This is a genomic window from Aureimonas ureilytica DSM 18598 = NBRC 106430 (assembly GCF_000382705.1).
Lineage (GTDB): Bacteria > Pseudomonadota > Alphaproteobacteria > Rhizobiales > Rhizobiaceae > Aureimonas > Aureimonas ureilytica.
In genome coordinates this window covers 1-113,100 of sequence record NZ_ARQE01000010.1, presented here as the reverse complement: position 1 = coordinate 113,100, position 113,100 = coordinate 1, and the positions used below count along the sequence as shown (strand labels likewise).

The following is a 113,100-nucleotide window of genomic DNA, read 5'->3' as shown; positions in this document are numbered from 1 at the left end:
CCGGGGTCTTGCGCATTACCGCGACCGAAGCTGGTTTCCCGCCAAGGGCGCGCAGCTCGCCCGCGCCGAGCGCTGGTTCAAGCGCTTCGGACTGCCCTCGCTTCTGTTTGCCTGGCTTCCCGTCGTCGGCGACGCGCTCACCGTGATCGCGGGCCTTCTCCATGTCCGGCTCGTCTGGTTCGTGCCGCTCGTCGGCCTCGGCAAGGGCGCGCGCTACGTGGCCGTGGCCGCCGCGACGCTGGGCCTGTGGGGCGCGAGCTAAGGGGCCCGACGGGACCTTGCCGGATCGCCCGGCCGGATCCGTTCGTCGCTCGGCTCGAGGCCTGCCCGGCAGCTCACCCATTTGCCGGGACGGCCCGAAGGTTTTGGGGCTTGCCGACCTCGCATCCGCTGCGCTTGGGTCGCTGCGAGCGAAGGAGCCTCGCACGGCCAACCTCAGACCGGCGGATTCGTCCCGGCAGCGAGCTTGCCGTCTGATCCCAAGGAGACGAGATGGACTGGACCACCCCGATCGACGCCTATTGCGAGCGGCTGGACGCCGGTTTCTGGGCCGAGCCTGTCAATGCGCTGAGCAACGCCGCTTTCCTTCTCGCCGCCGTCTGGGCCTTCGGACGCTGGCGGCGGACGGAGCGGCGCGACCCGTTTCTTCTCGCCCTGATCGCGCTCGTCGCCGTGATCGGGATCGGCTCGTTCCTGTTCCACACCCTCGCCAACCGCTGGTCGGCGCTGGCGGACGTCCTGCCGATCGCGCTCTTCATCTTCGGCTTCCTAGCGCTGGTGCTCCGGCGCCTCGTCGGCCTGTCCTGGCTCCTGACGCTTCTCGGCCTTGTCGCCTTCGTGCTTTTCGGCCAGTTCGTCTCGCCCCTCACCACGCCTCTCCTCGGCTCCTCGGAAGCCTATCTGCCGGCGCTTCTGGCGCTCTACGTCACCGGGCTCTGGCTCGCGGGTAGCGGCAAGCGCGCGGCAGGGCGGGGGCTCTGGGGCGCGGGCACGGTGTTCACGCTCTCGCTCGCCTTGCGCATGGCGGACGATCCGCTCTGCCCCTCCTGGCCGCTCGGAACGCATTTCCTCTGGCATGGGCTGAACGCCGTGACCCTCGCGCTCTGCCTGCGCGTCGCGCTGATCGAAGGCGAGACGAAAGGCGCGCGCGCGTCGGCCTGATCGGGCCCGAGAGCCTTTCCGGCGAAAGCCAGATCGGCTTTCGCGCCCGGACAAGGCGAGATGGAAAGGCCGGAACCTTTCCAGCGGACGCGAGGCCGATTCTCGCCTCCGGACCTGGGTTCGACGCCCCGACGCCCGTGCCACCCCGATCGACACTGCTCGCGCACAAACAAAAAAGGCCGGGCGCCTCCCCCGAAGCGCCCGGCCGGAGCGGTCCCCCGCTCTGAAAAGGTTGGTTAGCTCTGCGGCGCGCTGCGGCGATGATCCTGCAGCGTTTCCTTGCCCTGGAGCACGATCACGCGAGCGTTCATCGGAACGCGGTCATAGAGATCGACGACGTCCTGGTTCATCAGGCGGATGCAGCCCGAGGACACGGACTTGCCGATCGACCACCATTCCGGCGTGCCATGGAGGCGGAACAGCGTGTCCTTCTTGCCCTGGTAGAGGTAGAGGGCGCGGGCGCCGAGCGGGTTCTGCAGGCCCGGGTTCATGCCGACCTCGTTGCCATAGGGCTTGAGCTCGGGGCGACGGGCGATCATCTCGACCGGCGGAAACCACTTCGGCCAGTGCTGCTTGTCCTTGATCTGCGCTTCGCCCGACCAGGCGAAACCCGCCTTGCCGACGCCGATGCCATAGCGCATCGCCGTGCCGCGCGGCTCGATCACGTAGAGGAAGTGGTTGTTCGTGTCGACCACGACCGTGCCCGGCTCGAAGCCTTCGCCATTGTAGACGACGCGCTGGCGCAGGAACTGGGGGTCGATCTTGTTGACGGGGATCTTGGGCAGCTTGAAGCCGCCATCCTCGAACGCTTCATAGGCGGTGAGTTCAACCGGACCGAGCGGGCCGCCCGACTTGATCTCCTCGGCGGGCGCGACATAGGCCTGCGCCATCGGCGCGGTCTGCACGATCGAGGCCTGCTTCTGCGTGGTGGTGCACGCGCTGAGAGCAGCCATGGCGGCGAGGCAAACGCCGAAGAGAAGCGGATTCGAGCGGGTCTTCATGAAACGTCCGGTGCAGGCTGCGGGGTCGGTCGGCCAGGCAATCGGCCCAAGTCCGCGGACAAGCGATCCCGTTGGGGTTGCTTTTCCGTACCGCTCCGACCCATCCCTGGCAATGTGAAGATTAGACCCCTGTGTGGTTAAGATTGTATTGTTGCGGTGCGAGCACAGTTGACGATCCACAAGGCCGCGACATTTCCGTCCCTGTCCTGTGGAGACAGGGTGACACTCCGGGGGTTGCGATGAATATCGGGGAGGCCTCGCGACGGTCCGGCCTGCCGGCGAAGACCATTCGCTACTACGAGGATGTGGGTCTCGTCCGACCCGCGCGGGCGGCCAACGGCTATCGCGATTATGCCGAGCGTGACGTGCATGTCCTGCGCTTTCTCCAGCGCTCGCGCTCGCTCGGCTTCTCGATCGACGAGGCGCGCAAGCTCCTCTCCCTCTATGCGGGCGAGGGGAGCCAGCGCGACGAAGTGCGCCGCCTTGCCAGCCGGCGCCTTCTGGAGATCGACCGCAAGATCGAGGAACTCCAGACGCTCAAGCGTTCGCTCGCCTCGCTGACGCAGGACTGCGAAAAGGGGCGCGGCCCCGACTGCCCGATTCTCGACGAGATCAGCGGCGAGCGCGCCCGCGTGGCGCAACGCATCGCCGGCGCCTGAACGGCGCTCCGTCCCTCGACCGTCGATCGCCCGACTTTTTTCAACCTCCCCGCGTGTCGCGCGGCGGGTGCTGCGCACGACCTTCTCGACGCGGATTGAATCGCTTCAGAGTTGATCGCCACGCAACGGGAAGTTCCCTCCCCAACTGGGTGAGATTTTTTTTGATCAGCGGGTGAATAGGCGTTGACGCGCGCTGAAAGACCGGGAAGCTTCGTTAAAAATTTACACGTCCAAGGCGCAGCCCTCATGCCATTTTCCGTGATTCGGGTATCCCTGGGTTGGGTTCCCACGGTTGCGTTGTCCTGGCTCTGGGGTCTCGGCTTCTTTTATTCGCTCCATGTGGCGCGCGCCTATGGATGGAGCGGGCTTCTGGCGTTCGCGCTGCCCAACATGCTCGGCCTCTTCCTGTTCGGCTGGGTGCTCGGGCGGCCGGGGCGCGACCCCGCGCAGCTCTTCGCGCGGCTTCAAGGGCCGTTCACCGGCTTGTTCCTTCTGGCGCAGATCGCGGCCGTCGGGATCAGCCTTCATGCCTTCGTCGCCTATCTCGCGCCGGTCGGCGGTCTGGCGGGCATGGCGCTTCTGGCGGCACTGACACTCTTCGTCGCCTGCGCGACCGGACAGGCCTTCTCGCTGCGCGCCCTGCGTCTTCTTCATATGGCCTACCTGCCGATCGGCCTCGGCGCCGCCGTCTATGCACTGGTCACGCTGGGCGCGGCGGTGGCCCCGTTGCCGGCGCCGACGGAGGGTCTCAGCCCCCGCTTCCTCGGCCTCGTCCTGCCCTCGCTCGTCGGGTTCCTGCTCGGCCCCTGGACCGATCTCCAGCAATGGCAGCGCGTCGTGGAAATCCGCCGGGCCGGGGGCTCCGCGCGGCTGAGCTACGCGCTCGGCTCGGCGCTGTTCCTCGGGCTTCTCCTTCTCAACGGCTGGCTCGCCATCTCCGCCGGCGCCGCGCCCGCGCTTTTCTTTGCCGATGGCTCGTTGGGCGAGCAGGGCGCGGTGGCACAGGTTCTGGGGACAGGCGGCGCGCAGGCGGCGTCCGCGGCCTTCGTGGTCTGGGCGACGATCGCGCTTCTTTCCACGGCCGACGGCAGCTACAGCGCGCTGCGCTGGCTGCTGACGACGGTGACGGCGAACAGCAAGAGCGCGCTTCTCGCCATCGTTCCGGCCGCTTTGGTCGCCTCGCCGCTCTGGGTGTTGGCGCTCGCCGCCGGGCTCGCCGCGCTGGCGGTTCAGGCCGGACTGCCGATGATCTATCTGATGGCGCCCTTCGCGACCCTGTTCACAGGGCCGGCCGCCTGCCTCGTGGCGCGGGTTCTCGGGCGCAAGGGCCGCTACGATCCGGTCCTGTGCTATCTCATCGGGCTTGCCGCGCTGCTTCTCTTCGTGCTCGGCTATGCCGGCCCGGCGCCGAGCCTTCTGGCCCTGTCGGCGCTCGTCGGTCTCGTCGGCGCGCTGCCGATGGTGGTCCGCGACCCCGGCGAGCCGACCAAGGCGCCGGCCAGGACGCCGGACCTCGGCGACGGCGCGGCGCCGGCCTCCGCGCCGGTGGCCCTTTCTCCAGCCCAGCCCGTGACGCGCGTCGCCGAACTCTCCGCCGCCCACGGGTTCGATGGCGACTGGTTCGCCATGCGCATGGTGCCGACCTATGACGACACGAACTCGGTCGGAAACGTGTATTTCGCCAATTACATGCGATGGGTCGGCAAGGCGCGCGAGCTGTTCTTCAATCTCTGCATGCCCGACTTCGATCTCGCCAACACGTCCTTCTACGTCCTGACGCGCTCCTTCCAGCACGATTTCCGGCGCGAGGCGCAGGAGTTCGAGCCGATCGTGGTGCGCATCCGCATCGCCTCGCACAACCGAAAGTTCGTGACGCTGGAGCACGAGATCCACAGCGAGAACCATGGCCTGCTCGGGCGGGGCTCGCAGTCGCTGATGTTCGTGGACACCAAGACCTATCAGCCGCTCGATATTCCCGGCAGCATCATCCGGGGCTTCCTGCCCTATTGGCCGAAGGGCTCCTCGATCGGCAAGCGGATCGAGGAGACGAAGCCGAGCCTGTCGGACGCGATCGCCTGACGGGTCAGGACGCCTGCATGAGCGAGGCCGCGCGCTCGCTTTCGGGAACGACGAGGGCGGTCGCGGCTTCGGCCGACATGGCGCGGCCGAACAGGAAGCCCTGGCACTCGTCGCAGCCGAGTTCCACGAGGCAGGCGCGCTGGTCCTCGCGCTCCACGCCCTCGGCGATCACGGTCATGCCGAGCGCCTTGGCGAGCGAGACGATGGAGCGCACGATGGGCAGGCTCGCGTCCTCGCCCGGCAGATCGGTGATGAAGCCGCGATCGATCTTGAGCTTGTCGAAGGCGATCCGGCGCAGATAGGCCAGGCTCGAATAGCCCGTGCCGAAATCGTCCAGCGCCAGTCGCACATGCAGCTCGCGCAGCTTGGCGATCGACGAATTGACGTTGGCGCTGGCGTCGAGAAGCACGGACTCGGTGATCTCCAGCTCCAGCCGCTCCGGGCGCAGGCCCGAGGAAAGGAGCGCGTCTTCCACGAGGCTCGCGACGTCCGAATGGCGCAGCTGGATGGGCGAGAGATTGACGGCGATGCCGATCGCGTCCGGCCAGGCATGGGCGGCGCGGCAGGCTTCGCGCAGCGCCCAGCGCCCAAGCGGCAGGATGACGCCGGTTTCCTCGGCGATCGGAATGAAGTCGGACGGGGCGACGCTGCCGCGCTGCGGGTGGTTCCAGCGCAAAAGCGCCTCGAAGCCGCAGATCGCGCCGGTGCAGGCGTCCACCTGGGGCTGGTAGGCGAGATGGAACTCGCCGCGATCCAGCGCGCCGCGCAGGTCCGAGGCGAGCGCGCGCTGCTTCTCGAGCTGGGCGTCCATCTCCGCCTCGTAGAAGCGAAAGCCGTTCCGGCCCTCGTTCTTGGTGCGGTAGAGCGCCAGATCCGCCCGGCGCACGAGATCGCTTTCGCCGTCTCCGCTGGCGACCGCGATGCCGATGCTGACGCCGACGCCGAGCTGGATGTCGCCGATGCGGCAGGGCCGGCCCACCGCCGCCACCAGCCGCTCCGCCAGCCGGGCGAGCGCCGCCCGGTCGTCGCTCTCATGGAGCACCATGAACTCGTCGCCGGCCAGCCGGGCGACGAAGGTGATCGGGCTCTGGAAGCCCCTGAGACGCCGCGCCACTTCTTTAAGGAGCGCGTCGCCCACCGCATGGCCGAAGGCGTCGTTGGCGCTCTTGAACTCGTCGAGATCGAGGCACATGACCGCGAAGCGCGTCGCCTCGCCGCGCGCCACGAGATCGTCGAGCCGGGTCTGGAACAGCATCCGGTTGGGCAGATCGGTCAGCGGATCGTGGGTGGCGAGATGCGACAGGCGTTCCTGCGACTGTTTCTGCACGGTGATGTCGGAGCCGACGCCGCGATAGCCGGTGAAGATGCCCTCGCAATCGCGGATCGGCTTGCCGCTGAGGCTCCACCAGCGATGCTCGCCCGAGATCGACAGGCGGATCTGAAGCCCGTGGAATTCGCGCCGCGCGTCCATGGCCGAGAGGAGAAGGCGCAGGCCCTCGTCCTGCGCATTGGCGCGGGCGAGCGCGTCGGCCGTGCCGACGAGCCGGTCGAAGCGCAGGCCGTGGAGGACGCTTTCGGGCAGTTCCACGACCTCCGCCAGCCGCGGCGAGACATGCTGGAGGCGCAGCTCGGCGTCGGTTTCCCAGAGCCAGTCGCTGGCATGGGCCTCGAAATCGTTGAGGAGGAGGTTGGTCAGCTCCTGCTGGCGGGCAAGCTCGATCTGCGTGAGGACGCGCCGCGTCACGAGGCGGCGCAGGTGGAACATCGCGGTGAAGATGAACAGGGCGTAGAAGGCCAGAAGCAGCGCCACGTAGATGTTGAGGAGCTCGCCCGTCATGGCGAGCGCCACGAAGGAGCCGAGCGTGATCGGGCCGACATAGGCGAGCGAAGCCGTCGGCATGGTGGCGAGGCACATGCCCGTCGCGATCAGGCCGGCGCAGGTCGAGGCGATCACCAGACGCCCCTGCATGTCGCTGTCGACGAAGAGCATGAGCGGGATCGAGCCGAGAAGCAGGCCGGCCAGCAGCGGCAGCCCGGTCATCATCGCCCGGAAGCGCGGGCCGATCTGCTGCGGCATGGGGCGCGAGCGCCAGCGCCAGCAGCCCTCCAGCGTGCAGACCGTCAGGGTCACGCTGCCGATCTGGAGCGCCACGAGATAGGGAATGTAGGGGCCGTCCCAGAACAGGGCGATGATGACCTGGACGACGAGAAAGGCGGTGATCGCGGTGAGGGGGGTGAGGCGCAGCGCGACATCGACGCGCTCGGTCAGGACCCGGTCGGGCAGCGGGCCTTCGAGGCGCGGCTCATGCGGATCGTAGTCGATCAGGAACGCCGTGAGCCGTCGAAAGGCCCCCATCAAACCGGCCCGTGTCATCGCCGCCCGCTCCGCACCCTGGGCAAAGGCGCGGTTCGAGACGCCGGCCCGGGACGTTCCGGGGGCGGTGGGATCGATCCGTCTGAACCGCGTTTGTATCGCACTGTAAGGCCTGTCATTCACTGCCTGAATGCCTAACGCGCCGTTCACCGTTTAGGCCAGATGATCTCCCATTCACGTCCATTTTTGCTGAAGAGGACGTTAAGGCCTTCGCGGAAACGTTGGACAAGGGATAATCAGCGAGGCGATGTGACGCAGGCCGCGCGACGCGCGCTGCGGGCTGTCCCTGAAGTCCGGGCGTCGGGCGAGGCGCGTCAGTGCAGGCGGGCGGGGCGCGAGCCGATAATGTCGAGCGCCACCATGCAGGCGTCGAGAAACGCCTGATGCGGCAGGTCGGGATGGGTTTCCCGGAACCGCTGCGTCAGTTCGGTCGGATCGTCGGTTTCTTCCGAAAGCCGCAACACCGTGATGATCGGATCTTCGTCCGACGCCATGAACCCCTCCGGCTAAGATCGGCCATGACCTATGGTTCGCCGGCCATCCGGAAAGATGCAAGCCAGCCGCGCCGGTGCCAAGCTCGCGCTTTGCGACGGGTGCGTGACAAAAAAGGCCCGCCCGGCGTGATGCCGGACGGGCCTTTCAGAAGGATCGCGAAGGGAAGACGCGATCCGAAACGGATCAGTTGAAGCGGTAGGACAGCTTCGCCGTGACGGTGTGGAAGTCGAAATCGCCCTGCGAGCGGAAGTCGGTGTACTGGCCGGGGATGACCGCAGCGCCCGAACCGTCGAACGGGCCGCCGTTCAGGCGGGTGAAGGAGTTGCCCTCGCCGAGATTGGTGTAGAGGTATTCGGCGCCGAACGAGATGTTCTGCGTGACCTTCACTTCCATGCCGCCGCCGACCGAGTAGCCCCACTCGTCTTCGTCCGAACGGGCGATCGCCGGGAAGGCGGCGGTGACGGCCGGGCTGTTGGTGCTGAAGCCGTAGTCGACCTCGCCATAGGCGAAGCCGCCCGTGGCGTAGAGGAGGGCGCTCTCGGTCACGAGATAACCGGCGCGCAGGCGGCCGGTCACGAGATAGTCGAGGCTGCGCTCGGCCGTGTAGAAGGCCGGGGTGTTGGAGAAGCCGCTGGCGCGCTGGGCGATGTCGAGCGCGTTGATGTCGGCGAGGGCGCCGATCACGAAGTTGCCGGCCTGATAGTCGTAGCCGATATGCGCGCCGCCGATGAAGCTCGACTCGAACTCGGAGTTGAAGTTCGAACCGAAGGCGTTGGTCAGGAAGGTCGCGCCGGCGCCGGCGAAGTTCGGCACCACGGCGAGATTGTCGCCATTGTCGGGGTTGAACGCGCCGCCGGCCTGAACGCCGAGGTAAAGGCCGGTCCAGGTCATGACCGGGGCCATGGCGACGGGCGCGGCCGGCTCGGCATAGACGACGTCGGCGGCGAGCGCCTGCGAGGCGAGGCCGAGCGAGGCGGCGGAGGCGAGGAGAAGGGCGAGGGTCTTCATGGCAAACTCCAGTTGCGAGAAGGCTCTGACGGCCCTCGACTTGTTTCGGTGATCGGTTGCACGCCCGGACTGTTCGATTCGCCCGGTCGGCACCGCCGTTGATTGCAAAGATGCCCGATTTATTTTTCCGCTCAAGCGGCCCTTCGCGGGTTCTTCCGGCCTGTTGCAGAATAGCGACGCGGCCGCCCTGCGACATTCTGTCAAATCGGCAGGCGAGGGACGGGGTTTGGGCGGATAGACCAGTAGAGATGGTCCATTGTGACGGGATTTTCCTCGCAAGAAGACGTAAATCCAGCCTCGTTACACGGTCCTGTCACGCTCGCGTGATCGCGTGACTTGACGAAATTCGCTCGAAAGCGACGCGGCGGCCCGCTCCGATGCGGAAAGGGCGGCAACGGCGAAAGGCCCGGCCCTTGTGGGGAGCCGGGCCTTTCGGACAGGAATCGAGACGGAAGGAGCGTGGCGCGGCGCTCAGCGCGCGTTGCGGGCTTTCGGGCGGTGGTCGCCGGAGAGCTGGAGCGCGACCGACACGAGGACGGCGAAACCGCCCATCGTGAGAATGAAGGAAAACAAGGTCGTGACGAGGTCCATGGCTCGAACTTTCAACCGATCGGGAAGAGTTCAGAAACCATGACCGAGGTTAACGAAGTCTTGCGGCGCGCCCGCCTCGCGAATCGAGCCGCCCTTACCAGAGGACGTGGTTAACCGGGCGGACGGGGGCGGGCGTGTCCACCTTGCCGCGCAGCTGCTCCAGATCGATCTGGATCGTGCGGCAGATCGAGGTGAGCGGCACGTCGTGAGCCCGGTTCTCGAACGGGTCCTGCAGGTCGCTGCCGATCCGGTCCATGGCCAGCATCATGAAACCGACGATGGTGGAGGCGAGCGGTGTGTAGAGGCCGAGACTGTCCACCATGCCGATCGGCAGGAGCAGGCAGAAGACATGCACGAAAAGAGTGGGGAAATAAGCGTATTCGCGCGGCAGCGGCGTGTTCTTGATGCGCTCCATGCCGCCCTGCGCGTTGCTCATGTCCACCAGGAGCTGCTCGATCTGCGTGCGGCGGATGGAGTCCGTCCAGCCCTGGCGCAGCGCGTCCGACAGGAGCGCGCCGGTCTCGTTCAGAATGGCGTTCGGCACGTTGGCGACGCCCTTCAGCCCGTCGGCCTCGCCTTCGCCGAGGAACGGGGCGATCTCGTCCAGGCAGGACTGGCGTCGCAGATGGCAACGCAAAGCGTTCACATAGGCGATCTGGCGCGTCACCAGCGCATGGCGGAGATCCTGGCTGTCCGGCCTCTTGTCGATGAGATGGAGCACCGCCCGCCCGTAGGAGCGCGAGGCGTTCACCATGGCGCCCCAGAGCGTGCGCGCTTCCCACCAGCGCTGATAGGCGTTGTTGTTGCGAAAGCCGAGAAACAGCGCCAGCGCCGAGCCGAGCAGCGTCATCGGCAGGACCGGCAGCTCGAAGCCGGGATGCGGCAGATAGACATAGGCCAGCGTGACGATCACGTCCCAGACGAACAGCAGGGCGAGCGGCCAGCCGATATAGCGGATCATCCGGGGCAGGCTTGCGGATTCCGGAAGAACCATGAGCATCTCCTTCGTCGGGCCGCGGAAACGGAGCGTCCGGGCTTTCGGTTGCAGTGCAACATGGGAAGAGGGCCGGGGTTCGGCCCTGCGACGGCGAAAGAAGGGCGTCTCCCGCGCTCCGTCCGGTGGGCCTCTCCAGGCCCTATCCGATTGAACGAACTCCACAATCGGTCTCGTTTCCGGGCGATTGTTCGAGGCTTTGAGGGAACTTTGGGGTCCCGTCGCGACTTCCTGATCCGAATCGACACAACGGACCCTGTTCCATGCGCAGCCGCAGCCCCTTCCATGTTCGCGCCGTTCGCTACGGCCTTCTCGCCCTCAGCCTCCTGTTCGCGGGCGGCGTCGTGTTTCTGGGCGTCACCAACATGACCAAGGTCGAAGCCGACCCGCTGATCGACTACCGCGCGACGCAGAACTGACGGCCACCCCCGGAACGACGAAGCCCTCCCGGCCGGCTTGGCGGGGAGGGCTTTTTTAAAGCGTTCGGGCTGGCGAAAGCCGATCAGGCCGCCTTTGCGGTCTCCCCCGGGACGGCCTCGTCCATGGCGCGCAGATAGAGGTCGAGCAGCGTCTCGTGCTCGTCGCGCTCGTCCTTGTCCTGCTTGCGCAGCTTGATGATCTCTTTCAGGATCTTCACGTCGAAGCCTTCGCCCTTGGCCTCGGCGAAGACCTCCTTCTTGCCTTCCATCAGATCCTGGATCTCCTGATCCAACTGCTCCACACGCTCGATGAACGAGCGGATGCGATTGCCGCCGATGCCAACCGTGTCCGACATGGTGACTCCTTCCTGAACCAACGCGGGCACTATCACCGGCAGCGGTAAGCGCTTTGTTAATCGAAACGGGTGGCTTCGCGGTTGCGAAAGGCGCAGTTGCCGAGCCCCGTGCCGATCGTCACCGCCGCCCAGCGCGTCACGTCCCGCATGAAGGGCCATTCGCTGAGGCCCTGGATCACGGCGTCGTTGTGCAGCCGGATCACGGTCGGCCGCCCGCCGATCTCGTGCAGCGACAGGCGCACGCGCTCGGGCAGGCAGAAGCCGTCCTCGGTCCAGTCGCCGGGCAGGTTCTGCACGCCGCCCGCCAGCGTGCCGTCGGCGCGAACGAGGCCGGGGCAACCGAGGCCGACGAAGGGCGCGAGGCGCAGACCCCGCCGTTCGGCCTCGCCGACGGCATCGAGCAGCAGCGTCGCCAGACGGTCCACCACTTCCTCGCGGCTCGGCTCGTCGTCCGCGTGGCACCATTTCTCGCGGTGGACGACTTGCGGCCCCGCAGCACCTGCCCCGAGCGCGACGATGCCGCAGCGCAGGTTCGTGCCGCCGATATCCACCGCGAGGAAGGCCTCGCCCCCTTCCAGTGCCGAGCGGGGCGCGGCATGAGCCCAGCCGATCATCCCGCCATCGTCGGGCTCGTGGTGAAGCGAGCGGAGCGCGACGCAATGGCCTTTCGCCCGCAGGCGACGCTCAGCCCGGCGCACGGCCTCGACGCCGACGCGGCTCGACTGCAGCCCGCCGCCGCAGACGATGCGCTCGACGCCCGCCCAGGAGGGCACGTGCAGGAAACGGTCGAGAACACCCGCGAGATCATCGGCAAAGGCGTCGAGCGTGCGCTCCAGCGCCTCGGCCTCGTCGGGGTCGCTCGGGCGCGTCAGCGCTTCGTCGAGATCGTCGCGTTCGATCTCTTCGGTCGGGCCCTCGCCGAAGGGCGTGGAGCCGGCATCGGCGAGCCGGTCGCGCCACAGGTCCAGAAGCTCGCGAAAGGCCGTCTCGCTCGCCTTGTCGCCGAGGAACCCGCCGTCCTCGCGAATTTCCAGACTGTGGCTCTCGACCCGCGCCACCGGCAGATCCGCGGCGCCGTGCGGCATGGCGAGGTCGGGGGCGTCCGGCATGATATGAGGGGTCCTTCGTTGGTCGAGGCTCGAAACCTCAATGCTTGGGCGTCCGGCGGGTTCGGCGCCCGGCCTTGGAGTGACGGCGAAGTGAAGCGCGGGTGAGGGTTTCCGCGTCAGGCGGGCGGGCTGCTGCCGAGCCGCGACAGTGTCGCCTCGTCCGCCCGGCCCGCGTAGAAAAGCGTTAGCGCCTCGTCGAACAAGGGCCTCTGCGCAGCATTGGCGGCCTCGCGAAACAGGGTGAGGGAGGAGCGGAACTTCTGGTCGTCGGGCGAGCCGAACAGGCGGTGGGGTGAGGCCTCGCCGCTCTCGAGCGCGGCTCGCACGGCCTTCTCCAACCGAGCCCCGAGCAAAGGATGGGTGAGATAGGCGCGCGCCTCGTCCAGCGAGCGGATGGCGAAGCGCCGCGCCGTTTCGCTATGCCCCAGCCCTTCGATCTGCGGAAACACGAACCACATCCAATGGCTGGCCTTGCGCCCGCGCCGGATCTCCTCCAGCGCATCGGCATAGACGCCCTCCTGCGCGACGACGAAGCGCCTGAGATCGAACGGGTCGGCGGTCATGGTCCGTGTTTCCTTGGGGTTCGGGTTTCGGGTTTTTGGGTCTCCCGGCTCGCCCTAGCCGTGGCCGGGCTCGGCGAGCTTGCGGTTCTGCTCGGCCAGAACGGCGGCCGGCGTGACGTTGGCGAGCGCCGAGGCGACCTTGTTCTTCCAGCCGCTCACCGCGTCGCCCTTGCCCTGCATCAGCGCCTCGAAGCCGACGCGGGCGACATCGGCCGGGTCGTCCTTGGGCGCCTGGCCCATGGGCGTGTCCAGCATGTCGCCGCGCGCGAAGACCTCCGTGTCCGTCGCGCCCGGCATGAGGCAGGACACGGTGACGCCCGTGTCCTTCAGCTCGTTGCGCAGCGCGAAGGCGAAGCTGTTCAGGAAGGCCTTGGTGCCGTTGTAGACGGCCATGAAGGCGCCCGGCACGAAGCCGGCGATCGAGCCGGTGATGAGGATGCGCCCTTCGCCGCGCCGGCGCATGTCCCCGCCGACGCGGTGGATGAGGTAGAGCGTGCCCGTCAGGTTCGTGTCCAGCACATGACGCGCGGCGTCGAACTCCTGGTCGAGAAAGCCCTTGCCGAGTGCCCGCCCGGCATTGGCGAAGAGGCAGTCGACGGGGCGTCCGTCCAGACGGGCGAGAAGCGCATCGACCCCTTCCGTCGTCGAGAGGTCGGTTTCCACCGCGTCCACCCGCACGCCGGAGCGGCGAAGCTCGGTTGCGGCCTCCTCAACCGCCGGCTCGTCGGCGGCGATCAGGAGGTCCATTCCCTCGGCCGCGCAGAGCCGGGCGAGTTCCCGGCCGATGCCGGTGGAGGCGCCGGTGACGAGCGCGAGCGGGCGGGAAATCTCTGCCGCGCTCATGGCTTCAGCACCACCTTGATGCAGGAATCCTGCTTGTCGCGGAAGGTCTTGTAGAGGTCCGGCCCGTCCTCCAACGTGCCCGTGTGGGTGATCACGAAGGACGGGTCGATCTCGCCCTTCACGATGCGGTCCATCAGGAGCGGCAGGTAGCGCTGCACCGGCGTCTGCGCCATGCGGAAGGTGAGGCCGCGATTGATCGCCGAGCCCATCGGGATCTTGTCGAGGAAACCGCCATACACGCCGACGATCGAGACCGTGCCGAAATTGCGGGTGCAGTGGATCGCCTGACGCAGGACATGCGGGCGGTCCGTGCCCATGAAGGTCGCGACCTTCACCCGGTCGATGAGGGAGTCGAACGAGCCGGTGCCGTGCGCTTCCGAGCCGACCGCGTCGATCGAGGCGTCGACGCCGCGCCCGTTGGTCAGGTCCTGGATGCGGTCGTAGATGTCCTCGTCCATGAAATCGAGCGTGATCGCGCCGCTCTTCTGCGCCAGGGCCAGGCGCTCGGGCACGGTGTCGACGGCGATGACGCGCTCGGCGCCGAGGAGGAAGGCGCTCTTGATCGCCATCTGGCCGACCGGACCGCAGCCCCAGACCGCGATCGTGTCGCCGGGCTTGATGTCGCAGAAATCGGCGGCCATGTAGCCGGTCGGGAAAATGTCCGACAGGAACAGGACCTGCTCGTCCGACAGGCCGTCCGGCACCTTGATCGGCCCGACATCGGCATAGGGAACGCGCAAGTACTCGGCCTGCCCGCCGCTATAGCCGCCCAGAAGATGCGAATAGCCGAACAGGCCGGCGGGCGAGTGGCCCCAGAGCTTTTCGGCGCGCGCCTTGTTGGGGTTGGAGCGCTCGCAGCCCGAGAAGAAGCCGCGCTTGCAGAAGAAGCATTCGCCGCAGGAGATCGTGAAGGGCACAACGACCCGGTCGCCGATCTTGAGGTTCGTCGCGCCCGAGCCGACCTCGACCACCTCGCCCATGGTCTCGTGGCCGACGATGTCGCCGGAATGCATGTCGGGGATCACGCCGTCGTAGATGTGCAGGTCGGAGCCGCAGATGGCGCAGGACGTCACCTTGATGATGACGTCCCTCGTATCCTCGATCTTGGGGTCGGGCACGCTTTCGCAGCGAATGTCGCTCTTGCCGTGCCAGGTCAGCGCTTTCATGGACAAACTCCCTCGTCGCTCGGTCAGGGTCTCCCGTGGTTAACCGAGGCTCGGAAAGGGCGGTTCCTCCTTGTTCCGTTGGGTAGCGAACGATGTCAGCCCTTCGGCTCGCCCAGCGTATCTGCCATGGACGCGCCGCGCTGGCCCATCGGACGGGCGGGGCTGGTGGTGGAATCGATCGCGGTCTGGTGTTCGAGCTCGGCGTTCAGCTCGGCGCCGAGGAGCACCACGATCGTGGAAATCCAGATCCAGGTCATGAAGCCGATCGCCGCGCCGAGCGAGCCGTAGGTCTCGTCGTAGGCCCCGAAATTCTGCGCGTACCAGGAGAAGAGCAGCGAGAAGATCACCCAGAGCGTGGCGGAGAACAGGCTGCCCGGCGCGATCCAGCGCCATTTGGCGGCCGAGCGGCTGGGGCCGACGCGGTAGACCATGGACAGGCCGAGCGCGACGAGAACGAGAAGGATTGGCCAGCGCAGGACGAGGAGCCAGGTCTCCAATCCGCCAAGATGCAGGAATTCCAGAACGATCGGCAGAACCACGACGCCGGTCAGCGCCACGATCAAGGCGACGATCGTGCCGAGCGTGAAGCCCAGCGTGACGAGCGTCAGCTTGATGAAGCCGCGCTTTTCCTCTTCCTCGTAGACGATGTTCATGGCGTCGAAGAGCGTCTTCATGCCGGCATTGGCGCTCCACAGGGCGACGCCCAGGCCGAACACCATGCCGAAGCCGAGCTTGGCGCTTTCCTGCGAGGACAGGCGCTGCATCTGCTCGCCGATGATCTGCAGCGCGCCGCCGGGCAGGACGCCGGCCAGACCCTGCAACTGGTCGTTGACGCTCGCCGGGTCGTTGAACAGGCCGTAGATGGAGATGAAGGCCGTAATCGCGGGAAACAGCGCCAGGAGGACGTAGAAGGTGACGCCGGCGGCCACCAGCATCAGCCGGTCGCTGGAGAATTCCTCATAGGTGCGCCAGAGCACGTCCTTCCAGCCCTTGGCCGGAATGCTGGTCGGCTTGCCGGCCGCGCGCCCGCGCGCCCGCTCGACGCCCGAGGCCGCGCCGGGCGCGGTCTTGCCCGCCTGCGCGTCGGACCAGCTGGCCGAGCCGTCGCCGTTCTTCGCGTCGCCCTCCGCCTCGCCCGGCCAGCGACCGTCGCGGCGCAACGTACCGCTCTTGCCGGCGACGAAGCCGACCACGGTCAGCGCGCCGGCCGACACGAGGCCGAGCAGGATGTCTCCCGTCGCCGATCCCCTGGATTGCGTTCGCTCGCCCATCGTCTCTGCCCCTCGCTCGCGGTCTTAAGCGGGCCGGATGGCCCGAGGAGCAAACGCCGCAACGCCGCAACACGATCCGTTCGCGGCGAAGTCGTGGCAAAAGGAAGGCGTCAGTAGCCGATCGCGGCGCCCGATCCGGCCCGCGCGTCGATCGCGCCGAAGAAGCGCTCGGGGCGGGCGGGGTCGCGGTCGGCCAAGCTCGGGCCGCCGACGAGAATGCCGGCCGCCTGGCCCCAGACCGGCCAGTTCGGGTCCTCGGCGACCCTGTGGCCCTTCTCGGCCAGAAGCCGGATCGTGTCGGGCGACAGGGCGCGCGGCTCGATCGTGATGCGGTCGGGCTGCCATTGGTGGTGGATGCGCGGCGCGTCCACGGCTTCCTGAATGGTCATGCCGTGATCCACGACGTTCAGGATGGCTTCCGCCACGATCGTGATGATGCGCGAGCCGCCGGGCGAGCCGATCACGAGGACGGGCTCGCCGCCTTGCGTGACGATGGTCGGGCTCATGGAGGAGAGCGGCGTCTTGCCGGGCGCGATGGCGTTGGCCTCGCCCTGCACGAGGCCGTAGAGATTGGGCACGCCCGGCTTCTGGGTGAAGTCGTCCATCTCGTTGTTGAGGAGAACGCCCGTGCCCGGCGCCACGACGCGCGCCCCGAACGAGCCGTTCAGCGTGTAGGTCACGGCGACGGCGTTGCCGTCCTTGTCGATGATCGAATAATGCGTCGTCTCGTGGCTTTCCGCGCCGACCGGCTTCATGGCGGCCGAGACGCCGGCGCGGTTCGGATCGATGCGCGCGCGCACCTTGTCGGCATAGGCTTGCGAGAGCAGCGTCTCGACCGGGTTCTTGACGAAGTCCGGGTCGCCCAGCGCCGAGTTGCGGTCCACGAAGCCCTGCCGCATGGCCTCGGCCATGAGATGCACCGTCTCGGCCGAACCGAAGCCCGTGTAGCCGAGCGGATAGGCTTCGAGAATGTTGAGGATCTCGCAGATCACGACGCCGCCCGAACTCGGCGGGGGCGAGGAGATGATCTCGTAGCCGCGATAGTCGCAGCGCACGGGCTCCAGCTCGCGCACCTTGTAGGCCTCGAAATCCGCCCGTTCGAGAATGCCGCCATGGGCGGCGCTGGCCTTGGCGATGCCTTCCGCCGCCGCGCCCCGGTAGAACCCGTCCGGCCCGCGCTCGGAGATCGCTTCGAGAACGCCGGCCAGATCGCTCTGCACCAGCCGCTCGCCCGCCGCATAGGGCTCGGTGCCGTTCTTGAGGAAGATCGCGCTGGCGCCCGCGTCCTTGGCGAGATCGGCATTGGCGTCCGTAAAGCTCGCGACGTCGCCGGGCGAGAGTTCGAACCCCTCGCGGGCAAGGCGGATCGCGGGGGCGATCAGCGCGGCGCGGTCCTTGGTGCCGTAGCGCTCGCGCGCCAGCTCGAAGCCGGCGACCGAGCCGGGCACGCCGACCGCCAGATACCCGTCGGTGGAAAGGCCCGGCACCGGCTCGCCCTTGGCGTCCAGATACATGTCCTTGGTGGCGCGGCCGGGCGCGCGCTCGCGAAAGTCGAGAAAGCGCGTCGTGCCGTCCTTGAGGCGCAGCGTCATGAAGCCGCCGCCGCCGAGGTTTCCGGCGGTCGGATAGGTGACGGCGAGCGCGTAACCGACCGCGACCGCCGCATCCACCGCGTTGCCGCCCGAGCGCAGGACGTCCACGCCGACCTCGGAGGCGAGGCGCTGGGCGGTGACGACCATGCCGTTCTTCCCGGCGACCGGAGCGGGCGAGGCGGCCTCGGCGCCGCTCGCGACGCTCCAGACGAGGCAGGTTGCCAGAACCAGGCGGAACCCCGGAACCCGTCGGACCTGTTGCCTCATGCGCGTGTCCTCCCTCGGCTGGCCGCCGGCGCGGGGCGGCGACAAGGAGACTGCGCTCTCCCCGCCGGCTTGTCACCCCTGATCGGACGCGCTTCCCCGTTCGGAAGGGTTCTTCCCGTCAGACATGCTCGGCCGCGCCCGCCGCGCCGGCCGAGCCCTGGCGCGCCGCTTCGCCCGTCTCGAGGCGGTTGAAGAAGACGTTGAGCACGACCGAAGCGATGGCGGCCAGGAGGATGCCCGATTCCAGAAGCGGCTGAAGCGCGCGCGGCAGGTGGTGGAAGAAGCCGGGCGCGACCAGCGGGATCATGCCGAAGCCGATCGAGATGGCGACCACGAAGAGATTGCCGCGCGTCGTCTTGAAATCCACCGCCGAGAGGATGCGGATGCCCGTCGCCGCCACCATGCCGAACATGACGAGGCCGGCCCCGCCGAGCACGGTGACGGGCACGGCCTCCACCAGCGCCGCCATCTTGGGGCTGAGGCCGAGGAGGAGCAGGATCGCGCCGCCCGTCGCGGTCACGTAGCGCGACTTGACGCCGGTGACGCCGACGAGCCCGACATTCTGCGAGAAGGACGTGTAGGGGAAGGTGTTGAAGATGCCGCCGATCAGCGTGCCGACGCCGTCGGCCCGGAGCCCGCGCGTGATCGCCTTGCGGTCGAGCCGGCGGTCCGTCATCTCGCCGAGCGCCAGGAACATGCCGAGCGACTCGATCATCACCACGATCATGACGAGGCACATGGTGAGGATCGGCACGAGATGGAATTGCGGCCAGCCGAAATGGAAGGGCAGGACGAGGCCGAACCAGGGCGCGGCCGCGACCTTGTCGAAGCTCATGAGGCCGAAGGCGGTCGCCACCGCCGCGCCCGCCACGATGCCGGCGAGAACCGCGACATTGCCGAGAAATCCGCGCCCCCAGCGCAGGATGGCGAGGATCACGAGAAGCACGAAACTCGCCATGAGAAGGCCGGCCGGCGCGCCATAGGCGGCGTTCGCCACCTGCACCCGCTCGCCGGTTTCCAGAAGCTTCGGCAGGGTCGGCAGCCCTCCGCCGGCCCAGTTGATGCCGACGCGCATGAGCGAGATGCCGATCACGAGGATGATCGTGCCGGTGACGACGGGCGGAAACAGCGGCAGGACCCGCCCGACCAGGGGCGCGACGAGAATGCCGAAGATCCCCGCCGCGATCACCGAGCCGTAGATGCCGAGCAACCCGACCTCGGGCAGGGCGCCCATGGCGAGCATCGGCCCGACCGAGGCGAAGGTGACGCCCATCATGACCGGCAGGCGGATGCCGCTGCCGAAGAGTCCAAGGCTCTGGATCAGGGTGGCGATGCCGCAGGCGAAGAGATCGGCCGAGATCAGGAAGGCGACGTCCTCGGGCGGCAGTTGCAGGGCGCGGCCGACGATGAGCGGCACGGCCACGGCGCCCGCATACATGACGAGAACATGCTGCACCGCCAGGGGCACGAGCCGCCCGGCGGGAAGGCGCTGGTCCACCGGATGGGGCGAGGCGGCAAGAGGCGTGCGGGACATGGGGCAGGGCTCCGAGCGATTCACGGCTCTGCTACAAGACGAAACAAGCCCTGGCCGTGCAAGCAATTTCATCATGGGTGAAAATTGGGCATTGCAGCATGAGCCAGCTTGCCGCAGGGTCGGGCTGTCATCCCCGTGACCGATCGGTTAAGCATCAAGGCCGAATCGAGGCACATCGGAAAGGGCGGTCATGGTCGCCACGGATATCGCGACACGGGTCTGGAACCACACGTTCAAGCTCGACCCGATCGTGCGCTCGCTCCTGGACACGGACTTCTACAAGCTCCTGATGCTCCAGATGGTCTGGGGGCTCCACCCCTCGACGCAGGTGACCTTCCGCCTCATCAACCGCACGCGCACCGTGCGCGTCGCCGACGAGATCGACGAGGCGGAGCTGCGCGCCCAGCTCGACCACGCCCGCTCCGTGCGCTTTTCCAAGCGCGAGATGATCTGGCTGGCGGGCAACACGTTCTATGGCGAGCGGCAGATCTTTCTGCCGGCCTTCCTCGACTGGCTGCGCGACTTCCAGCTTCCGCCCTACGAGCTCGCCAAGCGCGACGGGCAATACGAGCTGATGTTCCACGGGCCGTGGACCCACACGATGATGTGGGAAATCCCGGCGCTCGCCATCATCAACGAGCTGCGCTCGCGCGCCGCGATGAAGGATTACGGCCGCTTCGAGCTCGACGTTCTCTATGCCCGCGCCAAGGCCAAGATGTGGGAGAAGGTCGAGCGGCTGGACAAGCTGCCGGCGCTGCGCATGTCGGATTTCGGCACGCGGCGGCGCCATTCCTTCCTCTGGCAGCGCTGGTGCGTGGAAGCCCTGAAGGAAAAGCTCGGCGAGCGCTTCATCGGCTCCTCCAACGTGCTCCTCGCCATGGAGACCGATCTGGAGGCCATCGGCACCAACGCCCACGAACTGCCCATGGTCTATGCCGCGCTGGCGCGCTCCGACGCCGAGCTGCGCGACGCGCCCTACGAGGTCCTGAAGGCCTGGCAGAGCTGGTATGGCGGCAATCTTCTGGTGGTCCTGCCCGATGCCTTCGGCACGGCGTCGTTTCTGGAGCGCGCGCCCGGATGGGTGGCGAACTGGACGGGCTTCCGGCCCGATTCTGCGCCGCCGATCGAGGGGGGCGAGGCGATCATGGCCTGGTGGCGCTCCAAGGGCGTCGATCCGCGCGACAAGCTTCTGGTCTTCTCCGACGGCATGGACGTCGATTCCATCGAGGAGACCTATCGCCATTTCGACGGGCGGGTGCGCATGAGCTTCGGCTGGGGCACCAATCTCACCAACGACTTCCGGGGCGTCGCGCCCGAGGACACGCCGGGCCTTCACCCGATCTCGCTGGTCTGCAAGGTCATGGACGCGGACGGGCGCCCGGCGGTGAAGCTGTCGGACAATCCGGCCAAGGCCACGGGCACGCCGGCGGACATCGAGCGTTATCGCCGGATCTTCGGCACGAAGGCGGAAATTTCGCGCGCCGTCCTGGTTTGAGAATAATCTCCCTTTTTTTCGGCAGGTTTATCGGTCAGGAGAGGGAGATTTCGTTCGCGGCGCCTGCTCGCGCCGCTTTGCCGGCTCGCGAGCGCGGGCCGCGTCCTGTTCCGCTTGCCGCCGAAGGGCCCCCATGAACGCCCCCGTCCAGACCTCCCTCGCGTCCGAAGCCGGTTTCCCGATCCCGGCCAATGTCTTCGCCGAGACCGTGACCGAGGTGAAGCACTACACCGACCGCCTGTTCAAGTTCCGCATGACCCGGCCGGCGAGCTTCCGCTTCCGCACCGGCGAATTCGCCATGATCGGCCTGCCCAACGCCGAGAAGCCGGTGTTCCGCGCCTATTCGATCGCCAGCCCGTCCTGGGACGAGGAGCTGGAGTTCTTCTCCATCAAGGTGCCGGGCGGCCCGCTGACCGAGCATCTCCAGCGCATCCAGCCGGGCGACACCGTGCTGATGCGCAAGAAGCCGACCGGCACGCTCGTGCTCGACGCGCTTCTGCCGGGCAAGCGTCTGTATCTCTTCTCGACCGGTACGGGCATCGCGCCCTTTGCCGGCGTGATCCGCGATCCCGAGACCTTCGAGAAGTTCGATCAGGTGATCCTGACGCACACGACGCGCGAACTCGCCGAGCTGCGCTACGGGCAGGAACTGGTGGAGGCGATCAAGACCGACGAGATCCTGTCGGAAATCGTCGGCGACAAGCTGCTTTACCATGGCTCGGCGACCCGCGAGGGCGAGCACAAGGGCGAGCGCGTCACGACGCTGCTCGAGACCGGCAAGCTCTTCACCGATCTCGGCCTCCCGCCGATCGACCCGGCGGTGGACCGCGCCATGATCTGCGGCTCCATGGAGATGCTGAAGGAAACGGCGGCGCTCTGCGAGCGCTTCGGCCTCGAGGAAGGCGCCAATTCCAAGCCCGGCACCTTCGTCGTGGAGCGCGCCTTCGTCGACTGACGGTTAATGCGGTGTGACGGCGGGGCGTGACAGCATGGCTGGCGCGCCCTATTCCTTCCTCGCCAAGGGAAGGAACGCCAGATGACGCATTGGAATCCGGTCGCCGATTTCGACGCCGCCTATGACAATTCGGGCGCCGTCACCGGCGCGGCCGAGTTCGCGCCCCGCTGGGAGCGCGAGGCCGCGTCCTTTCGCGCGGCGCTGGCCGCACGCGGGCGAAGCGAGATCGACCTCGCCTATGGCGAAAACCCGCGCCAGAAGCTCGATCTCTTCCGTCCCGAAGGCGAGCCGCGCGGCCTCGTCGTCTTCATTCATGGGGGCTACTGGAAGGCGCTCGACAAGTCCTTCTGGTCGCATCTGGCGCGCGGAGCCGTGGAATCGGGGTTTGCCGTCGCGATCCCGAGCTACCGACTGGCGCCGGAGGCGCGGCTCACCGGGATCGCTGGGGATGTCGCCGCCGCGATCGCGCTGGCCGCCGAGCGCGTCGCCGGCCCGGTGCGCCTCGTCGGCCATTCCGCCGGCGGCCATCTCGTCGCGCGCATGGTCTCCTCGGGCACGCCGCTCGCCGCATCGGTTCTGGCGCGCGTCGATCGCGTCGTGCCGATCAGCGGCCTGCACGACCTTCGCCCGATCCGCCGCACCCGCATGAACGACACGCTGCGCATCGACGCGGCCGAAGCGCTCGCCGAAAGTCCGGCGCTTCTGGAGCCCGCCCATGCCTGCCCGGTTCATGCGCTGGTCGGCGCGGCGGAACTGCCCGAGCTTCGCCGCCAGAGCTGGCTGCTCGCCTCGTCATGGGCCGGGCTCGGCGCGCCGGTGGAAGCGGCCGAACTGCCCGGCCGGCACCATTTCGACGTGATCGAGGAACTGGGCCTTGCGGGGTCGCAGATGACAAGGATTTTGACGGCGGGCGCTTCGCTCTGATAGCTCTCCGGCGTTAGAGGGGCATTCTCAGATGCAAGCGATCTTCGTTCAGTTCAAATGTCGCCCCGGGGCGGCCTATGGCGTGGCCGACGCCCTGGTGGAGCGTGTGGAGGAGATTTCCGAAATCTATTCCACCTCGGGCCAATACGATCTTCTCGCCAAGTTCTATCTGGAAGCGGGGCGCGACATCGGCCATTTCGTGACCGAACGCCTCCAGACGGTGGACGGCGTCATGGACACGTTCACCACCGTCGCGTTCAAGGCGTTCGGACGTGGCTGACATGGAAAACGCCCGCCTTCCCGACCTGCGCGCCCGCGCCGCCGAAGCCGACCGCGCTGATCCGCTGCGCACCGCGCGGCCCCTGTTCCACCTGCCGGACAGCCTCATCTATCTCGACGGCAATTCGCTCGGCTGCCTGACCTATGCGACACGCGAGCGCCTGCGCGCCGTGATCGACGAGGAATGGGGCGAGGGGCTGATCTCCTCCTGGAACGAAGCCGGCTGGGTCGATCTGCCGGCGCGCGTCGGCGCCCGCATCGCCAAGCTCGTCGGCGCCGAAGAGGGCGCGCTCGTCGCCTGCGATTCGACCTCGGTCAATCTGTTCAAGGTTCTCGCCGCCGCACTGGCGCTGCGCCCCGGCCGGCGCGTCATCGTGTCGGAGCGCTCGAACTTCCCGACCGATCTCTACATGGCCGAAGGACTGGCCGCGCTTCTGGGGCAGGGGCACGAGCTGCGTCTGGCCGACAGCGCGGAGGAGATTCCGGCGCTGGTGGACGGCGACACGGCCGTCCTCATGCTGACGCAGGTGAACTACCGCACCGGCGCGCTGCACGACATGGCCGCCCTGTCGAAGCTGGCTGAGGATCGCGGCGCTCTCGCGCTCTGGGATCTTGCCCATTCGGCGGGCGCCCTGCCGGTCGATCTCGCCGGGGACGGCGCGGATTTCGCGATCGGCTGTGGCTACAAATATCTGAACGGCGGCCCTGGCGCGCCGGCCTTCCTGTATGTCGCGCCGCGCCATCAGGACGCGGCGCGCCAGCCCTTGTCGGGCTGGTTCGGCCATGCGGCGCCCTTCGCCTTCGAGACCGGCTACACGCCGGCCCGAGGCGTCTCGCGCTTCCTGACCGGCACGCCCGCGATCCTCGGCCTGTCCTCGCTCGACGCCGCGCTCGGCGCTTTCGAGGGCATCGAGATGGCGGCGCTGCGGGCCAAATCCATGGCGCTGACCGATTTCTTCGTGGAAGCCGTGGAGACGCTCTGCGAGGGCCATGGGCTCACGCTCGCAAGCCCGCGCGAGGCGAGCCGGCGGGGCAGCCAGATTTCCTTCTACCATGCCAAGGCCTATGGGCTGTGCCAGGCGTTGATCGCGGCGGGCGTGGTGGGGGATTTCCGCGCGCCCGACATCCTGCGCTTCGGCTTCGCGCCGCTGTATAACAGCTTTGCCGACGCCATCGGTGCGGCGGAGATCATGGCGGCTCTCCTGGCCTCGGGGCGCCACGAGGACGAAGCCTTCCAGCGCCGGAACACCGTGACATGACGCTTTCCAAGCCCTGCCGCCTCGCCATCGCCGTCCGCTCGCCGGAAGAAGCGCGCCGCGCGCTGGAAGCGGGGGCGGACTATGTCCTCGCCCCGGCGCGGCGGGACAGGCCGGGGGCGGGGCCGGCGGAGCGCGCGGGCGACGGGCAGCCCGAGCTTTACTTCGCCATGGCCGGCGACGTGACGCTGCCGGCCGATCCGCTGCGGGTCGCCCGGCTGGAAGCGCCGGACGAGTTCGTCGGCGTGTTGCGCGGCGGCTATTCCGTGGTGCTGCTCGATCCCGAGCGGGCGCTGCTACGCGCCTTCCCCTTGGAAACGCTCGCCGAGTTCCAGCGCGCCTGCCGCGAGGCGCGGCTCGAATGCTGGTTCGGCGGGCGGCTCGAACTGCCGGACATTCCGCGCCTTCTGGTTCTGTCGCCCGATGCGCTCGTGTTCGAGGACATGGAGGCCGAAACGCTTGCCGCCGGCCGGCGGATGCTGGAAGCGCCGGTGCCCCCCTTTGCGCCCGAGCGCGCCGTTGCGGCCACCGACCGCATCTTCGTGCGCGGCTTCACGCTGCCCTTCCGGGTCGGCGCCTATCGTTTCGAGCGCGACCGCACGCAGCGCCTGCGCTTCACGGTGGAAGCCGAGGTGCGCCGCCCGAGCCGGGTGCCGCGCGAGGTCAGCGAGGTCTATTCCTACGATATCGTGACGGACGCCATCCGGCGGCTGGCCGACCAGGGGCACACCGATCTCGTGGAAGCGCTGGCCGAGGATCTGGCCGCCGATCTCCTGCGCGACGGGCGTCTTCTCAGCGTCGAGGTGCAGGTGGAAAAGCTCGATCTCGGCCCCGAGGCCGTGGGCGTTTCGATCCGCCGCACGCGCGAGGACGGCCAGACCTGATCACAAGTTCGCCCGCGCGCTTCACAATCCAGGCGTGATGAGGCATGTCCGGATTCACCCGGTCACGAAACTTTGCAATCCGGAACGAACGTGTTCAGACTGCCTTCACAAAAGGCAGTTCTTCACGGCCCGAATCGGAAGGAGACGATGCGATGACGAAGCCCATGCTGATCGTGAAGTTCGGCGGAAGTTCGATCGCCTCGCCCGATCTGCGCAAATGGGTTCAGGCCATCGAGAAGACGACGCGCCCCCTCGTGATCGTGCCGGGCGGCGGCCCCTTCGCCAACACGGTGCGCCAGTTCCAGACCCGCATCGGCTACAATGGCGAGGCGGCCTATCGCATGGCGCTTCTGGCGATGGAGCAGTTCGGCCACGCGCTCGTCGCGCTCGGCCAGAAGCTCGTTCCCGCCAGCACGCTGGAGGCGATCGAATCGGCGCAGGCGCGCGGCTTCGTTCCGGTCTGGATGCCGTCCGACCTCCTGATGGCCGACGAGGGCATGGAGCGCGATCGGTCCGTGACCTCGGATGCCGTCGCCGCCTGGCTCGCCGCCCGTCTGCCGGGCTCGCCCCTTTGCCTCATCAAGCAGATCGACGTGCCGCCCGGCTCCAGCCTTCAGGCGATCTCGGCCGCCGGCGTGGTGGATGCCTCCTTCATCAGCCTTCTCGATCCCTCGACCCGCGTCTATGTCGCCGGCCCGTCCGACCTCGCCGTGTCCGGCCGCCGTCTCGCCGAGGGTGTCTTGCCCGGCCGCGAAGTCTCCTCCGAACAGCCGCTCGCCGCCTTTGCCGAGGCCGCGCAATAGCCTGATCCTCCCCTTCCGCTCGCCTCGATGCCGACCCTGGAGGCTCCGCGCCTCGACAGTCCCGCTGACGGGCCGCGCGCCCAGCGCGCGCGGGGCGAAGCGCGCGCCGTGTTCGGGCCGGTGGGCCTTGATGGGCCGACACGCCTTCGGCGGCTGCATCAGGCCGGCGCGCTGAAGCTGCGTTTTCCGCGCCAGAAAGAAGCCGAGGCGGTTCTGATCAACACGGCCGGCGGCCTTGCGGGCGGCGACGAACTGGCCCAGGGCTTCACGCTGGAGCCGGGCGGCGCGCTGTCCGTCACGACGCAGGCCTGCGAGCGCGTTTATCGTTCCACGGGGGCGGACGCGCGGGTTTCCACCCGGCTCGATGTCGGCGCCAACGCCACGCTCCGCTTCCTGCCGCAGGAAACGATCCTCTTCGACGGCGGGCGGCTGTCTCGCGCGCTGGAGGCCGACCTCCATGCGACGAGCCGGTTTCTCCTGTGCGAAAGTCTCGTCCTCGGCCGCGCCGCCATGGGCGAAACGGTGCGAAGCGGACGCTTTCGCGACCGCTGGCGCCTTCGCCGCGAGGGCGAGCTGATCTTCGCCGACGATCTCAAGCTGGAGGGGGCGATCGACGCGCTTGGCGCGGCGCCGGCTGTGCTCGGTGGCGCGCGCGCCTTCGCCACCTTGTTCTGGCAGGACGAGCGCGCCGATGCGCGTCTGCCCGAGCTGCGCGCGCTTCTGGGCGAGGAGGGCGGCGCCAGCCTTCAGGACGGATTCGGCCTCGCCCGCGTCGTGGCGCCGAGCTATCATGCGCTGCGAAAGCGCCTCGTTCCCGCGCTGGCTCTTCTGTCGGGCGCGAGCCTTCCACGCGTCTGGTCGTTCTAGAGGCTGTTATGAACCATAGACAAGACTTGTGTCGGGTCAGCGAAGAACAGGCCGCGAGGAGGGAAGATCGGTCAAGACTGGCGGTCTTGGCCGATCTTGCCGACGGTCCGCAGGACGGGCGAGACACGTGGCTCGCCCAGGGATGGCTTCGCTCACCCGACCCTTCGGGCTGCCCGATCCGAACCGCCGGAGGGCGTCGCCGGCTTTGGCCATAGCCCCGCTATGGCCTGCACCCGGCTCCTGCCCGGCGGTTCGGATCGGTCAGCACAAGTCTCGCCTATGGTCCATAACAGCCTCTAGCCGCTTCGGCGGCCCCACGTCCTGCCTTCGCTTCTGTTGCAACGGAGTTCGCCTCGATGAACCTCACCCCCCGCGAGAAGGACAAGCTTCTGATCGCCATGGCCGCCATCGTGGCCCGCAAGCGGCTGGAGCGGGGCGTCAAGCTGAACCATCCCGAGGCGATCGCGCTGATCACCGATTTCGTGGTGGAAGGCGCGCGCGACGGGCGCTCCGTGGCCGATCTGATGGAAGCCGGGGCGCATGTGATCACCCGCGATCAGGTCATGGAAGGCATCGCCGAGATGATCCATGACGTGCAGGTGGAGGCGACCTTTCCCGATGGCACCAAGCTCGTGACGGTTCACGAGCCGATCCGCTGACGCCTCGTCAGCGCTGACGCCTCGTCAAGGCTGGCGCGTCGCGAGCGAGGCCATCTGGCCGGGATGCGCGTCGGGCGTGAGAAACCGGAAGGCCCCGGCCGCCCGCGAATAATAGGCCGGCCCGCTCATCCCGTTCATGGTGACGGTACGCACTTCGAAGGGCTCGGCCCGTCCGGCGGGCGCGGCAAGGCCGAGGCCGGCCGCGACGGCGGCAAGGGCAACGAACGATGTCGCGCGGATCGGTTTCATCGACATGGGGGCGGGCCTCGAAGCCGGGAGCGGGCGACCCGTCCGGCCTGGTTTTCGTTCGATCCCGAGACTAGCGCGGAAAGGCTTTCCGCCCGGTGAGGCGCGTCCTGCCAATTTTAGGCTTCGCTTGCGCTCGAGCCGCGCTTCCCTTTGACAAGCCGGCGCGGGCCTTTCATCCTCGCCAAGCGATATCGAGCTTGCTGGGGCTGAGGGGCCGTGCCAAGCGCAACCGGGCGCGACCGAAATCCGGGCGCCTGTCGACCAAAAGAGGGACGCCATCCATGCTGAAACGACTCCTCCTGAGCCTTGCCGCGCTCGGCGGCGCGACCGCCCCGGCCTTCGCCCATCTGAACCCGGCCGAGCACGGCTCGCTTCTGGCCGGCGTCAGCCACCCCCTGTTCGGGGCGGACCATATCCTTGTCATGGTCGCGGTCGGCCTCTGGGCGGCGCAGATCGGCGGCCGCGCCCTGTGGATCGTGCCGACCGCCTTTGTCGGCACGATGCTCGTCGGCTTCGCCCTCGCGCTCTCGGGCGTCTCGCTTCCCTTCGTGGAGCCGGCGATCCTCGCTTCCGTCGTGGCGCTCGGCCTTCTCGTGGCGCTCGCGGTGCGCCTGCCGACCGCTCTGTCGGCCTTCGTGGTCGGCCTTTTCGCGCTGTTCCACGGCTATGCCCATGGCGGCGAACTCGGCGGCGCGGGCGCGGCGAGCTTCGCGATCGGCTTTGCGCTTTCCACGGCCGCGCTGCATGGCGCGGGTCTCCTTCTCGGCCGCGCGCTCGGCGGCGCCGGTCTTCTGCCGCGCCTTCTGGGCGGCGCCACGGCGCTGGGCGGCCTTCTTCTGATCGCGGGGTGAACATGGTTCCGGGCGAACTCTTCGTGGCCGAGGGCGAGATCCTCCTCAATGCCGGACGTGAGGCGATCGAGCTTCACGTCGCCAATGCGGGCGACCGCCCGGTGCAGGTGGGCTCGCATTACCATTTCGCCGAAACCAACGCGGCGCTGCACTTCGACCGCGAGGCCGCGCGCGGCTATCGCCTCGACATCGCCGCCGGAACGGCCGTGCGGTTCGAGCCCGGCCAGTCGCGCGACGTGCGGCTCGTGCCGCTGTCGGGCGAGCGCCGCGTCTTCGGCTTCAACGGCCGCATCCAGGGCGCGCTCTAGCGCCGCTCCGCTACAACGAGGAAAGGCGCCGCGAGGCGCCTTTTGGCTGTCTGGTCGAAGAAGGGCGGCGATCAGTTGCCGTAGCGGTCGGGCGTCGCGTTCGGGCCCTGGCGCAGCGCGTTGCGGATGGCGCCGAGATTGACCTGCACGCGCGGGCTCGGAATGTTGTAGAGCGCCGCCGGCCCGGTGCCGGGCGTGCTCTGGAAGGTGGAGCCCGCAGCGGTGCCCGTCGTGCCGCCGATGGTGGTCGCCGCGCCGATATTGCCCGAGCGCGCCGCCGCGTCGGCATTGATCGTGTTGAGCGTGGTGGACCCGGCGGTCGCGCGCTCCTGGGTCGAGGTGCTGCTGGAGCCGACCCCGCCCGACGAGCCGATGCTGTTGGACGCGCCGCCGAGGCTGGGCGTCGTGGCGCCGCTCGCGCCGGCGCTGGAGCTGCCGATGCTGCTGCCGCCGACGCCACCGCCGACACTGCCGCCGCTGATGCCGCCCCCGCCGATGCTTTGCGCCGAGGCGGGCGCGGCGAAGGCGAGCCCGGCGGCAAGGGCGATCAGGGAACAGGACAGGACGCGCATCGCATGGCCTCGTTGGGTTGGGGCGCCGCAAAGGAAGCGCGCCCGTCGATTCGTGAAAGGGTAAGCCGCAGAGGCTCTTTCTCCTTCAACCGACGAGACCCGTTTCGCGTTCCCGCGCCAAGCCGCCGGGGCGGCCGACCTTGTGGCGTGGTGAGCGGCGTGGTCAGCGAGCCCCAGCGTTCGGCACGATGCGCGCGCGGCGCGGCGGGGTGAGCGGGCGCGTCACGCCGCTCTTGTTGATGACCGAGCCGTCGGAGCGCGCGAAATCGCCCGCCCGGTCCGGGCCGATCGCCGGATCGCCCTCGCGCGCTCGCAGCCTTGTGGAGGTGCCGTCCGCGTCCGGCCGGGGGATGCGGGGCTTCAGATAGGAATTGTCGTAGTCCCGCCCGTATTGCCGCTCCTCCACCGTGTCGCCGAAGACCGGCGCGTTGGGAATGGCGAGCGGCGTGCGGACGCGGGGCGCGCCCGGTATCACCGCGCCGGACATGGAGGAGCCGACCGGCGTGCCGGGCGGGCCGGGATCGAAGGGCTGCGCCCGCGCCGCGCCACTGCCGAGAAGGGCGAGACCGAGAAGCGCGAGGAGGCGGCGGAGCGGGAGCGAACGGGTCATGAAGGGGAAACGCCTCGGCACGGCAAAAGGCTCAACTATCGGCGCGTGTTTGCGGTGCGCAAGTCCGAGCGCGTCGCACGTTCGGCTTCTGGAACTGCTTGCCCGTGCGGCACCCCTGTTTCTTCGAGAGGGCCGGCCTCGCACGGAGGGAAGGCTTGCCGACCCTTCGCCTCAGCCATTACTCTTGCTGCAACGCCGAATCCTCGCTCAGGAATCCTGCCCATGCCCGTGTCGATCAGCCGCGCCGCCTATGCCGCCATGTATGGGCCGACCGTGGGCGACAAGGTTCGGCTGGCCGATACGGACCTCATCATCGAGGTGGAGCGCGATCTCACCACCTATGGCGAGGAGGTGAAGTTCGGCGGCGGCAAGGTGATCCGCGACGGCATGGGCCAGAGCCAGGCGAGCCGGGCCGAGGGCGCGGTCGATACCGTCATCACCAATGCGCTGATCGTCGACCATTCCGGCATCTACAAGGCCGATGTGGGCCTTCGCGGCGGGCGAATCCACGCCATCGGCAAGGCCGGCAACCCGGACACGCAGCCGGGCGTCACCATCGTCGTCGGCCCCGGCACGGAGGCGATCGCGGGCGAGGGCAAGATCCTGACCGCCGGCGCGCTCGACAGCCACATCCATTTCATCTGCCCGCAGCAGATCGAGGACGCGCTGTTCTCGGGCGTCACCTGCATGGTCGGCGGCGGCACCGGGCCGGCGCATGGCACGCTCGCGACCACCTGCACGCCCGGGCCCTGGCATCTGGCGCGCATGATCCAGTCGCTCGACGCCTTCCCGATGAACTTCGCCCTGGCCGGCAAGGGCAACGCCTCGCAGCCGGGGGCCTTGGTCGAGATGATCAAGGCGGGCGCGGCGGCGCTGAAGCTCCACGAGGACTGGGGCACGACGCCGGCCGCGATCGACTGCTGCCTGACGGTGGCCGACGAGCACGACGTTCAGGTGATGATCCACACCGACACGCTGAACGAGTCGGGCTTCGTGGAAGACACGGTCGGCGCCTTCCGGGGCCGCACGATCCACGCCTTCCACACGGAAGGGGCGGGCGGCGGCCACGCGCCGGATATCATCAAGGTCTGCGGCCTGCCGAACGTTCTGCCGGGCTCCACCAACCCGACCCGGCCCTATACGATCAACACGCTGGAAGAGCATCTGGACATGCTCATGGTGTGCCACCATCTCGACCCGTCCATCCCCGAGGACATCGCCTTCGCGGAATCGCGCATTCGCAAGGAGACGATCGCGGCCGAGGACATTCTCCACGATATCGGCGCCTTCTCGATCATCTCGTCGGACAGCCAGGCCATGGGCCGCGTCGGCGAGGTGATCATCCGCACCTTCCAGACCGCCGACAAGATGAAGAAGCAGCGCGGCCGCCTGTCCGGCGAGACGGGCGACAACGACAATCTGCGGGTGCGCCGCTATATCGCCAAGGTCACGATCAATCCGGCGCTCGCGCAAGGGATGGGCCGCGAGATCGGCTCGGTGGAGGTCGGCAAGCGCGCCGATCTCGTGCTCTGGGACACGGCCTTCTTCGGCGTGAAGCCGGCGCTGGTTCTGCTCGGCGGCACGATCGCCGCCGCGCCCATGGGCGATCCCAACGCCTCGATCCCGACGCCGCAGCCCGTGCATTATCGCCCGATGTTCGGGGCCTACGGCAAGGCGGTCGGTGCGTCCGGCGTCACCTTCGTCTCCGCCGCCGCCATGGCCGATGGGCTGCGCGACAGACTCGGCTGCGAGAAGACCTTCCTGCCCGTCGAGAACACGCGCGGCGGGCTGACCAAGGCCTCCATGATCCTCAACGACCTGACGCCCCATATCGAGGTCGACCCCGAGACCTACGAGGTGCGCGCCGACGGCGAGCTTCTGACCTGCGAACCCGCCACGGTGCTTCCCATGGCGCAGCGCTATTTCCTGTTCTAGCTTCAGGAGACGTCCCATGGCGCGGCCTAAGGAGAAGCGGAACATGGCGGTGAGCTTTCAGACGAGCGGACCGAGCCGGACGCGCGCAAGCCGGCCTTCGCTCTACGAGCGCGATTTCTTTCTCTGGACGCGTGAGCAGGCCCAGCTTCTGCGGGAGCGGGGCACGGACGCGTCCGGTCTCGACACCGTGAAACTTGCCGAGGAAATCGAGGACTTGGGCTCGTCACAGCAAAGCGAGATCGAGAACCGTCTGTGCGTTCTGCTGGCTCATCTCCTGAAATGGCAGTTTCAGCCCTCCCATCGCTCCAATAGCTGGCGGGCGACGATCGCCGAGCAGCGGATGCGCATCGCGCGCCGCCTGCGCCAGAGCCCCAGCCTGCGATCCTATCCGGCCGAGGTGCTGGACGAGGAATACGCCCTTGCGCGGTTGAATGCCGTGGCGGACACGAATCTCTCCTTGGACACCTTTCCGCTTTCCTGCCCGTTCGGGATCGAAGACATTCTCGATCCGGACTTCTTTCCCGGGATCGATTGACCTTTCGTATCAAGAGTAGCGAGTTATCGGGCGTGATCGAGGCCAACAGCATCATCGAACGCGGCGCCTTCACGGGGGACGCCGACGACACCATCACGCTGGACGAGGCGCAGCGCCATCGCCGCCGCATGGCGATGGTGAGCGACAACGGCATCGCCTTCCTGCTCGACCTCGCCGAGGCGCGGCTTCTGCTCGAGGGCGACGCACTCGTCCTGTCGGACGGACGCCATGTTCTGGTGAAGGCCAAGCCCGAGGAGCTTTACGCGATCCAGGGGCGGGATGCGGTGCATCTCCTGCGGCTCGCCTGGCAGCTCGGCAACCGGCATCTGCCCTGCCAGATCGAGGGCGAGCGCATTCTGGTGCGGCGCGATCACGTGATCCGCGACATGCTTCTGGAACTCGGCGCCCATATCCACGAGGTGGAAGCCGCCTTCGATCCGGTCGGCGGCGCCTATGCGACGCCGGGCGCCGCGCCGCATTCGCACGGCCATGGCCACGCCCATGGGCATGATCCCTCCCACAGCCATGGATGAGGGCAACGAGCGAGGCGAGAGAGGCGCAGGCGCCGAAGGGCTCGCCGCGCTGGCGCGCCTCCTGACGTGGACCTCGCCGGCCTTCCCGATCGGCGCCTTCGCCTATTCGCACGGGCTGGAATCGGCCATCGCCGAGGGCCGGGTTCGGGACGGCGAGGCGCTGTTCCGCTGGATCGAGACGCTGCTTCTTCATGGCAGCGGCTGGAACGATCTCGTGTTTCTGGCGCAAGCGCATCGCCTGCGCGGGCCGGAGGCGGGATCGCCCTGGGCGGACCTCGCCGCGCTCGCCCGCGCCTCCGCCGGCTCGGCCGAACGCCGCCGCGAAACGCTGGATCTCGGCCGCGCCTTCGCCGAGGCCGCCGCGCCCTGGGGGCAGGAGCCGGAAGGGGAGGCGGTAGCCTATCCCGTCGTGCTCGGCGCGCTGGCCGCACGCGAGGGCGTGCCGCTCTGGCCGGCGCTTCTCGCCTTCGCCCATGCGTTTGCCGCCAATCTCGTCAGTGTCACTGTGCGCCTCGTGCCGCTCGGCCAGCGCGAGGGCGTGCGCGTCATGCGGCGGCTGGAACCCGTTTTCGAGGCGGTGGCGCAAAGCGCGGCCGTCTCCACGCTGGACGATCTCGGCTCGGCCGCGATCCTTTCCGACATCGCGGCGCTGCGCCACGAAACCCTGCAACCGAGACTGTTCCTGACATGAGCGACGTGACCTCGATTCCGAGCCTTGCCCCCCGCCGCCGCAACGGCCCGCTTCGCGTCGGCATCGGCGGCCCGGTCGGCTCCGGCAAGACGACGCTCTGCGAAAAGATCTGCCTCGCCGCGCGCGACCAATGGTCGATCGCCGTGGTCACCAACGACATCTACACGACCGAGGATGCCGAGGCGCTGGTGCGCCGGCAGGCGCTCTCGGCCGACCGCATCATGGGCGTCGAGACCGGGGGCTGCCCGCACACGGCGATCCGCGAGGACGCCTCGCTCAACCTTCGCGCCATCGCGACGCTGAACGCGCGCCACCCCGACCTCGACCTCATTCTCGTGGAATCGGGCGGCGACAATCTCGCCGCGACCTTCTCGCCCGATCTGGTGGACCTTTCGATCTACGTCATCTCCGTCTGCCAGGGCGACGACATTCCGCGAAAGGGCGGGCCGGCGATCACGCGCTCCGACCTTCTCGTCGTCAACAAGACCGACCTCGCCCCCCATGTCGGGGCCGATCTGGAGCGCATGAAGGCGGACGCCGCCAAGGGGCGCGGCGCGCTGCCCTTCGTCTTCACGGATCTCTCGCGCCGCGAGGGCCTCGCCGCCATTCTGGACTTCCTCGCCCGCACCGGCGGCCTCGCGCCGCTGCGCGAGGCCGCATGACCCGGCTTTTCCTGAAGGACCCGCTCGCCATTCTGGAACCGGCCGCCGCCGGTGGAATCGTGGTGGAGAACGGGCGCATCGCCGAACTCGTGCCGGCGGGCGGCGCACCTGCCGCCCCGGTGGACGAGGTGTTCGACTGTTCGCGCCACGTCGTTCTGCCTGGCCTCGTCAACACGCATCATCATTTCTACCAGACGCTGACGCGCGCTCACCCGGACGCCATCGACAAGGAACTCTTCCCCTGGCTCCAGGCTCTCTATCCGATCTGGGCGCGGCTGGACGAGGACAGCTTCCGCCAGTCCGTCCGCCTCGCGCTGACCGAGCTTTTGCTCTCGGGCTGCACCACGGCGGCCGATCACCATTATCTCTTTCCGAAAGGGCTGGAGCGGGCGATCGATATCGAGGCGGAGGAGGCGCGGGCGCTCGGCATCCGTGTGACGCTGACGCGCGGCTCGATGAACTTGAGCCAGAAGGACGGCGGCCTGCCGCCCGATAGCGTGGTGCAGGACGAGGACGACATCCTCGCCGATTCCGAGCGCCTTCTGAACCAGCTGCATGATCGCTCCGACGGCGCCATGGTGCAGATCGCTCTTGCGCCCTGCTCGCCCTTTTCCGTCACCAAGAGCCTGATGGAGAAGAGCGCCGCGCTGGCCGAGCGCTTCGACTGCCGGCTCCACACGCATTTGGGTGAAACCGAAGACGAGAACCGCTTCTGCGAAGCCCGCTTCCAGTGCCGCCCGGTGGATTATCTCGAAGAGGTCGGCTGGATGGGGCCGCGCACCTGGCTGGCGCACGGCATCCATTTCACCTCGGAGGAATGCCGACGGCTCGGCGCGCACAAGGTCGGCGTCTGCCATTGCCCGACCTCCAATGCCGTGCTCGCCTCGGGCTTCTGTCCCGTGTCCGAACTGGAAGCCGCCGGCAGTCCGGTCGGGCTCGGCGTCGACGGTTCGGCCTCCAATGACGGCTCCAACCTGATGGAGGGCGTGCGCCATGCCCTCATGCTCGGCCGGCTGCGCACCGGCTCGGCCTCGGCGGTCACGGCCCGCGATGCGCTGCGCTATGCGACATCGGGCTCGGCCGCCTGCCTCGGGCGCGCCGATATCGGGCGCATCGCACCGGGGCTTCAGGCCGATCTCGCGCTCTTCACGCTGGACGAGCTGCGCTTTTCCGGCGCGCATGATCCGATCGCCGCGCTCGTTCTCTGCGGCGCGACGCGGGCGGACTGGGTGATGGTGGCCGGGCGTTGGCGCGTCGTGGAGGGGCAGCCGGTCGGCATCGACATCGCCAGGCTCCGCGCCGAGCACGGCGCGGCGGCGCGGCGCTTCGGCTGACGCCGCATTGGACAGAATGTCGCAGATCGCTTAAGCGCTGGGTCCTCCGCCGCAATCGGATGGCCTCGTGACGGGCGAGCCCATCCGCTTGCGGCGGCTTGCAACTTCAGAAGCGAGATGCCCGATGAGCGACGACGATTACATCTATGACGAAGCGACGGGCGAATGGCGTCCGGCCTCCGAAATGGCGGCGGCGGCGAGCGCCCGGCCGGAAGCGCGCGACGCGGCCGGCAATCTGCTCGCCGACGGCGACAGCGTGTCGCTGGTCAAGGATCTGAAGGTGAAGGGCGCGGGCCAGACCCTGAAGCAGGGGACGGTGATCCGCTCGATCCGCCTGACCGACAACCCCGAAGAGATCGACTGCCGCCACGAGAGCATCAAGGGCCTCGTCCTGCGCACCGAATTCGTGCGCAAGCGCGGCTGAGCGGACGCGCGACGGCGCCCGCCCCGGGCGCCGTCAGGCTCTTGCCAGGAGCGCCGTCAGGCTCTTGCCAAATCCCCGCTCTCCCCCGAAAGGGAAGCGACGAGCCGGAAGGAGCCCGCCTTTGACCGCGAGTGAAGCGACTTCGAGAGCCGACGCCGGCCGGCCGGCCGCCGTGATCTTCGACATGGACGGGGTCCTGTTCGACAGCGAGGTTCTCAGCCGCGACGCCTTTCTGGCGGCGACGATCGAGATCGGCCGCCCCGCCACGATCGAGGCGTTCCTCGTCATGGTCGGCCGCCCCTGGGGCATCAACAGGGACTATCTCCAGACCCTGTTCGGTCATGATCAGGACATCGAGACGTTCAGAGCGGTCTGGCGGCGGCACTATGCGCTGCTGAAGAAGGGGCTGGCGCTCAAGACCGGCGTGCTGGAACTTCTCGACCATCTCGACGCGCTGGGCATTCCACGCGCGATCTGCACCTCCTCGTCGCATGAGGACGTGGCCGCCAATCTGGCGCTCCATGGCCTCGCCCCGCGCTTCCAGGCCGTGATCGCCAATGGCGACTATGCCAAGGGCAAGCCCGCGCCCGACCCGTTCCTGCGCGCGGCCGAGGTGCTGGGCGTCAATCCCGCGCAATGCCTGGCGCTGGAAGATTCCTACAATGGCGTGCGCGCCGCCGCCGCCGCCGGCATGCGCACCGTCATGGTGCCCGACCTCCTGCCGGCCACCGACGAAATCCGCGCCCTCTGCCGGATGGTGGCCGCCGATCTGCACGAGGTCCGCGCGCACCTGGTGGCCTGAGCGGGGGCGGCAAAGGGTCGGACCCTCCCCCGCGAGGGGAAGGCTTGGTACGATATCGCCGTCTAGGAGACGGATTGTCCCATATGGCTCCCGCCGCCGGTTGGTGAACGAGGGCGCCGCGATCTACAACATTTCCGACCGGCGGCCGAAGCCGCGCATCGCTCGGAGGATCGTCGCCATGCCCATTCAGGAAATCGTCGTTCATCAGGCCGCAGACCTTGCGGCGCCGCAGGGCGTCTCCTTCGGCCCACCCTGCACCACCAAAGACCAGGACATCGCCGCCTGGGTCGCGATTGGGCCCGCGATGACGCAGGAACTCGCCAATGGCCGCTACATCATCGTGCTGGTTCAGACGCGCAGCACGCGGCCGTGGTCCCATAATCAAAGCCAGTACATCTTCAAACCGAGCGAGGACTACATCGTCGCGTCCTATTCCGTGTCACAGGAAATCGGCCGCCCCTATTCGCCCTCGACCGTGACTTTCCGCTGGCTCGACAAGCTGAAGGCCGACAACGACAAGCGAACAATGCGGCTGGATGGCGACATGATCCACATGTTCCAATGCTCGCCCAAGGGCTGCAACCTGACCAATGTCGGCCTGCTCACGCTCACGAAAATGAATATGGAATCAGGAAAGCCCGAGGTGGAAGCGTTGTCCTTCGCCAAGAACGCGATCGGCGACGCTCAGAAATTCGGCTGGCGCGGCGGTAGTTTCCCAGGTCTCGAGCGTGCGCCGGGCGAAAACCGGGCACGTTCCAGTGCCTTCAGCGCGCCCAGGCCCCGTCTTCCCGGCGTGATGGGCAGCCATCGCACCTGAGGCTCGTTCCAGGCTCGAAGCGGCCCGAACCCTGGATGGAAACAAGGCGGTGTGCCGGGTTGGCGCGCCGCCTTGTTTCGTCTCGGGGAGCCTACCGGCCGGGCAGGGCGTAGGCGATCACCGAGTCGCCCCGCTTGGTGCCGAGCGAGCCGTGGCCGCCGGCGACGACGAGGAGATACTGCCGCCCGTCCGCGCCGCGATAGGTCATGGGCGTCGACTGGCCGCCGGCCGGCAGGCGCGAGCGCCAAAGCTCTTCGCCCGACGTGACGTCGTAGCCGCGCACATACTGGTCGAGCGTGCCGGACAGGAAGGCGACGCCGCCCGCCGTCATGACCGGACCGCCGAGATTGGGCACGCCCATGCGGAAGGGGATCATCGGGAAGGGCGCGCTGTCGCGCACCGTGCCGTTCTTGTGCATCCAGGCGATTTCGCCGGTCGTCAGGTCGACGCCCGCGACATGGCCCCAGGGTGGCGACTGGCAGGGCAGGCCGAGAACCGAGGTGAAGGGCCGCAGCTTCACCGCATAGGGCGCGCCGAAATTCTCGTTCAGCGCGGGGAGGGCGCCTTCCGGCTGCTCCTGGTTCACCACCAGCGTCTTGTCCTGCGGGCGGGGCACGAGGGTGGAGAGGAAGGCGAGATGCGCCGGCGTTCCGAACAGGACGCCGCGCTGCGGATCGACCGCCACCGAGCCCCAGTTGAAGACGCCGAAATTGCCGGGATAGATGATCGAGCCTTCCAGCGAGGGCGGCGTGTAGCGGCCGTCATAGCGATAGGAATGGAAGGCGATGCGGCACAGGAGCTGGTCGAACATCGTCGCGCCCCACATGTCCTTCTCGCGCAAGGGAGCGGGGTCGAAGCTGACCTGCGAGACCGGCTGCGTCGGGGCCGTGCGGTCCGGCGCGACGGCGCCGCCGGGCGCGGGCTTCTCGCGCACGGGCAGGACGGGCGTCCCGGTGCGCCGGTCGAGAACGAAGACCTCGCCCTGCTTGGTCGGCTGCACGAGGGCCGGCACGGTCTCGCCGTTGATCGGCAGGTCGATCAGGCTCGGCTGCGACGGCACGTCATAGTCCCAGAGGTCGTGATGCACGGTCTGGAAATGCCAGCGCACCTGACCCGTCCGGATGTCCAGCGCGACGACGGACGAGGAATAGCGCTCGACAGTCTCCGAACGGTTGGCGCCCCACTGGTCCGGCGGCTGGTTGCCGAGCGGCACATAGACCATGCCGAGCGCGGGGTCAGCGCTCATGATCGACCAGGAATTGGGCGAGTTCGGCGTGTAGGTCTGGCCCTCGGGCAGCGGCGCGGTCTGGTCCGGATTGCCCGAATCCCAGTTCCACACGAGTTCGCCGGTCGAGATGTCGAAGGCGCGGATGACGCCCGAGGCTTCCGCCGTCGAGACATTGTCGAGAACCGTGCCGCCGACGATCACCAGATTGTCGGCCACGACCGGCGGCGAGGTCGAGTAATAGGAGCCCGGATTGACGTTGGGCATCCGGTTCCAGAGGTCGAGCTGCCCGTCGCCGCCGCCGAAATTCGAGCAGACATGCCCGGTCTCGGGATCGAGCGCGATGAGGCGGCCATCGGCCGTCGGCATGAAGAGCTTGGCGTCGCAGACCGCCGTCTGGCTGTTGGCGGCCGCGACCGGCAGGCCGGGATCGGCCGAGCCTGCTCCCTCCTGGGCCGGCGCACCGCCGGTCGGCGCGCCGCTCTGGCCGCGCGCCTGCGAGGCGGTGAGCCCGCCTTGCGCGGAAAGCTCGGAGGCCGTGCCGGCCGGGGCCGAAGCGCTCTCAGTGCTCGCCTGCGGCGCACCGGCGTTGGCGGCCTCGGCACTGGCGTTCCCGCTCGTGGCGGCGCCCGGCGGCTGGTAGGCGAGGCCGCGGCAGGTGAGATGCTGAAGCGCCAGCTCGCCCTGAACGCGCGGATCGTAGCGCCAGACTTCCTGGCCGGTCGTGGCGTTCAGCGCGATGACGCTCTGGTGCGGCGTGCAGAGATAAAGGCGCTCGCCGATCTTCAGCGGCGTCACCTGGAAGGTCGTCTCGGTCGGATCGCCCGGCTGGGGCAGATCGCCCGTGTGAAAATGCCAGACCTCTTCGAGATCGGTGACGTTGGCGGGCGTGATGTCGGCGAGCGGCGACCAGCGCTGGCCGGCCAGCGTGCGGCCATAGGCCTGCCATTCGCCGGCTGGAATGCCCTGCGCGTCGCCCGAAAGCCGCGTGCGCACGCCCGGCAGCTCGCCCTCGATCCGGTGCAGGTCGACGAACCAGGAGGTGACGGCGACCGCCATGGCCACGACGAGCGAACCGCTGAGGATGGCGCCCGCGCCGTGCAGGGGGGAGGGCGGCGTGAAGGAGCGCCCGTCCAGGGCGTCCGCCACCGAGCGGCGGCCGAGTTCGCGCGTGACCCAGGGGAGAAGCAGGAGGCCGCCGAGCACGAAGACGACGTCGCCGCGCGCCGCGAGCGGCCACCAGTCGAAGCCGACCTCATAGAGTGCCCAGATCAGCGTGCCCAGGACGAGAAGCGCATAGACCGCGAGCGCTTCCGGCTTGCGCCGGTAGAGAAGGATCGCGGTGACGAGCAGAAGAACCGAGGCGATGAGATAGTAGGCGGAGCCGCCCTGCGTCAGCAGCCAGACGCCGCCCACGAGGAGCGCCGCTCCGCAAAGGGCGAGGACGATGGCCATGGCCAGGACGAAAGGTGGGGGCGTGCGGCCGGGCATGGCGTTTCCTTCGCGGCGACGATGCGTGCCACATGTCGCGCCGCGAAGGGGGATCAAGGCGAAAAGTCAGAAGAGATTACGAGATTGTCATGAGGCGGGCGGGAACCCGGACGCGACCTCGCATCCCAAGGCGCTATTCCGCCTCGATGCGAATGGGCTCGGGCAGGAAGAATTCCACGAGATTGCTGCCCGTGCCGCCCCGATCCACCACGAGGAAGTCGGACATGTCTTCCAGCGAGATCAAGGGGTGGTGCCAGGTTCCCTTGGCGTAGGAGACGCCCTGCTTGCCACCGGCCAGAAACGCCACCGGCTCGCCGGGCTGGCCGTCCTCGTCGGGCGCGACGACCACGAGATAGGGGCGGGCGTCGAGCGGCATGAAGGCCTGGCTGCCAAGCGGGTGGCGCTCCAGCATGGAAATGTCCAGCGGCAGCGCGAAGGGTTTGCCCCGGAAGATCGAGATCAGCGCATGGCCGCCGCCCGACGCCACGTCCACCGGCGCGATGTCGTGGAAGCGCGTCGTCGTGCCATTGTTGATGAGGCGGATTTCGGTCGCGTTGTCGGGCTCGATCACCTCGCCGAAAGGGCGAAAGGCGTCGGCGTCGAGCGGGCGGGGCGTCAGGCGCTTCAAGGGCTTACTCTCCGAGGATCGCGGTGATGCGCAGGCGGGCGATCTTCTCGACCTCGCGGCAGGCGGTGGCGAACTCCGTCGCCGGGTCGTTCGCCACCCGCGCCTCGAAGGCGCTGAGGATCGCGTGCTTGTCGAGGCCCCGCACGGCGATGATGAAGGGGAAGCCGAAGCGCTCGGTGTAGCGCGCGTTGAGGTCGGTGAAGCGCGTGAGTTCGTCCGGGGTCAGCTGGTCGAGCCCGGCCGAGGCCTGTTCGGCCGAGGAATCCGCCGTCAGCCCGCCCGCGAGCGCGAGCCGCCCGGCGAGATCGGGATGGGCGCGCAGGACGGCGAGCCGCTCGGCTTCGCTGGCGCGCCGGAAGGCGACCGCGAAGGCGGCCGAGAGCCCCTGCGCCGTGTCATGCGCCGACCCGATGCCGCGATCGAGCACCCGCTCGGCGAGGTAAGGCGAATGCTCGAAGACGCCCCCGAACATGCGCAGGAAGATCTCGCGCTCCAGCCGGCTCGGCTGGATCGAGGGCCTGTAAGGAAAGTGCTCCCGCCAATGCCGGGCGATATCGGCGCGGGTCGCGACCCAGACATCGGGCTTCGAGCCGATATAGTCGAGGAAGCGGGCGAGCGCCTGCGCCCGGCCGGGACGGCCGACGAGCCGGCAATGCAGGCCGATGTTCAGCATCTTGGCCTGACCCTTCTCGCCCTCCTCGTAGAGACAGTCGAAGGCGTCCTTCAGATAGGCGTAGAACTGCTCGCCCGTGTTGAACCCTTGCGGCGTCGCGAACCGCATGTCGTTGGAATCGAGCGTATAGGGCAGGATGAGAAGCGGCTTCGTGCGCGTTTCCTGCCAATAGGGCAGATCGTCGGCATAGGCGTCGGAGGCGTAGAGGAAGTCGCGCTCGGCGGCGAGTTCCAGCGTGTGCTGCGAGGAGCGCCCGGTGTACCAGCCAACAGGCTTCTCGCCCGTCACCGCCTCGTGGACAGCCAGCGCCTCGTCCATGTCGGCGCGCTCGGCCTCGATCGTGTGATCGCGGTAGTCGATCCATTTCAGCCCGTGCGAGGCGATCTCCCAGCCCGCTTCCCGCATGGCCGCCACCTGCTCGGGGCTGCGCTCCAGCGCGCTCGCCACGCCATAGACCGTGACCGGAAGGCTGCGCTCGGTGAACATGCGCCAAAGCCGCCAGAAGCCGGCCCGCGCGCCATATTCGTAGATCGATTCCATGTTCATGTGGCGAAGGCCCGGCCAGGGCGCCGCGCCGACGATCTCCGACAGGAAGGCTTCGGAGGCCTTGTCGCCATGGATGATCGCGTTTTCGCCGCCCTCTTCGTAGTTCACCACGAACTGCACGCAGATCTTGGCAGAGCCCGTGCCGCCGGGGTTGGGCCAGCGCGGATCGGGCGCCCGGCGGCCATATCCAAGCATGTCGCGGGGATAGGAAGTCGTCATGGCACGAGTCTCCGGGAACATGAGGGTGCTCCTGCGATACGCCGATCGCGCGCCGATTTCCATGCCGCCATTTTCCACCTCTCACATTGGAAGGCTTCGAAGGCTGGACGAGCACGGGCGAACCGGTGCAGACTCCCTGACCGGATGGTTAAGACCAGAGGTTCCACGATTCATGGCAGCTAGTGACGCGCCGGCCGGCCGGCTGACGACGCATGTCCTCGATACGGCGCGCGGTGTGCCCGCGAGCGGGCTCGAACTCGTTCTCCACCGGGTGGAGGGCGACCGGCGCGAACTCGTGGTGGAAACCCGCACCAATGCCGACGGGCGCTGCGACAAGCCGCTTCTGGAAGGCGAGAGCTGCCGCTTCGGCGTCTACGAGCTGACCTTCTTCTGCGGCCCCTATTTCGACCGCTCGGGCCTCAACCTCACCGAGCCGAAATTCCTCGACGACGTGGTGATCCGGTTCGGTGTGGCGGAGGCCAAGCACTACCACGTGCCGCTTCTGATCTCGCCCTTCGGCTATTCCACCTATCGCGGGAGCTAGGAACCCATGGGCGAGGCGATCCGCTTTCTCCTGAACGGCGAAGAGCGCGCGGTCGAAGGCTATGCGCCGACCACCACCGTTCTCGACTATCTGCGCGGCGCGCGCGAGCGGCTGACCGGCACCAAGGAAGGCTGCGCGGAAGGGGATTGCGGCGCCTGCACCGTGCTTCTCGAAGAGCCGGACGGCGATGGCGGACTCAAGCGACGCGCCGTCAACGCCTGCATCCTGTTTCTGCCGGCGCTGCACGGACGCTCGGTCGTCACGGTCGAGCATCTCGGCCGGGACGGGCTGCATCCGATCCAGGAGGCGATGGTCGAGCGCCATGCCAGCCAATGCGGCTTCTGCACGCCGGGCTTCGTGATGCAGCTCTATTCCGGCTGGCGCACGGGTGCGCTCAGCGACCGGCAGTCGGTGAAGGACGTCATCTCCGGCAATCTCTGCCGCTGCACCGGCTATGGGCCGATCGTGGAGGCCGGGCTCGACCTCGCCCGCCACCCTTTGCCGGATAGCTCGGCCGAGGATGCGGGGACCGCGAAGGCTCTGCGCGCGGCGCGCGGCGAGGGCGTGTTCCGCTACGAGGCGGACGGGCGGCTCTGGCTTTCGCCCGACAATGTGGACGATCTCGCCGACACCTATGCCGCGCACCCCGACGCCACGCTGGTGGCCGGCGCGACGGATGTCGGCCTGTGGGTCACGAAGCAGCATCGCGACTTTCCCGTGATGATCGACGTCTCGCGCGTCGAAGACCTCCGCCATGTCGAGGAAGGGCCGCATTCGCTCTTCTTCGGCGCGGGCGTGACGCATCGCGAGGCGCGGGCGCGGCTGGCCGACATCCATCCCGATCTCGACGAGGTCATGCGTCGCTTCGCCGGCTATCAGATCCGCAACACCGGCACGGTCGGCGGCAATATCGCCAACGGTTCGCCGATCGGCGACCTGCCGCCCATGCTGATCGCGCTCGGCGCCAATCTCTTCCTGCGCCGGGGCGAGACGATGCGGAACCTGCCGCTGGAGGATTTCTTCATCGCCTATGGTCGCCAGGATCGCGCACCGGGCGAGTTCGTCGCCGCCGTGGAAGTGCCGCTTCTGGAAGCGAACGAGCGCTTTGCCGCCTACAAGATTTCCAAGCGGCTGGATTCGGACATTTCGGCCGTGCTCGCGGCCTTCAAGCTGACGCTGGACGGCGGCGTCGTGACGGCGGCGCGCCTTGCCTTCGGCGGCATGGCGGGGACGCCCAAGCGCGCAGCGGCGGCGGAAGCCGCGCTGGTCGGCCGGCCCTTCGATGCGGACGGCGTGGCGCGGGCGGCCGAGGCTCTGCGCGAGGATTTCCAGCCGCTGGACGATCTGCGCGCCAGCGCGGACTATCGCCTGCAAGCCGCCGCCGGATGCCTGGAGCGCTTCCGGCTGCAGCTCGCCGGCGTTCCCTCGCGGATCGAGGAGGTGGCCTGATGGACGAGACCCGCGTTCAGGACCGGGGCGAGGCCGGCACGGTCGGCACCGAGGCGCTGGACGAAGCGCCGCCTCTGCCGCAAGCCCGATTGAAGGGCGGCGTCGGCCAGCCGATCCGCCACGACAGCGGCTCGAAGCATGTCTCGGGCGAGGCGCGCTATCTCGACGACGATCCCGAGCTTCCCGGCACGCTGCAAGTCTATCTCGCGATGAGCCCCAAGGCCCATGCGCGCATCCGCGCGATGGACCTCGCGCCCGTGCGGGGCGGCGAGGGTATCGTCTGCGTGCTCTCGGCCGAGGACGTGCCGGGCATCAACGACTATTCGCCCGTCTTCGGGGACGATCCGATCTTCGCTGATGGCATCGTGCAGTTCGTCGGCCAGCCGCTCTTCGCGGTCGCCGCGCCCAGCCTGAAACAGGCACGGGCGGCGGCGAAGCTCGCCGTGGTGGATTACGAAGACCTGCCCGCCGCCGTGACGATGGACGAGGGCGTCGCCTTCGCCGATGCGGCGGGCGAAGACCTTTTGACCCCGCACGAGATGCGGCTCGGCGATGCCGCCGCCGCCTTGGCCGGCGCGCCGCATGTCGTGGAAGGCCGGGTCGAGACGGGCGGGCAGGATCACTTCTATCTGGAAGGCCAGATCGCCTATGCCTGGCCGCAGGAGGATGGCGACGTCGTCGTGCGTTCCTCCACCCAGCATCCGTCCGAAGTGCAGCACAATGTGGCAAAAGCCATCGGTCGCGCCGATCACGCGGTGACGATCGAGGTGCGCCGCATGGGCGGCGGCTTCGGCGGCAAGGAATCGCAGCCCGCGCTCTTTGCCTCTGTCGCGGCGCTGGTCGCGCTGAAGACCGGCCGTCCTGCCAAGTGCCGGCTCGACCGCGACGACGACATGGAGATGACCGGCAAGCGGCACGAATGCCGGACGGACTACCGCGTCGGTCACGATGGCGAGGGGCGGCTGGTCGGGGCCGAGTTCCGCCAGTTCATCCGCTGCGGCTATTCCAAGGACCTGTCGGGCGCGATCGCCGACCGCGCCATGTTCCATGCCGACAATGCCTATGACCTCAAGGCCGCCCATATCCATTCGCGCCGCCTGAAGACGCACACCGTCTCCAACACCGCCTTTCGCGGCTTCGGCGGGCCGCAGGGCATGGTGGCGATCGAACGGGCGATGGACAGGATCGGCTTCGATCTCGGCCTCGATCCGCTGGATGTCCGCAAGCGCAACTTCTATGCCGCGATGGGCGCAGGCGAGCCGGGCCTGACGCCTTATCACCAGAAGGTCGAGGATAGCGTCATCGCCGAGATGGTGGAGGAACTCGAAGCCTCCTCCGACTATCGCGCCCGGCGCGAGGCTGTGCGAGCCTTCAACGCCCAAAGCCCGATCCTCAAGAAGGGGCTCGCGCTGACGCCGGTGAAGTTCGGCATCTCCTTCACGACCTCGCATCTCAACCAGGCCGGCGCGCTGGTGCATGTCTACAAGGACGGCTCGGTTCACCTGAACCATGGCGGCACGGAGATGGGGCAGGGCCTCTTCACCAAGGTCGCTCAAGTTGTGGCCGAGGAGTTCCAGATCGACGTGGAACGGGTGAAGATCACCGCGACCACGACGGCCAAGGTGCCCAACACCTCGGCGACGGCGGCGTCGTCCGGCTCGGACCTCAACGGCATGGCCGCGCAGGCCGCCGCGCGCACGATCAAGGAGCGCCTGATCGCCTTTGCCGCCGAGCGCTACCGCGTCGCGCCCGACGCCATCGAGTTCCTGCCGAACCGGGTGCGGATCGGCGCGGTGGAAAAGCGCTTCTCCGATCTCGTCGGCGAAGCCTATCTCGGCCGCGTCTCGCTCTCCTCCACCGGCTTCTACGCCACGCCCGGCATCAGCTACGACCGCGAAACGGCGAGCGGCAAGCCCTTCTATTACTACGCCTATGGCGCGGCATCAGCCGAAGTCGTGATCGACACGCTGACCGGCGAGAACCGCTTGTTGCGGGCCGACATACTCCACGATGTCGGCCAGTCCCTGAACCCGGCGCTCGACCTCGGCCAGATCGAGGGCGGCTTCATTCAGGGCATGGGCTGGCTGACGACGGAAGAACTTGTCTGGGACAAGGCCGGACGGCTGCGCACCCACGCGCCCTCCACCTACAAGATCCCGACCGCCAACGACCGGCCGGACGATCTGCGCGTCAAGCTCTGGGACAAGGGCCGCAACCCGGCCGCCACGATCTTCCGCTCCAAGGCGGTGGGCGAGCCGCCTTTCATGCTGGCGCTCTCGGTCTTCTCGGCGCTGACGGATGCGGTCATCGCGGCGGGTGAGGGACGGCGTTTCCCCGAACTCGACGCCCCGGCGACGCCCGAACGCATTCTCTCGGCCGTGCGCGCGGTGCGCGCCGCATGAGCGCGCTGCCCGCCCTTCGCGCGGCCATGGCCGAGGGGCGGCCGGCGGTTTTCGTGCGGGTCGAGGAGGCGCGCGGCTCCACCCCACGCGAGGTCGGCGCCTTCATGCTGGTCACAGTTGAGACCTGCGAGGGCACGGTCGGCGGCGGCGCGCTGGAGATGGAAGGCATCGTCGAGGCGCGGCGCTTGTTGGCTTCGGGCGAGACGGAAAGCCGCCTCGCCATCCCGCTCGGCCCCGCCATCGGCCAATGCTGCGGCGGGCATGTGACGCTCGGGCTGCGCCGCCTCGACGCCGCGCTCCTGTCCGACATGGAAGGCTTGGAAGCGCGCGAGCGCGAAGCCTATCCCCATGTCTATGTGTTCGGCGCGGGCCATACGGGACAGGCGCTGGCGCGCGCCCTCCATCCGCTGCCTGTTCATGTCGTGGTGGTGGATACGAGGGCCGACCGTTTGGCGACCCTGCCCGAGGGCGTCGAGCGACGCCTGCGCGCCATTCCCGAGACCGAGGTGACGGGCGCGCCCGCTGGCTCGGCCTTCGTCGTCCTGACGCACGATCACGCCTTGGACTTCCTGATCGCGGGTGAAGCGCTGCGCCGGACGGACGCCGCCTATGTCGGGATGATCGGCTCGCGAACCAAGCGGGAGACCTTTCGCCGTCGCCTCGAAGAGGCGGGGGAGGGGGCGCTGGCCGCGCGTCTCGTCCTGCCGATCGGCGGTGGGAAGGTGCGCGACAAGCGCCCGGCCGTCATCGCCGCTTTGGCGGCTGCGGAAATCTTGACGGCCCTTGCGGCCGAGTCTTTGGAAAACCACTGCTCAGGCTTTGCGCTTGCGCAAAACGAGTGCAATAACATCTCGGTTGAACCGCAGCGGACCCTTGCCCATGGCGCCTCGTCTTGAGCTTCAGTCGATTTCGAAGCGCTTTCCGGGCGTTGTGGCCAATGATGACATTTCCTTTTCCGTCGCCCCCGGCGCGATTCACGCCCTGCTTGGCGAAAACGGAGCCGGCAAGTCGACGCTGGTGAAGATCATCTACGGCGTGCAGCAGGCCGACGAGGGCACGATGCTCTTCGACGGGCAGGCCGTGCGCATCCACTCGCCCCGCGAGGCGCGCCGCCTCGGCATCGGCATGGTGTTCCAGCATTTCTGCCTGTTCGAGGCGATGACGGTGCTGGAAAACATCGCGCTCGGCATGGACGATCCGCCGCCCCGGCGCGAGCTGGAAGCGCGGGTGCGCGAGGTCATGAGCGCCTATGGGCTCGGGCTCGACCCGCATCGCGAGGTCCACACGCTCTCGGTCGGCGAGCGCCAGCGCATCGAGATCGTGCGCGCGCTTCTGGGGAAGCCGAAGCTTCTGATCATGGACGAGCCGACCTCGGTCCTGACGCCGCAGGAGGTGGAGGCGCTGTTCGGCGTGCTCCGCCAACTGCAGGGCGAGGGCTGCTCGATCCTCTATATCTCCCACAAGCTGGACGAAATCCGCACGCTCTGCTCGACGGCGACGATCCTGCGCGGCGGGCGGGTCGTGGGCACCTGCGACCCGCGCCAGGAAACCGCGCGCTCCATGGCCGAGCTGATGATCGGCGGCTCGCTCAAGGCCCTGTCGGAAAAGCCGGCTTCCAGCTTGGGCAAGGAGCGCTTTGCCGTCTCCGGCCTTTCGGCCCCCGGCCTGCCGCCCTTCGGCACGAGCCTCAAGAGCGTGTCCTTCTCGGTTCGCTCCGGCGAAATCCTGGGCATCGCGGGCGTCGCCGGCAACGGGCAGAACGAGCTTCTGGAAGTGCTCTCGGGCGAGCGCACGGGTGGCGTTTCGGGCCATGTGCGGATCGACGGGCAGGATCTGGCGCGCCTCGGCGTCTCCGCCCGCCGCCGCGCGGGGCTCGCCACCGTGCCGGAAGAGCGCAATGGCCATGCCGCCGTGCCGGACATGACGCTTTATGAAAACGCCATCCTTTCGGCCCGCACGCGCAAAGGGCTGGCTTCGGGCGGTTTGCTGCGCATGGGCGCGGCCAGGAGCTTTGCCGAAAGCGTCATCAAGGGTTTCGGCGTCAAGGCGACGGGGCCGCGCGCGGCCGCGCGCTCGCTCTCGGGCGGAAACTTGCAGAAATTCATCATGGGCCGCGAGATCGGGCAGGAGCCGACGGTTCTCGTCGTCTCGCAGCCGACCTGGGGCGTCGATGCGGGCGCGGCCGGCTTCATCCGGCAGGCCATGCTGGATCTGGCCGCCAAGGGCACGGCCATCGTCGTCGTCAGCCAGGATCTGGACGAGCTTCTCGAACTCTGCGACCGGCTCGCCGTCATCAACGAGGGGCGTCTGTCCCCGGCCATGGAGGTGAAGGGCATTTCGATCGAGCGCGTCGGCCTTCTGATGGGCGGCATCCATGGCGAGACCCATGCGGAGGTGGCGGCCTGATGCCTCTTCGCTTCGTTCCCCGGCGTGAGCCGAGCCGCGCCATGCTGTTCGCGACGCCGGTTCTGGCCGTCGCCCTGACGCTCGTCGTCGGCGCCATCGTCTTCACCCTGCTCGGCTATGACGGGCTCGGCGCGGTGCGCGAGATTTTCGTCACGCCGCTCTTCAATCCCTATCGCTGGCAGGACCTTCTGGTGAAGGCCGCGCCGCTCGCCATGATCGCGGTCGGCCTGTCGGTCGGCTTCCGCGCCAATGTCTGGAACATCGGCGCGGAGGGGCAATACGTCATGGGCGGCCTCGCCGGCACCGGCATCGCGCTGCTGACGATGGACGCCACGGGGCCGTGGATCCTCCCGCTCATGGTTGTCGCGGGCATGGTCGGCGGCATGGTCTGGGCGGCCGTTCCGGCCTTTCTGCGCACGGCGCTGGGCGTCTCGGAAATCCTCTCCAGCCTGATGCTGAACTATGTCGCCATTCAGATCCTCTATTATCTGATGCGCGGCCCCTGGAAGGACCCGATGGGGTTCAACTTCCCGCAGACGGCCATGTTCTCGGCCGACCAGACGCTGCCCTTCGTGGTGCCGGGCACGTTGATCCATCTGGGCATTCCGGTGGCGCTCGCGCTGGCGCTGACGCTCTGGTTCGCGGTGTCGCGCACGGTCGCGGGCTTTCAGGTGCGCGTCGTCGGCCTCAGCCCGCAGGCCGCCCGCTATGGCGGCTTTCGCGAAACGCGCGTCGTCTGGATGACCATGGCGCTCGGCGGCGCGCTCGCCGGGCTCGCCGGCATTTTCGAGGCCGCCGGCCCGTTCGGGCAGATGGTGCCGAGCTTTCCGGTGGGCTACGGCTTCACCGCCATCATCGTCGCCTTTCTCGGCCGCCTCCATCCGCTCGGCATCGTGCTCGCCGCGCTGGTTCTGGCGCTGACCTATGTCGGCGGCGAAAGCGCGCAGACGGCCATCGGCCTGCCGGCCGCCGCGATCGGCGTGTTCCAGGCCATGATGCTCTTCTTCCTGCTGGCGGTGGACATTCTCGTGCGCTACCGGCTGACCGCGTCGGGCGGCGGCAGCGGCGCGCCCGTCGGCCTGCCGGCCAAGGGCGGCCCGGCCACCGCGCCCGCAGCGCAGGCCAAGACCGAAACCGGGGTGCCGGCATGAACGAGGCCCTGATCGTCGCCATCATCGTCGCGGTCGTGACCTCGGCGACGCCCATTCTCATCGCCGCGCTCGGCGAGCTCGTGGTGGAAAAGTCGGGCGTCCTCAATCTCGGCGTCGAAGGCATGATGCTGATCGGCGCCGTCACCGGCTTCATCGTCTCGGTGACGACGGGCGTGCCGGCGCTGGGCGCGCTCGGCGGCATGGCGGCGGCGGCCGCCGCCTCGCTGATCTTCGCCTATCTGACGCTGACGCTGACAGCCAATCAGGTGGCGACGGGACTGGCGTTGACGATCTTCGGCACGGGTGTGTCGGCGCTGGCTGGCGCATCGTTCGTGGGCATCACCACGCCCGTCTTCGGCTCGGTCTTTCCCTCGAGCCTCAGCGACGATCCGATCTGGCGCGTCCTCTTCGGCTATTCGCCGATCGTCTACGCCTCCTTCGCGCTGACCTTCGCGGTCTGGTGGTTCCTCAAGCACTCACGCGCAGGCCTCGTGCTGCGGGCGGTCGGCGAAAGCGATTCCTCGGCCCATTCGATCGGCTACCCCGTTCTGAAGGTCCGCTATTGCGCGGTGCTGTTCGGTGGGGCCATGGCGGGTCTGGCGGGCGCTTACTATTCGCTGGTGCTGACGCCCATGTGGGCCGAGCGGCTGACGGCCGGGCGCGGCTGGATCGCCATCGCGCTCGTCGTCTTCGCCTCCTGGCGGCCGGGGCGGCTTCTCCTCGGCGCCTATCTCTTTGGCGCGGTCATCACGCTGGAGCTTCAGGCCAAGGCCGCCGGCTGGTCGCTTCTGGCGCCCGAGTTCCTGACCAGCCTTCCCTATCTCGCGACGATCCTCGTCCTCGCCGTCATTTCGGGGCGGTCGCGCACGCGCAGCGCGGCGCCGGCCTGCCTCGGCAAACCCTTCCGGGCTTCGGCCTGATATCAGCTCATCTCAAGGAGTTCTCGATGACCCTCATCAACCGCCGTCAGGTCCTTCTGGGAGGCGTCGCTCTCGCCGCCACGCTCGCGATCGGCGCGCCCGCCTTCGCGCAGGTCACGGACCGTCCGGTGAAGGCCGCCTTCGTCTATGTCGGCCCGGTCGGCGACTTCGGCTATTCCTTCGCCCATGACCAGGGCCGCAAGTATCTGGCCGAGAAGCTCGGCGACAAGGTCACGACCACCTTCGTCGAGAACGTCGCCGAGGGGCCGGATGCCGAGCGCGTCATCCGCCAGCTCGCGCAGGACGGCAACGACATCATCTTCGCGACCTCGTTCGGCTTCATGAACCCGACGCTGAAGGTCGCCAAGCAGTTCCCGAAGGTGAAGTTCGAGCACGCGACGGGCTACCAGACCGCGCCGAACATGGCCGCCTACAATTCGAAGTTCTACCAGGGCCGCGCCGTGCTCGGCACCATCGCCGGCATGATGTCGAAGACCGGCAAGGCCGGCTATGTCGCCTCCTTCCCGATCCCGGAAGTCGTGATGGGCATCAACGCCTTCACGCTCGCCGCCCGCAAGGTGAACCCGAATTTCGAGACGCAGGTCGTCTGGGTGAACTCCTGGTACGACCCCGCCAAAGAAGCGCAGGCCGCCGGCGCGCTGCTCGACCAGGGCGCGGACGTCATCACGCAGCACACCGACAGCCCCGGCCCCTTGCAGGAAGCCGAGAAGCGCGGCGCCATCGCCTTCGGTCAGGCCTGGGACATGACCAAGTTCGCGCCGAACGCGCACATGACCGCGATCGTCGACCAGTGGGGTCCCTACTATGTCGACCGCGTCAACGCGGTGATCGACGGCTCCTGGAAGACGCAGGACGTCTGGCTCGGCATGAAGGAAGGCGAGGTCGAGATGGCCCCGTTCAACGACAAGATGCCGGCCGATGTGAAGGCCGCCGCGCAGAAGGTCGTGGACGAGACCAAGGCCGGTACCTACGAAGTCTTCACCGGCCCGATCAAGGACCAGTCCGGCGCCGACAAGGTGGCGGCGGGCCAGGTCATTCCGGATGCGGACTTGCTCAAGATGGACTGGTACGTCCAAGGCGTGCGTAACTAAGACGGCTCGCGCTGGCGGTCATCCAGCGCGGTTCGCTGCGCTTCCGATGCTCACGGACACAAAGTCCGCTCCGCTTCGGGTCTCGCGACTCCACGCTGGCTGACTCGCCATCACGACCCTCCGGTCGGCGTTCTATGAGGGATGCTGACCGGGCGGCCGACGAGTTCCGAAAGGGCGCCCCGCGCCCTTTCCCCAACGCCTGGCTCCTCCCACCGTCTCCTGAACGGCGAGGGGCCCGCAAAGGCACATCGGATTCATTTTGAGGCGTTCCGCGACAAGGGGGCGGCGTCTCGGGGGTCATCCCATGTGGACTTATCTTTCCGAATGGCTGCAGTTCGGCGTGCGCTGGGTGCATGTCGTCACGGCCATCGCCTGGATCGGATCATCCTTCTATTTCATCGCGCTCGATCTCGGCCTCCGAAAGCCGCATGGCGCGCCCATGGTGGGCGTCGGCGGCGAAGCCTGGCAGGTCCATGGCGGCGGCTTCTACCATATCCAGAAATACATGGTCGCGCCGCCGCACATGCCGGAGGACCTGACCTGGTTCAAATGGGAGAGCTACGCGACCTGGCTGTCGGGCGCGGCGCTTCTGTTCCTCGTTTATTATCTCGGCGCCGATCTTTATCTGATCGACCCCGCCAGGGCCGATCTTCCGGCCTGGGCCGCCGTCCTCATCGGCGTCGCCGGGCTGGCGCTCGGCTGGGTCGTCTATGACCGGATCTGCAAGTCGCCGCTCGGCAAGAACGACTCGGTTCTGCTCGGCATCGTCTTCGTCTATGTCGTGGCGGCGAGCTTCGTCTTCAGCCAGCTCTTCTCGGGGCGCGGGGCCATGCTGCACACGGGCGCCATGATCGCGACGATCATGACCGCCAATGTCGCCATGCTCATCATCCCCAACCAGAAGATCGTGGTGGCGGACCTCAAGGCCGGGCGCTCGCCCGACCCGCGCCTCGGCGCGGCGGCCAAGCAGCGCTCGCTGCACAACAACTACCTGACCCTGCCGGTCATCTTCCTGATGCTGTCCAACCATTATCCGCTGGCCTTCGCCACGGAATGGAACTGGGCCATCGCGGGGCTGGTGCTGCTGATCGGCGCGGTCGTGCGCCATTTCTTCAACACCAAGCACAAGACCGGCCAGCATCTCTGGTGGTGCTGGGCCGTGGCGGGCGTCCTGTTCGCCCTCGTCATCACCCTGTCGGGCGCGCCGGGCTGGCGCGCCTCACCCTTGAGCGAGGCGTCCTCCACCAACGAGAGCCTCGACTTTCCTGCCGATCCGCAGCTCGCGCTCGCCCGCTCGCCTCAGTTTCAGGAGGCCGAAGGCATCATCCAGTCGCGCTGCTCCATGTGCCATGCGCGCAAGCCGCTCTGGCCGGGCATGGGCCATGCGCCCAAGGGCGTGCTTCTCGAAAACGGCCGCGACATCGTCCTGAACGCTTCGCTGATCGAGCGTCAGGCTGTGCGCTCCCACGCCATGCCGCCCGGCAACATCACGGGCATGGAGCCCTCCGAGCGCCTGGCGCTCGCCCGCTGGCTGGAAACCGGCAGCGGCCGTTACCGTCCCTAAAAGCGGGAACGACACCTCTCAGGGCCGATCCGCCAAGTCCTTTCCCTCGCCGCTCCCCGCCCATGCGCCGCATGGACGGCGCTTGGCGCCTCGCGGAAACGACAACGCGCCCGGCTCTCCGCCCAAAGGTTTCGTCTCGCCCTATCTCCGCGCACCCACAGGGTTTAGACTCCCCGCCATGACCGACATCACGATTCCAGCGGGCGGCACGCTCGCCCTTCGCGCGCGCGTTCTCTCCTACGACGTGCAGCCTCTCCAGCCGGGCGAGACCCCGGCTGCGCGCTTCATCGAGGACGGGCTCGTCGTCATCCGCGACGGCCTCATCCAGGCCGTGGGCGAGGCGAGCGAGCTTCTCGACGGGCTCGGCCCCGATCAGCCGGTGACGGATTATCGCCCGTTTCTGCTGACGGCCGGCTTCATCGACCCGCATCTCCACATGCCGCAGACGCAGGTGATCGCCTCCTACGGCACGGAGCTGATGGAATGGCTCGCCAAATACACGTTCCCCGAGGAGTCGCGCTATGGCGACCCCGTGGTGGCGGACGCTGCCGCGCAGTTCCTCCTGCGCGAGCTTCTGCGCAACGGCACGACCACGGCTGTCGCCTTCTGCACCTCGCATCCGCAATCGGCGGAGAGTTTCTTTTCCGAAAGCGCGCGGCTCGGCCTGCGCATGATCGGCGGCAAGGTCATGATGGACCGCAACGCGCCGCCCGAGCTCACCGACACGCCCGAGCGCGCCCATGACGAAACGCTGGCGCTCGTCCAGCGCTGGCACGGGGCGGGGCGGCTGGAGGTCGCGATCACGCCGCGCTTCGCGCCGACCTCCACCGAGGCGCAGCTGGAGGTGGCGGGCGCGCTCGCCAAGGACCATCCCGATCTCGCCATCCAGACGCATCTCTCCGAGAATCTCGGCGAGATCGCCTTCGTGCGTGAACTCTTCCCTTGGGCGAAAGACTATACGGACGTCTACGAGCGCTACGGCCTCGTGCGCCGCCGCGCCCTGTTCGGCCATTGCATCCACCTGTCGGAGCGCGAACGCGCGGCGCTGGCCGAGCATCAGGCGACGGCGGTGTTCTGCCCGACCTCGAACCTGTTCCTTGGCTCCGGCCTGTTCGACCGGGACGGCGCGCTGGCTGCAAACCTGCGCATGGGGCTCGCCACCGATATCGGCGGCGGCACGTCCTATTCCATGCTCCAGACGGCGGGCGAGGGCTACAAGGTTCTGGCGCTGCGCGGCCAGCGCCTGCCCGGCCATGCGGCCTTCTACATGATGACGGCGGGCAATGCCGACGCGATCGGCCATGGCGACCGCATCGGACAGGTCGCGCCCGGCTTCGAGGCGGACCTCACGATTCTCGACGCGCGCGCCACGCCGGCGCTGCGCCAGCGCATGGAGCGGGTGGAGACGCTGGAAGAGGAACTCTTCGCGCTGACCGTCCTCGGCGACGAGCGCGCGGTGGTCGCGACCTATGCCGCCGGCCGCCGACTTCATTCGCGCGGCGCGAGCGAGCTGCCGCCGCCCGCTCACGGAGGCTTGGCCGCGATGGCCGGTTAAAACCGGCTCCCGCCGCGCTAGATGGCGGAGCGATGACGCGCTTGAACGCGCGGCGTCGAAGGGGCGACAGGAATCCGCCGGGCGATCCGGCGAGAAGCAGGAGGGACAGGCATGAGGTTGGTGCGTTTCGGAGAGCCGGGAGCCGAGAAGCCGGGGCTGATCGACGAGGAAAACCGCATCCGCGACCTGTCGGGCGAGATCGACGACATCGCCGGCGCGGTGCTCTCGCGCCACGGGCTGGAGAAGCTGCGCGCGCTCGACCCGAAAAGCCTGCCCAAGGCCGATCCGAGCCACCGGCTCGGCCCCCCGGTCGGCGGCACGAGGAACTTCGTCGCGGTCGGTCGCAACTATGCCGAACACGCCGCCGAGACGGGGTCCGAGACGCCGAGCGAGCCGCTTCTGTTCAACAAGGCGGTGTCCTCCATCGCTGGCCCGCGCGACGGCTTCGCCATTCCGAACGGCGCCACCAAGGTCGATTGGGAGGTCGAGGTCGCCATCGTCATCGGCGAGCGCTGCTATCAGGTCTCGAAGGACGAGGCGCTGGATTACGTCGCCGGCTTCTGCCTGTGCAACGACGTGTCCGAGCGCGCCTGGCAGAAGGAGCGCGGCGGGCAATGGCTGAAGGGCAAGAGCGCCCCCGGCTTCGGCCCGCTCGGCCCCTGGCTGGTGACGCGGGACGAGATCGAGAACCCGGCCGCGCTGGAGCTTTGGCTCGACGTCAACGGCCAGCGGATGCAGACCGGCACGACGGCCGACATGATCTTCGACTTCGCCACCATCGTTTCCTACACGTCGGAATTCCTGGCGCTGGAGCCGGGCGACGTGATCACCACGGGCACGCCGGCGGGCGTCGGCGCGGGCATGAAGCCGCCGGTCTTCCTGAAGGCCGGCGATATCGTGACGCTCGGCAATCCGCACCTCGGCGAACAGCGGCAGGTCGTGTCCGCCCAAGAATAAAGCCGGGGCCGGCGCGGGAGAAAGCGCGCCGCGTGACTGGATGAATCGACGCCGCCCCCTATTCCTTTGCCAAGAACAGGGGCGCGGCTCCCGCCTCGTCGCAACGGCAAAGAAGGTTCGTCCATGGCTCTCCCCGAACCCGTCGCGGTCAAGCCCAAGAAGCGCGCGGCCGCTCAGGCCGCCGCTCAGGAACAGTCCATCGCCCTTTTGAAGGATCTGGCCGGCGCCCGCGTCGTGATCGAAGGCGTCGAGCCGCTGATCGACGGCGGCCGCTTTGCGGTCAAGCGCGTCGAGAACGAGCCGCTGACGGTCACGGCCGACATCTTCTCCGACGGGCACGAGATCATCGCCGCCGCGCTCATCACCCATGGCGGCGAGATGGAGGGCCAGGAAACGCCCTTCGTCTTCATCGGCAACGACCGCTGGGGCGCCACCGTGCGTTTCGCCACGCCCGGCCCCTATCGCTATTCCATCATCGCCTGGCGCGACGTGTTCGGCACCTGGGCGAGCGACACGAAGAAGAAGCGCGACGCGGGCGTCGACATCGCGCTCGAACTGCGCGAAGGCGAGGGGCTTCTGGAACAGGCGGCCGAGTCCGGCCGTGGCTCGCGCGAGGACGCCAAGGCCCTGAAGGACCTGCGCGGCCGGGTCGAGAAGCTGCGCAAGCTGAAAGACGAGGCGGCGCTCTACGCTGTTCTCACCGAGGCCGACACGATCGAGCTTCTGCGCCGCGCGGGCGTGCGGGCCAACCTCACCCATTATCCTCTCGAAGTGCCGGTCTGGGTGGACCGCGAGGCGGCGGGCTTCTCGGCGTGGTACGAGTTGATGCCGCGCTCGCAATCCGGCGATCCCGCGCGCCACGGGACGTTCGACGACGTGATCGCGCGCCTGCCCGATATCCAGGAAATGGGCTTCGACGTCCTGTATTTTCCGCCGATCCACCCGATCGGCAAGTCGAACCGCAAGGGCAAGAACAACAGCGTCACGGCCAAAGAGGGCGAGCCGGGCAGCCCCTATGCGATCGGCTCGCACGAGGGCGGCCACAAGGACCTTCACCCGCAGCTCGGCTCCTTCGCCGATTTCCAGCGTCTCGTGACGCGCGCGGCCGATCATGGGCTGGAGATCGCGCTCGACTTCGCCATCCAGTGCTCGCCCGACCATCCCTGGATCAAGGAGCACAAGGGCTGGTTCGACTGGCGGCCGGACGGCTCGATCAAATATGCCGAGAACCCGCCGAAGAAGTATCAGGACATCGTCAATGTCGACTTCTACGGGCCGGACGCGATCCCCTCGCTCTGGGTCGAGCTGCGCGACATCGTCCTGTTCTGGCTGGACAAGGGCGTTCGCATCTTCCGCGTCGACAACCCGCACACCAAGCCCTTCCCGTTCTGGGAATGGATGATCGCGGAAGTGCGCGCGGTGGACCCCGGTGTCATCTTCCTGGCGGAGGCCTTCACCCGGCCCAAGCTCATGAAGCGCCTCGCCAAGGTCGGCTATAACCAGAGCTATTCCTATTTCACCTGGCGCAACCTGAAATGGGAGCTGCGCGAGTATCTGACCGAGCTGACGAAGGAAGAATGCGCCGAATACATGCGGCCGAACTTCTTCGTGAACACGCCGGATATCAACCCGCTCTTCCTCCATACGAGCGGGCGGCCGGGCTTCCGCATCCGCGCCGCGCTGGCCGCGACGCTGGCGGGCAATTACGGCGTCTATTCCGGCTTCGAGCTCTGCGAATACGAGCCGCTCGTCACCGGCAAGGAAGAGTACAAGGACTCCGAGAAATACGAGATCCGCGCCTTCGACTGGAAGCGCGAGGGCAACATTCGGGACGACTTCGCGCTCCTCAACCGCCTGCGCCAGTCCGAGCCGGCGTTGCGCGATTTCCGCAATCTGGAATTCTACCAGTTCTGGAACGACAACATCCTCTACTACGGCAAGCGGACGGCCGATCTCTCGTCCTTCCTCCTCGTCATGGTGACGCTCGACCCGCATCAGGCGCAGGGCGGCCATTTCGAAGTGCCGCTCTGGGAATTCGGCCTGCCCGACAATGGCACGGTGAAGGTCGAGGACCTCGTGAACGACCGCCAGTTCGTCTGGTCCGGCAAGGTTCAGCATTGGTGGTTCGAGCCGGCGGAACTTCCCTACGCCATTTTCCGTCTATCCGTCTGACGGGAGAGGGAGGCGGCTATACGGACCCGCCTCCCGTTCTTCCCTCTTCCTCACTCGAAGGTCCGGCCTCCGCCGACCGCTGTTGACGATGGATGCGCATGACCGAAACCGTCTCCCCCAAGGCCGGCGACACGTCGTCCGACGCTCTTCCCGCCTTCGCCGAGGCCGCGCTGCCCGGTCTTGCCGCCGGCCCGGCGGTGAGCGAGGCGCTGGCGCGCTTTCTGAAGGGGCAGCGCTGGTTCGCGGCGAAGTCCGAGCGCCTGAGCGGCGTCCGCTTCGTGCCGGTCGGCATGGTGGAGGGCGCGAACGAGGCGCTGGCCGGCGAAGCGGTGATCGCGACGGGCGAGGGCGAGCAGCACTATTTCCTGCCGCTCGCCGTCCGCGCGCGCGGCGAGGGGATCAAGCCCTCGATGGTCGGAACGCTCACGGGTGACCGGCAATTGATCGACGCGACGCGCGACCCCGCCTTCTGCCGCGCCATCGTCGGGTTGATCGCGGAGGGCGGACGGATGGAGGCGGGCGGCGCGGCGCTTCTCGCCAAGGCCTCCAGCGCCAAGGCCGACCGGCTGGAGGCGGCGGCGGCCGTCGAGACCGGCGAGATCGCGCCGCTGTCGGGCGAGCAGTCCAACACGTCGATCGGCATCGGCCGCGTCGCGATCCTGAAATTCTACCGTCTCCTGCGCGATGGCGAGCAGCCCGAGCTGGAGGTGACGGAGTTCCTGACCGAGAACACCGGCTTTCCCGCCGCGCCGGCGCTCCTCGGCTCGCTGGAACTGGCGCGGCCCGATGGCAGCCACGCCGCCGTCGCGGCCCTGTTCGAGCGCATCACGGGGGCCGAGGATGCCTGGGCCGCCGTCACCGGCGCTCTCGCCGCGAGCCTGCGCGCCGGCGAGGGGGGCCAATCCGCGTCCTTCACCTTCGATCCCGGCCGCACGATCGGCCGGCGCACGGGCGAGATGCATGCGGCGCTGGGCACGCAGACGGGCGATGCCGCCTTCGACCCCGAGCCGCTGGACCGCGTCTCGCTCGCCCGCATCGTGGACGAGGCCAAGCACGAGGCCTCTGGCGCGATCGCCGTTCTGCGCGGCGTTCGGGGCGGCGCGGATGTGAGCGCCGACATCGCGGCGCTGAGCGAGCGCGAGGAGGCCATTTCCGCCTGGTTCGAAAGCTTCAAGCAGCTGGAGCCGGCCGGGCGGCGCACGCGCATCCATGGCGATTATCACCTCGGCCAGCTTCTGGTGCGCGGCGACGATATCGTGATCCTCGATTTCGAGGGCGAGCCGGGCCGCTCCCTGCCCGAGCGCCGCGCCAAGACCTCGCCGCTGCGCGATGTCGCGGGGATGCTGCGCTCCTACGACTATGCCGCCTTCGCCGCGCTGGATGCGATCCGCACCGACGATCCGGCGCTGGCCGAGCGCGCAAGGGCCGAGGCCGAGCGCTGGCGCGACGAAACCTCGGCGGCGTTCCTGCGCGCCTGGGAAGAGGCGAGCGGCGTCGATCTCACGGACGAGGGGAACGCCCGGCTTCTCGATCTCTTCCTTTTGCAGAAAGCCTTCTACGAACTGCGCTACGAGGCGGCGATGCGTCCCGCCTGGCTGTCGATTCCGCTGCGCGGGATCGTCTCCCTTCTCCAGACACGACAGGTCCTTTGATGAGCCAGACTCTTTCCGCCGGTTCCGGCATCGATCACGGCCTGCATGGGGACGAGGCGCGCGCCCTGGCGCAGGGCCGTCACGAAAACCCCTTCGCCGTTCTCGGCCCTCATCGCACGGGCGACGGCAGCGCCGTGGTGCGTGTCTTCCGCCCGGGCGCCGAGCGCGCCGAGGTGATCGACCGCAAGGGTCAGGTTCTGGCCGATCTCGAGCGCGGCGAGGTGGACGGCCTCTTCTCCGGCGTCGTCGCCGAGGGGTTCGACGACCATCTCTTCCGCTTCTGGCACGGCGACAGTTCGTGGGAGGAGGAGGACACCTATCGCTTCGGCCCGATCTTAGGCGATCTCGACACCTATCTCATGCGCGAGGGGCGGCATTACCGCCTGTACGAGAAGCTCGGCGCGCACCCGACCGAGATGGACGGGGTGAAGGGCGTCGCCTTCGCGGTCTGGGCGCCCGATGCCCGCCGCGTCTCGGTGGTCGGCAATTTCAACGCTTGGGACGGGCGGCGCCATATCATGCGCAAGCGCGTCGATGCCGGCGTGTTCGAGATTTTCGTGCCCGGCCTCGGGCGCGGCGAGGTCTACAAATATGAGCTGATCGGCGGGCATGGCGAGGTTCTGCCGCTGAAAGCCGATCCGGTCGGCTTCCGCCAGGAACTCGCGCCCTCCACCGCCTCCGTCGTGGACGGGCTGGTGGAGCACGAATGGAAGGACGACGCCTTCCGCTCCAAATGGAGCGACTGGCAGTCGGCCGACAAGCCCGTCTCGATCTACGAGGTGCATCTCGGCTCCTGGAAGCGCGGCGATTACAATTCCTTCCTCGACTACGACGCGCTGGCGCGCGAGCTCGTCGCCTATGTGAAGGAGATGGGCTTCACCCATGTCGAGTTCCTGCCGGTGTCGGAGCATCCGTTCTACGGCTCCTGGGGCTATCAGCCGATCGGCCTCTACGCGCCGACCGCGAGGTATGGCGACCCGGCCGGCTTCGCACGGCTCGTGGACGCGTTCCACCAGGCCGATATCGGCGTCCTCCTCGACTGGGTGCCCGGCCATTTCCCAACCGACATTCACGGGCTCGGCCGCTTCGACGGCACGGCGCTCTATGAACATGCCGATCCGCGCCGGGGCTTCCACAAGGACTGGAACACGCTGATCTACGACTACGGCCGGACGGAGGTGAAGAACTACCTCGTCTCCAACGGGCTCTACTGGCTCGACCGCTTCCATATCGACGGACTTCGCGTCGATGCCGTCGCTTCCATGCTTTATCTCGACTATTCGCGCAGCCATGGCGAATGGGAGCCCAATATCTATGGCGGGCGCGAGAACCTGGAGGCCATGGCCTTCCTGAAGGAGACGAACGAGCAGGTCGGCGGGCAATTCCCGAACGCCACGACCCATGCGGAGGAATCGACCTCCTTCCCCAACGTGTCGCGCCCGACTTATGCCGGCGGCCTCGGCTTCCACTTCAAGTGGAACATGGGCTGGATGCACGACACGCTGCATTTCATGCAGGAAGACCCGATCAACCGCAAATACCACATGCACCACATGACCTTCGGAATGGTCTATGCCTATTCCGAGAACTTCGTCCTGCCGCTCAGCCATGACGAAGTGGTCTATGGAAAGGGCTCCATTCTCGGGAAGATGCCGGGCGACTGGTGGCAGAAATTCGCAAACCTGCGCGCCTATTACGGGTTCATGTGGACCCATCCCGGCAAGAAGCTGCTCTTCATGGGCGGTGAGTTCGGCCAGTCGGCGGAATGGAACCACGACCAGTCGCTCGACTGGCACCTGCTCGACCATGCCGAGCATCGCGGTGTGCAGCGCCTCGTGCGCGATCTCAACACGCTCTATCGCGGCCTGCCGGCGCTGCATGAAAACGACTGCGACCCGCACGGTTTCGAGTGGGTGGACACGTCGAATGTCGAGCAGTCGGTTCTGGCCTACCTGCGCAAGGACCGCGAAGGCCGCCCGGCGCTGGTGGTCTGCAACTTCACGCCCAATGTCCACCATGGCTACCGCGTCGGCGTGCCCCATGGCGGCTTCTGGGAAGAGGTGATGAACACCGACGCCGAGATCTATGGCGGCTCGAATGTCGGCAATATGGGCGGGCGCGAGGCCGAGGAGGTCCATTGCAACGGCCGGCCCTTCTCGCTGTCGCTGAGCCTCCCGCCGCTCTCGACCGTGGTCTTCGCGCCGCGCCGCGAGGCGGGAGAAGCGGCCGAGCCGGCGCTGGACGCCGCACTCCTCGACGAGCAGGATCTCGTGAAGGCCTGAGGGTCGGGCTTGCGAATTGGGGACGCGGGAGGCTTTGCCTGTCGCGTTTCCGTCAGAGCCTCACCGGCTCGTGAAGGCGTGGCAGGCTCTCAGGCCACGGCGGCGAGGACGGGGGCCTGCTCGATGCGGTTTCGGCCGAGCGCCTTGGCGCGGTAGAGCGCGCCGTCCGCCTCGCGCAGGAGCCGCTCCAGCGCATCGGCACGGGGCTTGCCATGCGCCAGCCCGATGCTGACGGTCGCCTGGATGGCGCGCCCGTTGAGGCCGGAGACCTCGCGCGTGAAACGACGGGCGATGCGCTGCGCGTCCTCCCGCGCGTCCTCCAGGCTTCGGCCGACGACGACCGCGACGAATTCCTCGCCGCCGAAACGGGCCGACAGGTCCTGTCCGCGCAATTCGCCTTTCAGAACGGAGCCGAACAGTCGCAGGACCTCGTCGCCGACCTGATGGCCATGCGTGTCGTTGATGCGCTTGAAATGGTCGAGATCGAACATCAGCACCGACACGGCCTCGCCGGCGGCCTCCGCTTCCTGCAGGCGCTTGGCCGAGTGCTCGAACAGGGCGCGGCGGTTGGCGAGGCCCGTGAGATGGTCGGTCTGCGAGGCGGTGAGGATGCGGGCCTCGCCTTCCTCGCGCACCAGCGACAGAAGCAGCATGGGCGCGGCGATGGCGAAGAGCACGCCCTCGAACATGGTGACCCTCGCCAGCGTGGCGAAGAAGAGCGGCGAGTTCTTCGAGTCGTCGACCGCGAAGATCGCGACGCGCGCACCGTAGAACAGCGTGTGGAAGGCGAAGACGCCGAAGGCGGGAATGCGCGAGCGCAAGGTCCTGAAGGCCGCGCCGCGGATCAGCGTCAGCGCCGCGCCGGCGGAGACGAGCGTGATGGAAAAGGAGCAGAACAGGCTCCAGGTCTCATAGCTGATACGCGGAAAGACCACGAAGCAGAACAAGGCGAGCGGCAGGGCCGCGATCGGCGTGAACCGCGGCAGGACCTGCCCGTTCAGGCGCAGGACGGCGTGGAGCATCGTGCCGTAGCCGGCGATCGTCAGGAGAAAGGCCGGCGCGCGCTGGTAGGGGCTCGGCAGGATCGGGAAGGCCATGAAGGCGGAGCCGAAGATGAAGGCGAGATAGCCCAGCGTCAGCATGTTCAGGACGTCGCTGCGCCGCGGATGGAAGCGACGCTCCCAAAAGGTCAGCGCCGTCGAAACGCCGAGCGTTCCGAACAAAAGCGCATAGACGGTGGTCAGGTCGATAGACATGGGACTCGCGTCGCTCCCTCGTACCCCTTTCTAACCCACTCGCCGGAAAGATCCCTTATGGATCGAGATTGCTTTTGAATGAAGTTAAGGAGATGCGACCGCCGGCCTGTCGGGCCGCGCGGGAACCGGCGCCTCGTCCCCGATCGGCACCATGTCCACCGCATGATGGTGGCGCTGCGGACCGGAGGTCATGAGCACGCCGTCGATCGGCGCGACATCGGCATAATCGCGACCGCGCGCCACGAGAACGTGATCCTCGCCGGCAAAGCAGCCATTGGTCGGGTCGAAGCCGAGCCAGCCGCCTGCCGCCCCGGTCCAGACCTCCACCCAGGCATGCATGGCGTCCGCCCCTTCGAGGCGCGGCTGGCCGGGCGGCGGCTCGGTGCGCAGGAAGCCGCTGGCATAGGCGGCGGGCAGGCCGAGGCCCCGCAGGCCCGCGATCATCAGATGCGAGAAATCCTGGCACACGCCCCGGCGCGCGCTGAAGGTCTCCTCCACGCGGGTCGAGATCGTGGTGACGCCCGCCTGGAAGCGGAACTCGGCTTGGATGCGGCGCGACAGGGCGAGCGCCGCCTCGCCGATCGGCATGTCCGGGGTCAGCCTCTCGCCGAGATAGGCCGCGACCGCGTCGGAAGGCGCGACGAGCCGGCCGGAGCCTAGAAACTGCAGCGGCCCTTCGCCCTCGCTGTCGCGCGAGCGCGCCGCCTCGGCCACCACCGCGCCGACGCTCAAGGTGCCGCCGAGCTCGGGCAGGGGGCGGCGGACATCGACGCGCGCGCGCATCTCGACGCGCAGCGCCTCGTGCGGATGGTCGATCAGGACATGGTCGCTGCGGTTGCCGAAGAAGTCGCCCTCGATGACATGTTCGGAGGGCTCCGGCAGGATCGCGAGGCGGAAGCGCTCGACGCTCTGCCCGGCCCCGGCGCGCGGCGCGATGCGCAGGATGTGCCGGGCGTCGCGAACGAAGCCGGGATAGCTGTAGCCGATCTCCAGGCGGATATCGTAGCGGCTCATGGCGCTATTCCGTGTCCGCGCGGTCGATCTCGCCGGCGGGCGCGAGGGCGAAATAGCGCTGCGAAAGAAGATCGGACATGTCGAACCCGTCGCGCGCCACGCGGCGCAGGAAGGCGGGCGTGACCTCGCTGGCCTCGGCGGTCTGGAGCCGGACGCGGAGCCGGGCCGCGCGGCGCGAGGCGGCGTCGAGGCTTTCGCCCGGCAGGTTGCCCGGCAGGTCGGCGAGCGTCGCCTCCAGCGTGCGCGCCTGGAAGGCGAGGGAGCGCGGGTTCAGTGGGTCGAGAAGCGTCAGGTCGATCACGGTCGCCGCTCCCAGTTCCACCGAGAAGCGCCGGCGATAGGTCATGCGGCTGTCGGTGAACTCCAGCAACGCCTCGTAGACGCCGTCGCCCCCCGCCGCCACGAAGGCCGCCGCCGTCTCGGCCGTGGCCGACAGGCGCTCCAGCCGGCGGCCGCATTCGAGGAAGCGCCAGCCGGTGAAGCGGTACATGTTCTCCTGCACGAGCCCCGCGAAGCCGGCGAGGCGCGTCAGCACGCGGCCGGCCAGAAGCGCGTCGTCGCGCTCGCGCGGGGACAGGCGCACCGCCTCCGCCGTCACCTCGGCGATCTCGGCCAGAACTCGCCAGGCGTCGGGCGAGAAGCGGTCGCGGATGCGCGAGGCCAGATGAAAGGCGCTGTCGGCCAGCTCCCGCAAGCCGTGGATCGGGTCCGCTCCGCCGAGCCCGACGCCAGCCATGCGCAGGAGGCCGATGCGCGCCTCGTCCACGGGCGCGGGGTCCTCGCCCGCTTCCGCCCGGTCGATCGCGGCGCGCCAATGGCGGAAGGCGACTTCCAGCCGCTCCACATAGCGACCGAGCCAGAAGAGATTGTCGGCCGCGCGCGCCGGCAGCGAGCCGGGCAGGCGGCGCTGATAGGTCTCGTTCGGGCGGGCGAGCAGCGTGACGGGCCGCTCGTCGGGATCGCCGGCGATCCAGACGTCGAGCGAGCGCCCGCCGGCGGTGATGCCGAGCGCGTCGCCGCCCTCGTCGTGGGCGGCGCGGGCAAAGCCGCCGGGCATGACGTCCCAGCCATCCTCGCCGCGCGCCAGAAACACGCGGAGGGTGACGGGCCGGCTTTCCAGCTCGCCGTCGCCGAAGACGGGCACGGTGGAGAGGGGAAGCTGCCGCGCGGCCACGATCTCGGCGCCGCCGCTGCGGCGCGCGCGCTCCAGAAGGTGGTCGGGGCCGGCGGCCTGACGCGGGCCGGAGGGCGTGGGAAGCGCTGGGACGAGGCGCCAGCCCTCGGGCAGATGCTCGGCCAGCCCCTGTTCGCCCGGCGCGCCGAGCCAGCGCGTTTCCACGACGGGAAGCTGCAAGGGCTCGCCGATCAGGGCGCGGGCCATGGCATCCTCGAAGGCGGCGAAGGCCGGCGTTTCCAGAAGCGCCGAGCCGAGCGCGTTGACGAGTTCGAGCTTGCCGGCGCGGATGGCGCGCACGAGGCCCGGCGTGCCGATGCGCGAGCGGGAATAGAGTTCGAGCGGATCGGCGTAATCGGCGTCGAGACGGCGCCAGAGAACGCGCATCGGGCGCAGGCCGTCCACCGTGCGGATCTTGGCCTCGTCGCCGCGCACCACGAGATCGCCGCCTTCCAGAAGATGGAAGCCGAGATAGCGGGCGAGGTAGGAATGCTCGAAATAGGTCTCGTTGAGCGGGCCAGGGGTCAGAAGCCCGACCCGCGCGCCCTCCGTCCCGTTCAGGGCGTTCAGCGTTTCGCGAAAGCGGCCGAAGAAACCGGCGAGGCGGCGCACATGGAGCGAGCGCACGAGATCGGGAAAGGCGCGCGAGGTCGCGACGCGGTTTTCCAGCGCGAAGCCGGAGCCGGACGGCGCCTGCGTCCGGTCGCCGATCACGTGCCAGCGCCCGTCCGGCCCCCGGCCGAGATCGATCGCGATGAAGCGCAGGAGCGGGCGGCCGGAGCGGCCCTGGTCGGCGAGCGGGCGCAGGAACTCCGGATTGCCGGCGAGGAGAAGGCCCGGCAGATGCCCCTCGCGGATCATGCGCCGCTCGCCGTAGAGATCGCCCAGCAGCCGTTCGAGATAGTGCGCGCGCTGGCGCAGGCCCGCTTCCAGCCGGCGCCATTCCTCCGCCTCGATGACCACGGGCGGGAAGGCGATCGGCCAAAGCCGCGCGCCGCCCTCCGTGCCGGCGCGGTAGAAGACGCCGGCTTCGCTTAAGTATTGCCGCGCGGCGCGAAAGCGCATGTCGCGCTCCGCTTCGCTCCAGCCCGAAAGGGCGTCCATGAGCGGGCGATAATGCGGGCGCACCGTGCCGTCGGCGCGCCGCATCTCGTCATAGCGCCCCGGCTCGGTGCTCCCTGTCTGCTCGCTCCTAGACAGCAAGGAAGGCCGGCCGTCTGAGGTCGAGCGTGTGCGGGAAGCTCGGGTCGGGGATTTCCTGCGGCGGCTGGAAGGCGCCCGGCGTGTGGCCGATCGCCTCGAACCGGGCGAGGCGGCGCGCCTCCGCCTCGTTGGCGTTGACGGGGAACGTGTCGTAGGAGCGCCCGCCGGGATGGGCGACGTGATAGACGCAGCCGCCGAGCGAGCGGCCCGACCAGCGATCGTAGATGTCGAAGGTCAGCGGCGCATGGACGGGAATGGTCGGATGGAGGCCGGACGCCGGCTGCCACGCCTTGAAGCGCACGCCGCCGACGAACTGGCCGACCGTCTGGGTTGGGTTCAAGGGCACCGGCCGTCCGTTGCAGGTCACGATATGGCGGGCGGGGTCGTAGCCCTCGACCATGACCTGAAGCCGCTCCACCGAGGAATCCACGAAGCGCACCGTGCCGCCGATGGCGCCCGTTTCGCCCATGACATGCCAGGGCTCCAGCGCCTGACGCAATTCCAGCCGCACGCCCTCGTGGCGGACCTCGCCGCAGAAGGGGAAGCGGAATTCCCACTGCGCCTCGAACCATTCCGGCCGGACCGGATAGCCCGAGCGGTCGAGATCGGCGAGAACCGCGAGGAAGTCCTCCCAGATCAGCGCCGGCAGCATGAAGCGGTCGTGAAGCTGCGTGCCCCAGCGGGCAAAGCGGCCTGACTGCGGCTCGCGCCAGAACTTGGCGATCAGCGCGCGGATGAGGAGCTGCTGGGCCAGACTCATGCGCGCGTCTGGCGGCATCTCGAAGCCGCGGAACTCGACGAGGCCGAGCCGGCCCGTCGGGCCATCGGGCGAATAGAGCTTGTCGATGCAGATTTCCGAGCGATGCGTGTTGCCCGTCACGTCCACGAGGAGGTTGCGGAACAGGCGATCCACCAGCCAGGGCGGCGGGGCCAGCCCTTCGCCCGGCGAAGGCACCTCAGCCATCGCGATTTCCAGCTCGTAGAGCCCGTCATGGCGCGCTTCATCGATGCGCGGGGCCTGGCTCGTCGGCCCCACGAAGAGGCCGGAGAAGAGGTAGGACAGCGAGGGATGGCGCTGCCAGTAGAGCACCAGCGACTTCAGAAGGTCGGGCCGGCGCAGGAACGGGCTGTCGAGCGGCGTCGCGCCGCCGATCACCACATGATTGCCGCCGCCCGTGCCGGCATGCCGCCCGTCCACCATGAACTTGTCGGTGCCGAGCCGCGACTGGCGGGCGTCCTCGTAGACGCCCTCAGTAATGGCGACGGCCTCGTCCCAGGACGCGGCGGGATGGACGTTCACCTCGATCACGCCGGGGTCCGGCGCGACGCGCATGACGTTGAGGCGCGGGTCGAAGGGCGGGGCGTAGCCCTCGATGCGCACGAAGAGACCGAGCGCCTCCGCCTCGTCTTCCACGGCGGCCAGAAGATCGAGATAGGCCTCGGCCGTTTCCAGCGGCGGCATGAAGACATGCAGGATGCCGTCGCGCGGCTCGATGGCGAGCGCGGTGCGCACATAGCCGCCGATCTCGGCCTCGGGGCCGGGCTCGGGGGGCGACCAGGCGGGGGCGGGGTCGGCCTGCGAGATGCGCCGCTGCACCTGCCCCAGGATCTCGCGCTCGGGCAATTCCGGCAGGCGCTGCATCGGGTCGGCCGGATGCGTGTAGGGATAGCGCGCAGGTGAGAGATAGGGGAGGGAGGCGAGCGGCAGGCGATAGCCGAGCGCGGAATCGCCCGGCACGAGGAAGAGCTTGCCGCGCCGGGTCGACCAGCGCTCGGACATCCAGCGCGCGGGCAGCGCCTGCCATGCCTGGACCGGCATGACGTAGCCGACCGGGTTGTTCAGCCCACGGTCGAAGACGCGGGCGAGGCGCGCGCGCTCTTCCGGGTTCTCGAGCTTGGAATTGCCCGGCGAGACGTTTTCGGGCAGCTGCGCCTCGCGCACCAGCCAGTAGGACGGGTCCTCATAGGCCGGCAGGGCGTTGCCGGGCTCGACGCCGAGCCGGGCCGCGACGCCTTCCAGAAGCGAGCGGGCATCGTCGGCCACGGCCGGCGGCGCGCCGTCTTCGGGCGCGAACAGAGCGGGGTTGCGCCAGATCGGCTGCCCGTCCTTGCGCCAATAAAGAGAATAGGTCCAGCGCGGCAGGGATTCGCCGGGATACCACTTGCCCTGCCCATGGTGCAGGAAGCCGCCTTGCGCAAAGCGCGTCTGGAGCCGGCGCAGGAGCCCGTCGGCGAGGCCCCGCTTGCGCGGACCCGTCGCGTCGGCGTTCCATTCGGCGCCCTCGAAATCGTCGATCGAGACGAAGGTCGGCTCGCCGCCCATGGTGAGGCGCACGTCCATCGCCTGAAGATCGGTATCGACCTTGTGGCCGAGCGCGTCGAGCGCCTCCCAGCTCTCGTCCGAGAAGGGCTTGGAGACGCGCGGCGCTTCGGAGACGCGCGTCACCTCCATGGCGAAGTCGAACTCGGTCTCGGCGAAATCGACGCCGCCCGAGATCGGCGCGGCGGAGCGGTAATGGGGTGTCGCCGCCAGCGGCACATGGCTCTCGCCGGTCATGAGGCCCGAGGTCGGGTCGAACCCGATCCAGCCCGCGCCCGGCACATAGACCTCGACCCAGGCATGGAGATCGCAGAAATCCACGGATGTGCCGGCCGGCCCGTCGATGGCGACGCGATCGGGCTTCAGCTGGATCAGGTAGCCCGACACGAAGCGCGCCGCGAGGCCGAGATGGCGCAGCGCGTTGACGAGGAGCCAGGAGGAATCGCGGCAGGAGCCCGAGGCCTTTTCCAGCGTCTCCTCGGGCGTCTGCACGCCCGGCTCCATGCGGATCAGATAGTCGATGCGCTGCTCGACCAGCCGGTTCAGATCGACCAGGAAATCCACCGTGCGGCGGGGCGTGCGGTCCACCGTTTCGAGAAAGCTCTGGAGCTTCGGCCCGGCCGGGTCATGGGCGAGATAGGGCTTCAGATCGACCGTGAGATCGGCGCTGTAGGCAAAGGGAAACTCCTCCGCCCCGGGCTCGATGAAGAAGTCGAACGGATTATAGACCGTCATGTCGGCCAGAAGGTCGACCTCGATGCGCAGCTCGCGCACCTTCTCGGGAAAGACGACGCGCGCCAGCCAGTTGCCGAACGGGTCCTGCTGCCAGTTGACGAAATGGCCGGCCGGTTCGATCCGCAGCGCATAGGCCGGGGTGCGGGTGCGCGAATGGGGCGCCGGCCGCAGCCGGATCGTCTGGGCCCCGAGCGTGACGGGGCGGTCGTAGCGGTAATGGGTCAGGTGGCGGAGCGCGGCGAGGATCGGCATCGGGTCCCTTGGGCATGACCGGTCGAAAGGGCAGCATAGGCGCTCGCAAGGGACGCCGAAACCGCCGCGCCACAGGGAGCGTGCGATTCTCTGGAATTATTAACGGAATCGGTTGCAGTGCGGAACAAGCGTGACGGGGCCGAGTTAGCCGCGCAACTCCGCCCGCCTCTTGCCTTGGAACTTCTCCCATGAAGCTCTTTTCCTGCCCGTCCTGCGATCAGGTCGTCTTCTTCAACAATGTGGTCTGCGAGCGCTGCGGCCACGCGCTCGGCTACGAGCCGCGTTCCAACCGCGTCCTGGCGCTGGAAGCGGCCGACGACGGCTGGGTCTCGGTCGGTCGCGGCAGCGACGGTTCGCACTGGCGCTATTGCGACAATTACCAGTACGGCGTCTGCAACTGGCTGGTGCCCGCCGGCTCCGACGAGCGCCTGTGCCTCGCCGATCGGCACAATCTCATGGTGCCCGACCTGTCGAACCCCGACAATCAGGCGCTCTGGGCGAAGATGGAAGCGGCCAAGCACCGGCTCTTCTATACGCTGCTGCGCCTCAACCTCCCGCTCTACACGCGCGACGAGCATCCCGAAGGGCTCGGCTTCAAGTTCCTGGCCGACGACCCGGCGACGGGCGAGAAGGTCATGACCGGCCATGACGAGGGCATCATCACCGTGGCGCTCGCCGAGGCCGACGATGCCGAGCGCGAATCCCGACGCACCGCGATGGGCGAGCCCTATCGCACGCTGCTCGGCCATTTCCGCCACGAGGTCGGCCATTGGTACTGGGACATCCTGGTGCGCGACGGCAACCTCCTGGACGAATGCCGCGCCGTGTTCGGCGACGATCGCGAGGATTACGGGCAGGCGCTCCAGAACCACTACAACAACGGCCCCAAGCCCAACTGGCAGGAGGACTACGTTTCCTCCTATGCCGGCTCCCATGCCTGGGAGGATTTCGCCGAGACCTGGGCGCACTATCTCCACATCATCGACACTTTGGAAGTGGGCGGCTCCTTCGGCATCGCCATCCAGCCGCGCCTCGATCGCGACGGCATCCTCACCACCGACCTCAACGTGAAGGTCTACGACCCGAACACGACGATGGAGGAGATCGCCGACGCCTGGCTGGCGCTCAGCCAGGCGCTTAACTCCTTGAACCGCGCCATGGGCCTGCAGGACCTTTATCCCTTCGTCCTGTCGCCGACCGTCATCGGCAAGCTCGGCTTCATCCACGATCTCGTGCATGGCCGCGTCGGGCAGCGCGCGTCGGCGGACGAGGGGCTTTCGAAGGAAGCCGAGGACATGGGCCGCCAGTCCAACGCCGCCAACGAGCCCCAGGCGGAGCCGGCGCTCGGCTGACCGGAGCGGGCCGGAAGCGGGTTCGAACGGCGGGCAAGCAGCGGGGGCGACCAGAAAATTTCGCCTCCCCGCTCACTGGCACCGCCGCTTCCCGCTCCACTTAAGCGCAAGGCAAGAGTTGCGAGCCCCCTCCCGCGCCCCACGAGGCCCTTGTCGGCGCGAAGGGACGGGGGCTCGCCCAGCATGACATCGGCGAACCGGCGGAGCCTTTGATGAACGGTGGCAGCACTTTCTCCTTCGACCTCAGTTGGGGGGCGCAATACGCGGATGGCCGGACGCGCTTCCGCATCTGGGCGCCCAATGCCGGGCAGGTCGAGGTCGCAAGCGCGGAATCGGACGCGGATCAGTGCGATCGCTTCGAGCCCATGACCAAGGCCGAGGGCGGCTGGTGGGAGCTGACGACCGATCAGATCCAGCCGGGCGACGGTTACGGCTTCCGCTTCGACGGCGGCAAGGTGCGCCCCGATCCGGCCGCGCGCGGGCAGGGCGGCGACGTCCACTGGCTGTCGCGCGTGGTGGACCCGGAAGCGCACAAGTGGCGCACAGGCGACTGGGCCGGCCGGCCCTGGCACGAATGCGTCTTCTACGAGCTGCATGTCGGCACGTTCACGCCGGAAGGCACGTTCGAGGCGATCATCGGCAAGCTCGACCATCTTCGCGACGCGGGCATCACCGCGATCGAGCTTCTGCCGGTCGCCCAGTTCGGCGGCCAGCGCGGCTGGGGCTATGACGGCGTGCTTCTCTACGCGCCGCATCAGGCCTATGGCGGCCCCGAGGGGCTGAAGCGCCTCGTGGACGCCGCGCACGAGCGCGGCATGATGGTGTTCCTCGACGTCGTCTACAATCACTTCGGTCCGGACGGGAACTACCTGCCCGAATACGTGCCGGAGTTCTTCCATCAGGAAATCTCGACGCCCTGGGGCGCGGCCATCGCCTATGACGAGGCGCCGGTGCGCGAGTTCATGATCGAGAACGCGCTCTACTGGCTCACCGAATTCCGCATGGACGGCCTGCGCCTCGACGCGATCGATTCGATCAAGGACACGACCGACACGCCGCTCGTGAAGGAGCTCGCCGCCCGCGTGCGCGAGACGATCACCGACCGCCACGTCCACATCACCACCGAGGACGACCGCAACATCACCTGGCATATCGAGCGCGGCGAGGACGGCTCGATCCCGCTCGTCTCGGGCGAGTGGAACGACGACTTCCACCACACGGCCCATGCGATCGGCACCAACGACCAGGAAAGCTACTACAAGGACTACGACCCGAACTCGGCCGAGCAGATGGCGACGGCGCTTGCCACGGGCTTCGTCTTCCAGGGACAGGAATCGGAGCATCGACAGAAGCGGGTCGGCGAGGAGTCGGTGCATCTGCCGCCGACCGCCTTCGTCAACTTCATCCAGAACCACGACCAGATCGGCAACCGCGCCTTCGGCGACCGCCTGCGCTCGCTGACCTCCGGCCGCGTCTACGACTGCCTTCAGGCGATCCTGCTGCTCGCGCCGCAGATTCCGCTGATGTTCCAGGGCGACGAGTTCGGCGACACGAACTCCTTCTGCTTCTTCACCGATTTCGACGGCGAACTCGCCAGTGCCGTGTCCAAGGGGCGCAAGCGCGAGTTCAAGAGCTTCGCCGCCTTCGAGGACCCGGAAGCGGCCGACATCTTCCCCGATCCGAACGACGAGCGGACCTTCGAGCTGTCGCGCCTCGACTGGAACCGCCTGACGCAGCCGATCCACAAGCGCCGGCTGCAGGTGACGCGCAAGCTCCTCACCATCCGTCAGGAAACCCTGATGCCGCTTCTCGACGGCGCGCTCGGCGGCACGGGCATGGCGCTTGTCGAAGGGCTCGGCTTCGTGGTCGCCTGGGAGCTTCAGCCGGGCCGCTTCTGGCATCTCGTGGTCAATCTGTCCGACGAGATCTGGGACGCGGAAGGCGTGTTCGAGAGCGGCGCTCTGGCGTCCGCGCAAAACATCTACACCAATCACAAGAACGCCTTCGAGACCCTGCGCGACGATGGCAAGCTCTGTGCCACCTGCGTCATCGCACTTCTGTCCGACACGCCCTTGATCGCGGAGCCCGACGATGAGTGAGAGCCTCGAAACGCTGGCCGACAGCCACGGCATCCAAATCCGTTACACGTCCGAAATGGGCGAGCCGAAACGCATCGACGAGGCGGCGCAGGCCGCGCTTCTCCGCGCGCTGCATGTCGACCCGGACGGCGGCGAGGCGGGGCGCTTCGCGGCCGAGGAGCAGAAGCCGAGCCTTGCCTGCGCGCTGCCCGAGGCCTTGACCTCCAGCCGCGCCTGGGGCGTCACCTGCCAGCTCTACAGCCTGCGCTCGGACCGCAATCTCGGCATCGGCGATTTCGAGGATCTGGCGCGGCTCGCCGAAACCGCGGCGCCAACCGGAGCCGCCTTCGTCGGCGTCAACCCGATGCACGCGCTGTTTCTGAGCGATGCGGGGCGCTACAGCCCCTATTCGCCCTCCACGCGCCGCTTCATCAACCCGTTCTATCTGGCGATCGACACGATCGAAGGGGGCGAGGCGGCGATCGCGGCCCTGCGCGAGACGAATCCGGCCCTGTTCGAGGGGCTCGGCGACGAACTCGTGAACTACGAGGCGGTCGGCGCGGTGAAGGTTCCGCTTCTGCGCACGCTTTATGCGCAGGCCAAGGACGGGCTCGGCCGCGATGAGAGCTTCCGCGCCTTTCTGGAGCGGGGCGGCGACGCGCTGCGCGGCTTCGCCCTGTTCGAGGCGATCTCGGAAAGCGTGCGATCGGAGGGCGGCAGCGCCGGCTGGCACAATTGGCCGGAAGACCTGCGCGACCGCAACGGCGAGGGCGCGCGCACCTTCGAGGCCGGGCACGAGGACGCGATCCGCTTCCATGTCTGGCTGCAATATCTCTGCGACCGCCAGCTCGCCGAAGCGCAGCGCCGTGCCAAGGCGGCGGGAATGCGGATCGGCCTTTATCTCGACTTCGCGGTCGGCGTGTCGCCGGACGGCGCGGAAACCTGGGCCGACCCGGCGCTGACCGTGCGCGAGGCGCGCGTCGGCTCGCCGCCCGACATGTTCAATTCCGACGGGCAGGACTGGGGCCTCGCCCCGCTCTCGCCCAAGGCGCTGGCCGAGCGGCAATACGCGCCGCTGTCGGCCGCCTATGCCGGCCTCATGGAACATGCCGGCGCGATCCGCATCGACCATGCGATGGGTCTCGCTCGGCTCTGGTGGATTCCCGAGGGCGAGCGCTCGGCGGGCGGGGGCTATGTGCGCTATCCGCTCGGCGCCATGGTGGACGCGCTGGCCCGCGTGTCGCAGGACACGAACTGCCTCGTCGTCGGCGAGGACCTCGGCACCGTGCCGGAGGGCTTTCGCGAGGCCATGGCCGACAGTCATATCCTGTCCTACAAGGTCCTCTATTTCGAGCGCTGGAAGGACGGGCTGTTCAAGGCGACGAGCGAGTATCCCACGACCTCGCTCGCCTGCATCTCCACCCACGACCTCGCGACGCTGTCGGGCTGGTGGCACGGCTCCGACGTTCGGCTTCGCTCCGAAACCGGCCGGCAGAACGCGGCCGCCACCGAGCGCGATCTCAACGAGCGCGACCGCGACCGGCGCACGCTTCTCGCCGCGCTTCGCCACGAGAACCTTCTGCCGCCCGACTACGGCGCGGCGACGCATGGGGAGGCCGAGCTTCCCGCGCGCCTGCCCTTCGATCTCGCGGTCGCCATCCACCGCTTCGGCGCGCGCACGCATTCCATGCTCTTCGCCGTGCAGGTGGAGGACATGATCGGCTCCGAAAAGCAGCCGAACCTGCCCGGCACGACCGACGAATATCCCAACTGGCGCATCCGCTCCGACATCCGTCTGGAGGATCTGGCGGGTGACGAGCGCTTCCAAGCCATGGCTCGCGCGATGCGAGACGAAAGACCGGAGACCCCATGAGCCGTCCCCTGATCGCGACCTATCGGCTCCAGTTCCGCGAGGGGACCGGGTTTTCAGAGGCCAAGGACCTCGTTCCCTATCTGAAGGAACTGGGGGCGAGCCATCTCTACGCCTCGCCCGTCTTCTCGGCCTCGCCGGGCTCGACCCATGGCTACGATGTCGTGGACTACAATCGCTTCGAAGCCGATCTCGGCGGCGACGCGGGCTTCACCGCGATGAGCGACGCGCTGATGGCGGCCGATCTCGGCCTCATCCTCGACTTCGTGCCGAACCATATGGGCGTCTCGCAGGAGAACGCCTGGTGGGAGGACGTCCTGCGCTGGGGCCGCGAAAGCCGCTACGCGCAGACCTTCGACATTTCCTGGGACGAGGAGAAGATCCTCATCCCGACGCTCGGCTCGCCCTATGGCGAGGCGCTGCGCAGCGGCGCCTTGGAAGTGGTCTATGACGAAAAGCGCGGCGAGGTGCGCTTCACCGCCAATGGCTACGGCCTGCCGGTCGATCCGCGCACGCTCAGCCACGTCTTCTCCTTCGTGGATCATCCCGAGCGCGACAGTCTGGTGCGCCGCTTCTCGGCCGCCGTGCCGGCCGATGGCGAGGAACTGGGCGAGCGCTTCGCCGAGCATGTCGCCGACCCCGCCTTCCTCGCCGCGCTGAAGAGCGGCATCGAGGCGCTGAACGCCGACCGCGATGCGCTTCACGCCTTCCACGAGGCGCAGGCCTGGCGCCTCGCCTGGTGGCGTCTGGCGCGCGAGAAGCTCTCCTACCGCCGCTTCTTCGAGATCGCCGACCTCATCGGCGTGCGCCAGGAAATGCGCCGCGTCTTCCGGGATTCGCACCGCACGATCTACCAGCTCGCGCGCGAGCGCCGGCTGGACGGCATCCGCATCGACCATGTGGACGGCGTCGCCGACCCCAAGGGCTATCTGGCCGAGCTCGCCAGCGGATTCGAGGCGCTGCGCCGCGACGTCGCGATCCATGTCGAGAAGATCCTGACCGGACCGGAGCGCCTGCGCCGGAGCTGGAACATCGCGGGCACGACGGGCTACGAGTTCATCACCGCCGTCGCGGGCCTTTATGTCGATGGCTCGAAAGAGGAGGCGATGACGCGCGCCTATGCCGATTTCGTCGGCACGGAGGAAGACCTGCGCGCCATGATCGCCGATCAGAAGCGCGCCATCTTCACGCACAATCTGGCGGGCGAATTGCAGGTCCTGACCGAGACCGCCATGCAGGTCGCGGCCAACGATCTGGAAACCCGCGATTTCGGCCGCGACGACATGAGCCGTTCGATCGTGGAAGTCGCGACCGCGCTGCCGGTCTATCGCACCTATTGCGGCGTCGCCGGCGTGCCTTACAAGGATGTCGAGGTCATCGACGAGACGGTGGAGCGCGCGAAAGGCACCCGCAAGGTCGAGGCCGACGAGCCGATCGCCTTTGTCGGCAAGCTCCTGAAGCTCGCCTTCGAGGACGGGCGCGACGTGACGGGCGCGCTCAACTTCACCCGACGGTTCCAGCAGACCACCGGCGCCGTCATGGCCAAGGCCGTGGAGGACACGGTCTTCTATCGCTACAACCGCCTGATCGCGCTCAACGAAGTGGGCGGCGAGCCGGACCATTACGGCACCTCGCCGGCGCGCTTCCACGAGGAGATGGGTATTCGCCTGGATGACCAGCCGGACGGGCTCATGGCCTCCTCCACCCACGACACCAAGCGCGGCGAGGACGCGCGCGCCCGGCTCTATACTTTAAGCGAGGCGCCCGAGCGCTGGGCCGAGCTGGTGCGTGAGATGGCCGACGCCATGAAGCCCTGGCGCAAGGCGATGGGCGAGGCGGCGATGGGCGAGACCCATGTCTCGCCGGACCCGGCCACCGAATGGGGCTTCTACCAGTCGCTGCTCGGCGTTCTGCCGGCCGATTTCGATCCGGCCGACGCCAAGGCCCGCGAGGAGCCGGAAAAGCGCCTTCTCGCCTTCGCCGAAAAGGCGGTGCGCGAGGCCAAGCGCTTCACCAGCTGGACCGCGCCGAACGAAGCCTATGAAAGCGCGCTGAAGGGCTTCGTCTCGGCGGTCCTGCGCGAAGGCGAGACGGGCGATCTTCTGGAGCGCTTCTGGCGGCAGGCGCAACCCTTCGTCGTGGCCGGCGCGCTCAACACGCTGTCGCAGACGCTGATCAAGCTGACCGCGCCGGGCGTTCCCGACATCTACCAGGGCACCGAGTTCTACGATCTGAGCCTCGTCGACCCCGACAACCGCCGCAAGGTGGATTTCGCCGCCCGCAAGCGCGCGATGGAGGAGGGGGGCACGCCCGCCGACGTCCTGCCGCAATGGCGCGACGGGCGGGTGAAGGCCAAGCTCACGGCCGCCGCGTTGAAGGCCCGCATCAAGGCGCCGACGCTCTTCACCAAGGGGCGCTACATCCCGCTCGAGGTCACCGGCGAGAAGGCCGAGCATGTGGTCGCCTTCGCCCGGACCGACGAGGAAGGGCGCGTCGCGGTCACGATCGCGCCGCGCATGGCGCTGCAACTTCTGGGCGAAAGTGCCGAGCAGCCCCTGCCCGAGGCGAAAACTTGGGGGGACACGGCGGTTCGCCTTCCCTCGCACCTTGCGGGGGCTCGCTTCGAGTGCATCTTGACCGGGGAGCCGGTCGCCGCCGGCGCCAGCCTGAAGTTGAGCGAGGTTCTGGCTCGGCTTCCCGTGGCGCTTCTTCTGGCCGACTGAACCGACCTGCCCCTCGGGGGAGGTCTTGCAGGCGCGGGGCGGGTGGGCTCCGCGCGATCATGCCGAGGGAGGCAGCCCATGTCGATCCGTGTCGTCGTCTGGAACGAGTTCCTGCACGAGAAGGAGAACGCCGTCGTTCGCGAGGTCTATCCCGACGGCCTTCACAACGCGATCGCGCAAGGGATCGGCGAGGACGCGGATGTCGAGGTGTCCACCGCGACGCTGGAGGAGCCCGAGCACGGCCTCTCCCAGGCGCGGCTGGACGAGACCGACGTTCTCGTCTGGTGGGGCCACAAGGCCCATGCCCGGGTGGACGACGCGATCGTCGAGCGGGTGGCCCAGCGCGTCCACGAGGGCATGGGGCTGCTCGTTCTCCATTCGGGCCATTTCTCCAAGATCTTCAAGCGCCTGATGGGCACGCCCTGCTCGCTGCGCTGGCGCGAGGCGGGCGAGCGCGAGCGGCTTTGGGTGATCAATCCGAGCCACCCGATCACGCAAGGGATCGACAAGGCGATCGAGCTGCCGAACTCGGAAATGTATGGCGAGCCCTTCCTCGTTCCCGAGCCGCTGGAGACGGTCTTCGTTTCCTGGTTCGAGGGCGGCGAGGTGTTCCGCTCGGGGCTTACCTACCAGCGCGGGGCGGGGCGCATCTTCTATTTCGAGCCCGGCCACGAGACCTATCCGATCTATCACGACCCCGACATCCGCCGCGTTCTGCGCAACGCCGTGCGCTGGGCCTACAACCCCGCCAAGCCCTGGCGCGAGGTGGCCGAGGCGCCGAACGTGCCGATCGATCAGGCGCGCGAAAAGATCGAGAAGAAGGGCGGCTCGCTGCACAAGGCCGGCGAGGCGGGCTATCGATGAGCGAGGAAAAGCGCATCCTGATCCTCGGCACGGGCGGCATCGCCGCGCGCCATGCCGAGCATTTCTCCGCCATCCCGAACGTCAAGGTCGTCGCCGCCGTCGACACCAATCTCGACCGCGCCCGGCTCTTCGCGCTGGAGCATTCCATCCCGCAGACCTTCGGCTCGCTCCCCGACGCCATCGCTTGGGGGGAGTTCGACGCGGCGGTGAACTCGACGCCGGACGGCGTCCACAAGGCGACGACGCTGGAGCTGATCGCGGCCGGCAAGCCGGTCTTTTGCGAAAAGCCGCTGGCGGTGAACTATCCCGACGCGCTCGCCATGACCGAGGCGGCCGAGAGCGCCGGGCTCGTCAACATGGTGAACCTCACCTATCGCAACGCCCATGCGATCCAGATGGCGCGGCGCATGGTGGACGATGGGCGCATCGGCACGATCCGGCATCTGGAGGCGAGCTATCTCCAGAGCTGGCTCACCGCCAAGCATTGGGGCGACTGGCGCACGGACGAGCGATGGCTCTGGCGTCTGTCGGCCGCGCATGGCTCCAAGGGCGTGCTCGGCGATATCGGCATCCACATTCTCGACTTCGTCACCTTCGGCACGGGGCTCGACTTCGCCGCGCTCCAGGCGCGCATGAAGACCTATGACAAGGCCGAGGGCGGGGCGATCGGCGCCTACAAGCTGGATGTCAACGACAGCGTCGCCATGACGGTCGAGATGTCGAACGGCGCGCTCGGTGTCGTCCACATGTCGCGCTATGCGACGGGCAATCTGAACGATCTGAATCTCGCCATCTATGGCGAGAACGGCGCCTTGCGCATCTGGGCCAACCATCAGGACTCGCGTCTGGAGGCCTGCCTCGGGGCCGACATGGAAACGCAGACCTGGGTCAGGGTCGAATGCCCGGTGACGCCGCGCAACGAGCATCGCTTCGCCCTCGCGCTGATGTCCGGCGAAAACGGCCAGCCGAACTTCCGGCACGCCGCCGGCATCCAGAAACTGCTCGACCTGTGCTTCGTGTCCGACGAGGCGGGGCGGATGCTGCGGGTCGACTGACGCCGCTTTTTCCAGCTCGACGACGGCTCGGCTGCGCGACGCGGCCGGGCCGTTCTCGTTTCCGGAACGGGTCCCGGCCAAGCGTCTGCGCCCCATTCGCATCACCGGGAAATTCTTATTTTCGCCGCCTCGTTCTCCTTGGTTTTGCCGCACTTGCCCTTGTGTTGCAGTGCGATCACGCCGCGGCCGACCACGTAAGATTATATGATCGGAATCAGCGGCTTGGAGCCGTTGCGAGGGGCTCTGGAAAGGAATTATCAACGGGGAAGCGCGATAGTGCGCTTGCCTGCTTCCCCGTCCCGAATACGCGCCCGCAAGGGCAAACGATCGCCAGATCGCGACGCCGGCTTTTCCTGTTTTCGCAAAGTCGCCTCCGATGCAGTCCGGCATTCTTCTCGCGTTCCTGGCCTACCTGTCCTATTCCTGCTCCGACGCCGCCGGGAAGATCCTCGGCTCCGAGCTTCCCACCTTCGAAATCGGCTTCTTCGTCTCGCTGATCGCGCTCGGGCCGGCCCTCCTGTCCAAGCGCCCGGCCGACAGCTGGCGCTCGATCCTGCGCCCGCACCGCCCCTGGATGGTGCTCGCCCGCATGACGACGGGCACGATCGGCGGCATGTCGGCGATCTACGCCTTCACGCATCTACCGATGGCGCAGGCCTATTCGCTGATCTTCCTTCTGCCGGTCTTCGTCGCCGTCCTCTCCATGCTGCTCCTGAAGGAGTCGGTCGGCCCGGCGCGCTGGGTGGCGCTGCTCGGCGGTCTCGCCGGCGTCATGCTCGTCGTGCGACCCGGCTTCAACGCCCTGACGCTCGGCCATCTCGCCGCCATCACCTGCGCCTTCTGCGGCGCGCTCGGCGCCATTCTCCTGCGCTCGCTCGGGCAGACCGAAAAGCGGCTGACGCTGGTCGGCGGCGTGCTTCTGGCCGCCACGGCCACCAACGGCCTTCTGATGATCCCGAGCTTCGTCATGCCGTCCACGCAGCATTGGCCGGTTCTGGTGATCGGCGGCCTGTGCGCCGGCATCGGCAACATCGCCATGGTGGTCGCCGCCCGTCTCACGCCCGCCAGCCGCCTTGCGCCGACGCAATACAGCCAGATCGTCTGGGCCGCGCTTCTCGGCGCGCTCCTGTTCGGCGAGTTTCCCGATCCGCTGGCGGTGGCCGGCATGGCGCTGGTCGGCTTCTGCGGGGTGATGACGCTTGGCGGCGGCGAGGATCGCCGCGCGGTGCCCGCCCTTCCCAAGCCGGCGGCCGGCGCGCTCTGAGCCTTCTGCATCTCCCCACCGAACGATCGACCCGCCCTCGTGGCGGGTTTTTCGTTTGGCGCGATTTGGCTCGAAGTCAGGCATCAATCGGAAGTGAAATTGACGAATCGTGCATGATCGTGCATAGGGCGACGGAGAAAAGGACGCCCGCCGATGAGCCTGATGTCGCTGACCCCCGAACGCCAGACCCTGATCCGCGACCGCCTTTCCCGCGAGGGCCGGGTGCTCGCGTCCGAACTCGCGCGCGAATTCGCCGTGTCGGAGGACACGATCCGCCGGGACCTGCGCGAACTCGCCTCGGCGGGCCTGTGCCGCCGCGTCTATGGCGGCGCGCTGCCGCCCGCGCCCGGCCTCGTGCCGCTGCGCAAGCGCCGCGAGGAGGCCGAGGAGCGAAAGCGGGCGCTGGCCGTGGCGTTGGCCGAGCGCATCGCCGAGATGACCCGCCCGAACGCGACGATCTTCATCGACGCGGGCTCCACCAATATTCACGTGGCCGAAGCGCTCGACCAAAGTCTCGCGGCGACCGTCGTCACCCATGCGCCGGCGATCGCCTGCGCGCTGGCCGACAAGCCCGCGCTCGACGTCGTCCTGTTCGGTGGCCGGGTGAACCGGCACACGGGCGCCTGCCTCGGCGCTGTCAGCCAGCGCGAGGCGGAGGCCATGCGCCCCGACCTCCTCGTGCTCGGTATCTGCGGCGTCGATGCCGAAATCGGCATCACCGCGCAGGATTACGAGGACGCCGCTTTCAAGCGCGAGATCGGCGCGCGGGCCGGCGCCGTGGTCGCCGCCGCCCTCAACGAGAAGCTGGCGAGCGTCACCCCCTTTCCCGTTCTGGAGCCCGGCCGCATCGACACGCTCGTCGTGGAGCACGACGCGCCGCCGCAGGCGCTCGCCGAGTTCGAGGCAGCGGGCATCCGCATCCTGCGCGCCCGGCCGCCCCTTACCGAGCGGCCCGCCGGCGCCAAGTCCGCCCGCAAGGCCTCCTGAAACATGATCGATCGCCGCGCGTCTCGCGCGCCATGGGCGCATCGAGCCGCGCCCAGCTTCCCGCAAAGGATTTCCCCGCCGTGACCACGTCCCCCTCCCATCGCCCGGCGCGCTGGCCGGCCCGCCGGATCGCGGTCTCGCTCGCCTTTCTGGTGAACGGCTTCATTCTCGGCAACTGGACGCCGCAGGTGCCGCTTCTGGCCGATCGGCTCGGCCTCAGCGAAGGGCGGCTCGGCCTCCTGATCCTCGTCTTCGGCATCGGCGCCGTCGCGGCCATGCCGCTCGTCGGCGCGGCGACGGCGCGCTTCGGCTCGCGCCTGCCGACGCTGGTGCTTCAGGCGCTGCTCGCCTTCGCCCTGCCGCTTCTGGTTCTGGCGCCCACGCCCTGGAGCGCGGCGGCCGCGATCCTCTTCTTCGGCATGACCATGGGCGGCATGGATGTCGCGATGAACGCCAATGCCGTCCAGGCCGAGCGGACCCTGCCCTCGGCGATGATGTCCTCCTGTCACGGCTTCTGGTCGATCGGCGGCGTTCTCGGCGCGACGGTCGGCGGTCCGCTGATCGCCGGGCTCGGCTCGGTGGGCCAAGCGAGCGTCGTCGCGCTCGTCACGCTTCTCGCCCTCTGGCCGATCGGCCTTCACCTGATGGAGGACAAGCATGTCGGCCTCACCGCCCCGGCGGCGAGCGACGGGGAGGGGGATGCGGCGACGCCCGCGGCGCGCGCCGGCTCGGCCAGGCTCGTCGCCATGGCGCTTGGCGTCTGCGCCCTGTTCTCCATGGTGCCGGAAGGGGCGACGATCGACTGGAGCGCCATCTATGTCCGGCAGGATCTCGGCGCGGATATCGCGACCTCGGGCCTCGCCTTCGCGGCCTTCTCGGCGACCATGGCGCTGTTCCGGTTCCTGGGCGACGGCATTCGCGATCGGCTGGGCGCGGTGCGCACCATCCGCCTGTCGCTCGTCTTCGCGATGGTGGGGCTGGTTCTGATCGGCTTTGCCGGCAGCTTCGGCGCGGCGCTTGTGGGCTTTGCCGTGCTCGGGGTGGGCCTTGCCAATCTCGTGCCGATCGCCTTCTCGGCGGCGGGCAATATCGAGGGCGTGAAGCCCGGCGTCGCGATCTCCATCGCGACCTCGATCGGCTATAGCGGCATCCTGATCGCGCCCTCGGCCATCGGCGTCTTCGCCGAGCATTTCGGCTTCTCGCCGGTCTTCCTCGGCCTCAGCCTGTGTCTTCTCGTGGTCTTCGCCCTGTCGGGCCTCATGCGCGGGGCCGACCGGCCCCAGCCGGCCAGGGCCGCGCCCGAACGCGAAACGCTGGCCGCCTGAGGCGACCAGCGTTCGATTCGATCGGGTTCTACGTCAGATGCGGCCGAGTAGCAGCAGGACCAGAACCACGACGAGAAGAAAGCCGAGAATGCCGCTCGGGCCATAGCCCCAGCTGCGCGAGTAGCCCCAGCCCGGAAACGCGCCGATCAGGAGCAGGATCAAGACGATCAGAAGAATGGTGCCGAGAGACATTGGGGAACTCCGCGAGAACTAAGACAGGCAAACAACTCACGCCAACGTGTTCGGGTTCCACATTGCTGACACATTTCGCCGCAGGGGGCCGGCCCGCAGACAGGGCCCCTAGACGAGGATCGTCACCCAGATCATGACCGCGACGGTGAAGACGACGCCGAGCAGGATGGCGGGGCGGTAGGACCAGCCGCGCGACCACGGCCAGATCGGCAGGAAGCCCGCCAGCATCAGAAGGCAGAACAGGCAAAGGGCGGCGCCGAGGGGCATGGACACTCCTTCCAGAAACGAGCCGCGCGGCGAAGGGGCGCGCGGGACCGGTCGGGCAGGGAGGTGACAGGCCCAAGCGCCGGCCGCAAGTCGTGACGCGTCTGTTAACGAGGCTTGCGTCATGCTCGCGACACGAAGCCTCTTCATTTGACACGCGCGCGAGGCGATATAGACCCCGGGTCTGGACCTCGCGCTCGCACGGGTGCCACCCGGAGCCGCCACCGCCTTTTCGCTGGGAAGCCACCCGATGACCGCAGCCTTGCCGATCGAACCCGTTCTCGCCGATCCGCTGCCCCGCCGCCGCACGGTGGGCGTGAATGTCGGCGGCGTTCTCGTCGGCGGACCGGCCCCGGTGGTCGTCCAGTCCATGACCAACACGGACACGGCGGATGTGGATTCCACCGTCGCGCAGGTGGCGCAGCTTGCGCGCGCCGGCTCGGAGATCGTGCGCATCACCGTGGACCGGCCGGAATCGGCCGCCGCCGTGCCCCGCATTCGCGAGCGGCTGGACCGGCTGGGTCTCTCCGTGCCGCTCGTCGGCGACTTTCATTATATCGGCCACAAGCTGCTGGCCGATTATCCCGATTGCGCCGCTGCGCTCGCCAAGTACCGCATCAATCCCGGCAATGTCGGCTTCAAGGACAAGAAGGACCGGCAGTTCGTCGACATCATCGAAATGGCCATCCGGCACGACAAGCCGGTGCGCATCGGCGTCAACTGGGGCTCGCTCGATCAGGAACTCTTGACCCGGCTGATGGACGAGAACTCGGCCCTCGCGCAGCCGCTTTCGGCGCGCGCGGTGATGCGGGAATCGATCATCCAGTCCGCGCTCCATTCCGCCGCGCTGGCGGAGGAGACGGGTCTGGCGCGCGAGAAGATCATTCTCTCCGCCAAGGTCTCCAACGTTCAGGACCTCATCGCCGTTTATCGCGACCTGTCGCGGCGCACCGACCATGCGATCCATCTCGGCCTGACGGAAGCGGGCATGGGCTCGAAGGGCATCGTCGCCTCCTCGGCCGCCATGGGCATCCTCCTCCAGGAAGGCATCGGCGACACGATCCGCGTCTCGCTGACGCCCGAGCCCGGCGGCGACCGGACCAAGGAAGTGCAGGTCGCGCAGGAAATCCTCCAGACCATGGGCTTCCGGCAGTTCATTCCGATCGTCGCGGCCTGCCCCGGCTGCGGGCGCACGACCTCGACCCTGTTCCAGGAACTCGCCGAGACGATCCAGAACGACATCCGCCGCAACATGCCCGTATGGCGCGAGCGCTATCCCGGCGTCGAGGCGCTGTCGGTCGCCGTCATGGGCTGCATCGTCAACGGGCCGGGCGAATCCAAGCATGCCGATATCGGCATCTCGCTGCCCGGCACCGCCGAGGTGCCCTCGGCGCCCGTCTATATGGACGGGGTGAAGGTCGCGACCTTGCGCGGCGCAGGCATCGCGCAGGAATTCCACGAGATGGTGCTCGCCTATATCGAGCGCCGCTTCGGGGGCGGGCGCGCCGCCGCCGAATGAACTCGCCTCGATTTTCGCTGGCCGCCATCGCCTTGGCGCTTGCTCTGACGCCAAGCGCCAGGGCCGAGGACAAGACGGGCGAGAAGAACAATCCGCGCGTCGCCGAAATCTGCGATCTCATCGCCGAGAACGCCAAATCCGTCGGCATGGCGCCGGAATTCTTCGCGCGCCTGATCTGGAAGGAATCGCGCTTCGACGAATCCGCGCAGTCGCCCGTCGGCGCGCAGGGCATCGCCCAATTCATGCCCTACACGGCCAAGGAGCGCGGCCTGTCGGACCCGTTCGACAAGCGCGAGGCGCTGCGTCATTCCGCGACCTATCTGCGTGACCTGCGCTCCGAACTCGGTTCCTGGGGCTTGGCGGCGGCGGCCTATAATGGCGGCATCAACCGCGTGAAGCGCTGGATGCAGAGCGGCGGGCGGCTGCCCTACGAGACCGAAGACTACGTCCTCTCCATCACCGCGCAGCCGGCGGCCTGGTTTCGCGAGGAAAAGCGCGAGGCCGCCGTCACGCCGCTGGTGAAGGATCTGGACTTCGCCGTCGCGTGCCGCCGACTGCCGATCCTGCCGACGCGCGCCGTCTTCGCGGCGGTCGAAAGCGCGCCCATGCGCCCCTGGGGCGCGCAGGTCGCCGGCCATCCCAACGAGGCCATCGCCGTTCGTCTCTATCGCAAGCTGCAGGACCGCTATCCCGGCCTTCTCGGCGGCGTCGAGCCGATCGTCATGCGCACCCGGCCGATGTCTGGCCCGCGCCGCATCACCGCCATCCGCATCGGCGCCAACTCGCGCGGCGCGGCCGACGCCTTCTGCAACAAGTATCGCAGCGCCGGCGGCTCCTGCGTCGTCATCAAGAACCGCTGACCCCAATGGCCACGCTCTTCTTCGTCAGCCATCCCGAGGTGGTCGTGGACCCGAGCGTGCCGATCGAGCGCTGGCATCTTCAGCCCTCCGGCATCGAGCGGATGCGCCATTTCGCCGGGCGGGAGACACTGAGCGGCCTCCGCCAAGTCTGGGCGAGCACGGAAACCAAGGCGATCGAGGCCGCCGGCATCCTCGCCGCTCGTTGGGGTCTCGGCGTCCGGGTCCTGGCGGAACTCGGCGAGAACGACCGCAGCGCGACGGGCTTCCTGCCGCCGGCGGAGTTCGAGAGGGTGGCCGACGCCTTCTTTGCCGAGCCGCAGACAAGCGTGCGCGGCTGGGAGCGTGCGGTGGATGCGCAGAGCCGCATCCTCGGCGCGGTGCGCGGCATCGTCCAGCAGCATGACGGCACGGGCGATCTCGCCATCGTCGCCCATGGCGCGGTCGGCACGCTTCTCTTCTGCGCGCTGGCGGGACGCGCCATCTCGCGCGCCGAGGACCAGCCCTTTCAGGGCCATGTCTGGAGCGCCGATCTGCCGGACCTCACGATCCGCCACGGCTGGGAGCCCATCGCGCCGAGGGCGTGAGACCCGCTATCCCAAGGCCTCGCGCACCGCCCGCAGGAACACCCGCGCGCCGATGGCGATGAGGTCGTCGGGGAAGTCGTAGTCGGGATTGTGCAGGCGCGGGTGGTCGAGGCCGGCACCCAGAAAGAACATGGCCGAGGGAGAGACGGCGGCGAAGCGGCCGAAATCCTCGGAAGGGTACATGGGCTCGCCCGGCCGATGCGCGATGCCTTCCGCGTCCAGCGCGCGAGCCAGAAGCGCGACGGCTGCGGGATGGTTCTCGCAATGGGTGAAGACGTCCTCGTATCGAAGTTCGTGGCCGAGGCCGGAGGCTGCGGCATCGCTGACGACGAGCCGTTCGGCCTCCTGCACCAGCGCCGCCATGGCCTCGTCGCGGAGCGTGCGCAGGGTCGCCCAGATTTCGCCGGCGCCGGGCGCGATGCCGAAGGCGGGCTCGCCGAGGCGCGCATGGGTGATGGTGACCAAGCGAAAACTCTCGTTCAGCGCGCCGCCCGGCCCGAGCGCCGCGAGGGCGGGCATGAGGCGGGTCATGGCCGGCATGGGCGAGAGCCCGTCCTGCGGCATCGAGGCATGGGCGGTCTTGCCCGAGAGTGTGATGCGAAGGCCGCGCGAGGCGCAGTTGACCGGCCCCTCGCGCAAGGCCACGTCGCCCAAGGGCAGGCCGGGGAGATTGTGCAGCGACAACGCCATGTCGGGCCGGATCGCGGCAAAGCGGGGATCGGCCAGAACGGCGGCCGCCCCCGCGCCGGTTTCCTCCGCCGGCTGGAACAGGAGGATGACGCGCCCGCGCGCCGGGCGACGTTGGGAGAGGGCCGAGGCGACCAGCGTCAGGATGGCCGAATGCCCGTCATGGCCGCAGAGATGGCCCTTGCCGAGCGTGCGCGAGCGATGCGGCGCATCGCTGATCTCGTGGATCGGCAGCGCGTCGAGTTCGCAGCGAAGAAGAAGGCTCGGCCCCGGCTCCGCGCCGTCGAAGGTGCAGGCGACACCGTGGCCGCCGAGGCCTGTGAGGAGCTTGTCAGGCGCGAGGGTTTGCAGCCGCCTTGCCACCGTCTCGGCGGTGCGCGCTTCCTCGCCGGAGAGTTCGGGTGCCTGATGCAGCGCGCGGCGAAAGGCGATGGACTCGCTCAGGGCCTGCGGGTCGAACTCCATCGATACGTCCTCCTTCAGCCGACCTTGCAATCGGCCTTGATGCCTTCCGCAATCCGCCACTCCTTGAGAAGGACCGGCGGTCGCTTGGGGCTTCGCTCAGCCAGAAGCTCGGCCGAGACGATACGATCGGTGCGGAAATTGCGGAAGCTCTCTCTCAACTCGCACCAGCCGAGCAGCAGCCGCACGCCCTCGAAGAAGGCCAGCGCGAAGGGCCAGATGACCCTTTCGGACGCCGCATCCGACGCATCGCGATAGGACAGGCGCAGCTTGCGCCCGCCTCGGATCGCTTGTCGCAGCAGCGCCGTGTCCACGCTATCGCTCACGAATCCCTTGGCCGGGCCGAGAAGAAGCGCGGAGGCGTCGAGATCGGCTTTGAGATCGGGCGGCAGGACGGCCGAGATGCGCGACAGGGCGCTCAGCGCCGCTTCGCTCAACGCCGCATCCGCCCGGTCCGCCACCCAGCGCGCGCCGAGCGCGAGGGCCTGCAACTCGTCCGGCCGGAACATGAGGGGCGGCAGATGGAAGCCGGGCTTCAGGACATAGCCGAGCCCGGCCTCGCCTTCGATTTCCGCGCCCATGGCCTGAAGGCTGGCGACGTCGCGATAGAGCGTGCGCAGGCTGACGCCGAGTTCTTCCGCCAGCGCCCGCCCGCTCACCGGCTGGCGGTGACGGCGCAGGAGCTGAAGAAGATCGAGGAGGCGTTCCGAGCGCGACATGGCCGGGGCGAGGGGCGCGGCCTATCGGTCTCGGAAGGCGACGAAACGGGCGGTCTCGCGCAGCGTCTCGGCCCGCTCGCCATAGGGCGCGAGGAGGGCTTCGGCCTCCGCCACCAGACGAGCGAGTTCGCCGCGCGTCCAGTCCTGGCCGCGCAGGGCGGGCAGGGTCTTCTTGCCGCGCGCCTGATCCTTGCCGACCGCCTTGCCGAGCGTCGCGGCATCGGCCGTCTCGTCCAGGAGATCGTCCGCGAGCTGGAAGGCGAGGCCGATGATCTCGCCATAGCGACGCAGGACCTTGCGATCGGCCTCCGGCGCGCCGGCGAGGATCGGCCCGGCTTCCGCCGCGAAGGCCAGAAGCGCGCCGGTCTTCATCGCCTGCATCCGCGCGATCTCGGCTTCCGAGAGCGTCTGCGTTTCAGCGGCCAGATCCAGCGCCTGCCCCCCCGCCATGCCGGCGGCCCCGGCTTCGCGCGACAGAAGCGCGACGAGCGACAGGCGCGCCGGGGCGGGCAGGGCGTCTGCCTCGGCGACCAGCCCGAAGGCGAGCGTCAGAAGCGCGTCGCCGGCGAGAATCGCCGTCGCCTCGTCGAAGGCGCGGTGAACCGTCGGGCGGCCCCGGCGCAGATCGTCGTCGTCCATGGCCGGCAGATCGTCATGAACCAGGGAATAGCAGTGGATGCATTCGAGCGCGGCGGCAACGGGCGCGGCGGCCTCCACTGACGCGCCGAACAGCGCGGCCGAGGCTTCCACGAGGAACGGGCGCAGGCGCTTTCCCCCGCCGAGCGCGCCGTGTCGCATGGCCTCCAACAGGCGCTCGGGCGCGCCCTTGAGCAAAGTCGTGTCGCTGGCGAGGGCCTGGCCGAGCACCTCTTCCATGCGGGCGGCGGACTGGCCGAGTTGCGTTTCGAAGGCGGGCCGCGCGGCGCTGTCGGACATGGAAGCTCGCAAAGAGGGGGGCAATGACGGTCAGGGCCTTCTGTGCCTTCCGCCGCGCCCTGCCGCAAGTCGTGTTCGGCGGGACGATTGCCCCGCTTTCCCCGAGCTTGCTATGACGGAGCGGGGACAGGCGCCTTGGGGTTCGCTGAGATCATGGACGAAATGCGTGGCCGAGCGGCTTGAGACGGAGGCCGACCACGGCCGTTTCGACGGGCCTCCCGCCGACGCAGGCGATGGCGCGCGGGACTGGCTTGACCAGGAGACGGGCGAGGAGCCTCCGATGGCGCGCCGTCGCGCGGGCGCGCCGCTGATGCGCCGGCTGGTCTTCGCGCTTCTCTTCGTTCTGGTCGGGCTTGCCGCGATCCCCGCCGCGCTCGTGCCGATCTACGCCATTCCCGCCGTGCATCCGGTCTCGACCCTGATGCTGGCGGAGCATTTCTCGTTTCAACCCTATGACCGCGAATGGACGCCGATCGAGGCCATCGCCCCGGTCATGGTCGCCTCCGTCATGATGTCGGAGGACGGGCAGTTCTGTTTCCATGGCGGGGTGGACTGGGCGGCGCTCGGCACCGTCGTGGATCAGGCCGTGAACGAGGGGGAGGCCGGGCGCGGCGCGTCCACCATCCCCATGCAGACCGCCAAGAATCTCTTCCTGTGGAACGGGCGCTCCTTCCTGCGCAAGGCGCTGGAACTGCCGCTCGCCACCTATGCGGACTTCGTCTGGACGAAGCGCCGCACCATGGAAATCTATCTCAATATCGCCGAATGGGGCGACGGCATCTATGGAATCGGCGCCGCCTCGCGCTTCTATTTCAACAAGCCGCCCTCGCAGCTCACCGCCCGGCAGGCGGCGCTTCTGGCGGTGACGCTGCCCTCGCCGCTGACGCGCGATCCCGCCCGCCCATCGGCCGGATTGCGGCGTCTGGCGCAGGTCGTGGAGGCGCGGGCGCGCGCCTCCGGCGACTATACGGGCTGCGTTCTCGGCGCGCGCTGACGCGGCGGCGAGAGGCAGGAGCGGAGAAAAACCGGCCCGCCCCTTTCCAAGCGGGGGCATCTTTGCTAAGGGCAAAGCCGAATTCCCGTCAATTCGATAGGGCCGAATTCGAACCCTCTGGGCTTCGACGGCCGGTCGTTTGATCGGGATCGGCTTTCGCGGGCGTTCCGCGTCCGCCAAACCAAGAACAACAACCCTTCGACGCGGTTCGTCCTCGACGGAACTCAGCGCCGCCGATGTGAACGGAGAAACCGATGGCCGTCCCCAAACGCAAAACCTCCCCCTCCAAGCGTGGCATGCGCCGCTCGGCCGACGCGCTCAAGGCCCCGACCTATGTCGAGGACAAGAACTCGGGCGAGCTGCGCCGCCCGCACCACATCGATCTGAAGTCCGGCATGTACCGTGGCCGTCAGATCCTTGCGGTCAAGCAGGACGCCTGATCCATGCCGGGGCGTCGAGCCCCTCGTGAATCAAAAAAGGCCGGATGCGCGAGCGTCCGGCCTTTTTTCTTGTCCGTTCGTCGTGATCTCTCGCTGGCGCTGGAGGCCACTTGTCCGGAGGGTTCGAAGGAATTCGAGATCCGGAACGATCGAGCCTAGACCGCGCGGGCTTCGCCAGCGGTTGCGGCGGAATGGGGCAGGGCGCGCCTGCCCCCTTGTCCCCCGCCGGGCTCAGTTGCCCTTCTTGTCCATTTCTTCCAGCCGGCGCTGCATGGCGGCGAGCTGCTCGCGCATGGCGCTGAAATCGTCCGCCGTCGGGCCGGCGGGCGCGGGCTCGGGGGCGCGCTCCGCGGGGCGGCCGGTCGCCTTGTCGGGCATCCCCATGGCGCTGGCGAGGAACGGGTTGAACATGCCCATCGCCTCGCGGAACATTTCCGTGTTCCGGCGCACCTGGGTTTCCATCATCTGAAGCGGATTGCTGCCCGCCGCGCCGCGATAGGATTCCTGCTCGCGCGAGAAGGCGGCCATGGACTGCTCGAGATAGGCGGGAATCACCATCTGCATCTGGTCGCCATAGAAGCGGATGAGCTGGCGCAGGAAGGCGATCGGCATGAGATTCTGCCCGCCCTTGTTCTCCTGCTCGAAAATGATCTGCGTCAGGACGGAATGCGTGATGTCCTCGCCGGTCTTGGCGTCCTGCACCACGAAGTCCTCGTTGCCCTTCACCATGGCCGCGAGATTCTCGAGCGTGACATACATGCTGGTGCCGGTGTTGTAGAGGCGGCGGTTGGCGTATTTCTTGATGACGGTCGGTTCGTTGCTGCGTGCCATCCGCTCTCTCCCAAGGCGATTCCGTTCGGGCGTCATTCTACGCTGCCCTTGCGAAATGATAGGCATGTTTTTGCGCTGTTTCCAAACGGTTCCGCCTGAAATTCTTGGGAAATCTCCCCTCGACCCGCCCAACTTCGCCGCAGGCGCGAAAAGCCTCCGGTGAAATCTGCGCTTGTGTTTGACGGCTCCCGATCACTCTGCGAAGGTCGCCCGGACACCGCCGACGCGGAACGGCGGAACGGGCAGGGAAGGGGCAAGGCATGAGCGCAGCGCAGCGAATCGTCATCGTGGGAGCGGCGCGCACGCCGGTCGGCGCCTTCAACGGCGCCTTCGCCAATGTTCCCGCCCATCACCTGGGCGCCGCCGCGATCACCGAAGCGCTCGTACGCGCGGGCGTTGCGCCGGGCGAGGTGGACGAGGTGATCCTCGGCCAGGTCCTGCAGGCGGCCGAAGGGCAGAACCCGGCGCGTCAGGCGGCCATGAAGGCGGGCGTGCCGAAGGAAGCCTCGGCCTGGGGGCTCAACCAGCTCTGCGGTTCGGGCCTTCGCGCCGTGGCGCTCGGCGCGCAGCAGATCGCCACCGGCGACGCGCGCGTCGTGGTCGCGGGCGGGCAGGAATCCATGTCCATGGCGCCCCATGCCGCGCATCTGCGCGCCGGCCAGAAGATGGGCGATCTCAAGTTCATCGACACGATGCTGAAGGACGGCCTGATCGACGCCTTCCAGGGCTACCACATGGGCAACACGGCCGAGAACGTCGCGCGCCAGTGGCAGATCACGCGCGACGAGCAGGACGAGTTCGCCGTCCGCTCGCAGAACAAGGCCGAGGAGGCCCAGAAGGCCGGCCGCTTCAAGGACGAGATCGTTCCCTTCACCGTGTCGAGCCGCAAGGGCGACGTGGTGGTCGCGGACGACGAATACATCAAGCCGGGCACGACGCTCGATAAGGTGCAGAAGCTGAAGCCCGCCTTCGACAAGGAAGGCACGGTCACGGCCGGCAACGCCTCGGGCATCAACGACGGCGCGGCCGCCGTGGTCTTGATGAGCGAAGAGGAAGCCACGCGGCGCGGCCTGACGCCGCTGGCGCGCATCGCCTCCTTCGCGACCGTCGGCGTCGATCCCGCCGTCATGGGCTCGGGCCCGATCCCGGCCTCGCGCCGCGCGCTCGAAAAGGCCGGCTGGCGCCTGGAAGACCTCGAACTCGTGGAGGCCAACGAGGCCTTCGCCGCGCAGGCCTGCGCGGTGAACAAGGATCTCGGCTGGAACCCCGACATCGTCAACGTCAATGGCGGCGCCATCGCGATCGGCCATCCGATCGGCGCTTCGGGCGCGCGCGTCCTCAACACGCTCCTCTACGAGATGCGCCGCCGCGAGGCCAAGCGCGGCCTAACCACGCTCTGCGTCGGCGGCGGCATGGGTGTCGCCATGTGCATCGAGCGTTTCTGACGCGATAGGGGAGGGCGAGCGGGCGCACGGGCGCCGCTCTCCCTTCCCGTTCTCTCTTCTCCCTTTCCGATCACGCTTCGGTGCGCGGCCGTCCCGGTCGCGGCCCGCTTCGTGTCATCCCTAAAGCAGCCCAGAAGACTTCGGAGGAAACGCATGAGCAAAGTGGCGATCGTGACGGGTGGAACGCGGGGCATCGGCGGCGCCGTGTCGAAGGCGCTGAAGGAGGCGGGCTACAGCGTGGCCGCCAACTACGCCGGCAACGACGCGGCGGCCGAAGCCTTCCGCGCGGAAACCGGCATCCCGGTCTTCAAATGGGACGTCAGCTCCTATGAGGCCTGTGCCGAGGGCATCGCCAGGGTCGAGGCCGAGCTCGGCCCGCTCGCCGTCCTTGTCAACAATGCCGGCATCACGCGCGACGCCATGTTCCACAAGATGACGGCCGAGCAGTGGACCGCCGTCATCAACACCAATCTCAACGGGCTGTTCAACATGACGCGCCCGGCCTGGGAGGGGATGCGCGAGCGCAGGTTCGGCCGCGTCATCAACATTTCCTCGATCAACGGCCAGAAGGGGCAGGCGGGGCAGGTGAACTATTCCGCCGCCAAGGCTGGCGACATCGGCTTCACCAAGGCGCTGGCGCAGGAAGGCGCGCGCGTCGGCATCACCGTCAACGCCATCTGCCCCGGCTATATCGGCACGGACATGGTGCGCGCGATCGACGAGAAGGTGCTGAACGAGCGCATCCTGCCGCAAATCCCGGTCGGCCGCCTGGGCGAGCCCGAGGAGATCGCCCGCACCGTCCTGTTCCTGGCCTCCGACGACGCCGGTTTCATCACGGGCGCGACGATGACCGTCAATGGCGGGCAGTATTTCGCCTAGAGTTTTCTTGCGATGCAGCAATCGCGCGCCCGGCGGGTCGGTCCCGGCGGGCGCGATGGCCAAGTTTCGCGGGCCCAAGAGGCAAAACGACTTGGCGAGCGACAGAAAAGGGAACCGAAGCGGAGCGGGATCATTTCCCGGCCGACAAGCAACCGGAAGAGGTTGCGCCCTTTTCGAGGATTCATGATATGATCCGCAAGAACCTGACCCTCGCCCTCGCCGCCGTCGCGCTGCTCGGCACCGCCGCTCCGACGCTCGCGCAGGGCATCGAGATCGGTCGCGACGGCGTGCGCCTCGTCGATCCCAACCAGCAGCGCGACATGCGCCGCGATGATCGCCGTGGCCGCGAGATCGGCGAGCGCGACGCCGTGCGGATCGCCCGCTCGGAAGGCGTGCGCGAGGTGGACGACGTGACCCGCATGCGCAACAGCTTCCGCGTCATGGGAACCGATCGTCGCGGCGACGACATTCAGGTCGATATCGACCGTCGCAGCGGCGAAGTCCTGTCCGTCCGCTAAGCTCGAAAATTCCTTCTCCTCGCATCGGGCGGCGCCTTGGCGCCGCCTTTTTCGTGCCGCCAGCCTTGCGCATCGGAGTGCGATTGCGGGATCGAGTTCCGCGCGATTCGTTGGCCGGGAACCTTTTCGTGGACCGAAGGCTTTCGGGACGCCGAATCGTTGAGCGCCCCTGCTGGGGCTTCAAGGGGAGTTGAGACATGATGAGACGCTTCCTGCGCGTGGGAGGTCTGGCCGTCCTGACCTTGGCCACGACGCTGCCGGCGATGGCGCAGTCGCTGGAGATCGGTCCGGGCGGACTGCGCGTCGTTCCCGACGACGACCGCCGCGGCCCTCCGCCGCCGCCCTATGATCGCGGCCCGCCTCCGGGCTGGCGCGACGGCCCGCCGCCGCCCCCGCCGGGCATGCGCCGTTCGATCAGCGATCGCGAGGCGATCCGCATCGCGCGCCGAGAGGGGCTGCGCGAGCTGGACGACGTGTCGCGCCGGGGCCGCACGATCCGCGTCGACGGTGGCGACCGCCGAGGCGACGACATCACCGTCATTATCGACGCCCGCACGGGTGATGTCATCGACGTGCGCTGAGCGCGCCCGATTCCGATCCGAGATCGAAGGCCGCTTCCGCCGAAGGGCGGGGGCGGCCTTTGCCGTTGGGCGGATGGCCGGGACCCTGCAAGGCCGGGACCTGCGCCCGGGTGGGCAGTTTGCCGCAGAGAATCGTTTGCGTTTCCCGGACGCGAACCCACCTATGGTCCGACCATGATGGACATCCGCCTTCCTCCCTCGACGCCCGCCAACGCCAAGCGGCCCGCCTCCCGTTTCGACGGGCGCGGCGTCACCGCCGTGCTCGGGCCGACCAACACCGGCAAGACCTTTCTGGCGATCGAGCGGATGGTGGCGCATTCGTCCGGGGTCATCGGCCTGCCGCTGCGGCTTCTGGCGCGCGAGGTCTACCAGCGCGTCGTGGAGCGCGTGGGGATCGGCGCGGTGTCGCTGATCACGGGCGAGGAGAAGATCAAGCCGCCCAACGCGCGCTATCAGGTCTGCACCGTGGAAGCCATGCCGCGCGAAACGCCGGCGGAGTTCGTCGCGATCGACGAGGTTCAGCTCGCCGGCGATCTGGAGCGCGGCCATATCTTCACCGACCGCATCCTGCACACGCGGGGCCGCTCGGAGACGCTGCTTCTGGGTTCGGCCACGATGCGCGGCGTCCTGGAGCGCCTCCTGCCGGGCATTCAATGCGTCACGCGCCCGCGCATGTCGCAGCTTCTTTATGCCGGCTCCAAGAAGATCACCCGCCTGCCGCGCCGCTCGGCCATCGTCGCCTTTTCGGCCGAGGAGGTCTATGCGATCGCCGAGCTGATTCGGCGCCAGCGCGGCGGCGCGGCCGTGGTGCTCGGCGCGCTCAGCCCTCGCACGCGCAACAAGCAGGTCGAGCTCTATCAGAACGGCGAGGTGGAGTTTCTGGTCGCGACCGACGCGATCGGCATGGGCCTCAATCTCGATGTCGACCACGTCGCCTTCGCGCAGGACTGGAAATATGACGGGTTCCAGTATCGCCAGCTGAACCCGTCCGAATACGGCCAGATCGCCGGGCGCGCCGGCCGGCATGTGCGCGACGGAACGTTCGGCGTCACGGGCCGGGTCGATCCGCTGCCGCAGGAACTGGTGGAAGCGCTGGAGTCCCATCACTTCGATTCGGTGAAGGTGCTGCAATGGCGCTCGCGCCATCTCGACTTCGCCTCGGTCGAAAGCTTGAAGCGCAGCCTCGACGCGCTGCCGCCGGACGAGGCGCTGGTGCGGGCGCTCCCGGCGGTGGACCAGCGCGCGCTCGACTTCCTCACCCGCGACGAGGGGGTGATGGCCGCCGCCAAGGGCGCCAGGAATGTCGAGCTGCTTTGGGAAGCCTGCAAGCTGCCGGATTACCGGCGCATCGCGCCCGCCCAGCATGCCGAGATCATCGCCTCGATCTATGGCGACCTTGTCAAACGCGGCGCGGTGGCCGAAGACTATATGGCGTCGCAGGTGCGGCGCGCCGATTCCACCGAGGGCGACATCGACACGCTTTCGCAGCGGATCGCCGAAATCCGTACGTGGACCTATATTTCGCACCGACCCGGCTGGCTGTCTGATCCGACACACTGGCAGGAAAACACACGGGCAATCGAAGATCGATTGTCGGACGCGCTCCACGAGCGGTTGACGAAACGCTTCGTAGATCGCAGGACAAGCGTCCTGATGAAGCGGCTGAGAGAGAACGCATTCATGGAAGCTGAAATCGGCAGCGACGGCACGGTGCTCGTGGAGGGCCACCTTGTGGGCGAGCTGCAAGGGTTCAGGTTCACGCCGGACGTGAAGTCCGACGGGCCCGACGCCAAAGCCGTTCGAGCCGCCGCGCAGAAGGCGCTGGCGGGTGAGTACGACAAGCGGGCCGAGCGGTTCTTCAACGCGCCGAACGGCGACTTGGCGCTCGGCTCGGATGCGCTCGTGCGCTGGCTCGGAGCCCCCGTCGCGACGTTGACGGCGGGCGAGGACCCGCTGCGCCCGCGCACCGTGCTCCTGGCGGACGACGGGCTGACCGGCCCCGCGCGCGACAAGGTCGCCCAGCGGGTCGAGCGCTTCGTCACCTACCAGATCTCGACGATCCTCAAGCCGCTCGCGGACCTGCGCGAGCCCGAGGGCGTCGAAGGCACGGCACGCGGCATCGCCTTCCGTCTTTACGAGAATTTCGGCCTGATCCAACGCCGCGAGATTTCGGAAGACGTGCGCGGCCTCGACCAGGACGCGCGCGCCGCGCTGCGTCGCCTCGGCGTGCGCTTCGGCGCCTACCATATCTTCCTGCCGGCCCTCGTGAAGCCGGCCCCGGCCGCGCTGATGACGCTGCTCTGGGCCGTCGCCAAGGACGGGCGCGAGCGTCCGGGCTTCGGCGAGGTCACGCAGCTTCTGGCGACGGGCCGCACCTCGGTGCAGCCGGACGCCACGTTCGACCCGATCTTCTATTCGCTGGCGGGCTATCGCCTGCTCGGCCGGCGCGCGGTGCGCGTCGACATCCTGGAGCGTCTCGCCGACCTCATCCGCCCGGCTCTGAGCTGGACGCCGGGCGCTGGCAAGCGCCCGGACGGCGCCTATAACGGGCGCGAGTTCCTCGTGACCCCCGCCATGATGTCGATCCTCGGCGCCACGGCCGACGACATGGACGAAATCCTGAAGGGCCTCGGCTACCGCTCGCAGGGCGTCGATCAGCGCGAGGTGGACACGACCATCGCCACGCAGGACCAGGCGGCCGCCGCCGCGCTCGCCGCCAGCCGTCAGGCGGCGCAGGTGAGCGCCGAGGACGCCAAGATCCTCGAGGAAGGCGCCACGCTCGCGCTCACAGGCGATGCCCCGGCGCAGGACGGCATCGCCACCGAGAGCGACGTCGCCGAGCCGCTGGCCTCCGCCGACAGCCTGTCCACGGCCGACCTTCAGCCCGCCATGCATCCGGGCGCCGCGCTGCAGGACGACGAGCTGACGGCCGTGACGGGCGACGATCCGCGCCCGGTCGATTCGATCCTCAGCGACGAGCCGGTGTCGAACGCCGACGAAGTGGAAGTGCGTCACGCCGGCGCGGTGAGCGATCCCGTGGCCGAGGAAACGCCTGTCGAGACGGCCCTGTCCGAAGCCTCGCCCGAGGATGCCGGAACCGTGGCCGAAGCGGAGGGCGCCGAGCCCGCCAAGATCGTCCAGCTCTGGCGCCCCTATCGCGGCGAGAACCGCAACCGTGGCCAGGGGCGCGGCGCGCCGGGCGCGCGCGGACCGGGCCGTCATGGCGGCGCTGGCCGCTCGGCCGGACCGCGTGCCGGCGAGGCCGAGGCGACCGCAGGCGAAGCCCGTCCCGACAACCGCCAGCGCTTCGGGCGCGGCGGCGGCGGGGGCCGGACCGAGCAGAATGGCGGCGAAGGGCGCGGCCAGCGCTTCGGCGGCAAGGGCGGCGGCGAGCGGCGCGAAGGTGGTCGCGAACAGGGTCGCGGCGGCGAGGGCTCCCGCGAGGAGCGCTTCGGCGGCGGCCATCGCGGCGGCGGCAAGCCTCACGCCAAGCCCGAGCGCGATGCTCAGCGCACGATGAGCACCGAGCCGCGCCGCAACGACCGGCAGAAGCCGGTGGACCCGGACAGCCCGTTCGCCAAGCTCGCGGCGCTGAAGGACAAGCTGAAATAGGCCGAGCGGAACCGAGGGAGGCCGGAAGGCGCATGGTGGCAGGCGGAGAACAGCGCATCGACAAGTGGCTGTTCTTCGCGCGTGTCGTTAAATCCCGATCGCTTGCCCAGAAGCTCGCCGTGTCGGGCGCGGTGCGGGTGAACCGCGAAAAGGTCGGCCATGCCGCGCGAATCGTGCGGCCGGGCGACGTGCTCACCATCTCCGTGCACGAGCGCGTTCGGGTGCTTCGCGTTCTCGACCCCGGCTTGCGCCGGGGTCCGGCCAGCGAAGCGGCGCGCTTGTTCGAGGACCTGACGCCGCCCGCCCAACGGCGGCCGGAGGGCGAGGATTTCAGCGATCTCCTGGGCGAGGACGAGAGCGCCGAGCCGGAACAGGGGTGAGGGGCGCGGGTGTCGTCGAAGGCGCAAGCGCCGGCGTGGCCTCGGGCGACGCGGATGATCCTTCTCCCGATCCGTTCGAATAAGAACAAGGATTCCCTTGCCAGACAGGGCATGAGCGGCTACCTCCCGCTCTGACCGGGCGCAGGCACTCTTGCGCCCTGGCGAAGCGTCCACCATCAGGCGCGGCGGCCTCGCTCACTTCTCAAGAAAGCGTTCCGCCCGGGGCTCGCGCCCGCCGGCGCGGCTCGGGCGCTTCCAGTTCGGGAACATGCCATGACCTATGTCGTCACCGACAACTGCATTCGCTGCAAGTACATGGACTGCGTGGAAGTCTGTCCGGTGGACTGCTTCTACGAAGGCGAGAACATGCTGGTCATCCATCCCGACGAGTGCATCGATTGCGGCGTCTGCGAGCCGGAATGCCCGGCCGAGGCGATCAAGCCGGACACCGAGCCCCAGCTCGACAAGTGGCTGAAGCTGAACGCCGACTATGCGACGCAATGGCCCAACATCACGGTCAAGCGCGATCCGCCGGCGGACGCCAAGGACATGGACGGCGTCGAGGGCAAGCTGGAGAAGTTCTTCTCCACCGCGCCCGGCCAAGGCGACTGACCTTTAGGACAAGCGAAGCTTCGGGGCGACTGTCCCGAAGCTGACATCGAAGAAGGGGGAGGGGAATTTCCCGCTTGATCGCGGCGCACCCTCCTTCTAACGTCTCCTGAAATCCCCGCTTCGGGCGGACCTCATGCCGGACGATCCCGGCGGGCTCCAGCGGGAAGGACGGCCGTTCCAACCGGCTCCCTGGCTTCGCCCGCGCTTTCCGTTGCCGACCGGCGACGACCTCGTTTTCGCAACCGCGAAAAACGAGCGTGGACACGTGCGGTTCCCTGCGCATTTTGGTTGAATTTTTGATCCGGACAGGGTATTATTTCTGCAACAGTCGAACGTTGCAGTCGGATCCTCGTGTCCGACCAGCGCTCACGGCGCTTCCGAAAGGTCTTCCCGAACGTCCGCTCTTCCAGACCGCCTCTTTCCGGTGGGCTGTCGTGCGAGCGTCGTGAAGGCCGGCCCCCGGGGTTCCAGGCTGGTCCGGCTCATTGGGGTCGGAACGCTCAGTCCGCGACCGCTCGGTCGTGCCGTGCATAGCGGCCTTCGTCGCTCTGCACAACAGGGAGTTTACCAAGCGTATGAGCACTCAGAAGAAGACCTCCCAGCGTCAGGGTTTCAAGACCGGCGAGAGCATCGTCTATCCCGCTCATGGCGTGGGTCAGATCGTCGCGATCGAAGAGCAGGTGGTCGCGGGCATGAAGCTCGAACTCTTCGTGATCGACTTCGAGAAGGACAAGATGCGCCTCAAGGTGCCGGTCGCCAAGGCCGAGCAGGTCGGGATGCGCAAGCTGTCCGAAACCGACTTCGTGGAGCGCGCCCTCAAGGTCGTGCAGGGCCGTGCCCGCGTGAAGCGCACCATGTGGAGCCGCCGCGCGCAGGAATACGACGCGAAGATCAATTCGGGCGATCTCATCTCCATCGCCGAAGTGGTGCGCGATCTCTACCGGGCCGACTCCCAGCCTGAGCAGTCCTATTCCGAGCGTCAGCTTTACGAAGCCGCCCTCGGCCGCATGGCGCGCGAGCTCGCCGCCGTGAACGAGGTGAGCGAGACCGAAGCGGTTCGCCTGATCGAGACCAACCTCAACAAGAATCCCAAGCGCAACGCCAAGGTTCTGGACGAGGACGAGACCGAGGGCGATGACGACCTCACCGCCGAGGCGGAGCAGGAAGAAGCCGCGTAAGCGCTTCGCCCATCCGTCACCCTTGAAAAAGCCGGCCAGTTCCTTGGCCGGCTTTTCTTATGGGTCAAGACCTGATACGACGAAAAGACGGGTCGAGTCGGACTCCCCGTCGCTTTTCCCCCTCGATCTTGACGTCTGAAAAAAAGCGCTACATTGCGCAAAAAAGATTCCGGTTGCCGGAACCTTCCTTCGAGACACGCATTTTCCTCGCAACGGTTCTTCGGTCGCACGGCCGCAAAGAGCCCCTGTGATCGGTGTTATCGACGTCCTCGGAAGGTTCGTGCCATGAAGTCCCAATCCACGCGTCGCCATCTCATCCAGGCCGCCATGGCCGCTCCCTATCTGGCGCGGGAGGAGGAATACGAGCTGGCCGTGCGCTGGAAGGAGAACCAGGACCAGGAAGCCCTTCACAAGATCACCTCGGCGCATATGCGCCTGGTGATCTCCATGGCCTCGAAGTTCCGGCATTTCGGCCTCGCCATGAACGACCTGATCCAGGAAGGCCATGTCGGCCTTCTGGAAGCGGCGGCGCGGTTCGAGCCCGAGCGCGAAGTGCGCTTCTCGACCTACGCGACGTGGTGGATCCGCGCTTCGATCCAGGACTATATCCTGCGCAACTGGTCGATCGTGCGCGGCGGCACGTCGTCGGCGCAGAAGGCGCTGTTCTTCAACCTGCGTCGTCTGCGCGCCCGTCTCAGCCAGGGCAGCGAGAGCCTGTCGGGCACCGAGATGTACAAGGAAATCGCGACCGCGCTGAAAGTGTCGGAAGGCGACGTGGCGCTGATGGACTCGCGCCTGTCCGGCCCCGATTCCTCGCTGAACGCGCCCTTGATGGAAGACGAGTCCGGCTCGGCCGACCGTCAGGACTTCCTCGTCTCCAACGATCCGCTGCCCGACGAGATGGTCTCCGCCTCGATCGACGACGAGCGCCGCGTGATCTGGCTCCGTTCGGCGCTGGACGTGCTCAGCGAGCGCGAACTGAAGATCATCAGCGAGCGCCGCCTGCAGGACGAGGGCGCGACGCTGGAAGCGCTCGGCTCCAAGCTCGGCATCTCCAAGGAGCGCGTGCGCCAGATCGAGACCCGCGCGCTGGAAAAGCTGCGCGCCGCGCTTCTGAAGGCCAACCCGGACGAAGCCGCCTTCATCAGCTGAAGGCTTTCTCTCCGAAACCGAAAAGGCCGCCCTCGAGGCGGCCTTTTTGTTGGTCGGTGATGGAAATCGGAAAGCCGTCTATTCCGCGACGATCTTGTAACGCTCGCCGGCCTCGACCTCGCTCTCGTCGGTCATGTCGTTGAGAAGGCGGAACATGTCGAGCTTGCGGTCGACGCCCTGGATGCGGGCGGCGATCGACTCCTGCGTGTCGCCCGCCTTCGCCGTGACGACGCGGATGCGCAGCGGCTTCAGATTGTTGCGCTCGGCCGGCGACAGGAGCCGGAAGGACTGCGCGATGCTGCCCGAAATGCTGGCGAGGCGCCCGGCCGAGTCGGCGGGCAGGGCGGTCAGGAAGCGATAGACCTGCCCGCCGATACGGATCACCGTGACGTTGAACACGTAGGACCCGCCGGCGGCCTGCGCCGTCGCGGCGGGAAGGCCGTTGATCTGCACCTGACGGATCGAGTTCTTGTCGAGCCCGCCGACCCAGCCGCTCTGGATATAGTCCGTGAGGCTCGTGGTTTCGGGCACGGCGATGCCGTCGAAGCGCACGGCCGTGTCGCCCGGCCCGGTGGCGAGCACCGCTTCCGCCGTGTTGTCGATCACGAAGCCCTCGGGCACCGAGAAGGTGATGCCGAGGCCCGGATGGAAGAAGGTGCGCGCCCGCACATAGCCTTCCGACGCCGTGTCGCCGAACAGCATGCCGTTGATGCCGTCGAGATAGCGGTTGCGCTCCGTCACGCCGACGCCCTCCGGCCCGAAGGCGGCGGCATGGCGGCGCGCCAGCTCCATGCGCTGCGGCGCGGCGGGATGCGAGGCCAGGAAGTCGAGCTGCGGATTGGTCGCCTGGAAGGCGTTGCGGAAGTTGGAGAAACTGTCCATCGCCTTGAGGAAGCGCGCGGCGGCATAGGGGTCGTAGCCCGCATCCCCCGTCTGCTTGATGCCCATCGCGTCGGCCTGAAGCTCCTGATTGCGCGAGAAGCTGGCGAGATTCAGCCGCCCGCGCGCCAGCGCCGCGCGCGCCGCGGTGTCGCTGGACAGGACTTCGGACACGACGCGGCCCGCGAGTTCCGCCGCTTCCTCGCGCTGCTGGCGCTCGATGCCGTGATTGGCGCGCACATGGCCCATCTCATGGGCGAGCACGGCGGCGACCTCGGCCGAATCGTTGGCGAGCGCGAGGAGACCGCGCGTTACGTAGAGAAAGCCGCCGGGCAGGGCGAAGGCGTTGATATTGGGCGAGTTGAGGACGGTGATGCGATAGGCGCGGTTGGGGTCCTCCGACACGGCGGCAAGCTTGCCGACGATGCCGGCCAGCATCAGCTCGAGCTTCGGGTCGGAATAGGCGCCGCCATAGGCCGCGAGAATCTTGGGATGCTGCGACTTGCCGATGGTCGACTGCGGGTCGGAGGACTGCACCGCGTCGAAGGACACGGGCTGCCGGCTCTGGCCTGGAAGATAGCCGGTCTGAACGTCGGGACTGACCGCGGCTTCCTCCAGCCCGGCGCCCAGAGTGGTGCAGCCGGCGAGAAACCAGAGCGGCCATGCGACCATCGCCCCCTTGAGCGCGCGACGAACCAGCGAGCTGGTTCGTGCGACGCCGAGCGGCGAAACCTCATGCACCATGTCCGACGATTCCCTGCGGTAACATTCATGCGAGTCCGAAATGATCTATCCGAAACCGACCGCCTCGCGAAAGGGTTGAGGCGTCACACAAAATTTCAAAACGACATCCGTTCGGCGCTTTTCGCGATGCCCGGGGAAAAGGACCAAATTAGGGTTCACCCGAATCCCTGGCGCCGCCGAGATAGGCGCGGAGCCTCGGATCGGGCCTTTCGTCCAGGAGTTCGGCCACCGGGCCGGTCAGCGCGATGCGTCCGTTTTCGAGAAACGCCAGCCGGTCGGCAAAGCCGCGCGCGTCGTCCGGGTGATGCGTCACCATGACGACGGTCGGCGGCATGGACGCGCGGGCGCGCAGCCGGGCGACGAGCGCCAGCATCTCCGCGCGCAGCGCCGGCCCGAGAGCGGCGAAGGGTTCGTCCAGAAGCAGGATCGGCCGTTCGCGCAGAAAGGCGCGGGCCAGCGCCACGCGCTGGCGCTCGCCGCCCGACATCTCCGCCGGTCGGCGCGGCCCGAACCCTTCGAGGCCCACTTCGGCGAGGCCCTTGCGGGCCCGCTCGCGCGCGGCCCGGCCGAGCCGGGCGCGGGGCTCGAGGCCGATCGCGACATTCTCCTCGGCCGTCAGATGGGCAAAGAGATTGTTGTCCTGAAACATCATGCTGATCGGGCGCGTGGCCGGCTCGTCGCGCGTCCGATCCGCGCCCATCAGATGGATCGTGCCGGATTCGGGCGCGAGAAACCCCGCCACGAGATCGAGCAGCGTGGACTTTCCCGCGCCGGACGGGCCGATCAGCGCCAGCCATTCGCCGGCCTCCACCGTGAGATCGAAGCGCATCTCGGCGCCTTCGTAACGATGCGTCACGCCGTTCAGTTCGATCGCCGTCATCGGGCGCGCCTTTCCAGAAGGCCGCGCTCGGCCAGAAGAATGAGACCGAGGCATAGCGCGCCCAGAAGAAGGGCCAGCCCTTCCGCGTCGGTCGAGCGATAGGACCCCATGCGCTGGAGAAGGAGTGTCGGCAGGGTCACGAAATCCTGGCTGCCGAACAGGGCGACCGAGCCGAGATCGCCGATCGCGGTGGCAAGCCCGAGCGAGGCCGAGAGCGCCAGCGGGCGGCCGAGCGAGGCGAGTTCCACATGGCGCAGCCGCGCCCAGCCCGACAGGCCGAGACTGGAGGCGAGCCGCCCGGCGCGCAGCGCCGCCGCTTCCGCTTCCGGGGCGAGGATGCGCGTCGCATAGGGCAGGATCGCCATCGCATTGGCAAGAATGGCGACGAGGGGCGCGAGGCGCGCGACATCGCCGGTCATTCGCAGCACGAGAAACCAGCCGGCGCCGATCACGATCGGCGGCACCACGAGGCCGAGCGCCGGAACGAGGCGCAAGACGAGGCGCAGCATGCCGGAAAGGCCCGCCGAGAGAACGAGGGCGAGCGAGAGCGCAAGGCCGATGAGCGTCGCGCCGGCCGCGATGCCAAGGCTCGTCAGCGCCGCGCGCCGGACCTGCGGATCGGCGAGAAGCTTGCCGAGATCGGCCTGCAGGCCGCTCCAGAGAATGGCCGCGAAGGGCGCGAGGAGAAGAACGAGGCCGACAGAAAGAACGAAAGCGTCGAAACCGCCGCGCAAGGGGGAGGGGGGATCGAAGCGCCGCTGCGGCGCGCCGAGGCCGAAGCCGCCGAGCGCCGCCTCGGGGCGTGCCAGAACCGTCGGCAGCAGGAACAGCGTCACGAGACCCACCTGCGCCAAAGCCAGCGCCAGGGCGCGGTCGGGCGCGAAATCGTATCGCAGCGCCTGATAGATCGCGACCTGCAGCGTCGTCGCGGCCGGGCCGCCGCCGAGCACGAGCACCAGCGTGAAGCTCGTGAAGCAGAGCATGAAGACGAGCGCCGCCGCGCCCGGCAGGACGGCGCGCAGCGCCCGCGCTTCCACGAGACGGAAGGTGGCGAGCGGCGAGAGCGACAATTGCCCGGCGAGCTTCCAGCTTTCCGCCGGCACGCTCTGCAACCCGCCGAGCGCCATGCGCGTGACGAGCGGCATGTTGAAGAAGACATGGGCCAGAAGAATGCCCGGCAGGCCGTAGATCGAGGGGCGCGGCAGGCCGAGCCAGACCAGAAGATCGGCCAGCGCCCCATTTCGCCCGAAGATCGTGACGATGCCGAGCGCGCCGACCAGCACCGGCAAGGCCTGCGGCAGAAGCAGAAGCCGCAGAAGCAGCGCCCGGCCGGGCAGGCGGCTGCGATGCAGCGCCAGCGCGAAGGGCACGCCGAAACACAGCGACAGGAGCGTGGAAAGAAGCGCCTGCCCCAGCGTGAAACCGATGACACCTTGAAGATAGGGATCGGCGAGACCGGCGAGCGCCGGCACCAACCCTTCCGACCGCGCGCCGAGAAAAACGAAGGGCGCGAACAGAAACAGGAGCACGAGCGCCAAGGCGCCGAGCGCCGCAGCGCGCCGCCAGCGCCGGTCGGCGGCGGACAGGAACAGGGCGTCCGCCTGCCGCTGCGCCCTCAACGGAAGGTCCTGCGCGCCGGACGCGGCAAGGCCATCGCCGCGCGCTCGATCGTCATCTTCATCATCTGCGCAAAGGCCGATCTCAGCGGCCCATGGCGCGCAGCCATTCCTCGGTCCAGGCCTGACGGTGCGCGGCCACGGTCTCGGCGTCGATCGCGAGCGGCTTTGCCGGCTGCACCAGCGTGTCGAAGGCGGGCGGCAGCGGCTCGGCGGGCTTCGTCGCCGGCAGCGCCCAATTGCCGGTCGGGATCACATTCTGGAAGGCCGGCGTCAGCATGAAGGCGAGGAACCGCTGGGCAAGCTCCGGCTGCTTGGACGTGCGCAACCGACCGGCGAGTTCCACCTGGAGATAATGCCCTTCCGAGAAGGCGGCGGCCTTGTAGCGGTCCGTCCCTTCCTCGATCTGATGATAGGCGGGGGAGGTCGTGTAGGACAGGACGATCGGCACCTCGCCCTTGGTGAAGAGACCATAGGCCTCGCTCCAGCCGGGCGTCACGGTGAGGATGCGGCGCGACAGCGTGCGCCATTTCTCCTCCGCCCGGTCGCCATAGACCGACTTCATCCACAGCAGGAAGCCGAGGCCCGGCGTCGAGGTGCGCGGGTCCTCGATCGCGATCTTCTGGTCAGGATCGCCGTTCACCAGATCCTCGAGGCTGGCGGGCGGGGTCTTCACGCTTTCCGTGTCGTAGACGAAGGCGAGATAGGAATAGTCGAAGGGCACGAAGACGTCGTCGGAGAAGCCGCCGGGAATGGCGAGCGGCGCGAGATCGACGCCAGACGGCGCGAAAAGGCCGGTCTTCTTGAATTCCGGCACGAGTTCCGCCGTCAGGCCGAGCGCGATGTCGGCCTGCGTCGTCTCGCCTTCGAGCTTCAGCCGGTTCAGGATGGCGACGCCGTCCTCCAGCCCGACGAAGCGCAGCTCGCAAGCGCATTCGGCCTCGAAGGCGGCCTTCACCTTCGGCCCCGGACCCCAGTCCGGCACGAAGCTCTCATAGGTATAGACGGTGAGAACGGGCTTGGCCGGTTCCTGCGCCGAGGCCGGCGCGAGAAGCGCCAGCGCGAGCGTGAGGCCCGCGAGCGTGGGGCGGAGCATGGTGGGTCTCCCATTCACCGGATGAACGGAAAAACGACCGCGAAGCCGCAGCGCCGCGATGCTCCCCATCCCTCCGCCGGTACGAGCCGGATCAGGTTCGGCGGGTTGACGCGAACGCCTCTCAGCCCGGATGGGCACCCCGTGTGAGCGTCGAGACCCCGATGTCGGTCGGGCAGGGCACAAGCGCCCGTGCCCCCGAAAGGGTCTCCCTTTCATTCTAGCCGCGCGCCGAAAGGGCGGCAAGGGCGGGGCGGGCGCCGCACCAGCCCGTCGGCTTCGAGCGGCGACCGCATGTTCCCAACCGGATCGCGAAGCCCTATGGAGCGGGCATGAGCCGTTTTGCCGTCCTGCTCGCCGGATCGATCGACCCGACCCCCGCCCTTCGCCGCGCCCTCACCGGCCGGCGCGTGATCGCGGCCGATGGCGGCATCCGCCACGCCGCCGCGCTCGAGGTCCAGCCCGAGCTCTGGGTCGGCGATTTCGATTCCTCGCCGCCCGATCTCGTCGACCCGGACGGGGTCGCCAAAGTCCCGCGCGAGCGTTTCCCGCGCGACAAGGACCGGACCGACGGGGAACTCGCCATTCAGGCGGCGCGGGCGCGGGGCGCGAGCGATCTTCTTCTCGTCGGCGCGCTCGGCGGGCGCAGCGACCACGCCTTTTCCCATCTGGTGATCGCGCTGCGCGAGGCGGAAGCCGGCCTGCAGATCGAGCTCTTCGACGGAATGGAGCGCGTCCTGCCGCTTTTGCCGGGTGGGCCACTCGCGGTCGAGGCCGAACCCGGCAGGCAATTCTCGCTCCTGAAATTCTCCGACCTCGAAGGCCTCACCATCCAAGGCGCGCGCTTTCCGCTGGAGGGTGTCGCGGTCCCCTTCGCCTCGATCCTCACCCAGTCCAACGAAGCGACCGGCCCCCTGCGCCTCTCCTTACGCTCCGGCCGCGCCCTTCTCCTCCTCCAGGCCGACCCGACCCGCCGCTGACGCGCCGCCCATTCGCCCTTGGCCAAACCCGGCCCGTCCGCTATAAAGTCCGCGGGGTCCCATAGCTCAGCAGGATAGAGCACCAGATTCCTAATCTGGGGGTCGTTGGTTCGAATCCAACTGGGATCACCAATGAATTCAGTGCTCTAGCCTACGTGCCCTGTCGATCCGTTCGGACGGTGTTCGGACAGGCGTTCGGACGGTCTACTTGTTGGTCTTTCGGGCGGCGATGCGCGCCGCCGCGACGGAGCGTGTTTTCTCCAGGGTTTTCCGGCTGTAGAGGGCCGTTGTAGAAACCTGCGAATGATTCGCGTGGTGGCGCATGGCCTCCAAATCGACGCCGGCATCTGTGCCTTCGGTGACCCCGCCAGCACGGCTATCCCTGTTCCAGACGGACTTCGGAACGCCGGCCTTCGTGGCGATGGCGCGCCACATCTGCATGAAGTTCCGATAGCGATAGGGCAGGCCCGTGGTCTCGTTGACGATCACGGGACCAATGCGTTTTTCGGGTGCGATGAGAGCGAGCACCTGCGAGACCAGTGGATAGGCGTTCGTGTCGTGAACCGCCTTCTGGCCGGTCTTGGTTGTGCGCTTGCGCAGGATGCCGTCCGCGTCGATCTCGCTCCAGAGCAACCCGCCAGACCAGCGACGGCCAAGGTGAACGATGCCGGCCTTGCTGCCGTCCTCCACGATCGTCCAGGCGCCAATGACGTCGATCTGTCGAAGCGTCAACTCGAACTGGAGGGCTTGGGCGATCGCGATGCTCGGCCGCTTCATTTCGATCGCCTTGGCGATGATCGCGGCCGACTGTTCGAAGGTGACGAAGATTTCCCGCGCGCCCGGCGCTTCGAATCGCATGTTCGCGAGGATCGTCGCCAGTCGGACGCATTCCGGCACGTTCTCTGTCACGCCGAACTTGATTGTGATGCGCAGGAGCTGCATCGCCTTGAAGGCTCGGCGGATGCGCTCGGGGCCGGGCAAGTCGCCTTCCTTCTTCGGAGGGGCGGGCTCGCGTAGCTTCTTGTACCAGCGCCGGAAGTCCGAACCGCTGAGACGGGCGAGCTGCCGATCGCCGACCGTTTTCTCCAAGAGATCCAACGATTCGTCATACATGGCCCGTGAGTTGGGCTTGATATCGCGATAGGAACTGTCGGCGCTCTTGCGGTACAGCGTGATCAGGCCGCGCAACGTGCCGTCGAACCGTTTCGGCCGCGTCCCCTTGTCGTTGCTGATCCATTCTAACAGTTCGGCTGTGTAACGCTGGCAGAGCGAGGCGATCTCATCGGCGTCTGACGAGTGAATGCGGATGGTTGGGGTGGGATAGCCCTCCGCCTGCCGCGAGATATCGGCGGCGATCCAGTAGAGAGCTTCCCCATCCTTGCGTTTTCGGCGCCTCAAGCCGGGTATTTTCGTCATGTCCAGTTTTCCTTTCCATCAGGATTGAGGGGCAAGGCCCCGTCGTTATCCTGACGGACGCCCTGGCGGCGGTCGAGATAGGAGCGGCAGGCCGGCCAATAGCGCTTGTCCTCGAACAGAGGATCGCGGCGCGGGAAGCCGTCCTTCTCCAGCGTTTGGGCGATGGCGGGAAACAGGTTCGCCTTCACGCCGAGGCGGGATGCGATCTCCTTGTCATCCAAAAAGAGCTTATCTTGCGCTCTCTCAGCCATTGCCCGCGCCCCTGCCCTGAACTGAGGCGGCCGCAAGCTGCGCCTCCAGCTCGGCGATGCGCTTGTCCTTCGCGTCGGCCGAGTTGAGCGCGTCCGCGATGTCCTGGGCGGCTTTGGCGGGATCATCGACATAGTGAGTGATGACCAAGGCGGGGATGCGCAGGCCGAGAGATGTCGTGCCATCCGCATTCTTGCGGGGCTCGGGCGTCGGATCGAACCTGATGATGTGGCCGGACATATGATCGCGGTTGCGAAAGTGCCGGTTCTCTTCGGCTTTCCAGTGCTCGGCCATCGCTAGACCCTCATCGGCATAAGAACGAGTTCGCGGGTGGGGTCGCCCTCGTCCCGAATGAGCGGCGGGGAGCCGGCGTCGCCCATCTCCAGGCGGAGCTTCGGGCCGACCATGGTCTTGCACATGTCCTGGAGGTACTTGCCGTTGAAGCCCACGGTCAGATCGAAGTCGCAGGCGGCGTCAATCGTGTCTTCCGCCTCGCCGGCATCGGCCTTCGAGAACATCGTGATCTGCCCGGCCGTGAACTCCATGCGGTAACGGCGGCTGTCCTTGTCGGTCAGCACGATCAAGCGGTCGATCGCTGCCACGAGGTCGGCCAGCTCTACGATCGCGACCTGATTGTTGCCGCGCGGAATGATGCGCTCGCTGTCGGGATAGGTGCCATCGACGAGCTTGGAATAGATCGTCATCTTCGGGCTGCGCAGGCGGATGAAGTTCTCGGACAGCTCGACTTGGATCGGCACGTCTTCCTTGTCCGCCAGCTCGCGGAACATGCTCACCGTCCGGTCGGGGATGATGATGCCGGGCATGTCCTTGGCGCCATCGGGCATGTCGAGCACGAGCCGCGACAGGCGGTGTCCATCCGTTGCCGTCGCCACCAGCTGGCCGTCGATGGTGCGCAGGTAGACGCCGCACAGGTAGTAGCGGGTTTCCTCGTTGGAGATCGCGAAGTCGCACTTCTCGTAGATCCTGCGCAGGTCGAGATGCGGGATCGTGAAGCTGTGCGTTGCCACCTTCGCCGAGATGTCGGGGAAGTCCTCCGCCGGGAAGGTCTGGAATGTGGTGCGGGCGCGCCCGGCCCGAACCGTCAGGGCCGTGTCGGTCGCATCGATGATCACGCGCCCGGCCGCCATCTTGGCGACGGTGGCCGCGAAGGCGGCGGCGGAAACCGTCGTGGCGCCAGGCGTCACCACGTCCACGTTCTCAACCTGGACTGATGTCTCAATATCCAGATCGGTGCCCTTGATCATCAGCGTCCCGTCCGCGTTCAGCTCTAGGAGAAGGTTGCTGAGGATCGGGATCGTGTTGCGTCCGGCGACGATCTTGCGGGCGCGATCCAGCCCGGCCGAGAGCGTGTCGCGCTGGCAGGCGAAAGCGAGGATGGACGCGCTCATCGGGAATGGCTCAGCGTTTGAGCGGTGCGATCCGCGATGCGGCGGATGACGTGGCCTGGTTGAGGAACGTCTTGAGGGCGCAACTCGTGCAAAAGGTTCAAAGCTTCGACAGGCCGCCCCTCCGCGATGGTGTCGGCCAGCTCGTTCCACTGGCGCGACCTGCGTTCGTTCTCGGTCTCCATCAGTGCGCTCCGATCGGCGGGAAGTCGGTGGGGTTCAGCCGTTCGCCCGGCGCGAGCGCGCGATCGGCGCCAGCACGGGTGAGGGCGAAGATAGCGGGGCCGGTCTCGGCCGAGCCGGTGCGGCAGATCGCGAGGCCGGCACGGATCATCTCGCCCCAGGCCTCCAGCGCCTCGCCGCGCGGGGGCGCGACGAAGTGGTTCGCATAGGACTGCCGGCGCGGGTTGGGCAGGCCGAGGGCCTGACGGGCAAGGGTGAGCTGGTCGCGGTTCATGCGGCCTCTCCCTCCGCCTTGCCGGCGAGGCCGCCCGCCGTGACCACATCGGCCACCATCATCGCGAAGTTCGCGAGGTCGGCGGCGGCGGTTGGGACGGCGTTGCGGTTGGCGTCGAGGTTCCGCACCCCGTCGTTCAACAGCCGGTCCACGGCGAGCGCGAGCTTGGCCGCGTGGCGGGTGCTCTG

103 protein-coding genes, 1 tRNA gene and 1 riboswitch (1 of these 105 only partly in view) are annotated in these 113,100 nt (G+C 68.1%); of the genes, 64 read left to right on the top strand and 40 right to left on the bottom strand.

The genetic code is table 11. From position 1 onward, the window contains the following. On the top strand, positions 1-262 hold the 3' portion of the coding sequence (locus B146_RS0119130; protein WP_019998089.1) for a YqaA family protein. It extends 188 nt beyond the left edge of the window; only the last 262 of its 450 coding nucleotides appear in the window; its start codon lies beyond the left edge, outside the window; it ends in the stop codon at positions 260-262. A gap of 230 nt (positions 263-492) precedes the next feature. Next, a complete protein-coding gene (locus B146_RS0119125) occupies positions 493-1,161 on the top strand; it encodes a ceramidase domain-containing protein (RefSeq protein WP_019998088.1) in 669 nt (222 codons plus the stop codon). Positions 1,162-1,397: 236 nt separating this feature from the next. Here B146_RS0119125 and B146_RS26700 read toward each other — a convergent pair whose 3' ends face one another. After that, entirely contained in the window at positions 1,398-2,162 is a 765-nt protein-coding gene (locus B146_RS26700; protein ID WP_019998087.1) for a L,D-transpeptidase, read from the bottom strand. Positions 2,163-2,401: 239 nt separating this feature from the next. Between B146_RS26700 and B146_RS0119115 the strand changes: the two genes are divergently transcribed. Continuing rightward, entirely contained in the window at positions 2,402-2,821 is a 420-nt protein-coding gene (locus B146_RS0119115) for a MerR family transcriptional regulator (protein WP_019998086.1), read from the top strand. 297 nt (positions 2,822-3,118) lie between these two features. Then, positions 3,119-4,900, top strand: coding sequence for an acyl-CoA thioesterase (locus B146_RS0119110; RefSeq protein ID WP_019998085.1), 1,782 nt, complete (start codon positions 3,119-3,121; stop codon positions 4,898-4,900). A gap of 4 nt (positions 4,901-4,904) precedes the next feature. On the opposite strand, the gene B146_RS0119105 is transcribed toward B146_RS0119110, so the two are convergent. The 4 genes from B146_RS0119105 to B146_RS0119085 all read right to left on the bottom strand — a co-directional run bounded on the left by B146_RS0119105 (position 4,905) and on the right by B146_RS0119085 (position 10,362). Then, positions 4,905-7,256, bottom strand: a complete 2,352-nt coding sequence (locus B146_RS0119105) for a putative bifunctional diguanylate cyclase/phosphodiesterase (RefSeq protein WP_019998084.1) — start codon at positions 7,254-7,256, stop codon at positions 4,905-4,907. 332 nt (positions 7,257-7,588) lie between these two features. Next, on the bottom strand, positions 7,589-7,768 hold the full coding sequence (locus B146_RS0119100; RefSeq protein WP_019998083.1) for a hypothetical protein: 180 nt from the start codon (positions 7,766-7,768) through the stop codon (positions 7,589-7,591). Positions 7,769-7,952: 184 nt separating this feature from the next. Further along, a complete protein-coding gene (locus tag B146_RS0119095) occupies positions 7,953-8,777 on the bottom strand; it encodes an outer membrane protein (RefSeq protein WP_019998082.1) in 825 nt (274 codons plus the stop codon). A gap of 685 nt (positions 8,778-9,462) precedes the next feature. Beyond that, positions 9,463-10,362: a bestrophin family protein gene (locus tag B146_RS0119085; protein WP_026358756.1), complete on the bottom strand. Its 900-nt coding sequence runs from the start codon at positions 10,360-10,362 to the stop codon at positions 9,463-9,465. A gap of 263 nt (positions 10,363-10,625) precedes the next feature. Between B146_RS0119085 and B146_RS29145 the strand changes: the two genes are divergently transcribed. Further along, positions 10,626-10,781 carry a hypothetical protein gene (locus B146_RS29145; RefSeq protein ID WP_019998079.1) on the top strand — a complete coding sequence of 52 codons (156 nt, stop codon included), beginning with the start codon at positions 10,626-10,628 and terminating at the stop codon, positions 10,779-10,781. A gap of 83 nt (positions 10,782-10,864) precedes the next feature. On the opposite strand, the gene B146_RS0119075 is transcribed toward B146_RS29145, so the two are convergent. The 8 genes from B146_RS0119075 to B146_RS0119040 form a co-directional block, all read right to left on the bottom strand. Continuing rightward, on the bottom strand, positions 10,865-11,137 hold the full coding sequence (locus B146_RS0119075) for a DUF2312 domain-containing protein (protein WP_019998078.1): 273 nt from the start codon (positions 11,135-11,137) through the stop codon (positions 10,865-10,867). A gap of 56 nt (positions 11,138-11,193) precedes the next feature. Continuing rightward, positions 11,194-12,246 (bottom strand): ROK family protein, encoded by a 1,053-nt coding sequence (locus B146_RS0119070; protein ID WP_019998077.1) that lies wholly within the window; start codon positions 12,244-12,246, stop codon positions 11,194-11,196. Positions 12,247-12,362: 116 nt separating this feature from the next. After that, a complete protein-coding gene (locus B146_RS0119065) occupies positions 12,363-12,809 on the bottom strand; it encodes a DUF1810 domain-containing protein (RefSeq protein ID WP_019998076.1) in 447 nt (148 codons plus the stop codon). 54 nt (positions 12,810-12,863) lie between these two features. Then, positions 12,864-13,652, bottom strand: coding sequence for an SDR family NAD(P)-dependent oxidoreductase (locus B146_RS0119060; RefSeq protein ID WP_019998075.1), 789 nt, complete (start codon positions 13,650-13,652; stop codon positions 12,864-12,866). Next, a complete protein-coding gene (locus B146_RS0119055; protein WP_019998074.1) occupies positions 13,649-14,818 on the bottom strand; it encodes a zinc-dependent alcohol dehydrogenase in 1,170 nt (389 codons plus the stop codon). The genes B146_RS0119060 and B146_RS0119055 overlap by 4 nt, the downstream gene beginning before the upstream one ends. Before the next feature lie 95 nt (positions 14,819-14,913). Further along, positions 14,914-16,089 carry a YihY/virulence factor BrkB family protein gene (locus B146_RS0119050; protein ID WP_019998073.1) on the bottom strand — a complete coding sequence of 392 codons (1,176 nt, stop codon included), beginning with the start codon at positions 16,087-16,089 and terminating at the stop codon, positions 14,914-14,916. Positions 16,090-16,199: 110 nt separating this feature from the next. Then, a complete protein-coding gene (gene ggt / locus B146_RS0119045) occupies positions 16,200-17,948 on the bottom strand; it encodes a gamma-glutamyltransferase (protein WP_019998072.1) in 1,749 nt (582 codons plus the stop codon). 118 nt (positions 17,949-18,066) lie between these two features. Next, complete coding sequence (locus B146_RS0119040) at positions 18,067-19,482, bottom strand: nucleobase:cation symporter-2 family protein (protein ID WP_019998071.1); 1,416 nt, start codon at positions 19,480-19,482, stop codon at positions 18,067-18,069. 190 nt (positions 19,483-19,672) lie between these two features. Here B146_RS0119040 and pncB point away from each other — a divergent pair, with 190 nt between their 5' ends. From pncB to B146_RS0118995, 9 genes are all read left to right on the top strand, one after another. After that, entirely contained in the window at positions 19,673-20,977 is a 1,305-nt protein-coding gene (gene pncB / locus B146_RS0119035) for a nicotinate phosphoribosyltransferase (protein ID WP_019998070.1), read from the top strand. Between the two features lie 133 nt (positions 20,978-21,110). Beyond that, complete coding sequence (locus B146_RS0119030) at positions 21,111-21,932, top strand: ferredoxin--NADP reductase (protein ID WP_019998069.1); 822 nt, start codon at positions 21,111-21,113, stop codon at positions 21,930-21,932. An 81-nt stretch (positions 21,933-22,013) separates the two neighbouring features. Continuing rightward, on the top strand, positions 22,014-22,856 hold the full coding sequence (locus B146_RS0119025; RefSeq protein ID WP_019998068.1) for an alpha/beta hydrolase: 843 nt from the start codon (positions 22,014-22,016) through the stop codon (positions 22,854-22,856). 31 nt (positions 22,857-22,887) lie between these two features. Continuing rightward, a complete protein-coding gene (locus tag B146_RS0119020) occupies positions 22,888-23,136 on the top strand; it encodes an Lrp/AsnC ligand binding domain-containing protein (RefSeq protein ID WP_019998067.1) in 249 nt (82 codons plus the stop codon). A gap of 1 nt (position 23,137) precedes the next feature. Beyond that, entirely contained in the window at positions 23,138-24,394 is a 1,257-nt protein-coding gene (gene kynU, locus B146_RS0119015; RefSeq protein ID WP_019998066.1) for a kynureninase, read from the top strand. Continuing rightward, a complete protein-coding gene (locus B146_RS27960) occupies positions 24,391-25,275 on the top strand; it encodes a dihydroneopterin aldolase (protein ID WP_019998065.1) in 885 nt (294 codons plus the stop codon). The genes kynU and B146_RS27960 overlap by 4 nt, the downstream gene beginning before the upstream one ends. Positions 25,276-25,427: 152 nt before the next feature. Further along, positions 25,428-26,078, top strand: coding sequence for an amino acid kinase family protein (locus B146_RS0119005; RefSeq protein ID WP_019998064.1), 651 nt, complete (start codon positions 25,428-25,430; stop codon positions 26,076-26,078). Between the two features lie 27 nt (positions 26,079-26,105). Continuing rightward, positions 26,106-26,945: an urease accessory protein UreD gene (locus B146_RS0119000; protein WP_019998063.1), complete on the top strand. Its 840-nt coding sequence runs from the start codon at positions 26,106-26,108 to the stop codon at positions 26,943-26,945. Between the two features lie 356 nt (positions 26,946-27,301). After that, on the top strand, positions 27,302-27,604 hold the full coding sequence (locus B146_RS0118995) for an urease subunit gamma (RefSeq protein ID WP_019998062.1): 303 nt from the start codon (positions 27,302-27,304) through the stop codon (positions 27,602-27,604). A 24-nt stretch (positions 27,605-27,628) separates the two neighbouring features. Here B146_RS0118995 and B146_RS0118990 read toward each other — a convergent pair whose 3' ends face one another. Next, positions 27,629-27,859 (bottom strand): hypothetical protein, encoded by a 231-nt coding sequence (locus tag B146_RS0118990; protein ID WP_019998061.1) that lies wholly within the window; start codon positions 27,857-27,859, stop codon positions 27,629-27,631. A 275-nt stretch (positions 27,860-28,134) separates the two neighbouring features. On the opposite strand from B146_RS0118990, the gene B146_RS0118985 reads away from it, so the two are divergent. After that, positions 28,135-28,704 carry a HupE/UreJ family protein gene (locus tag B146_RS0118985; RefSeq protein ID WP_019998060.1) on the top strand — a complete coding sequence of 190 codons (570 nt, stop codon included), beginning with the start codon at positions 28,135-28,137 and terminating at the stop codon, positions 28,702-28,704. A 2-nt stretch (positions 28,705-28,706) separates the two neighbouring features. After that, a complete protein-coding gene (locus B146_RS0118980; RefSeq protein WP_026358752.1) occupies positions 28,707-29,012 on the top strand; it encodes an urease subunit beta in 306 nt (101 codons plus the stop codon). A gap of 71 nt (positions 29,013-29,083) precedes the next feature. On the opposite strand, the gene B146_RS27955 is transcribed toward B146_RS0118980, so the two are convergent. Beyond that, complete coding sequence (locus tag B146_RS27955; RefSeq protein WP_019998058.1) at positions 29,084-29,584, bottom strand: hypothetical protein; 501 nt, start codon at positions 29,582-29,584, stop codon at positions 29,084-29,086. Between the two features lie 163 nt (positions 29,585-29,747). Next, positions 29,748-30,194, bottom strand: a complete 447-nt coding sequence (locus B146_RS0118970) for a hypothetical protein (RefSeq protein ID WP_019998057.1) — start codon at positions 30,192-30,194, stop codon at positions 29,748-29,750. Positions 30,195-30,416: 222 nt separating this feature from the next. Between B146_RS0118970 and ureC the strand changes: the two genes are divergently transcribed. The 9 genes from ureC to B146_RS0118925 all read left to right on the top strand — a co-directional run bounded on the left by ureC (position 30,417) and on the right by B146_RS0118925 (position 37,927). Further along, a complete protein-coding gene (gene ureC / locus B146_RS0118965; RefSeq protein WP_019998056.1) occupies positions 30,417-32,129 on the top strand; it encodes an urease subunit alpha in 1,713 nt (570 codons plus the stop codon). Between the two features lie 43 nt (positions 32,130-32,172). Continuing rightward, a complete protein-coding gene (locus B146_RS0118960; RefSeq protein ID WP_019998055.1) occupies positions 32,173-32,664 on the top strand; it encodes a DUF29 domain-containing protein in 492 nt (163 codons plus the stop codon). Between the two features lie 32 nt (positions 32,665-32,696). Further along, positions 32,697-33,197 carry an urease accessory protein UreE gene (locus B146_RS0118955; RefSeq protein WP_019998054.1) on the top strand — a complete coding sequence of 167 codons (501 nt, stop codon included), beginning with the start codon at positions 32,697-32,699 and terminating at the stop codon, positions 33,195-33,197. Further along, positions 33,190-33,888, top strand: a complete 699-nt coding sequence (locus B146_RS0118950; RefSeq protein WP_019998053.1) for an urease accessory protein UreF — start codon at positions 33,190-33,192, stop codon at positions 33,886-33,888. The genes B146_RS0118955 and B146_RS0118950 overlap by 8 nt, the downstream gene beginning before the upstream one ends. After that, a complete protein-coding gene (ureG, locus tag B146_RS0118945; RefSeq protein WP_019998052.1) occupies positions 33,885-34,550 on the top strand; it encodes an urease accessory protein UreG in 666 nt (221 codons plus the stop codon). The genes B146_RS0118950 and ureG overlap by 4 nt, the downstream gene beginning before the upstream one ends. Then, positions 34,547-35,884 (top strand): 8-oxoguanine deaminase, encoded by a 1,338-nt coding sequence (locus tag B146_RS0118940; RefSeq protein WP_019998051.1) that lies wholly within the window; start codon positions 34,547-34,549, stop codon positions 35,882-35,884. The genes ureG and B146_RS0118940 overlap by 4 nt, the downstream gene beginning before the upstream one ends. Before the next feature lie 124 nt (positions 35,885-36,008). Further along, positions 36,009-36,308 (top strand): alkylphosphonate utilization protein, encoded by a 300-nt coding sequence (locus tag B146_RS0118935; protein WP_019998050.1) that lies wholly within the window; start codon positions 36,009-36,011, stop codon positions 36,306-36,308. Between the two features lie 121 nt (positions 36,309-36,429). Then, positions 36,430-37,110 (top strand): HAD family hydrolase, encoded by a 681-nt coding sequence (locus B146_RS0118930; protein ID WP_019998049.1) that lies wholly within the window; start codon positions 36,430-36,432, stop codon positions 37,108-37,110. 178 nt (positions 37,111-37,288) lie between these two features. Next, entirely contained in the window at positions 37,289-37,927 is a 639-nt protein-coding gene (locus B146_RS0118925; protein ID WP_155897598.1) for a hypothetical protein, read from the top strand. A 91-nt stretch (positions 37,928-38,018) separates the two neighbouring features. Here the strand turns inward: B146_RS0118925 and B146_RS0118920 are convergent, their stop codons facing one another. From B146_RS0118920 to puuE, 3 genes are all read right to left on the bottom strand, one after another. Next, positions 38,019-40,643 (bottom strand): membrane-bound PQQ-dependent dehydrogenase, glucose/quinate/shikimate family, encoded by a 2,625-nt coding sequence (locus tag B146_RS0118920; RefSeq protein WP_019998047.1) that lies wholly within the window; start codon positions 40,641-40,643, stop codon positions 38,019-38,021. A gap of 133 nt (positions 40,644-40,776) precedes the next feature. Continuing rightward, complete coding sequence (locus B146_RS0118915; protein WP_019998046.1) at positions 40,777-41,271, bottom strand: ureidoglycolate lyase; 495 nt, start codon at positions 41,269-41,271, stop codon at positions 40,777-40,779. A gap of 4 nt (positions 41,272-41,275) precedes the next feature. Next, positions 41,276-42,709, bottom strand: a complete 1,434-nt coding sequence (gene puuE, locus B146_RS0118910) for an allantoinase PuuE (protein WP_019998045.1) — start codon at positions 42,707-42,709, stop codon at positions 41,276-41,278. A 172-nt stretch (positions 42,710-42,881) separates the two neighbouring features. Between puuE and uraH the strand changes: the two genes are divergently transcribed. The 14 genes from uraH (at position 42,882) to glgB (ending at position 62,875) form a co-directional block, all read left to right on the top strand. After that, positions 42,882-43,253: a hydroxyisourate hydrolase gene (gene uraH, locus B146_RS0118905; protein WP_019998044.1), complete on the top strand. Its 372-nt coding sequence runs from the start codon at positions 42,882-42,884 to the stop codon at positions 43,251-43,253. Positions 43,254-43,259: 6 nt separating this feature from the next. Next, complete coding sequence (xdhA, locus tag B146_RS0118900; RefSeq protein WP_019998043.1) at positions 43,260-44,702, top strand: xanthine dehydrogenase small subunit; 1,443 nt, start codon at positions 43,260-43,262, stop codon at positions 44,700-44,702. Continuing rightward, a complete protein-coding gene (gene xdhB / locus B146_RS0118895) occupies positions 44,702-47,104 on the top strand; it encodes a xanthine dehydrogenase molybdopterin binding subunit (RefSeq protein ID WP_019998042.1) in 2,403 nt (800 codons plus the stop codon). Before xdhA ends, xdhB begins: the two co-directional genes overlap by 1 nt. Further along, on the top strand, positions 47,101-48,000 hold the full coding sequence (xdhC, locus tag B146_RS0118890) for a xanthine dehydrogenase accessory protein XdhC (RefSeq protein ID WP_019998041.1): 900 nt from the start codon (positions 47,101-47,103) through the stop codon (positions 47,998-48,000). Before xdhB ends, xdhC begins: the two co-directional genes overlap by 4 nt. Further along, a complete protein-coding gene (locus B146_RS0118885; protein WP_019998040.1) occupies positions 47,984-49,510 on the top strand; it encodes an ABC transporter ATP-binding protein in 1,527 nt (508 codons plus the stop codon). Before xdhC ends, B146_RS0118885 begins: the two co-directional genes overlap by 17 nt. Beyond that, a complete protein-coding gene (locus tag B146_RS0118880; protein WP_019998039.1) occupies positions 49,510-50,661 on the top strand; it encodes an ABC transporter permease in 1,152 nt (383 codons plus the stop codon). The genes B146_RS0118885 and B146_RS0118880 overlap by 1 nt, the downstream gene beginning before the upstream one ends. Further along, entirely contained in the window at positions 50,658-51,581 is a 924-nt protein-coding gene (locus B146_RS0118875) for an ABC transporter permease (RefSeq protein WP_019998038.1), read from the top strand. Before B146_RS0118880 ends, B146_RS0118875 begins: the two co-directional genes overlap by 4 nt. Before the next feature lie 26 nt (positions 51,582-51,607). Then, on the top strand, positions 51,608-52,693 hold the full coding sequence (locus B146_RS0118870) for a BMP family ABC transporter substrate-binding protein (RefSeq protein ID WP_019998037.1): 1,086 nt from the start codon (positions 51,608-51,610) through the stop codon (positions 52,691-52,693). 304 nt (positions 52,694-52,997) lie between these two features. Then, positions 52,998-54,257, top strand: a complete 1,260-nt coding sequence (locus tag B146_RS0118865; RefSeq protein ID WP_019998036.1) for a urate hydroxylase PuuD — start codon at positions 52,998-53,000, stop codon at positions 54,255-54,257. Between the two features lie 178 nt (positions 54,258-54,435). Beyond that, on the top strand, positions 54,436-55,812 hold the full coding sequence (guaD, locus tag B146_RS0118860; RefSeq protein WP_019998035.1) for a guanine deaminase: 1,377 nt from the start codon (positions 54,436-54,438) through the stop codon (positions 55,810-55,812). 111 nt (positions 55,813-55,923) lie between these two features. Further along, positions 55,924-56,769 carry a fumarylacetoacetate hydrolase family protein gene (locus B146_RS0118855; RefSeq protein ID WP_026358746.1) on the top strand — a complete coding sequence of 282 codons (846 nt, stop codon included), beginning with the start codon at positions 55,924-55,926 and terminating at the stop codon, positions 56,767-56,769. A gap of 123 nt (positions 56,770-56,892) precedes the next feature. After that, positions 56,893-58,941 (top strand): alpha-1,4-glucan--maltose-1-phosphate maltosyltransferase, encoded by a 2,049-nt coding sequence (locus B146_RS0118850; protein ID WP_019998033.1) that lies wholly within the window; start codon positions 56,893-56,895, stop codon positions 58,939-58,941. A gap of 98 nt (positions 58,942-59,039) precedes the next feature. After that, a complete protein-coding gene (locus B146_RS0118845) occupies positions 59,040-60,593 on the top strand; it encodes a maltokinase N-terminal cap-like domain-containing protein (RefSeq protein ID WP_162141956.1) in 1,554 nt (517 codons plus the stop codon). Beyond that, complete coding sequence (glgB, locus tag B146_RS0118840) at positions 60,593-62,875, top strand: 1,4-alpha-glucan branching protein GlgB (protein ID WP_019998031.1); 2,283 nt, start codon at positions 60,593-60,595, stop codon at positions 62,873-62,875. Before B146_RS0118845 ends, glgB begins: the two co-directional genes overlap by 1 nt. 89 nt (positions 62,876-62,964) lie before the next feature. Here the strand turns inward: glgB and B146_RS0118835 are convergent, their stop codons facing one another. From B146_RS0118835 to B146_RS0118820, 4 genes are all read right to left on the bottom strand, one after another. Continuing rightward, positions 62,965-64,131: a GGDEF domain-containing protein gene (locus tag B146_RS0118835; protein ID WP_019998030.1), complete on the bottom strand. Its 1,167-nt coding sequence runs from the start codon at positions 64,129-64,131 to the stop codon at positions 62,965-62,967. Between the two features lie 84 nt (positions 64,132-64,215). Then, a complete protein-coding gene (locus tag B146_RS0118830; RefSeq protein WP_019998029.1) occupies positions 64,216-65,145 on the bottom strand; it encodes a transglutaminase family protein in 930 nt (309 codons plus the stop codon). A 4-nt stretch (positions 65,146-65,149) separates the two neighbouring features. Then, positions 65,150-67,522, bottom strand: coding sequence for a circularly permuted type 2 ATP-grasp protein (locus tag B146_RS26685; RefSeq protein ID WP_244498203.1), 2,373 nt, complete (start codon positions 67,520-67,522; stop codon positions 65,150-65,152). Then, positions 67,512-70,829, bottom strand: a complete 3,318-nt coding sequence (locus tag B146_RS0118820; RefSeq protein ID WP_019998027.1) for a transglutaminase family protein — start codon at positions 70,827-70,829, stop codon at positions 67,512-67,514. The genes B146_RS26685 and B146_RS0118820 overlap by 11 nt, the downstream gene beginning before the upstream one ends. A 188-nt stretch (positions 70,830-71,017) precedes the next feature. On the opposite strand from B146_RS0118820, the gene B146_RS0118815 reads away from it, so the two are divergent. From B146_RS0118815 to B146_RS0118775, 9 genes are all read left to right on the top strand, one after another. Beyond that, complete coding sequence (locus B146_RS0118815; protein ID WP_019998026.1) at positions 71,018-72,181, top strand: zinc-binding metallopeptidase family protein; 1,164 nt, start codon at positions 71,018-71,020, stop codon at positions 72,179-72,181. 212 nt (positions 72,182-72,393) lie between these two features. Next, a complete protein-coding gene (treZ, locus tag B146_RS0118810; RefSeq protein ID WP_019998025.1) occupies positions 72,394-74,280 on the top strand; it encodes a malto-oligosyltrehalose trehalohydrolase in 1,887 nt (628 codons plus the stop codon). Further along, on the top strand, positions 74,273-76,132 hold the full coding sequence (gene malQ / locus B146_RS0118805; RefSeq protein ID WP_019998024.1) for a 4-alpha-glucanotransferase: 1,860 nt from the start codon (positions 74,273-74,275) through the stop codon (positions 76,130-76,132). The genes treZ and malQ overlap by 8 nt, the downstream gene beginning before the upstream one ends. Beyond that, positions 76,129-78,852: a malto-oligosyltrehalose synthase gene (gene treY / locus B146_RS0118800; protein ID WP_019998023.1), complete on the top strand. Its 2,724-nt coding sequence runs from the start codon at positions 76,129-76,131 to the stop codon at positions 78,850-78,852. Before malQ ends, treY begins: the two co-directional genes overlap by 4 nt. A 78-nt stretch (positions 78,853-78,930) precedes the next feature. Then, the gene (locus B146_RS0118795) at positions 78,931-79,716 is read left to right on the top strand and encodes a ThuA domain-containing protein (protein ID WP_019998022.1); all 786 of its coding nucleotides are present in this window, start codon (positions 78,931-78,933) and stop codon (positions 79,714-79,716) included. Next, on the top strand, positions 79,713-80,771 hold the full coding sequence (locus B146_RS0118790) for a Gfo/Idh/MocA family protein (RefSeq protein WP_019998021.1): 1,059 nt from the start codon (positions 79,713-79,715) through the stop codon (positions 80,769-80,771). Before B146_RS0118795 ends, B146_RS0118790 begins: the two co-directional genes overlap by 4 nt. A gap of 376 nt (positions 80,772-81,147) precedes the next feature. Further along, entirely contained in the window at positions 81,148-82,035 is an 888-nt protein-coding gene (locus B146_RS0118785; protein WP_019998020.1) for a DMT family transporter, read from the top strand. A 153-nt stretch (positions 82,036-82,188) separates the two neighbouring features. Continuing rightward, entirely contained in the window at positions 82,189-83,022 is an 834-nt protein-coding gene (locus B146_RS0118780) for a DeoR/GlpR family DNA-binding transcription regulator (RefSeq protein ID WP_019998019.1), read from the top strand. 32 nt (positions 83,023-83,054) lie between these two features. Beyond that, positions 83,055-84,347, top strand: a complete 1,293-nt coding sequence (locus B146_RS0118775; protein WP_019998018.1) for an MFS transporter — start codon at positions 83,055-83,057, stop codon at positions 84,345-84,347. Positions 84,348-84,380: 33 nt separating this feature from the next. Here B146_RS0118775 and B146_RS28485 read toward each other — a convergent pair whose 3' ends face one another. Next, on the bottom strand, positions 84,381-84,539 hold the full coding sequence (locus B146_RS28485; RefSeq protein ID WP_019998017.1) for a DUF3309 family protein: 159 nt from the start codon (positions 84,537-84,539) through the stop codon (positions 84,381-84,383). 108 nt (positions 84,540-84,647) lie between these two features. Then, positions 84,648-84,806, bottom strand: coding sequence for a DUF3309 family protein (locus B146_RS29395; protein ID WP_019998016.1), 159 nt, complete (start codon positions 84,804-84,806; stop codon positions 84,648-84,650). Positions 84,807-85,053: 247 nt separating this feature from the next. On the opposite strand from B146_RS29395, the gene ispG reads away from it, so the two are divergent. From ispG to B146_RS0118750, 3 genes are read left to right on the top strand one after another with little or no spacing between them, the layout of a single operon-like run. After that, a complete protein-coding gene (ispG, locus tag B146_RS0118760; RefSeq protein ID WP_019998015.1) occupies positions 85,054-86,322 on the top strand; it encodes a flavodoxin-dependent (E)-4-hydroxy-3-methylbut-2-enyl-diphosphate synthase in 1,269 nt (422 codons plus the stop codon). Next, the gene (locus B146_RS0118755; protein WP_019998014.1) at positions 86,319-87,182 is read left to right on the top strand and encodes a lytic transglycosylase domain-containing protein; all 864 of its coding nucleotides are present in this window, start codon (positions 86,319-86,321) and stop codon (positions 87,180-87,182) included. Before ispG ends, B146_RS0118755 begins: the two co-directional genes overlap by 4 nt. A gap of 5 nt (positions 87,183-87,187) precedes the next feature. Further along, positions 87,188-87,766, top strand: a complete 579-nt coding sequence (locus B146_RS0118750) for a histidine phosphatase family protein (RefSeq protein ID WP_019998013.1) — start codon at positions 87,188-87,190, stop codon at positions 87,764-87,766. A gap of 6 nt (positions 87,767-87,772) precedes the next feature. Here B146_RS0118750 and B146_RS0118745 read toward each other — a convergent pair whose 3' ends face one another. The 3 genes from B146_RS0118745 to B146_RS0118735 are packed head-to-tail and all read right to left on the bottom strand — an operon-like array spanning position 87,773 to position 90,570. Beyond that, complete coding sequence (locus B146_RS0118745) at positions 87,773-88,918, bottom strand: amidohydrolase (protein ID WP_019998012.1); 1,146 nt, start codon at positions 88,916-88,918, stop codon at positions 87,773-87,775. Positions 88,919-88,932: 14 nt separating this feature from the next. Further along, entirely contained in the window at positions 88,933-89,634 is a 702-nt protein-coding gene (locus tag B146_RS0118740; RefSeq protein ID WP_019998011.1) for a helix-turn-helix transcriptional regulator, read from the bottom strand. 21 nt (positions 89,635-89,655) lie between these two features. Beyond that, positions 89,656-90,570, bottom strand: a complete 915-nt coding sequence (locus B146_RS0118735) for a polyprenyl synthetase family protein (protein ID WP_019998010.1) — start codon at positions 90,568-90,570, stop codon at positions 89,656-89,658. Between the two features lie 280 nt (positions 90,571-90,850). Here B146_RS0118735 and B146_RS0118730 point away from each other — a divergent pair, with 280 nt between their 5' ends. Both B146_RS0118730 and rpmF read left to right on the top strand, forming a co-directional pair. Continuing rightward, positions 90,851-91,564: a biosynthetic peptidoglycan transglycosylase gene (locus tag B146_RS0118730; protein WP_040408778.1), complete on the top strand. Its 714-nt coding sequence runs from the start codon at positions 90,851-90,853 to the stop codon at positions 91,562-91,564. A gap of 254 nt (positions 91,565-91,818) precedes the next feature. Next, the gene (gene rpmF, locus B146_RS0118725) at positions 91,819-92,004 is read left to right on the top strand and encodes a 50S ribosomal protein L32 (protein WP_019998007.1); all 186 of its coding nucleotides are present in this window, start codon (positions 91,819-91,821) and stop codon (positions 92,002-92,004) included. A gap of 231 nt (positions 92,005-92,235) precedes the next feature. Here the strand turns inward: rpmF and phaR are convergent, their stop codons facing one another. Then, positions 92,236-92,835, bottom strand: coding sequence for a polyhydroxyalkanoate synthesis repressor PhaR (gene phaR, locus B146_RS0118720; RefSeq protein ID WP_019998006.1), 600 nt, complete (start codon positions 92,833-92,835; stop codon positions 92,236-92,238). A gap of 260 nt (positions 92,836-93,095) precedes the next feature. Between phaR and B146_RS0118715 the strand changes: the two genes are divergently transcribed. From B146_RS0118715 to B146_RS0118670, 9 genes are all read left to right on the top strand, one after another. After that, on the top strand, positions 93,096-94,280 hold the full coding sequence (locus B146_RS0118715) for an acetyl-CoA C-acetyltransferase (protein ID WP_019998005.1): 1,185 nt from the start codon (positions 93,096-93,098) through the stop codon (positions 94,278-94,280). A gap of 153 nt (positions 94,281-94,433) precedes the next feature. Beyond that, positions 94,434-95,159, top strand: a complete 726-nt coding sequence (gene phbB, locus B146_RS0118710) for an acetoacetyl-CoA reductase (RefSeq protein WP_019998004.1) — start codon at positions 94,434-94,436, stop codon at positions 95,157-95,159. A gap of 188 nt (positions 95,160-95,347) precedes the next feature. Continuing rightward, a complete protein-coding gene (locus tag B146_RS0118705; protein ID WP_019998003.1) occupies positions 95,348-95,677 on the top strand; it encodes a hypothetical protein in 330 nt (109 codons plus the stop codon). Positions 95,678-95,874: 197 nt separating this feature from the next. After that, positions 95,875-96,258 (top strand): hypothetical protein, encoded by a 384-nt coding sequence (locus B146_RS0118700; protein ID WP_019998002.1) that lies wholly within the window; start codon positions 95,875-95,877, stop codon positions 96,256-96,258. A gap of 174 nt (positions 96,259-96,432) precedes the next feature. Further along, positions 96,433-99,870, top strand: a complete 3,438-nt coding sequence (locus B146_RS0118695) for a helicase-related protein (RefSeq protein ID WP_019998001.1) — start codon at positions 96,433-96,435, stop codon at positions 99,868-99,870. Positions 99,871-99,902: 32 nt separating this feature from the next. Continuing rightward, entirely contained in the window at positions 99,903-100,250 is a 348-nt protein-coding gene (locus B146_RS26675; protein ID WP_019998000.1) for an RNA-binding S4 domain-containing protein, read from the top strand. 273 nt (positions 100,251-100,523) lie between these two features. Next, entirely contained in the window at positions 100,524-100,862 is a 339-nt protein-coding gene (gene fdxA, locus B146_RS0118680; RefSeq protein WP_019997999.1) for a ferredoxin FdxA, read from the top strand. Between the two features lie 575 nt (positions 100,863-101,437). Next, positions 101,438-102,040: a CarD family transcriptional regulator gene (locus B146_RS0118675; RefSeq protein ID WP_019997998.1), complete on the top strand. Its 603-nt coding sequence runs from the start codon at positions 101,438-101,440 to the stop codon at positions 102,038-102,040. Between the two features lie 285 nt (positions 102,041-102,325). Then, a complete protein-coding gene (locus B146_RS0118670) occupies positions 102,326-103,192 on the top strand; it encodes an RNA polymerase factor sigma-32 (protein ID WP_019997997.1) in 867 nt (288 codons plus the stop codon). Between the two features lie 78 nt (positions 103,193-103,270). On the opposite strand, the gene B146_RS0118665 is transcribed toward B146_RS0118670, so the two are convergent. The 4 genes from B146_RS0118665 to thiB all read right to left on the bottom strand — a co-directional run bounded on the left by B146_RS0118665 (position 103,271) and on the right by thiB (position 108,407). Beyond that, complete coding sequence (locus B146_RS0118665) at positions 103,271-104,815, bottom strand: M48 family metalloprotease (RefSeq protein WP_019997996.1); 1,545 nt, start codon at positions 104,813-104,815, stop codon at positions 103,271-103,273. 148 nt (positions 104,816-104,963) lie between these two features. After that, positions 104,964-105,695, bottom strand: coding sequence for a thiamine ABC transporter ATP-binding protein (thiQ, locus tag B146_RS26670; protein ID WP_019997995.1), 732 nt, complete (start codon positions 105,693-105,695; stop codon positions 104,964-104,966). Beyond that, a complete protein-coding gene (locus tag B146_RS0118655; protein ID WP_019997994.1) occupies positions 105,692-107,314 on the bottom strand; it encodes an ABC transporter permease subunit in 1,623 nt (540 codons plus the stop codon). Before B146_RS0118655 ends, thiQ begins: the two co-directional genes overlap by 4 nt. Positions 107,315-107,396: 82 nt before the next feature. Further along, complete coding sequence (gene thiB / locus B146_RS0118645) at positions 107,397-108,407, bottom strand: thiamine ABC transporter substrate binding subunit (RefSeq protein ID WP_019997992.1); 1,011 nt, start codon at positions 108,405-108,407, stop codon at positions 107,397-107,399. A 51-nt stretch (positions 108,408-108,458) separates the two neighbouring features. Next, positions 108,459-108,559: riboswitch (TPP riboswitch) on the bottom strand. Between the two features lie 177 nt (positions 108,560-108,736). On the opposite strand from thiB, the gene B146_RS0118640 reads away from it, so the two are divergent. Both B146_RS0118640 and B146_RS0118635 read left to right on the top strand, forming a co-directional pair. Then, the gene (locus tag B146_RS0118640; protein ID WP_019997991.1) at positions 108,737-109,384 is read left to right on the top strand and encodes a thiamine diphosphokinase; all 648 of its coding nucleotides are present in this window, start codon (positions 108,737-108,739) and stop codon (positions 109,382-109,384) included. A 55-nt stretch (positions 109,385-109,439) separates the two neighbouring features. Next, a tRNA-Arg gene (locus tag B146_RS0118635) sits at positions 109,440-109,516 on the top strand. A gap of 72 nt (positions 109,517-109,588) precedes the next feature. On the opposite strand, the gene B146_RS0118630 is transcribed toward B146_RS0118635, so the two are convergent. The 7 genes from B146_RS0118630 to B146_RS29390 all read right to left on the bottom strand — a co-directional run. Then, positions 109,589-110,800, bottom strand: coding sequence for a site-specific integrase (locus B146_RS0118630; protein ID WP_040408770.1), 1,212 nt, complete (start codon positions 110,798-110,800; stop codon positions 109,589-109,591). After that, the gene (locus B146_RS0118625) at positions 110,797-111,021 is read right to left on the bottom strand and encodes a helix-turn-helix domain-containing protein (RefSeq protein ID WP_019997989.1); all 225 of its coding nucleotides are present in this window, start codon (positions 111,019-111,021) and stop codon (positions 110,797-110,799) included. Before B146_RS0118625 ends, B146_RS0118630 begins: the two co-directional genes overlap by 4 nt. Before the next feature lie 22 nt (positions 111,022-111,043). After that, positions 111,044-111,343 carry a hypothetical protein gene (locus B146_RS0118620; protein WP_019997988.1) on the bottom strand — a complete coding sequence of 100 codons (300 nt, stop codon included), beginning with the start codon at positions 111,341-111,343 and terminating at the stop codon, positions 111,044-111,046. Positions 111,344-111,345: 2 nt separating this feature from the next. Then, a complete protein-coding gene (gene dnaN / locus B146_RS26665; protein WP_019997987.1) occupies positions 111,346-112,458 on the bottom strand; it encodes a DNA polymerase III subunit beta in 1,113 nt (370 codons plus the stop codon). Further along, positions 112,455-112,640, bottom strand: a complete 186-nt coding sequence (locus B146_RS0118610; protein WP_019997986.1) for a hypothetical protein — start codon at positions 112,638-112,640, stop codon at positions 112,455-112,457. The genes dnaN and B146_RS0118610 overlap by 4 nt, the downstream gene beginning before the upstream one ends. Further along, positions 112,640-112,912, bottom strand: a complete 273-nt coding sequence (locus tag B146_RS0118605) for a hypothetical protein (RefSeq protein WP_019997985.1) — start codon at positions 112,910-112,912, stop codon at positions 112,640-112,642. Before B146_RS0118605 ends, B146_RS0118610 begins: the two co-directional genes overlap by 1 nt. Beyond that, the coding region (locus B146_RS29390; RefSeq protein WP_040408769.1) for a hypothetical protein at positions 112,909-113,100 on the bottom strand (192 nt) is incomplete at its 5' end. The genes B146_RS29390 and B146_RS0118605, both read right to left, overlap by 4 nt.

What these genes read in the sequence shown, in the direction of transcription:
- B146_RS0119125 (WP_019998088.1), top strand. Translation starts at nt 493, where the DNA reads ATGGACTGGACCACCCCGATCGACGCCTATTGCGAGCGGCTGGACGCC.
- B146_RS26700 (WP_019998087.1), bottom strand. Translation starts at nt 2,162, where the DNA reads ATGAAGACCCGCTCGAATCCGCTTCTCTTCGGCGTTTGCCTCGCCGCC.
- B146_RS0119115 (WP_019998086.1), top strand. Translation starts at nt 2,402, where the DNA reads ATGAATATCGGGGAGGCCTCGCGACGGTCCGGCCTGCCGGCGAAGACC.
- B146_RS0119105 (WP_019998084.1), bottom strand. Translation starts at nt 7,256, where the DNA reads ATGGGGGCCTTTCGACGGCTCACGGCGTTCCTGATCGACTACGATCCG.
- B146_RS0119100 (WP_019998083.1), bottom strand. Translation starts at nt 7,768, where the DNA reads ATGGCGTCGGACGAAGATCCGATCATCACGGTGTTGCGGCTTTCGGAA.
- B146_RS0119095 (WP_019998082.1), bottom strand. Translation starts at nt 8,777, where the DNA reads ATGAAGACCCTCGCCCTTCTCCTCGCCTCCGCCGCCTCGCTCGGCCTC.
- B146_RS0119085 (WP_026358756.1), bottom strand. Translation starts at nt 10,362, where the DNA reads ATGGTTCTTCCGGAATCCGCAAGCCTGCCCCGGATGATCCGCTATATC.
- B146_RS29145 (WP_019998079.1), top strand. Translation starts at nt 10,626, where the DNA reads ATGCGCAGCCGCAGCCCCTTCCATGTTCGCGCCGTTCGCTACGGCCTT.
- B146_RS0119075 (WP_019998078.1), bottom strand. Translation starts at nt 11,137, where the DNA reads ATGTCGGACACGGTTGGCATCGGCGGCAATCGCATCCGCTCGTTCATC.
- B146_RS0119070 (WP_019998077.1), bottom strand. Translation starts at nt 12,246, where the DNA reads ATGCCGGACGCCCCCGACCTCGCCATGCCGCACGGCGCCGCGGATCTG.
- B146_RS0119065 (WP_019998076.1), bottom strand. Translation starts at nt 12,809, where the DNA reads ATGACCGCCGACCCGTTCGATCTCAGGCGCTTCGTCGTCGCGCAGGAG.
- B146_RS0119060 (WP_019998075.1), bottom strand. Translation starts at nt 13,652, where the DNA reads ATGAGCGCGGCAGAGATTTCCCGCCCGCTCGCGCTCGTCACCGGCGCC.
- B146_RS0119055 (WP_019998074.1), bottom strand. Translation starts at nt 14,818, where the DNA reads ATGAAAGCGCTGACCTGGCACGGCAAGAGCGACATTCGCTGCGAAAGC.
- B146_RS0119050 (WP_019998073.1), bottom strand. Translation starts at nt 16,089, where the DNA reads ATGGGCGAGCGAACGCAATCCAGGGGATCGGCGACGGGAGACATCCTG.
- ggt (WP_019998072.1), bottom strand. Translation starts at nt 17,948, where the DNA reads ATGAGGCAACAGGTCCGACGGGTTCCGGGGTTCCGCCTGGTTCTGGCA.
- B146_RS0119040 (WP_019998071.1), bottom strand. Translation starts at nt 19,482, where the DNA reads ATGTCCCGCACGCCTCTTGCCGCCTCGCCCCATCCGGTGGACCAGCGC.
- pncB (WP_019998070.1), top strand. Translation starts at nt 19,673, where the DNA reads ATGGTCGCCACGGATATCGCGACACGGGTCTGGAACCACACGTTCAAG.
- B146_RS0119030 (WP_019998069.1), top strand. Translation starts at nt 21,111, where the DNA reads ATGAACGCCCCCGTCCAGACCTCCCTCGCGTCCGAAGCCGGTTTCCCG.
- B146_RS0119025 (WP_019998068.1), top strand. Translation starts at nt 22,014, where the DNA reads ATGACGCATTGGAATCCGGTCGCCGATTTCGACGCCGCCTATGACAAT.
- B146_RS0119020 (WP_019998067.1), top strand. Translation starts at nt 22,888, where the DNA reads ATGCAAGCGATCTTCGTTCAGTTCAAATGTCGCCCCGGGGCGGCCTAT.
- kynU (WP_019998066.1), top strand. Translation starts at nt 23,138, where the DNA reads ATGGAAAACGCCCGCCTTCCCGACCTGCGCGCCCGCGCCGCCGAAGCC.
- B146_RS27960 (WP_019998065.1), top strand. Translation starts at nt 24,391, where the DNA reads ATGACGCTTTCCAAGCCCTGCCGCCTCGCCATCGCCGTCCGCTCGCCG.
- B146_RS0119005 (WP_019998064.1), top strand. Translation starts at nt 25,428, where the DNA reads ATGACGAAGCCCATGCTGATCGTGAAGTTCGGCGGAAGTTCGATCGCC.
- B146_RS0119000 (WP_019998063.1), top strand. Translation starts at nt 26,106, where the DNA reads ATGCCGACCCTGGAGGCTCCGCGCCTCGACAGTCCCGCTGACGGGCCG.
- B146_RS0118995 (WP_019998062.1), top strand. Translation starts at nt 27,302, where the DNA reads ATGAACCTCACCCCCCGCGAGAAGGACAAGCTTCTGATCGCCATGGCC.
- B146_RS0118990 (WP_019998061.1), bottom strand. Translation starts at nt 27,859, where the DNA reads ATGTCGATGAAACCGATCCGCGCGACATCGTTCGTTGCCCTTGCCGCC.
- B146_RS0118985 (WP_019998060.1), top strand. Translation starts at nt 28,135, where the DNA reads ATGCTGAAACGACTCCTCCTGAGCCTTGCCGCGCTCGGCGGCGCGACC.
- B146_RS0118980 (WP_026358752.1), top strand. Translation starts at nt 28,707, where the DNA reads ATGGTTCCGGGCGAACTCTTCGTGGCCGAGGGCGAGATCCTCCTCAAT.
- B146_RS27955 (WP_019998058.1), bottom strand. Translation starts at nt 29,584, where the DNA reads ATGCGCGTCCTGTCCTGTTCCCTGATCGCCCTTGCCGCCGGGCTCGCC.
- B146_RS0118970 (WP_019998057.1), bottom strand. Translation starts at nt 30,194, where the DNA reads ATGACCCGTTCGCTCCCGCTCCGCCGCCTCCTCGCGCTTCTCGGTCTC.
- ureC (WP_019998056.1), top strand. Translation starts at nt 30,417, where the DNA reads ATGCCCGTGTCGATCAGCCGCGCCGCCTATGCCGCCATGTATGGGCCG.
- B146_RS0118960 (WP_019998055.1), top strand. Translation starts at nt 32,173, where the DNA reads ATGGCGGTGAGCTTTCAGACGAGCGGACCGAGCCGGACGCGCGCAAGC.
- B146_RS0118950 (WP_019998053.1), top strand. Translation starts at nt 33,190, where the DNA reads ATGGATGAGGGCAACGAGCGAGGCGAGAGAGGCGCAGGCGCCGAAGGG.
- ureG (WP_019998052.1), top strand. Translation starts at nt 33,885, where the DNA reads ATGAGCGACGTGACCTCGATTCCGAGCCTTGCCCCCCGCCGCCGCAAC.
- B146_RS0118940 (WP_019998051.1), top strand. Translation starts at nt 34,547, where the DNA reads ATGACCCGGCTTTTCCTGAAGGACCCGCTCGCCATTCTGGAACCGGCC.
- B146_RS0118935 (WP_019998050.1), top strand. Translation starts at nt 36,009, where the DNA reads ATGAGCGACGACGATTACATCTATGACGAAGCGACGGGCGAATGGCGT.
- B146_RS0118925 (WP_155897598.1), top strand. Translation starts at nt 37,289, where the DNA reads ATGCCCATTCAGGAAATCGTCGTTCATCAGGCCGCAGACCTTGCGGCG.
- B146_RS0118920 (WP_019998047.1), bottom strand. Translation starts at nt 40,643, where the DNA reads ATGCCCGGCCGCACGCCCCCACCTTTCGTCCTGGCCATGGCCATCGTC.
- puuE (WP_019998045.1), bottom strand. Translation starts at nt 42,709, where the DNA reads ATGACGACTTCCTATCCCCGCGACATGCTTGGATATGGCCGCCGGGCG.
- uraH (WP_019998044.1), top strand. Translation starts at nt 42,882, where the DNA reads ATGGCAGCTAGTGACGCGCCGGCCGGCCGGCTGACGACGCATGTCCTC.
- xdhA (WP_019998043.1), top strand. Translation starts at nt 43,260, where the DNA reads ATGGGCGAGGCGATCCGCTTTCTCCTGAACGGCGAAGAGCGCGCGGTC.
- xdhB (WP_019998042.1), top strand. Translation starts at nt 44,702, where the DNA reads ATGGACGAGACCCGCGTTCAGGACCGGGGCGAGGCCGGCACGGTCGGC.
- xdhC (WP_019998041.1), top strand. Translation starts at nt 47,101, where the DNA reads ATGAGCGCGCTGCCCGCCCTTCGCGCGGCCATGGCCGAGGGGCGGCCG.
- B146_RS0118885 (WP_019998040.1), top strand. Translation starts at nt 47,984, where the DNA reads ATGGCGCCTCGTCTTGAGCTTCAGTCGATTTCGAAGCGCTTTCCGGGC.
- B146_RS0118880 (WP_019998039.1), top strand. Translation starts at nt 49,510, where the DNA reads ATGCCTCTTCGCTTCGTTCCCCGGCGTGAGCCGAGCCGCGCCATGCTG.
- B146_RS0118875 (WP_019998038.1), top strand. Translation starts at nt 50,658, where the DNA reads ATGAACGAGGCCCTGATCGTCGCCATCATCGTCGCGGTCGTGACCTCG.
- B146_RS0118870 (WP_019998037.1), top strand. Translation starts at nt 51,608, where the DNA reads ATGACCCTCATCAACCGCCGTCAGGTCCTTCTGGGAGGCGTCGCTCTC.
- B146_RS0118865 (WP_019998036.1), top strand. Translation starts at nt 52,998, where the DNA reads ATGTGGACTTATCTTTCCGAATGGCTGCAGTTCGGCGTGCGCTGGGTG.
- guaD (WP_019998035.1), top strand. Translation starts at nt 54,436, where the DNA reads ATGACCGACATCACGATTCCAGCGGGCGGCACGCTCGCCCTTCGCGCG.
- B146_RS0118855 (WP_026358746.1), top strand. Translation starts at nt 55,924, where the DNA reads ATGAGGTTGGTGCGTTTCGGAGAGCCGGGAGCCGAGAAGCCGGGGCTG.
- B146_RS0118850 (WP_019998033.1), top strand. Translation starts at nt 56,893, where the DNA reads ATGGCTCTCCCCGAACCCGTCGCGGTCAAGCCCAAGAAGCGCGCGGCC.
- B146_RS0118845 (WP_162141956.1), top strand. Translation starts at nt 59,040, where the DNA reads ATGACCGAAACCGTCTCCCCCAAGGCCGGCGACACGTCGTCCGACGCT.
- glgB (WP_019998031.1), top strand. Translation starts at nt 60,593, where the DNA reads ATGAGCCAGACTCTTTCCGCCGGTTCCGGCATCGATCACGGCCTGCAT.
- B146_RS0118835 (WP_019998030.1), bottom strand. Translation starts at nt 64,131, where the DNA reads ATGTCTATCGACCTGACCACCGTCTATGCGCTTTTGTTCGGAACGCTC.
- B146_RS0118830 (WP_019998029.1), bottom strand. Translation starts at nt 65,145, where the DNA reads ATGAGCCGCTACGATATCCGCCTGGAGATCGGCTACAGCTATCCCGGC.
- B146_RS0118820 (WP_019998027.1), bottom strand. Translation starts at nt 70,829, where the DNA reads ATGCCGATCCTCGCCGCGCTCCGCCACCTGACCCATTACCGCTACGAC.
- B146_RS0118815 (WP_019998026.1), top strand. Translation starts at nt 71,018, where the DNA reads ATGAAGCTCTTTTCCTGCCCGTCCTGCGATCAGGTCGTCTTCTTCAAC.
- treZ (WP_019998025.1), top strand. Translation starts at nt 72,394, where the DNA reads ATGAACGGTGGCAGCACTTTCTCCTTCGACCTCAGTTGGGGGGCGCAA.
- malQ (WP_019998024.1), top strand. Translation starts at nt 74,273, where the DNA reads ATGAGTGAGAGCCTCGAAACGCTGGCCGACAGCCACGGCATCCAAATC.
- treY (WP_019998023.1), top strand. Translation starts at nt 76,129, where the DNA reads ATGAGCCGTCCCCTGATCGCGACCTATCGGCTCCAGTTCCGCGAGGGG.
- B146_RS0118795 (WP_019998022.1), top strand. Translation starts at nt 78,931, where the DNA reads ATGTCGATCCGTGTCGTCGTCTGGAACGAGTTCCTGCACGAGAAGGAG.
- B146_RS0118790 (WP_019998021.1), top strand. Translation starts at nt 79,713, where the DNA reads ATGAGCGAGGAAAAGCGCATCCTGATCCTCGGCACGGGCGGCATCGCC.
- B146_RS0118785 (WP_019998020.1), top strand. Translation starts at nt 81,148, where the DNA reads ATGCAGTCCGGCATTCTTCTCGCGTTCCTGGCCTACCTGTCCTATTCC.
- B146_RS0118780 (WP_019998019.1), top strand. Translation starts at nt 82,189, where the DNA reads ATGAGCCTGATGTCGCTGACCCCCGAACGCCAGACCCTGATCCGCGAC.
- B146_RS0118775 (WP_019998018.1), top strand. Translation starts at nt 83,055, where the DNA reads ATGGGCGCATCGAGCCGCGCCCAGCTTCCCGCAAAGGATTTCCCCGCC.
- B146_RS28485 (WP_019998017.1), bottom strand. Translation starts at nt 84,539, where the DNA reads ATGTCTCTCGGCACCATTCTTCTGATCGTCTTGATCCTGCTCCTGATC.
- B146_RS29395 (WP_019998016.1), bottom strand. Translation starts at nt 84,806, where the DNA reads ATGCCCCTCGGCGCCGCCCTTTGCCTGTTCTGCCTTCTGATGCTGGCG.
- ispG (WP_019998015.1), top strand. Translation starts at nt 85,054, where the DNA reads ATGACCGCAGCCTTGCCGATCGAACCCGTTCTCGCCGATCCGCTGCCC.
- B146_RS0118755 (WP_019998014.1), top strand. Translation starts at nt 86,319, where the DNA reads ATGAACTCGCCTCGATTTTCGCTGGCCGCCATCGCCTTGGCGCTTGCT.
- B146_RS0118750 (WP_019998013.1), top strand. Translation starts at nt 87,188, where the DNA reads ATGGCCACGCTCTTCTTCGTCAGCCATCCCGAGGTGGTCGTGGACCCG.
- B146_RS0118745 (WP_019998012.1), bottom strand. Translation starts at nt 88,918, where the DNA reads ATGGAGTTCGACCCGCAGGCCCTGAGCGAGTCCATCGCCTTTCGCCGC.
- B146_RS0118740 (WP_019998011.1), bottom strand. Translation starts at nt 89,634, where the DNA reads ATGTCGCGCTCGGAACGCCTCCTCGATCTTCTTCAGCTCCTGCGCCGT.
- B146_RS0118735 (WP_019998010.1), bottom strand. Translation starts at nt 90,570, where the DNA reads ATGTCCGACAGCGCCGCGCGGCCCGCCTTCGAAACGCAACTCGGCCAG.
- B146_RS0118730 (WP_040408778.1), top strand. Translation starts at nt 90,851, where the DNA reads ATGGCGCGCCGTCGCGCGGGCGCGCCGCTGATGCGCCGGCTGGTCTTC.
- rpmF (WP_019998007.1), top strand. Translation starts at nt 91,819, where the DNA reads ATGGCCGTCCCCAAACGCAAAACCTCCCCCTCCAAGCGTGGCATGCGC.
- phaR (WP_019998006.1), bottom strand. Translation starts at nt 92,835, where the DNA reads ATGGCACGCAGCAACGAACCGACCGTCATCAAGAAATACGCCAACCGC.
- B146_RS0118715 (WP_019998005.1), top strand. Translation starts at nt 93,096, where the DNA reads ATGAGCGCAGCGCAGCGAATCGTCATCGTGGGAGCGGCGCGCACGCCG.
- phbB (WP_019998004.1), top strand. Translation starts at nt 94,434, where the DNA reads ATGAGCAAAGTGGCGATCGTGACGGGTGGAACGCGGGGCATCGGCGGC.
- B146_RS0118705 (WP_019998003.1), top strand. Translation starts at nt 95,348, where the DNA reads ATGATCCGCAAGAACCTGACCCTCGCCCTCGCCGCCGTCGCGCTGCTC.
- B146_RS0118700 (WP_019998002.1), top strand. Translation starts at nt 95,875, where the DNA reads ATGATGAGACGCTTCCTGCGCGTGGGAGGTCTGGCCGTCCTGACCTTG.
- B146_RS0118695 (WP_019998001.1), top strand. Translation starts at nt 96,433, where the DNA reads ATGATGGACATCCGCCTTCCTCCCTCGACGCCCGCCAACGCCAAGCGG.
- B146_RS26675 (WP_019998000.1), top strand. Translation starts at nt 99,903, where the DNA reads ATGGTGGCAGGCGGAGAACAGCGCATCGACAAGTGGCTGTTCTTCGCG.
- fdxA (WP_019997999.1), top strand. Translation starts at nt 100,524, where the DNA reads ATGACCTATGTCGTCACCGACAACTGCATTCGCTGCAAGTACATGGAC.
- B146_RS0118675 (WP_019997998.1), top strand. Translation starts at nt 101,438, where the DNA reads ATGAGCACTCAGAAGAAGACCTCCCAGCGTCAGGGTTTCAAGACCGGC.
- B146_RS0118670 (WP_019997997.1), top strand. Translation starts at nt 102,326, where the DNA reads ATGAAGTCCCAATCCACGCGTCGCCATCTCATCCAGGCCGCCATGGCC.
- B146_RS0118665 (WP_019997996.1), bottom strand. Translation starts at nt 104,815, where the DNA reads ATGGTGCATGAGGTTTCGCCGCTCGGCGTCGCACGAACCAGCTCGCTG.
- thiQ (WP_019997995.1), bottom strand. Translation starts at nt 105,695, where the DNA reads ATGACGGCGATCGAACTGAACGGCGTGACGCATCGTTACGAAGGCGCC.
- thiB (WP_019997992.1), bottom strand. Translation starts at nt 108,407, where the DNA reads ATGCTCCGCCCCACGCTCGCGGGCCTCACGCTCGCGCTGGCGCTTCTC.
- B146_RS0118640 (WP_019997991.1), top strand. Translation starts at nt 108,737, where the DNA reads ATGAGCCGTTTTGCCGTCCTGCTCGCCGGATCGATCGACCCGACCCCC.
- B146_RS0118630 (WP_040408770.1), bottom strand. Translation starts at nt 110,800, where the DNA reads ATGACGAAAATACCCGGCTTGAGGCGCCGAAAACGCAAGGATGGGGAA.
- B146_RS0118620 (WP_019997988.1), bottom strand. Translation starts at nt 111,343, where the DNA reads ATGGCCGAGCACTGGAAAGCCGAAGAGAACCGGCACTTTCGCAACCGC.
- dnaN (WP_019997987.1), bottom strand. Translation starts at nt 112,458, where the DNA reads ATGAGCGCGTCCATCCTCGCTTTCGCCTGCCAGCGCGACACGCTCTCG.
- B146_RS0118610 (WP_019997986.1), bottom strand. Translation starts at nt 112,640, where the DNA reads ATGGAGACCGAGAACGAACGCAGGTCGCGCCAGTGGAACGAGCTGGCC.
- B146_RS0118605 (WP_019997985.1), bottom strand. Translation starts at nt 112,912, where the DNA reads ATGAACCGCGACCAGCTCACCCTTGCCCGTCAGGCCCTCGGCCTGCCC.